Origin of the sequence: Amycolatopsis melonis (assembly GCF_040064235.1) — a bacterium.
GTDB classification, from domain to species: domain Bacteria; phylum Actinomycetota; class Actinomycetes; order Mycobacteriales; family Pseudonocardiaceae; genus Amycolatopsis; species Amycolatopsis melonis.
Genome location: NZ_JBDZYD010000001.1, coordinates 360,963 through 473,857 on the forward strand (window position 1 = coordinate 360,963; position 112,895 = coordinate 473,857).

The 112,895-nt window shown below is 71.5% G+C and carries 106 protein-coding genes and 1 tRNA gene (2 of these 107 cut by a window edge); 63 read left to right on the plus strand and 44 right to left on the minus strand.

Annotated elements, in window-relative coordinates; translation table 11 throughout:
- Both ABJI51_RS01685 and ABJI51_RS01690 read right to left on the minus strand, forming a co-directional pair.
- A protein-coding gene (locus tag ABJI51_RS01685; protein WP_348947068.1) for a PQQ-dependent sugar dehydrogenase crosses the window boundary here: on the minus strand, positions 1-822 show its 5' portion. Its footprint begins 1,725 nt before the window's first position; only the first 822 of its 2,547 coding nucleotides appear in the window; its start codon is at positions 820-822; the stop codon falls past the left edge of the window.
- A 219-nt stretch (positions 823-1,041) separates the two neighbouring features.
- Entirely contained in the window at positions 1,042-1,479 is a 438-nt protein-coding gene (locus ABJI51_RS01690) for a PPOX class F420-dependent oxidoreductase (protein WP_348947069.1), read from the minus strand.
- Between the two features lie 118 nt (positions 1,480-1,597).
- On the opposite strand from ABJI51_RS01690, the gene ABJI51_RS01695 reads away from it, so the two are divergent.
- From ABJI51_RS01695 to ABJI51_RS01710, 4 genes are read left to right on the plus strand one after another with little or no spacing between them, the layout of a single operon-like run.
- Positions 1,598-3,073, plus strand: coding sequence for a hypothetical protein (locus ABJI51_RS01695; RefSeq protein WP_348947070.1), 1,476 nt, complete (start codon positions 1,598-1,600; stop codon positions 3,071-3,073).
- Positions 3,073-3,873, plus strand: coding sequence for a hypothetical protein (locus ABJI51_RS01700; RefSeq protein ID WP_348947071.1), 801 nt, complete (start codon positions 3,073-3,075; stop codon positions 3,871-3,873). Before ABJI51_RS01695 ends, ABJI51_RS01700 begins: the two co-directional genes overlap by 1 nt.
- Before the next feature lie 11 nt (positions 3,874-3,884).
- Positions 3,885-8,336 carry a coiled-coil domain-containing protein gene (locus tag ABJI51_RS01705; protein ID WP_348947072.1) on the plus strand — a complete coding sequence of 1,484 codons (4,452 nt, stop codon included), beginning with the start codon at positions 3,885-3,887 and terminating at the stop codon, positions 8,334-8,336.
- 38 nt (positions 8,337-8,374) lie between these two features.
- Positions 8,375-9,175 (plus strand): TIGR03620 family F420-dependent LLM class oxidoreductase, encoded by an 801-nt coding sequence (locus ABJI51_RS01710; RefSeq protein WP_348947073.1) that lies wholly within the window; start codon positions 8,375-8,377, stop codon positions 9,173-9,175.
- On the opposite strand, the gene ABJI51_RS01715 is transcribed toward ABJI51_RS01710, so the two are convergent.
- Complete coding sequence (locus ABJI51_RS01715) at positions 9,172-9,654, minus strand: YybH family protein (protein WP_348947074.1); 483 nt, start codon at positions 9,652-9,654, stop codon at positions 9,172-9,174. The genes ABJI51_RS01710 and ABJI51_RS01715 overlap by 4 nt on opposite strands.
- A gap of 37 nt (positions 9,655-9,691) precedes the next feature.
- On the opposite strand from ABJI51_RS01715, the gene ABJI51_RS01720 reads away from it, so the two are divergent.
- Positions 9,692-10,036: an ArsR/SmtB family transcription factor gene (locus ABJI51_RS01720; RefSeq protein WP_348947075.1), complete on the plus strand. Its 345-nt coding sequence runs from the start codon at positions 9,692-9,694 to the stop codon at positions 10,034-10,036.
- Here the strand turns inward: ABJI51_RS01720 and ABJI51_RS01725 are convergent.
- Positions 10,017-10,661 carry a LysE family translocator gene (locus ABJI51_RS01725; RefSeq protein WP_348947076.1) on the minus strand — a complete coding sequence of 215 codons (645 nt, stop codon included), beginning with the start codon at positions 10,659-10,661 and terminating at the stop codon, positions 10,017-10,019. The genes ABJI51_RS01720 and ABJI51_RS01725 overlap by 20 nt on opposite strands.
- 72 nt (positions 10,662-10,733) lie before the next feature.
- Between ABJI51_RS01725 and ABJI51_RS01730 the strand changes: the two genes are divergently transcribed.
- From ABJI51_RS01730 to ABJI51_RS01755, 6 genes are all read left to right on the plus strand, one after another.
- Positions 10,734-11,915, plus strand: a complete 1,182-nt coding sequence (locus ABJI51_RS01730) for a winged helix DNA-binding domain-containing protein (protein WP_348947077.1) — start codon at positions 10,734-10,736, stop codon at positions 11,913-11,915.
- A gap of 723 nt (positions 11,916-12,638) precedes the next feature.
- Entirely contained in the window at positions 12,639-13,643 is a 1,005-nt protein-coding gene (gap, locus tag ABJI51_RS01735) for a type I glyceraldehyde-3-phosphate dehydrogenase (protein ID WP_348947078.1), read from the plus strand.
- Positions 13,644-13,648: 5 nt separating this feature from the next.
- On the plus strand, positions 13,649-14,863 hold the full coding sequence (locus ABJI51_RS01740) for a phosphoglycerate kinase (RefSeq protein WP_348947079.1): 1,215 nt from the start codon (positions 13,649-13,651) through the stop codon (positions 14,861-14,863).
- Complete coding sequence (tpiA, locus tag ABJI51_RS01745; RefSeq protein ID WP_348947080.1) at positions 14,863-15,648, plus strand: triose-phosphate isomerase; 786 nt, start codon at positions 14,863-14,865, stop codon at positions 15,646-15,648. The genes ABJI51_RS01740 and tpiA overlap by 1 nt, the downstream gene beginning before the upstream one ends.
- 127 nt (positions 15,649-15,775) lie before the next feature.
- The gene (gene secG, locus ABJI51_RS01750; RefSeq protein WP_003071471.1) at positions 15,776-16,006 is read left to right on the plus strand and encodes a preprotein translocase subunit SecG; all 231 of its coding nucleotides are present in this window, start codon (positions 15,776-15,778) and stop codon (positions 16,004-16,006) included.
- 105 nt (positions 16,007-16,111) lie between these two features.
- Complete coding sequence (locus ABJI51_RS01755; protein ID WP_043788280.1) at positions 16,112-16,456, plus strand: RNA polymerase-binding protein RbpA; 345 nt, start codon at positions 16,112-16,114, stop codon at positions 16,454-16,456.
- Positions 16,457-16,719: 263 nt separating this feature from the next.
- On the opposite strand, the gene ABJI51_RS01760 is transcribed toward ABJI51_RS01755, so the two are convergent.
- Together ABJI51_RS01760 and ABJI51_RS01765 are read right to left on the minus strand one after the other, a co-directional pair.
- Positions 16,720-17,919, minus strand: coding sequence for a sensor histidine kinase (locus ABJI51_RS01760; protein WP_348947081.1), 1,200 nt, complete (start codon positions 17,917-17,919; stop codon positions 16,720-16,722).
- Positions 17,920-18,195: 276 nt separating this feature from the next.
- Complete coding sequence (locus ABJI51_RS01765) at positions 18,196-19,266, minus strand: FAD-dependent oxidoreductase (protein WP_348947082.1); 1,071 nt, start codon at positions 19,264-19,266, stop codon at positions 18,196-18,198.
- 69 nt (positions 19,267-19,335) lie between these two features.
- Between ABJI51_RS01765 and ABJI51_RS01770 the strand changes: the two genes are divergently transcribed.
- A complete protein-coding gene (locus ABJI51_RS01770) occupies positions 19,336-19,896 on the plus strand; it encodes a TetR/AcrR family transcriptional regulator (protein ID WP_348947083.1) in 561 nt (186 codons plus the stop codon).
- Between the two features lie 293 nt (positions 19,897-20,189).
- On the opposite strand, the gene ABJI51_RS01775 is transcribed toward ABJI51_RS01770, so the two are convergent.
- The 7 genes from ABJI51_RS01775 to tkt form a co-directional block, all read right to left on the minus strand.
- Positions 20,190-21,695, minus strand: a complete 1,506-nt coding sequence (locus ABJI51_RS01775) for a hypothetical protein (RefSeq protein WP_348947085.1) — start codon at positions 21,693-21,695, stop codon at positions 20,190-20,192.
- Between the two features lie 117 nt (positions 21,696-21,812).
- Positions 21,813-22,592 carry a 6-phosphogluconolactonase gene (gene pgl / locus ABJI51_RS01780; protein ID WP_348947087.1) on the minus strand — a complete coding sequence of 260 codons (780 nt, stop codon included), beginning with the start codon at positions 22,590-22,592 and terminating at the stop codon, positions 21,813-21,815.
- Positions 22,589-23,647, minus strand: a complete 1,059-nt coding sequence (gene opcA, locus ABJI51_RS01785) for a glucose-6-phosphate dehydrogenase assembly protein OpcA (protein WP_348947089.1) — start codon at positions 23,645-23,647, stop codon at positions 22,589-22,591. Before opcA ends, pgl begins: the two co-directional genes overlap by 4 nt.
- On the minus strand, positions 23,644-25,170 hold the full coding sequence (gene zwf, locus ABJI51_RS01790) for a glucose-6-phosphate dehydrogenase (RefSeq protein WP_348947090.1): 1,527 nt from the start codon (positions 25,168-25,170) through the stop codon (positions 23,644-23,646). The genes opcA and zwf overlap by 4 nt, the downstream gene beginning before the upstream one ends.
- Positions 25,167-26,789: a glucose-6-phosphate isomerase gene (locus ABJI51_RS01795; RefSeq protein WP_348947091.1), complete on the minus strand. Its 1,623-nt coding sequence runs from the start codon at positions 26,787-26,789 to the stop codon at positions 25,167-25,169. Before ABJI51_RS01795 ends, zwf begins: the two co-directional genes overlap by 4 nt.
- A gap of 8 nt (positions 26,790-26,797) precedes the next feature.
- A complete protein-coding gene (tal, locus tag ABJI51_RS01800; RefSeq protein ID WP_348947093.1) occupies positions 26,798-27,910 on the minus strand; it encodes a transaldolase in 1,113 nt (370 codons plus the stop codon).
- Positions 27,911-27,926: 16 nt separating this feature from the next.
- On the minus strand, positions 27,927-30,032 hold the full coding sequence (gene tkt, locus ABJI51_RS01805; protein WP_348947094.1) for a transketolase: 2,106 nt from the start codon (positions 30,030-30,032) through the stop codon (positions 27,927-27,929).
- 282 nt (positions 30,033-30,314) lie between these two features.
- Here tkt and ABJI51_RS01810 point away from each other — a divergent pair, with 282 nt between their 5' ends.
- The 4 genes from ABJI51_RS01810 (at position 30,315) to ABJI51_RS01825 (ending at position 34,699) form a co-directional block, all read left to right on the plus strand.
- On the plus strand, positions 30,315-31,295 hold the full coding sequence (locus tag ABJI51_RS01810; protein WP_348947095.1) for a heme o synthase: 981 nt from the start codon (positions 30,315-30,317) through the stop codon (positions 31,293-31,295).
- 8 nt (positions 31,296-31,303) lie between these two features.
- On the plus strand, positions 31,304-31,888 hold the full coding sequence (locus ABJI51_RS01815; RefSeq protein ID WP_348947097.1) for a hypothetical protein: 585 nt from the start codon (positions 31,304-31,306) through the stop codon (positions 31,886-31,888).
- Between the two features lie 62 nt (positions 31,889-31,950).
- Positions 31,951-34,188, plus strand: a complete 2,238-nt coding sequence (locus tag ABJI51_RS01820; protein ID WP_348947098.1) for a HelD family protein — start codon at positions 31,951-31,953, stop codon at positions 34,186-34,188.
- Between the two features lie 10 nt (positions 34,189-34,198).
- Positions 34,199-34,699, plus strand: a complete 501-nt coding sequence (locus tag ABJI51_RS01825) for an FKBP-type peptidyl-prolyl cis-trans isomerase (RefSeq protein WP_348947099.1) — start codon at positions 34,199-34,201, stop codon at positions 34,697-34,699.
- Positions 34,700-34,753: 54 nt separating this feature from the next.
- On the opposite strand, the gene ABJI51_RS01830 is transcribed toward ABJI51_RS01825, so the two are convergent.
- A complete protein-coding gene (locus tag ABJI51_RS01830; RefSeq protein ID WP_348947660.1) occupies positions 34,754-35,662 on the minus strand; it encodes a quinone oxidoreductase family protein in 909 nt (302 codons plus the stop codon).
- Here ABJI51_RS01830 and ABJI51_RS01835 point away from each other — a divergent pair.
- The 3 genes from ABJI51_RS01835 (at position 35,615) to ABJI51_RS01845 (ending at position 36,975) form a co-directional block, all read left to right on the plus strand.
- Positions 35,615-35,703 (plus strand) — tRNA-Arg (locus tag ABJI51_RS01835). The two genes, ABJI51_RS01830 and ABJI51_RS01835, sit on opposite strands and share 48 nt — an antisense overlap.
- 112 nt (positions 35,704-35,815) lie before the next feature.
- Complete coding sequence (locus tag ABJI51_RS01840) at positions 35,816-36,118, plus strand: hypothetical protein (protein WP_348947101.1); 303 nt, start codon at positions 35,816-35,818, stop codon at positions 36,116-36,118.
- Positions 36,115-36,975, plus strand: a complete 861-nt coding sequence (locus tag ABJI51_RS01845; protein WP_348947103.1) for an ATP-grasp domain-containing protein — start codon at positions 36,115-36,117, stop codon at positions 36,973-36,975. Before ABJI51_RS01840 ends, ABJI51_RS01845 begins: the two co-directional genes overlap by 4 nt.
- On the opposite strand, the gene ABJI51_RS01850 is transcribed toward ABJI51_RS01845, so the two are convergent.
- Positions 36,976-37,098, minus strand: coding sequence for a hypothetical protein (locus tag ABJI51_RS01850; RefSeq protein ID WP_348947105.1), 123 nt, complete (start codon positions 37,096-37,098; stop codon positions 36,976-36,978).
- A gap of 439 nt (positions 37,099-37,537) precedes the next feature.
- On the opposite strand from ABJI51_RS01850, the gene ABJI51_RS01855 reads away from it, so the two are divergent.
- The gene (locus ABJI51_RS01855; protein ID WP_348947106.1) at positions 37,538-38,020 is read left to right on the plus strand and encodes a hypothetical protein; all 483 of its coding nucleotides are present in this window, start codon (positions 37,538-37,540) and stop codon (positions 38,018-38,020) included.
- A 202-nt stretch (positions 38,021-38,222) separates the two neighbouring features.
- Here ABJI51_RS01855 and ABJI51_RS01860 read toward each other — a convergent pair whose 3' ends face one another.
- The 6 genes from ABJI51_RS01860 to mptB all read right to left on the minus strand — a co-directional run bounded on the left by ABJI51_RS01860 (position 38,223) and on the right by mptB (position 43,868).
- On the minus strand, positions 38,223-39,140 hold the full coding sequence (locus ABJI51_RS01860) for an acyl-CoA desaturase (RefSeq protein ID WP_348947107.1): 918 nt from the start codon (positions 39,138-39,140) through the stop codon (positions 38,223-38,225).
- Between the two features lie 63 nt (positions 39,141-39,203).
- Positions 39,204-40,169, minus strand: a complete 966-nt coding sequence (locus ABJI51_RS01865; protein ID WP_348947108.1) for a COX15/CtaA family protein — start codon at positions 40,167-40,169, stop codon at positions 39,204-39,206.
- An 84-nt stretch (positions 40,170-40,253) separates the two neighbouring features.
- Entirely contained in the window at positions 40,254-40,448 is a 195-nt protein-coding gene (locus ABJI51_RS01870) for a hypothetical protein (protein WP_348947110.1), read from the minus strand.
- Positions 40,449-40,533: 85 nt separating this feature from the next.
- On the minus strand, positions 40,534-41,319 hold the full coding sequence (locus ABJI51_RS01875; RefSeq protein WP_348947112.1) for an ABC transporter permease: 786 nt from the start codon (positions 41,317-41,319) through the stop codon (positions 40,534-40,536).
- Entirely contained in the window at positions 41,316-42,242 is a 927-nt protein-coding gene (locus ABJI51_RS01880) for an ABC transporter ATP-binding protein (RefSeq protein WP_348947114.1), read from the minus strand. The genes ABJI51_RS01875 and ABJI51_RS01880 overlap by 4 nt, the downstream gene beginning before the upstream one ends.
- Positions 42,243-42,248: 6 nt before the next feature.
- Positions 42,249-43,868: a polyprenol phosphomannose-dependent alpha 1,6 mannosyltransferase MptB gene (gene mptB, locus ABJI51_RS01885; protein ID WP_431605567.1), complete on the minus strand. Its 1,620-nt coding sequence runs from the start codon at positions 43,866-43,868 to the stop codon at positions 42,249-42,251.
- 153 nt (positions 43,869-44,021) lie between these two features.
- Here mptB and ABJI51_RS01890 point away from each other — a divergent pair, with 153 nt between their 5' ends.
- The 7 genes from ABJI51_RS01890 to ABJI51_RS01920 are packed head-to-tail and all read left to right on the plus strand — an operon-like array spanning position 44,022 to position 50,447.
- A complete protein-coding gene (locus ABJI51_RS01890) occupies positions 44,022-44,855 on the plus strand; it encodes a helix-turn-helix transcriptional regulator (RefSeq protein WP_431605552.1) in 834 nt (277 codons plus the stop codon).
- The gene (gene sufB, locus ABJI51_RS01895) at positions 44,852-46,300 is read left to right on the plus strand and encodes a Fe-S cluster assembly protein SufB (RefSeq protein ID WP_348947116.1); all 1,449 of its coding nucleotides are present in this window, start codon (positions 44,852-44,854) and stop codon (positions 46,298-46,300) included. The genes ABJI51_RS01890 and sufB overlap by 4 nt, the downstream gene beginning before the upstream one ends.
- 2 nt (positions 46,301-46,302) lie before the next feature.
- Positions 46,303-47,475 carry a Fe-S cluster assembly protein SufD gene (sufD, locus tag ABJI51_RS01900; RefSeq protein ID WP_348947118.1) on the plus strand — a complete coding sequence of 391 codons (1,173 nt, stop codon included), beginning with the start codon at positions 46,303-46,305 and terminating at the stop codon, positions 47,473-47,475.
- Between the two features lie 30 nt (positions 47,476-47,505).
- Positions 47,506-48,276 (plus strand): Fe-S cluster assembly ATPase SufC, encoded by a 771-nt coding sequence (sufC, locus tag ABJI51_RS01905; RefSeq protein WP_348947119.1) that lies wholly within the window; start codon positions 47,506-47,508, stop codon positions 48,274-48,276.
- Positions 48,277-48,313: 37 nt separating this feature from the next.
- Positions 48,314-49,603 (plus strand): cysteine desulfurase, encoded by a 1,290-nt coding sequence (locus ABJI51_RS01910; protein WP_348947120.1) that lies wholly within the window; start codon positions 48,314-48,316, stop codon positions 49,601-49,603.
- Positions 49,600-50,049, plus strand: coding sequence for a Fe-S cluster assembly sulfur transfer protein SufU (gene sufU, locus ABJI51_RS01915; RefSeq protein WP_348947121.1), 450 nt, complete (start codon positions 49,600-49,602; stop codon positions 50,047-50,049). Before ABJI51_RS01910 ends, sufU begins: the two co-directional genes overlap by 4 nt.
- On the plus strand, positions 50,046-50,447 hold the full coding sequence (locus ABJI51_RS01920; RefSeq protein ID WP_348947123.1) for a metal-sulfur cluster assembly factor: 402 nt from the start codon (positions 50,046-50,048) through the stop codon (positions 50,445-50,447). Before sufU ends, ABJI51_RS01920 begins: the two co-directional genes overlap by 4 nt.
- Here ABJI51_RS01920 and ABJI51_RS01925 read toward each other — a convergent pair.
- Complete coding sequence (locus tag ABJI51_RS01925) at positions 50,437-51,228, minus strand: DUF4184 family protein (protein WP_348947124.1); 792 nt, start codon at positions 51,226-51,228, stop codon at positions 50,437-50,439. The two genes, ABJI51_RS01920 and ABJI51_RS01925, sit on opposite strands and share 11 nt — an antisense overlap.
- A gap of 18 nt (positions 51,229-51,246) precedes the next feature.
- On the opposite strand from ABJI51_RS01925, the gene ABJI51_RS01930 reads away from it, so the two are divergent.
- Positions 51,247-51,579 carry a YnfA family protein gene (locus tag ABJI51_RS01930; protein ID WP_348947125.1) on the plus strand — a complete coding sequence of 111 codons (333 nt, stop codon included), beginning with the start codon at positions 51,247-51,249 and terminating at the stop codon, positions 51,577-51,579.
- 29 nt (positions 51,580-51,608) lie between these two features.
- Entirely contained in the window at positions 51,609-52,388 is a 780-nt protein-coding gene (gene lepB, locus ABJI51_RS01935) for a signal peptidase I (RefSeq protein ID WP_348947127.1), read from the plus strand.
- Here lepB and ABJI51_RS01940 read toward each other — a convergent pair.
- Positions 52,312-54,240, minus strand: a complete 1,929-nt coding sequence (locus ABJI51_RS01940; protein WP_348947128.1) for an ABC1 kinase family protein — start codon at positions 54,238-54,240, stop codon at positions 52,312-52,314. The two genes, lepB and ABJI51_RS01940, sit on opposite strands and share 77 nt — an antisense overlap.
- Positions 54,241-54,409: 169 nt before the next feature.
- Here ABJI51_RS01940 and ABJI51_RS01945 point away from each other — a divergent pair, with 169 nt between their 5' ends.
- The 3 genes from ABJI51_RS01945 to ABJI51_RS01955 all read left to right on the plus strand — a co-directional run bounded on the left by ABJI51_RS01945 (position 54,410) and on the right by ABJI51_RS01955 (position 56,889).
- Entirely contained in the window at positions 54,410-54,946 is a 537-nt protein-coding gene (locus tag ABJI51_RS01945) for a snapalysin family zinc-dependent metalloprotease (RefSeq protein WP_348947130.1), read from the plus strand.
- Positions 54,947-55,012: 66 nt separating this feature from the next.
- Positions 55,013-56,239: a sensor histidine kinase gene (locus ABJI51_RS01950; protein ID WP_348947131.1), complete on the plus strand. Its 1,227-nt coding sequence runs from the start codon at positions 55,013-55,015 to the stop codon at positions 56,237-56,239.
- Positions 56,236-56,889: a response regulator gene (locus ABJI51_RS01955; protein ID WP_348947133.1), complete on the plus strand. Its 654-nt coding sequence runs from the start codon at positions 56,236-56,238 to the stop codon at positions 56,887-56,889. Before ABJI51_RS01950 ends, ABJI51_RS01955 begins: the two co-directional genes overlap by 4 nt.
- Positions 56,890-56,896: 7 nt before the next feature.
- Here the strand turns inward: ABJI51_RS01955 and ABJI51_RS01960 are convergent, their stop codons facing one another.
- The gene (locus tag ABJI51_RS01960; RefSeq protein ID WP_348947134.1) at positions 56,897-58,057 is read right to left on the minus strand and encodes a trypsin-like serine peptidase; all 1,161 of its coding nucleotides are present in this window, start codon (positions 58,055-58,057) and stop codon (positions 56,897-56,899) included.
- Between the two features lie 29 nt (positions 58,058-58,086).
- On the opposite strand from ABJI51_RS01960, the gene ABJI51_RS01965 reads away from it, so the two are divergent.
- On the plus strand, positions 58,087-58,470 hold the full coding sequence (locus tag ABJI51_RS01965) for a hypothetical protein (RefSeq protein ID WP_348947136.1): 384 nt from the start codon (positions 58,087-58,089) through the stop codon (positions 58,468-58,470).
- Between the two features lie 217 nt (positions 58,471-58,687).
- Here ABJI51_RS01965 and ABJI51_RS01970 read toward each other — a convergent pair whose 3' ends face one another.
- From ABJI51_RS01970 to cysD, 3 genes are read right to left on the minus strand one after another with little or no spacing between them, the layout of a single operon-like run.
- Complete coding sequence (locus ABJI51_RS01970) at positions 58,688-59,938, minus strand: HNH endonuclease signature motif containing protein (RefSeq protein WP_348947137.1); 1,251 nt, start codon at positions 59,936-59,938, stop codon at positions 58,688-58,690.
- Positions 59,939-59,977: 39 nt separating this feature from the next.
- Positions 59,978-61,786, minus strand: a complete 1,809-nt coding sequence (gene cysC, locus ABJI51_RS01975; protein ID WP_348947139.1) for an adenylyl-sulfate kinase — start codon at positions 61,784-61,786, stop codon at positions 59,978-59,980.
- A complete protein-coding gene (gene cysD / locus ABJI51_RS01980) occupies positions 61,786-62,715 on the minus strand; it encodes a sulfate adenylyltransferase subunit CysD (protein WP_348947663.1) in 930 nt (309 codons plus the stop codon). Before cysD ends, cysC begins: the two co-directional genes overlap by 1 nt.
- Positions 62,716-62,754: 39 nt before the next feature.
- Between cysD and ABJI51_RS01985 the strand changes: the two genes are divergently transcribed.
- From ABJI51_RS01985 to ABJI51_RS02000, 4 genes are read left to right on the plus strand one after another with little or no spacing between them, the layout of a single operon-like run.
- Entirely contained in the window at positions 62,755-63,234 is a 480-nt protein-coding gene (locus ABJI51_RS01985; protein ID WP_348947141.1) for a nuclear transport factor 2 family protein, read from the plus strand.
- Entirely contained in the window at positions 63,231-64,421 is a 1,191-nt protein-coding gene (locus ABJI51_RS01990) for a hypothetical protein (protein ID WP_348947143.1), read from the plus strand. Before ABJI51_RS01985 ends, ABJI51_RS01990 begins: the two co-directional genes overlap by 4 nt.
- A gap of 2 nt (positions 64,422-64,423) precedes the next feature.
- Entirely contained in the window at positions 64,424-65,206 is a 783-nt protein-coding gene (locus tag ABJI51_RS01995) for an SDR family oxidoreductase (protein WP_348947145.1), read from the plus strand.
- A 9-nt stretch (positions 65,207-65,215) separates the two neighbouring features.
- Positions 65,216-66,364, plus strand: coding sequence for a sulfotransferase family protein (locus ABJI51_RS02000; protein WP_348947147.1), 1,149 nt, complete (start codon positions 65,216-65,218; stop codon positions 66,362-66,364).
- A gap of 43 nt (positions 66,365-66,407) precedes the next feature.
- Here the strand turns inward: ABJI51_RS02000 and ABJI51_RS02005 are convergent, their stop codons facing one another.
- Together ABJI51_RS02005 and ABJI51_RS02010 are read right to left on the minus strand one after the other, a co-directional pair.
- A complete protein-coding gene (locus tag ABJI51_RS02005) occupies positions 66,408-67,067 on the minus strand; it encodes a MerR family transcriptional regulator (RefSeq protein ID WP_348947149.1) in 660 nt (219 codons plus the stop codon).
- A 278-nt stretch (positions 67,068-67,345) separates the two neighbouring features.
- A complete protein-coding gene (locus ABJI51_RS02010) occupies positions 67,346-68,560 on the minus strand; it encodes a sensor histidine kinase (RefSeq protein WP_348947151.1) in 1,215 nt (404 codons plus the stop codon).
- A 114-nt stretch (positions 68,561-68,674) separates the two neighbouring features.
- On the opposite strand from ABJI51_RS02010, the gene ABJI51_RS02015 reads away from it, so the two are divergent.
- From ABJI51_RS02015 to ABJI51_RS02030, 4 genes are read left to right on the plus strand one after another with little or no spacing between them, the layout of a single operon-like run.
- The gene (locus ABJI51_RS02015) at positions 68,675-69,238 is read left to right on the plus strand and encodes a hypothetical protein (RefSeq protein ID WP_348947153.1); all 564 of its coding nucleotides are present in this window, start codon (positions 68,675-68,677) and stop codon (positions 69,236-69,238) included.
- Entirely contained in the window at positions 69,235-70,308 is a 1,074-nt protein-coding gene (locus ABJI51_RS02020) for an efflux RND transporter periplasmic adaptor subunit (protein ID WP_348947155.1), read from the plus strand. Before ABJI51_RS02015 ends, ABJI51_RS02020 begins: the two co-directional genes overlap by 4 nt.
- A complete protein-coding gene (locus ABJI51_RS02025) occupies positions 70,305-70,988 on the plus strand; it encodes an ABC transporter ATP-binding protein (protein ID WP_348947157.1) in 684 nt (227 codons plus the stop codon). The genes ABJI51_RS02020 and ABJI51_RS02025 overlap by 4 nt, the downstream gene beginning before the upstream one ends.
- On the plus strand, positions 70,981-72,174 hold the full coding sequence (locus ABJI51_RS02030; RefSeq protein ID WP_348947159.1) for an ABC transporter permease: 1,194 nt from the start codon (positions 70,981-70,983) through the stop codon (positions 72,172-72,174). The genes ABJI51_RS02025 and ABJI51_RS02030 overlap by 8 nt, the downstream gene beginning before the upstream one ends.
- A gap of 55 nt (positions 72,175-72,229) precedes the next feature.
- On the opposite strand, the gene ABJI51_RS02035 is transcribed toward ABJI51_RS02030, so the two are convergent.
- Positions 72,230-72,577 carry a hypothetical protein gene (locus ABJI51_RS02035; RefSeq protein WP_348947161.1) on the minus strand — a complete coding sequence of 116 codons (348 nt, stop codon included), beginning with the start codon at positions 72,575-72,577 and terminating at the stop codon, positions 72,230-72,232.
- Between the two features lie 198 nt (positions 72,578-72,775).
- On the opposite strand from ABJI51_RS02035, the gene ABJI51_RS02040 reads away from it, so the two are divergent.
- Entirely contained in the window at positions 72,776-73,432 is a 657-nt protein-coding gene (locus ABJI51_RS02040) for a response regulator transcription factor (protein WP_348947163.1), read from the plus strand.
- Positions 73,433-73,535: 103 nt separating this feature from the next.
- On the opposite strand, the gene ABJI51_RS02045 is transcribed toward ABJI51_RS02040, so the two are convergent.
- Complete coding sequence (locus ABJI51_RS02045) at positions 73,536-74,114, minus strand: dihydrofolate reductase family protein (RefSeq protein ID WP_348947165.1); 579 nt, start codon at positions 74,112-74,114, stop codon at positions 73,536-73,538.
- An 89-nt stretch (positions 74,115-74,203) separates the two neighbouring features.
- On the opposite strand from ABJI51_RS02045, the gene ABJI51_RS02050 reads away from it, so the two are divergent.
- Positions 74,204-74,809, plus strand: a complete 606-nt coding sequence (locus ABJI51_RS02050) for a TetR/AcrR family transcriptional regulator (RefSeq protein ID WP_348947167.1) — start codon at positions 74,204-74,206, stop codon at positions 74,807-74,809.
- Here ABJI51_RS02050 and ABJI51_RS02055 read toward each other — a convergent pair.
- The gene (locus ABJI51_RS02055; RefSeq protein ID WP_348947169.1) at positions 74,742-76,001 is read right to left on the minus strand and encodes a glycosyltransferase; all 1,260 of its coding nucleotides are present in this window, start codon (positions 75,999-76,001) and stop codon (positions 74,742-74,744) included. The two genes, ABJI51_RS02050 and ABJI51_RS02055, sit on opposite strands and share 68 nt — an antisense overlap.
- A gap of 39 nt (positions 76,002-76,040) precedes the next feature.
- Between ABJI51_RS02055 and ABJI51_RS02060 the strand changes: the two genes are divergently transcribed.
- On the plus strand, positions 76,041-76,658 hold the full coding sequence (locus ABJI51_RS02060; RefSeq protein WP_348947171.1) for a TetR/AcrR family transcriptional regulator: 618 nt from the start codon (positions 76,041-76,043) through the stop codon (positions 76,656-76,658).
- 36 nt (positions 76,659-76,694) lie between these two features.
- Here ABJI51_RS02060 and ABJI51_RS02065 read toward each other — a convergent pair whose 3' ends face one another.
- A complete protein-coding gene (locus ABJI51_RS02065; RefSeq protein WP_348947172.1) occupies positions 76,695-78,365 on the minus strand; it encodes a GGDEF domain-containing protein in 1,671 nt (556 codons plus the stop codon).
- 127 nt (positions 78,366-78,492) lie between these two features.
- On the opposite strand from ABJI51_RS02065, the gene ABJI51_RS02070 reads away from it, so the two are divergent.
- From ABJI51_RS02070 to ABJI51_RS02100, 7 genes are all read left to right on the plus strand, one after another.
- Positions 78,493-78,840, plus strand: coding sequence for an ArsR/SmtB family transcription factor (locus tag ABJI51_RS02070; protein WP_348947173.1), 348 nt, complete (start codon positions 78,493-78,495; stop codon positions 78,838-78,840).
- Positions 78,837-79,475: an SRPBCC family protein gene (locus ABJI51_RS02075; RefSeq protein ID WP_348947174.1), complete on the plus strand. Its 639-nt coding sequence runs from the start codon at positions 78,837-78,839 to the stop codon at positions 79,473-79,475. Before ABJI51_RS02070 ends, ABJI51_RS02075 begins: the two co-directional genes overlap by 4 nt.
- Before the next feature lie 221 nt (positions 79,476-79,696).
- A complete protein-coding gene (locus tag ABJI51_RS02080; protein WP_348947175.1) occupies positions 79,697-81,259 on the plus strand; it encodes a deoxyguanosinetriphosphate triphosphohydrolase family protein in 1,563 nt (520 codons plus the stop codon).
- Between the two features lie 230 nt (positions 81,260-81,489).
- The gene (locus ABJI51_RS02085) at positions 81,490-84,363 is read left to right on the plus strand and encodes a S8 family serine peptidase (RefSeq protein WP_348947176.1); all 2,874 of its coding nucleotides are present in this window, start codon (positions 81,490-81,492) and stop codon (positions 84,361-84,363) included.
- 239 nt (positions 84,364-84,602) lie between these two features.
- Positions 84,603-85,253, plus strand: coding sequence for an acVLRF1 family peptidyl-tRNA hydrolase (locus ABJI51_RS02090; protein WP_348947177.1), 651 nt, complete (start codon positions 84,603-84,605; stop codon positions 85,251-85,253).
- Positions 85,254-85,389: 136 nt separating this feature from the next.
- Positions 85,390-87,018 (plus strand): ABC-F family ATP-binding cassette domain-containing protein, encoded by a 1,629-nt coding sequence (locus tag ABJI51_RS02095; RefSeq protein ID WP_348947178.1) that lies wholly within the window; start codon positions 85,390-85,392, stop codon positions 87,016-87,018.
- Between the two features lie 178 nt (positions 87,019-87,196).
- Complete coding sequence (locus ABJI51_RS02100) at positions 87,197-87,406, plus strand: helix-turn-helix domain-containing protein (RefSeq protein ID WP_003071237.1); 210 nt, start codon at positions 87,197-87,199, stop codon at positions 87,404-87,406.
- On the opposite strand, the gene ABJI51_RS02105 is transcribed toward ABJI51_RS02100, so the two are convergent.
- Positions 87,393-88,745: a glycosyltransferase 87 family protein gene (locus ABJI51_RS02105; protein WP_348947179.1), complete on the minus strand. Its 1,353-nt coding sequence runs from the start codon at positions 88,743-88,745 to the stop codon at positions 87,393-87,395. The genes ABJI51_RS02100 and ABJI51_RS02105 overlap by 14 nt on opposite strands.
- Positions 88,746-88,778: 33 nt before the next feature.
- Positions 88,779-89,630 (minus strand): LLM class flavin-dependent oxidoreductase, encoded by an 852-nt coding sequence (locus tag ABJI51_RS02110; protein WP_348947180.1) that lies wholly within the window; start codon positions 89,628-89,630, stop codon positions 88,779-88,781.
- Positions 89,631-89,702: 72 nt separating this feature from the next.
- On the opposite strand from ABJI51_RS02110, the gene ABJI51_RS02115 reads away from it, so the two are divergent.
- Together ABJI51_RS02115 and ABJI51_RS02120 are read left to right on the plus strand one after the other, a co-directional pair.
- Positions 89,703-90,134 (plus strand): MarR family winged helix-turn-helix transcriptional regulator, encoded by a 432-nt coding sequence (locus ABJI51_RS02115; RefSeq protein ID WP_348947181.1) that lies wholly within the window; start codon positions 89,703-89,705, stop codon positions 90,132-90,134.
- 100 nt (positions 90,135-90,234) lie between these two features.
- Entirely contained in the window at positions 90,235-92,103 is a 1,869-nt protein-coding gene (locus ABJI51_RS02120) for an ABC transporter ATP-binding protein (RefSeq protein WP_348947182.1), read from the plus strand.
- Positions 92,104-92,246: 143 nt separating this feature from the next.
- Here the strand turns inward: ABJI51_RS02120 and ABJI51_RS02125 are convergent, their stop codons facing one another.
- The gene (locus tag ABJI51_RS02125) at positions 92,247-92,975 is read right to left on the minus strand and encodes an SIS domain-containing protein (protein WP_348947183.1); all 729 of its coding nucleotides are present in this window, start codon (positions 92,973-92,975) and stop codon (positions 92,247-92,249) included.
- 114 nt (positions 92,976-93,089) lie between these two features.
- On the opposite strand from ABJI51_RS02125, the gene ABJI51_RS02130 reads away from it, so the two are divergent.
- The 4 genes from ABJI51_RS02130 (at position 93,090) to ABJI51_RS02145 (ending at position 97,012) form a co-directional block, all read left to right on the plus strand.
- Positions 93,090-93,776, plus strand: a complete 687-nt coding sequence (locus ABJI51_RS02130; RefSeq protein ID WP_348947184.1) for an alpha/beta hydrolase — start codon at positions 93,090-93,092, stop codon at positions 93,774-93,776.
- Positions 93,777-93,870: 94 nt separating this feature from the next.
- Complete coding sequence (locus ABJI51_RS02135; RefSeq protein WP_348947185.1) at positions 93,871-95,124, plus strand: class I SAM-dependent methyltransferase; 1,254 nt, start codon at positions 93,871-93,873, stop codon at positions 95,122-95,124.
- 89 nt (positions 95,125-95,213) lie between these two features.
- Complete coding sequence (locus ABJI51_RS02140; protein WP_348947186.1) at positions 95,214-96,425, plus strand: LCP family protein; 1,212 nt, start codon at positions 95,214-95,216, stop codon at positions 96,423-96,425.
- 41 nt (positions 96,426-96,466) lie between these two features.
- Positions 96,467-97,012, plus strand: a complete 546-nt coding sequence (locus ABJI51_RS02145) for a GNAT family N-acetyltransferase (RefSeq protein WP_348947187.1) — start codon at positions 96,467-96,469, stop codon at positions 97,010-97,012.
- Here the strand turns inward: ABJI51_RS02145 and ABJI51_RS02150 are convergent.
- The 4 genes from ABJI51_RS02150 to ABJI51_RS02165 all read right to left on the minus strand — a co-directional run bounded on the left by ABJI51_RS02150 (position 96,984) and on the right by ABJI51_RS02165 (position 102,126).
- The gene (locus ABJI51_RS02150; protein ID WP_348947188.1) at positions 96,984-97,439 is read right to left on the minus strand and encodes a peroxiredoxin; all 456 of its coding nucleotides are present in this window, start codon (positions 97,437-97,439) and stop codon (positions 96,984-96,986) included. The genes ABJI51_RS02145 and ABJI51_RS02150 overlap by 29 nt on opposite strands.
- Before the next feature lie 123 nt (positions 97,440-97,562).
- Positions 97,563-99,380, minus strand: coding sequence for a putative bifunctional diguanylate cyclase/phosphodiesterase (locus ABJI51_RS02155; protein WP_348947664.1), 1,818 nt, complete (start codon positions 99,378-99,380; stop codon positions 97,563-97,565).
- 236 nt (positions 99,381-99,616) lie between these two features.
- Positions 99,617-101,074, minus strand: a complete 1,458-nt coding sequence (locus ABJI51_RS02160; RefSeq protein WP_348947189.1) for a cytochrome P450 — start codon at positions 101,072-101,074, stop codon at positions 99,617-99,619.
- A gap of 17 nt (positions 101,075-101,091) precedes the next feature.
- Positions 101,092-102,126, minus strand: coding sequence for an AraC family transcriptional regulator (locus ABJI51_RS02165; protein WP_348947190.1), 1,035 nt, complete (start codon positions 102,124-102,126; stop codon positions 101,092-101,094).
- A gap of 82 nt (positions 102,127-102,208) precedes the next feature.
- On the opposite strand from ABJI51_RS02165, the gene ABJI51_RS02170 reads away from it, so the two are divergent.
- Entirely contained in the window at positions 102,209-102,613 is a 405-nt protein-coding gene (locus ABJI51_RS02170) for a pyridoxamine 5'-phosphate oxidase family protein (protein WP_348947191.1), read from the plus strand.
- A 27-nt stretch (positions 102,614-102,640) separates the two neighbouring features.
- Entirely contained in the window at positions 102,641-103,102 is a 462-nt protein-coding gene (locus tag ABJI51_RS02175; RefSeq protein WP_348947192.1) for an NUDIX hydrolase, read from the plus strand.
- 47 nt (positions 103,103-103,149) lie between these two features.
- Here ABJI51_RS02175 and ABJI51_RS02180 read toward each other — a convergent pair whose 3' ends face one another.
- The 4 genes from ABJI51_RS02180 to ABJI51_RS02195 form a co-directional block, all read right to left on the minus strand.
- Positions 103,150-104,223, minus strand: a complete 1,074-nt coding sequence (locus tag ABJI51_RS02180; RefSeq protein ID WP_348947193.1) for a ribonucleotide-diphosphate reductase subunit beta — start codon at positions 104,221-104,223, stop codon at positions 103,150-103,152.
- Between the two features lie 16 nt (positions 104,224-104,239).
- A complete protein-coding gene (locus ABJI51_RS02185) occupies positions 104,240-107,149 on the minus strand; it encodes a ribonucleoside-diphosphate reductase subunit alpha (protein ID WP_348947194.1) in 2,910 nt (969 codons plus the stop codon).
- 307 nt (positions 107,150-107,456) lie between these two features.
- A complete protein-coding gene (locus ABJI51_RS02190) occupies positions 107,457-108,041 on the minus strand; it encodes an acetoacetate decarboxylase family protein (RefSeq protein ID WP_348947195.1) in 585 nt (194 codons plus the stop codon).
- Complete coding sequence (locus tag ABJI51_RS02195) at positions 108,038-108,877, minus strand: enoyl-CoA hydratase-related protein (RefSeq protein ID WP_348947196.1); 840 nt, start codon at positions 108,875-108,877, stop codon at positions 108,038-108,040. Before ABJI51_RS02195 ends, ABJI51_RS02190 begins: the two co-directional genes overlap by 4 nt.
- Before the next feature lie 139 nt (positions 108,878-109,016).
- On the opposite strand from ABJI51_RS02195, the gene ABJI51_RS02200 reads away from it, so the two are divergent.
- The 4 genes in view from ABJI51_RS02200 to ABJI51_RS02215 are tightly spaced (each overlapping or abutting the next) and all read left to right on the plus strand, a layout consistent with a single transcriptional unit that may run on beyond the window.
- Positions 109,017-109,808, plus strand: a complete 792-nt coding sequence (locus tag ABJI51_RS02200; protein ID WP_348947197.1) for a TIGR03084 family metal-binding protein — start codon at positions 109,017-109,019, stop codon at positions 109,806-109,808.
- Complete coding sequence (locus ABJI51_RS02205; RefSeq protein ID WP_348947198.1) at positions 109,805-111,493, plus strand: acyclic terpene utilization AtuA family protein; 1,689 nt, start codon at positions 109,805-109,807, stop codon at positions 111,491-111,493. The genes ABJI51_RS02200 and ABJI51_RS02205 overlap by 4 nt, the downstream gene beginning before the upstream one ends.
- The gene (locus ABJI51_RS02210; RefSeq protein WP_348947199.1) at positions 111,490-112,638 is read left to right on the plus strand and encodes an acyl-CoA dehydrogenase family protein; all 1,149 of its coding nucleotides are present in this window, start codon (positions 111,490-111,492) and stop codon (positions 112,636-112,638) included. Before ABJI51_RS02205 ends, ABJI51_RS02210 begins: the two co-directional genes overlap by 4 nt.
- Positions 112,635-112,895, plus strand: the beginning of a protein-coding gene (locus ABJI51_RS02215) for an acyl-CoA carboxylase subunit beta (protein ID WP_348947200.1). The gene runs 1,338 nt beyond the window's last position; the window shows 261 of its 1,599 coding nt (coding positions 1-261); it begins with the start codon at positions 112,635-112,637; its stop codon lies off the right edge, out of view. The genes ABJI51_RS02210 and ABJI51_RS02215 overlap by 4 nt, the downstream gene beginning before the upstream one ends.

The window sequence follows — 112,895 nt, forward strand, 5'->3', positions numbered from 1 at the left end:
GGTGACGCCGGTGGTGCGCAGGTTGCCCGGCACGGTGGGCGGACTGGTGTCGTTGCTCGGCGGGGTGGTGAAGGTGACCACGTTGCTCTGCTGCGACGGGTTGCCCGCGGCGTCGAACGCGCCGACCGAGATGTCGTAGGCGGTGTTGGGGGTCAGGTTGTCGACGGTCGCGGTGGTGGTGTTCCCGTCGACGGTCTTGAGGACGTTGCCGCCGCGGTTGATCTCGTAGCGCACGACGCCGACGTTGTCCGTGGCGGCGGTCCAGGTGAAGGTGGCCGCGGTCGGGAGGATGTTGCTCGCCTTGAGGTTCGACGGCGGCGTCGGCGGTTCGCTGTCGACCGGCGCGGTGAAGGTGTCGGTGAGCTTGTCGGCATTCGGGCCGCCGTTGGCCGTGGTCGCCGTGGTGCGGACCTTGTTGACCCCGGCGGTCAGCTGGACGGTGGTGGTGACGGTCTTCCAGGTGGTCCAGGCGCCGGTGCCGGGGAAGTCGAGGGTGCCCTTGTCCCCGCCGTCGACGGTGAGCTTCACCGGGCGGTTGGCGGTGGTTCCGTTGGCGTAGCGGAAGGTCAGGGTGTGCGTGCCGGCCTGGGCGGCGTTGACGGAGTATTCGACGTAGCTGCCGGCGACGTTGTCGAAGTTGACGAACCCGGTGCCGCTGTAGCCGGCGTGGTTCGACTCGACGGCGCCTTCGAAGATGGTGGCGTTCTCGGCTTCGTAGGTGGTGTCCGCGGCGAAAGCGCTTACCGGGCTGAGCGCGGTGAGGCCGAGCGCCGCGACGGCGGTACCGGCCAGTACCGCGCGCCACGGGGGACGGGGTGCCACTGGGAGCCTCCTGCGTGGGTGGGGGACAGGGGGTGACCGGGGCGGAAGGGGCTTCGGCGGACCACCGGCGGCGATAGTTAGGAAAGTTTCCTATCTATGGGACAGATCACACACCTTCCGGGTGGGCCGTGTCAATACGGATCACCCGCCGTGCCAAGGGTTTCCCGCTCACCGGGGCGCCGGACACCCGGACGGCGTGCGCGGACCGGGGCGGGACAGTCAGCCCGCGATGTCGGCCCGCGCGATGACCTTCGTGATCTTCGCCCGGACGAGTGACTCCTCCGGGACCGCGTTGCGCTTCCCGTACTCCTCGGCGCGCTCGGCACCCATGTACCGCGCGCCCAGCCGGGTGGCCCACGTCAGCATCTCGGCCAGGTCGTGGGTGAGCCGGGCCTCGGCCGTGAACTGGACGTAGGAGTACGGCGGCCGCTGGTCGTCGACGGCAAGGGAGATCCGGCCGTCGCGGGCGATGGCCTTGCCCTTGAGCGTGTCCGTGCCCGTCGTGAAGACCAGCTCGTCGCCGTCCGGGCCCTCGTCCAGCAGGAACCACACCGGCGTCACGATCGGGGCGCCGTTGGCCCTGACCAGGCCCAGCATGCCCGTCCGGGTGCCCGCGGAGGCGAACTCCCACCACTCGTCACGGCTCATCTCACGCATGTGAGCGACGTTAATGCAAACACTGCGGCGCGTCAGCGCCACCTTTGAGGGTGGTGGTGGGGGCATGGATGGAGTCACCCGCGCGTGCGCAGAGGGTGGCCGACTAGCCTGGCCTGCTGTGCGAGACGACGAGACCGGGACACCGGGCCTGGCCGACGAGGGGCTGACGCGCCGCCTCAAGGCGCTGGCCTGCACCGCGCCGCTGCACGACCTGGACGCGCGCAAAGCGAAGCTCGACTGGGCCGACTGTACGGTCTACCAGATGGCCGAGATCGCGCTGCACACGATCGACCAGGTCACCATCGCCATGGACTTCGACACCGGCGCCGGCCACGACGAGGTCATCGACCGGCTGCTGCCGTTCATCGCGCAGCAGGCGCCGTCGCGGATGCCCGAGGAGCACGTCCGCGTCGCCAAGTGGGTGCTGGACAACCTCATCAACGTCGGCACCACCGACCGCGGCTTCCGGCGCGTCTACGGCTCGATCGGGCCGGGTGGCTACCAGCGCCGTCAGTTCGACTTCAAGCTGCTCGTCGAGCTGGCCGCCCCGGACGGCGAGGTCTACCTGCGCGCCACCGACGAGGCCATCAACGTCCTGGTCGGCGCGCTCGACACCGACGTCGAGTCGGCTCAGATCGCCGCCGAGGTCAAGCTGGAGAACCTCATCAACCGCGGTCGTCTGGCCGACGCCAAGCTGGCCGCCGAGCAGGCGCGCTACCGGACCGTCCAGTACGGCGAAACGCTGCGGGCGAAGCTCGACGCGACCCGCCGGGACGTCCGCTCGGTCGACTGGGAACGCGAAGTCCCGGAACTGCTCGACAGCGCGCTCAGCCACATCGAGACCCGCTTCCGCGCCGAGAACGCCATCCTCAAGAACATCACCACCGCCCGCGACGAGACCGAGGACCTCGACCGCAAGCGCCGCGCCGCCGAGCTGGTCGACATCGTCGGCGACTGCATCCGCCGCCACACGCGCCTGCAGTCCCGGCTGGCCGACGCGGGCGCGGTCTTCCGCGCCGAGCAGGACCGCCAGCAGTTCTCGGGCCCGCCGCAGCGTGCCACGCTCGACCTGTTCGGCCAGCTCCTGGTGCCGACCCTGGGCCTGCCGCTGGCCGACGCCGTCGCCCCGGTCGAGCACTTCTTCCACGCCGCCGCCGGGATCACCGCGCCGGTCGTCCCGTCGCTGTCGAGCCTGGTCTCGCTGCTGCTGCGGCCCGCGCCCGAGCGCGACCAGCTGGTCGGCGAGATCCCCGAGCCGGAACTCATGCCCGCCGAGGTCACCGACAAGTTCGGCGACGACGTCTGGCGCGCCGCCGACGAGCTGCTCGACCTGCCGGAGGTGCCGCGGCGGCTGTCCGGCCTGCTCGAAGAGGCCCGCCGCAGCCGTCAGCCCGGGCTCGCCGCCCTGGTCGCGCTGCGCGCCGTCCACGCCTACAGTCCCGGGATCGGCGCCGCCCGGCGCCAGGGGGACCGGCAGGTACTGCTCGCCGTCGACGACGGCACGCTCCTGGACGACCCGGAGTTCGGCGGCGCCGACCTGCTCCTGTCCACCGCCGCCGTAGAGCGGGCCGACGAAGAAGAGGAAGTCGCGTAATGGCGCTGTCCCACAGCAGCGTGGACGCCGAGGCCGCGGCCCGGCTGGTCGCCTTCGGCATGCGGCCGAAGCAGCTTCCGGCCCGCGACGTCGTCTACGGCGACCTCGTGCGCCGCTACGGCGAGGACAACGCGTTCAAGGCACTCACCCACGCCGTCGCCGCCGGGCTGGGGCTCATGGTCCTGGAGGTCAACCAGCAGGCAGGCGCGGTGCTGGCGGCCACCGACGAGTCCGTCTTCGAGATCAAGATGGACTCCTACGCCCGCCAGGCCAAGATCCGCGAGCGCCGCGAGACCGAGAAGGTCCTGCACGGCCTCATCCACCTCGCCACCGCGGCGCTGGGCTACCCGCGCCCGGACGACCTCGCCAACGACACCTACATCGGCCGCGTCAGCGTCGAGCAGGTCGACGCGATGGTCCGCGAAGCCGCCCGGATGCTCGACGAACGCGCCGCGGCGGCCGAGGCCAACAACGACCCGCTGGCCGACGCCCCCGAGCTGGAACAGGCCTGGCGTGCCTACGCCCGCCGTCCCGCCGCCGCGGCGACCAAGGACGGCAGGCTGGCCGCCGACACCACCCGCGGCATGGTCAGCCGCGCCCTGCGCTTCCTCGCCGACCAGGGCTTCCTGGTCCCGGTCAGCGACGAGCAGGGCGGCACCTACCGGACCACGCCGCGCTACCAGATCCAGGTCCGCGAACTCGCCGCCGACGCGGCCTTCGACGACCTGCTCGCGCTCGACGTCGTGGCCGTCGCGAACGACGGCGGCACGCTGCGCGCGGCGGCGTCCGACACGCTCTAAGAGGGGAATCGATGTACGAGCTTTCGCGGGTCCGCCTGCATTCGGTGGGCCCGGCGGGTGCCCGCTACCAGGACGTCGTGCTGGACTTCAGCGGCGTCGGCGCCCGGATCACCGCGCCGAAGCAGGACGCCCTGTTCAGCGCGGGCATCCACGCGACCGGCCCGGCCGAGCTGCGCCGCCCGTCGCCGGCCAGCGTGCTGTTCCTCGAAAACGGCGGCGGCAAGTCGGTGCTCATCAAGCTGATCTTCTCGGTGATGCTGCCCGGCCGCCGCCAGGTCGTCGGCACCACCAGCACGAAGGTGCTCGAGAAGTTCGTCGCCGCCAAGGACGTCTCGCACGTCGTGCTGGAGTGGCTGCACGTCGAGAGCGGCCACCGGATCATCACCGGCAAGGTCTCCGAATGGCGCGGGCACGTCGTGTCCGCCGACTCGGAGAACCTCGTCGACTCCTGGTACTGCTTCCGGCCGACCTCGGCGCTGGGCCTGGACTCGCTGCCGATGACCCAGGACGGCCGGCTGCTCACCATGTCCGGCTTCCACGACAAGCTGACCGCCGCCCAGCTGGCCGAGCCGGAGCTGGAACTGTTCTGGACCCGCCGTCACCACGAGTGGACCGGCCGCCTCGACGGCCTCGGCCTCGACACCGAGCTGTTCCGCTACCAGCGCGCGATGAACGCCGGCGAAGGCGAGGCGGCGGACGCGTTCGCCTTCGGCACCGACGACGCGTTCGTCGAGTTCCTGCTGCGCGCGGTGATCTCCGAAGAGGAACCGAAGGACCTCGCCGAGGTCGTCGCGACCTACGCGCACAACCTCGCCCAGCGCGGGGACCTGCTGGCCGAACGCGACTTCGTGGCGGGCGCGCTGGACCTGCTGGGCCCGCTCGCCGCCGAAGAGGGCGTTGCCGCCGAGTCGCGGAAGATCGCCGAAGCGGCCAAGGCCGACATGGCCGAGCTGGCCGGGCGCGTCGTCGCGCGCAACGAGCTGGAGAACGCGCGGCTGTCGGGGCTCGAAGAGCACGTCGCCGAGGTCAAGACCGCGGAGAAGCTCGCCGAGGGCGACCACCGGCGGCTCGCCACGGCCGTCACGGAACTGCGCCGCCTGGTCGCGGTGCTGCGCCTGGACGAAGCGCAGGAGGTCCGCAAGCGCGTCGACGCCGAGCTGGCCGAGGCGAAGACCGAGGCCGAAGCCTGGCGTGAGACCGCGACCGTGCTCAACTCCTTGAACGCGGCGCGCAAGGCGAAGGACCTGCGCGAACTCGTCGGCAGCCGCGAAGAGAAGGCACGCCCGGCCTTGAAAGCGCGCAACGACGCGGCGGCTGCGCTGGCTCGCGGATTGCACGCGCTGGCGCAGGACGCCCAGCGTCAGGCCGACAAGGCCGAAGCGCACGCGGGCGCGTTGCGGGCCGAAGCCGAGAAGGCGCAGACCGAACGCGACGAGGCCGCGAACCTCGCGGCCGCCCGGCGCGCCGAGGCACGCGGCCTGAGCACGCGGATCACCGAGCTGCGCGAGGAGATCCAGGCCGCGGTCCGCGCGGGGCTGCTGCCTTCGGGCACCGACGTCGCCGAGGCGTCGCGAGCGGCGCGGGCCGCGGCCGAGCAGGCGACCGCCGAGCTGACCCGGCGCGAGCAGGAACTCGACCGCGTCGCCGCGGACCTCCAGGCGGCGCAACGGGCCGTGAACGAGGCTCACCAGCTCGCGGGCACCACCCAGGACCGCTTCGAGCGCGCCACCGAGGACCTCGACCGGGCCCACCGCCGCACCGACGCCCTCGCCGCGGAAAGCCGCCTGGTCGAGCTGCTCGGCGCGGACGACGTCCATCTCGAAAGCGACCTTCCGGTGCTGCTGGAACGGCTGCGCGAGGCGAGCGCGGCCGTGGAGAAGGAGCAGACCGCGCTGCGGATGGAGGAGTCCGCCGACGAGCGGGCACTGGCCGCGCTGGGGTCCGGCGGGCTGCTGCCGCCGCCCGAGGACGTCCAGGCCGCGCTCGACGCACTGGAGGAAGCCGGGATCACCGCGTGGTCGGGCTGGCGTTATCTGTCCAAACTGGACGCTTCACGCCGCGCCGAAGTGCTGGAAAGCCTGCCGCAGCTGGTTTCCGGCGTCCTGCTCAACGACGCCGCGCACGCCGACCGCGCCCGCGAGGTCCTGACGAAGCGGCGGCTGCTGCCGAGCGCGATCATCGCCGTCGGCACCACCGAAGCGCTGCAGGCCGACGTGCCCGCCGCGCCCGGGGTCGAGTTCCTCGTGCCGCCGAACCCCGCGATGTACGACGAAGAAGCCGCCGACGCCGAGCGGGAAGCCGTGGCGCGACGGCACACCGAGCGGCAGCGGCGGCTGGAGGCGCTGGCCGCCAAGCTGTCCGCCGACGGCGCGCTGACGTGGAAGCTCACCACCTGGCGCGAGGACTACCCGCCCGGCGCCATCGCGACGCTGGCCGAACAGGCCCAGGCGGCCCGGACCGCGCGGGAGACCGCCCGCACCGCGCTGGAGCAGGCGGAGGCGGAATTCGCCCGGTTGAGCGAAAAAGCGGCGTCGCTGCGCGAGCGCGTCCCCGAACTGCGCGCGGCCGCGGCCGAAGCCGAGGAGAAGGCGCGGCGGCTCGGCGAGCTGGGTGCCCGCAGCGCCCGGATCGCCGAGTGGACTGAAGAAGCCGAGCGGGCCAACGAGATCGCCGAGCGCGCGGACCTGCAGGCCGCCGACGCCGCGGGCAAGGCCGCGCGGCTGCGCGAGCAGGCGGGGGAGGAGCAGCGCACCGCCGACGGCCACCGCCGGACGGCGACCACCGCGCGGGCCGAGCTGGCCGAGGTGCCCGGCGCGGCCGACGCGGCCGAGGGACCCGCGCCCGGCGAACCCGTCGACGCACTGCGCCGGACGTACGCGTCGGCGTCCGAGGCCTACGCGAAGGTCGAGGTCGGCAGCGACCTGCGCAGCGAGCTGGAACAGGCCGAAGCGGCCGAAGCCGCGGCGGGCTCGGCGCTGGAGGCACTCGACGAAGCCGTCCGGGCGCGGGCGGCGGAACTGCTGGAGACGCCCGACGGCTCCGACGCCTCCGCCCGCGCGGCGGCGCTGGCGCGGGCCCGCCGTGTCGTCGACGGCCTGGAGGACGAGCGCACCGAGGCGATCGGGCTCGTCTCGACGCGGCGCGCCGAGCTGGACGCGCTGCCGATGCAGTCCGGGGCCGCCACGGAGAAGCCGCGCGACATCGAGCACGGCCTGGAACTGATCGACGCGGCCGGGCTGGAGGCGTCGGCGGCGGCGCGGAAGTGGGAAGAGCTGCAGGAACGCCGGGCCGCGGCGGAAGCGACGCTGGAGTCGGCGAAGAACTCCGCGTCCGGGTTCGCGCTGCTGGCCGAGTCGATGGCGCACCTGGTGACCGGCACCGACGCGGTGGCCTACGACGGCGACGTCGAGACCGCCCGCGCCCAGCACGCGCGGCTGAACGCCACGCTGAGCCAGGCCCAGGAAGCCGCCGACGCGGGCGACCGGCGGGTGCGCGCGGCCGCCGACCAGCTCGCCCAGTACGCGACGGAGAAGCGGTTCGAGAAGCTGAGCACGCCGGTGCGCCAGCAGGTCATCTCGGTCAAGCGCGACCAGCTGCCCGCGCACGCGGCCGAGTGGGCCGAGGCACTGCGGCCGCGGCTGCGCTCGCTGACCGACGACCTGGCCCAGATCGACCGGCACCGCGGCGGCATCATCACCCGCCTGCAGGGCATGGTCGACGGCGCGCTGCGGACGTTGCGCTCGGCGCAGCGCGTGTCCCGGCTGCCGGACGGCCTCGGCGACTGGTCCGGGCAGGAGTTCCTCCGCATCCGCTTCACCGAGCTGGAGGACAACGCGCTGGCGGAGAAGCTCGGCGAGGTCGTCGACGAAGCGGCGGCGGGCAAGACCGCGGACGGCCGCGACGTCAAGCGCGACGGGCTTTCCCTGGTGCTGCGCGGAGTCCGGGCCGCGGCGCCGAAGGGGTTCCGCGTCGACATGCTCAAGCCGGACTCGGTGCTGCGGACCGAACGCCAGCGCGTCTCGGAGATTCGCGACGTGTTCTCCGGCGGCCAGCAGCTGACGGCGGCGATCATCCTGTACTGCACGCTGGCGGCGCTGCGGGCCAACAACCGCGGCAAGGTCCGCAGCCGCCACTCGGGCGTGCTGTTCCTGGACAACCCGATCGGCCGCGCGTCGGCGGGCTACCTGCTGGAACTGCAGCGGGCGGTGGCCGAGGCACTGGGCGTGCAGCTGATCTACACGACGGGCCTGTTCGACGCGGGCGCGCTGTCGGAGTTCCCGCTGATCGTGCGGCTGCGCAACGACGCGGACCTGCGGGCGGGCCGGAAGTACCTGTCGGTGGACGCGACGATCCGCAACTCGCTGGAGGACCTTGGCGAACCCGACGGCGTCGCGCGGCTGTCGGCGACGCGGATGTTCACCCGGCCCGCCGAAGATTCCGCTCAGGACGAACAAACCGCCTGAACCGGAACAACTCCGGCCCGGCCGGGGTTCTCCGGCGCATGACGAAACTGGGGCCGCTGGGGGCCGGCCACACCGCACTGGAGACCGCCGAGCCGCCGTCCGCGGTGGCGACCGCGGCCGAACTCGAGGAACTGGGCTACGCCACGCTCTGGATCGCCGGCGGGCAGGGCAACACCCTGCCGCGGATCACCGAGCTGCTGCACGGCACGAACCGGATCCAGGTGGCGAGCGGGATCCTCTCGGTCGACCGGGTGCCCTCGGCCGAGGTGGCCGCGGCCTACGCGGACCTGCCCGCCGGGCGGTTCGTCGTCGGCCTCGGCGGGGCGCACGGCCCGCGGCCGCTGGCCACGCTCAACGCCTACCTCGACGAGATCGACCCGACCGTGCCCGCGCCGTCGCGGATCCTGTCGGCGCTGGGCCCGAAAATGCTGGAACTGGCCAGGGACCGGGCGTCCGGCGCGTACCCGTACCTGGTGACGACCGACTACGTCGCGTCGGCGCGGGAACTCCTCGGCCCCGGCCCGCAGCTGGTGGTGGCGCTGAACGTCGTCGCGGAGACCGGCGCCGCCGCGATGCGGGAGGTCGTGCGCGGCGGCTCGCTGAAGTTCCTCGCCGGAGTTCCGGGTTACGTGGCCAACTTCCGCCGCATGGGCTTCACCGACACGGACATCGCCGACTTGTCGGACCGGCTGGTCGACGGCCTGACGGTGTGGGGTGACTTCGACACCGTGGTGACGCGGCTGCGCGAGTTCCGGGCCGCGGGCGCCGACCAGGTCGTCGTCCCGCTGGAAGACCTGCCGCGCGAGTGGTGGCCGGAGCTGGTGAAGGCGCTGGGCTAGCCGCGGATCGCGGCCTGGTAGGCGGCGAGCGCGTCGGCGTCGTCGATGCTGCCGTGGTGGTGGACCTGGAGCCAGCGGCCGTCTTCGTAGGCGAAGAAGCGCGTCGTGCGGATGCTCAGCGGAACGGTCTCGGTCACGCGGTACTCGCCGGTCTCGCGGCCGGCGAAGACCGCGTGGCCGTCACCGGAGTACTCGACGATGTCGCCGAAGGTGACCGTGACGCGGGCCGGGCCGTGGAAGACGCGGTCGTACAGCTCGGTGATCGCTTCGCCGCCGCGCAGGATCCCGCCGAGCGGGTTGTTCAGCTGGGCCAGGGGATCGGTCGTCCAGACCCGGCGGAACACGTCGAGGTCGCGCTGGTTGAAGGCATAGTAGAAGGATTCGAGGGCGGCCAGTGCGCCGTCGCGGCCGGGTTTCGCGGCTTCGTCGAGCCGGTTGCGGGCGTCGGGGCCGAACGAGACGTCGAGGTGCCGGGGCATGGCGCTCCTTCTAGAGTGTTCGATGGAGGTCGACCAGATGAGTGTACGACAATCATCGAACAGTGCACGAGCCCGCGGGCTGACGCACGTGAACCCGGCCGAGGTCAGCCTGCAGGACGCGCTCGCGGCGGTCGCCGATCCGGTGCGCCGCGAGATCCTGCGCGAGCTGGCCGCGGTGCCGGAGTGGACGAAGGCGTGCGGCACGTTCGACCTGCCGGTGGCCAAGGCGACCCGCAGTCACCACTTCGCGGTCCTGCGCGCGGCGGGACTGATCGAGCAGCGCGACGAAGGCCCGCGGCGGCTGAACCGCCTGCGCCGCCCGGAGTTCGACGAGGCCTTCCCGGGACTGCTGGACCTGGTGTTCAGTCGCTCCGACCCGTGAACGCCAGTGAGGTGCCGAGGCCGATCATCACCAGGCCGCCGGAGCCGCCGAGCAGTTCCAGGCGCTTCGGGGAGCGGGCGAACCAGGCCCGTGCGGTGCCGGCGACGAGCGCCCACGCGCTGTCGGTGGCCAGCGCGATGACCGGCAGGCACAGCCCGAGCAGCAGCATCTGGGCGGGCACCGGCCCGGCCGCCGGATCGACGAACTGGGGCAGCAGCGCCGCCAGGAACACGATCGACTTCGGGTTCGCGAAGCCGACGACGAACCCGACCCGCAGCACGGAAAGCACACGGCCCGGCGTCGCACGCACCTGCGTGGCCATCGCGTCGCGCAGCCGCCGTCGGTGCCGCACGGCCTGGATCCCCAGGTACACCAGGTAGAGCGCGCCGGCGATCTTGATCGCGGTGAACACCGCCGCCGACGTCGTCACCAGTGCGCCGAGCCCGAACGCGACCGCGACGACCTGCGTGTACACGCCCATGGCGTTGCCGGCGACGGTGAGCAGGGCGTCCCGCCGTCCGACGGTGAGCGCGCGGCTGATGGTGAACAGCACGCTCGGCCCGGGGACCACGATCATGAGGAACGTCAGCGCGGCGAAGGCCGCCAAGTGCGTGCCGGAGACCATTTCCCGAGGCTAGCCCCGCCCGCCGCCGGGCGGCCAGCCGTTTTTGTCGGTGCCGGGTGGTAGGAACAGCGGGTGCCTCCGAAGATCAGCACCGACCAGCGCCGGGCCCGGCTCGCGGCGCGTCATCACCTGGCCGCGCCCGCGGCCACAGTGACCGACGCCGTCGCCGGGGTCGTCGCGCTGCACGCCACCGACCCGGCGACCGTCCACCTCTCGGCGTGCGCCCGCCTCGCCGCCCCGGCCGTGCCTGCGGTCGAGCGGGCGCTCTACGAAGAGCGCACGCTGCTGCGGCTGCTCGGCATGCGCCGCACGGTGTTCGTGACGGACGTGGAGACGGCGGCGCTGGTCCAGGCGGGCTGCTCGGCGGACATCGAGGTCAAGCAGCGGAAACTGCTGGAGCAGCACCTCGGGCAGCAGGGGTACCCGGAGAACGTGCCGGAGCCGTCGGCATGGCTGAAGGAGGTCGAGGCGTCGGCCGAGGCGGCACTGCGGGCCCGCGGTTCGGCGACGGCACAGCAGCTGAGCGAGGACGAGCCCCGGTTGCGCCAGCAGCTGCTGATGGCGACAGGCAAGCCGTACGAAGCGATCGGCAACGTGACGAGCCGGGTGCTGTTCCTGTTGGCGGCGAGCGGCCGGATAGCGCGCGGGCGGCCGCGGGGAAGCTGGCTGAGCAGCCAGTACGTCTGGCATCCGCTGGACGAGTGGATCCCGGGCGGCCTGCGGGCCTGGGACGCCGACGAGGCCAGGGCAGAGCTGGCCCGGCGATGGCTGCGCGCGTACGGCCCGGCCCCGGTGTCGGATCTGAGGTGGTGGACGGGCTGGACGGCAGGCCAGACGAAGAAGGCACTGGCGGCCGTGTCTCCCGTGGAGGTCGACCTCGACGGGATGCCGGGCGTGGCACTGGCGGACGACCTCGAGCCGGTACCGGAGGCAGCGCCGTGGGTGGCGTTCCTCCCGGCCTTGGACCCGACCCCGATGGGCTGGCAGGACCGCGACTGGTTCCTGGGCCCCCACCGGGAGGCGTTGTTCGACCGCAGCGGCAACATCGGCCCGACGATCTGGGCCTCGGGCCGCATAGTGGGCGGCTGGGCCCAGCGCGGCTCGGGCGAGATCGCCTACCGCCTGCTGGAGGACGTGGGCGCGGAGACTCGTGCCCTGGTGGAGGCGGAGGCGGAGAGGTGCGCGGAGTGGTTCGGGGAGGTGAGGGTGACGCCCCGGTTCCGGACCCCGCTGGAGCGCGAGCTGGCCCGCTGACTGGCGGCTCGTTCCGGGCTCCGGTGTCTTGAATGACTCATTCAGGACCTCCGAAGACCTGAATGAGTCATTCAAGACACCGTTCGCTCCGGTGCGTTGGATGCACCGAAGGCCGCCTTGGGTGCGCTGGACGCACCGAAGGCCACATTGGGTGCATTGCCGCGCCCGGAACCTCCGGCCTGGCGGCCGGACAGGCGATCAAGGACATCGCCGGGGCCGCCTCGGCGGCGCATCGGGGCCCGGAATCGCGGCCTGGATCGGTCGGGCCACCGCCGTCACACCAACGGTTCCGACCCCACCCACTCTTCCGGGTCGCCCACCCCACCCGGGCGGGCGCACCCTGCCCTGGATCGGTCGAGTCACCGACCTCACGCCCGCCGTCCCGAGCCCGCCGCCGCACCGCCGGAAGCCCGCCACACCCTGAATCGGTCAAGCCCGGATTCCCAGCCCACCACAAGCCCTCACCGGAGCCCCGTCGCACCCCGCACTCCCAGCCGGAACCGGTCCCGGCGCCCCTTCCTCCCCACTCCGCCCCGCGGCCGTGGTCCACCCGCAGGACACCCCCGGTAGCAGCCCCGCTTCTTAATCGATTCTTGACCCGTTCGCCAAGTGGTGGAAGTCTCGTCAGGGCAGTCAGGGTCGCGCATGCCCGCACGCTAGGGTGGCCGCGAGCCCGCAAGTCACGGCCGGGAGTGCCGGCCGACCCTCAAAGGAGTGGCAGCAGTGACCGTTCGCGTAGGTGTCAACGGCTTCGGCCGCATCGGCCGCAACTTCTTCCGCGCCGTGCAGGCCAGCGGCCACGACATCGAGGTCGTCGCGTTCAACGACCTCGGCGACGTCGCCACGATGGCCCACCTGCTGAAGTACGACTCCATCCTGGGCCGGTTCCCGGGTGAGGTCAGCGTCAGCGACGAGGGCATCGTCGTCGACGGCAAGACCATCAAGGCCCTCGCCGAGCGCGACCCGGCCAACCTGCCCTGGGGCGACCTGGGTGTCGACGTCGTCCTCGAGTCGACCGGCTTCTTCACCAACGCCGACGCCGCCAAGGCGCACATCGCCGGTGGGGCCAAGAAGGTCATCATCTCCGCGCCCGCCAAGGGCGAGGACCTGACCGTCGTCCTCGGCGTCAACGACGACAAGTACGACGGCTCGCAGGTCATCATCTCGAACGCCTCCTGCACCACCAACTGCCTCGGCCCGCTGGCCAAGGTCCTCAACGACGCCTTCGGCATCGAGCAGGGCCTGATGACCACGGTCCACGCCTACACGCAGGACCAGAACCTGCAGGACGCGCCGCACAAGGACCTGCGCCGCGCCCGCGCCGCCGCGCTGAGCGTCGTGCCGACTTCGACCGGTGCCGCGAAGGCCATCGGCCTGGTGCTGCCGGAGCTGCAGGGCAAGCTGGACGGCTACGCGCTGCGCGTGCCGGTCCCGACCGGCTCGGCCACCGACCTCACCGTGACGCTGTCCAAGACCGCCACCGTCGAGGAGATCAACGCCGCCTACAAGGCCGCCGCCGAGGGCCCGCTGGCCGGCATCCTGCGCTACTCGGACGACCCGATCGTCTCGGCCGACATCGTCACCGACCCGGCGTCCTGCATCTACGACGCGCCGCTGACCAAGGTCATCGGCAACCAGGTCAAGGTCGTCGGCTGGTACGACAACGAGTGGGGCTACTCCAACCGCCTCGCCGACCTGGTCAAGCTCGTCGGTTCGAAGCTCGCCTGAGCCCGATGAGCGTCAAGAACCTCGACGACCTGCTGGGCGAGGGCGTTCAGGGCCGGTACGTACTCGTGCGTTCCGACCTGAACGTCCCGCTCGACGGGGACCGCATCACCGACGACGGCCGGGTCCGCGCCGCGCTGCCGACGATCAAGAAGCTCGCCGACGCGGGCGCCAAGGTCGTCGTCACCGCGCACCTCGGCCGCCCGAAGGGCGAGCCGGACCCGAAGTACACGCTCGCGCCGGTCGCCAAGCGGCTTTCGGAGCTGCTCGGCGCCGAGGTCGCGCTGGCCGGTGACCTGGTCGGCGAGTCCGCCAAGGCGCTGACGTCCGGCCTGGACGGCGGCAGCGTGGTCCTGCTGGAGAACGTGCGCTTCGACGCGCGCGAGACCAGCAAGGACGCCGCGGACCGTGCCGAGCTGGCCGCCGAGCTGGGCGCGCTCGTCCCGGGCGGCGCGTTCGTCTCCGACGGCTTCGGCGTCGTGCACCGCAAGCAGGCCTCGGTCTACGAGGTCGCCTCGGTGCTCCCGGCGTACGCGGGCGGCCTGGTGCTGGCCGAGCTGGACGTGCTGAAGAAGCTGACCGACGACGTCAAGCGGCCCTACGTGGTCGTGCTCGGCGGCGCGAAGGTGTCCGACAAGCTCGGCGTCATCGCGAACCTGCTGACCAAGGTCGACCGGCTGATCGTCGGCGGCGGCATGGCATACACGTTCCTCAAGGCCCAGGGGCACGAGGTCGGCCAGTCGCTGCTGCAGGAGGACCAGCTCGACCAGGTCAAGGGCTTCCTCGCCGAGGCCGAGAAGCGCGGCGTCGAACTGGTCCTGCCGGTCGACGTGCTGGCCGCGACCGGGTTCTCGGCCGACGCCGAGCACGAAGCCGTCGACGCCACCGCGATCCCGGCCGACCGCCAGGGTCTCGACATCGGCCCGCGCAGCCGCGAGCTGTTCGCGGGCAAGCTGGCCGACGCGGCGACGGTGTTCTGGAACGGCCCGATGGGCGTGTTCGAGTTCGAGGCGTTCTCCGGCGGCACCCGCGCGGTGGCCGAGGCGCTCGTCAAGAGCGACGCGTTCACCGTGGTCGGCGGCGGCGACTCGGCGGCCGCGGTGCGGCAGCTGGGCCTGCCCGAGGACGGCTTCTCGCACATCTCCACCGGCGGCGGTGCCTCGCTCGAGTACCTCGAAGGCAAGGAACTGCCGGGCGTGACCGCCCTGGAGGGACAGAACTAGTGGCACGCAAGCCGTTCATCGCCGGCAACTGGAAGATGAACCAGAACCACCTCGAGGCGATCGCGCTGGTGCAGAAGATCGCCTTCGCGCTGCCGGAGAAGTACTACGCGAAGGTCGACGTGGCGGTGCTGCCGCCGTTCACCGACATCCGCAGCGTGCAGACCCTGGTCGACGGCGACAAGCTGTCGCTCACCTACGGCGCGCAGGACCTCTCGCCGCACGACTCCGGTGCCTACACCGGGGACGTGTCGGGTCCGATGCTGGCCAAGCTGGGCTGCAGCTTCGTCACCGTCGGGCACTCGGAGCGCCGCGAGTACCACGGCGAGACCGACGAGCTGGTCAACAAGAAGGTCAAGGCCGCGCTCAAGCACGGCATCACGCCGATCCTCTGCATCGGGGAGAAGCTCGAGGTCCGCGAGGCCGGCGAGCACATCCACCACACCACGACGCAGCTGATCGAGGGCCTGAAGGGCCTCAAGGCCGAGCAGGTCAAGGACGTGGTGGTCGCGTACGAGCCGGTCTGGGCGATCGGCACGGGCAAGGTCGCGTCCTCCTCGGACGCCGAAGAGGTCTGCAAGGCCATCCGCGCCACCCTCCAGGAGAAGTACGGCGACGAGGTCGCTTCGTCCGTCCGGGTGCTCTATGGGGGATCGGTGAAGTCGGGCAACATCGGCGAGCTGGTGGCCTGCGACAACATCGACGGTGCCCTGGTCGGCGGAGCGAGCCTCGACGGCGAGGAGTTCACGAAACTCTGTGCGCTCGCCGCGGGCGGGCCGCTGCCCTGATCGAGGCCACGACCGGGTAACCTGTGTATCCGGTCCGTCACACAGCAGTGGACGAGTCCAGGGGTACGGTGGAGGTCGGAAACGACCATGCCGTACCCCTGCATTCTCCTAGAGCCCAGAGGATGACATGAAGCTGTTCCTGCAAATCCTGTTGATCGTCTCCAGCGTCCTGCTGGTCGTCGCCGTGCTGCTGCACCGCGGTCGCGGCGGTGGCCTTTCGTCGCTGTTCGGCGGCGGGATGCAGTCGAGCCTGGCCGGGTCGAGCGTGGCCGAGAAGAACCTCGACCGGATCACCCTCCTGCTGGGCGCGGTCTGGCTGATCAGCATCGTGGGCCTGGGTCTGCTGCTCAAGGTGTGACGCGTCCGGCGTCCCGCCGCGACCGCGACCGGGTCGGCCGGTGGGGCGCAGCGATTCGGCGTGCCTATTGGGGGGCGCGCCGCCGATTCCTAGGTGTGAGGATTCATGGTTGGCGGTAACGCGATTCGGGGCACCCGGGTGGGTGCCGGTCCTACGGGCGAATCGGAACGGGGGGAGTCGGCGCCGCGGCGCCGGATCTCCTACTGGTGTGCCAACGGGCACGAGGCCCGGCCGTCCTTCGCGCTCGACGCGGAAATTCCCGACGAGTGGGACTGCCCCCGCTGCGGGCTCCCGGGTGGGCAGGACGAGAAGAACCCGCCGGCCGCGCCGCGGACCGAGCCGTACAAGACGCACCTGGCCTACGTGAAGGAGCGGCGCAGCGACGCCGACGGCGAGGCCATCCTGGCGGAGGCGCTCGACCGCCTGCGCAAGCGCCGGGAAATCCTCTAGACGGATCCACCGAAAGCCACCCCGAGGGAAGCGGACTCCCTCAGGGTGGCTTTCGCGCGCGCTCGAACCGCCCCCACGCGTGACGGAACGGACGACACGCGTGATCAGACGGACGACACGCGTGATGGAAGGGACGACACGGCGCCAGAGGTCGTGTCGACCCTCTGATCACGCGTGTCGACCCTTGCGCACGGCACGAGCGGGCCCGGCCGGAACTGTCGGTCCCCGCCGGTAGGCTGGAAATCGGGGCTGCTCAGGCAGGGTCAGCGGTCCAGGGGGTAGCGGGCCCGGACGCGGAAGCCGCCGTCCTCGGTGTCCGACGTCTCGAAGCTGCCGCCGAGCAGGCGGGCTCGCTCGGCGAGGCCGGTCAGACCGTGGCCGCCCGACGGGAGGCCTTCGGCCGGGCGGCGGGCCCGCTCGTTGCGGACCTCGATCTTGAGCGCCCCGTGCTCACCCTGGATACGGATGGTCGCCGTCGCGCCAGGGGCGTGCTTGTGGACGTTCGTCAGGCACTCCTGGACCGTGCGGTACGCCGCCGCCGACACCTGGTTCGGCAGGGCCTCCGGCAGGTGCTCCACCGACAGGTGGACCGGGACCTCCGACGTCCGGATCAGCCGGTCGAGGTCGTTGATGCCGGGGCGCGGGCCGTCGTCGTCCGGGCCCGCGCGCAGCACGCTCAGCAGCGACCGCAGCTCCTCCAGCGTCCGCTTCGACAGCGTGCGGATGACCTGCGCCGTCTCTTGGGCGCGGTCGTCGGTCGTCTGGGCCTGCAGCGCGCCGGCCTGCATCGCGATCAGCGTGATCTGGTGGGACACGACGTCGTGCATCTCGCGGGCCAGCCGGGCACGTTCCTCGGCGCGGACGGCGTCGGCGTGGAAGCGGCGCTCGCGGTCGCGGCTGGTGGCCAGCTCGGCGAGCTTGTTCGCCAGTTCGGTCCGGGCGCCGATGAGCAGCCCGATCGCGATCGGCATGCCGGCGACGAGGACGCCGTAGATGCCGTCGAGGATGTGCTCGCGCCAGCTCAGCTCGGCGAAGTCCTCCAGTGGCCACTGCACGAACCGGCACGTCCACACGAGCGCGGCGCCGACCCACGTCTGCCAGTGCAGCTGACGGCGGGTGGCGAGCATGCCGAGGGTGATCATCGACGCGAGCTGCGCCCAGCCGGCCAGGAAGCCGGGGACCGCGACGAGCACGGCGAGGAACGGGAACTTCCGGCGGAAGACCACGGCGAGGCAGGCGGCGCCGGACAGGTAGATCGAGTACGGCTGGGCCTTCTCGGGGATGACCAGCCAGACGTCGAGCACGGCCAGGATGACCGCGGCCGCCTCGATGGCGAACGCGACCACAGCGGGGCGCGGCACGGAGCCGAACAGGCTCAGGCTGCGTTTCCGGACCCGCTCGGCGGCCGACGGCCCCGAGCCGGTGATCGAGATGCCGGGAATCGAGAGTCCCTCTGTACTCATCGCTGGCGACCCCATTCGTCTTGTGGACTTGTTGGTGAGAGGTGCTCAGGGCCCGATCGGGACGCGCAGCAGCGCACAAATGTGCGGATGCTAACGAGGTCGGGTGGGGCGACGGTTAGTTTCCCGCGTTTCCGGAGTACCGGCGTCCGGATTCCGCAGGAAGTTGCTCCGTTCGGGGGTGGGGAACGGGCAGAGTGCTACCGAGGCGACGGGTGCTGATCGCACCGGCTCATCGTGCCCCATCCCGGCCTGTCGCGGGAAGAACGGCCGCGGCTCCTACGCCGCGGCGTCGCGGCCTGCCGGGTGGTCGTCGCTCAGCAGGTGGTGCAGACCTTCGGCGCACCCTTTCGCCGTCTCGATCGACCGCGGGAGCATCCCGGCTTCGTACGCGAGGACGCCGTCGTCGAGTGCCGGGGCGGTGGCGATCGCGGTGGCCAGCTCGGTGCCGTCGAGCAGGGCGAGGTTCGCGCCGACGCCGAGCGGCGGCATCAGGTGCGCGGCGTCGCCGAGCAGGGTCAGGCCGGGCGTGTGCGTCCAGGCGTGCGGGACGGGCAGGACGAACAACGGCCGGTGCGTGATCTCGCCGTCGTGCTCGTGCAGGAACGCCAGCAGGTCCGGGTGCCAGCCGGCGTAGCGCTCGAGCAGGCCGGGGCGCTCGTCCTCGGCGGCGTAGTAGATGGCGTAGCAGCGGATGTGGCCGTTGCTGTTGCGCTGCGCGCAGAGTGCCCGGCGGCCCCTCTTCGCCATCATCGTGCCCTGGCCGGTGAGCGCGGCCAGCGCCGGGTGGCGGCGGTCGGCGTCGTCGAGGCCGAACTCGGCGAACGTGACCCCGCTGTAGCCGGGCCGGACGCCGGTGAGCGCGCGGCGGACGCGCGACCACGCGCCGTCGGCGCCGACGACCAGGTCGAACTCCTCGGTCGTGCCGTCGCCGAAGATGATCCGCGGGCCCTCGGTGACGTCCGCGACCGACCGTCCCCAGTGGACGGTCCCGGGAGTGAGCGAGCCGAGCAGGAGACCGCGCAGGTCGCCGCGGTCGATCTCGGGCCGGAACTCGGCGCCGTCCTCGGGGATCTCGTCGAGGATCACTTCGCAGGTGAGGGGATCGACGGCCCGCATCTGCTGGCCCTCGGGCCGGGCGAGGGCGCGGAACTCGTCGTGGAGACCGGCGGTGCGCAGGGCGGCCTGGCCGGTGTCGGCGTGCATGTCGAGGCTGCCGCCCTGGGGACGGGCGCCGGCGGCGGGTTCCTGTTCGAAGACGGTGACGTCGACGCCGTGGAGCTGGAGGACGCGGGCGCAGGCCAGGCCGCCGAGACCGGCGCCGGCGATGGCGATACGGGGTGAGGTCATGTCCTCAGAAAAGCACAGTGACTACGAGTGTGCAATGACTACACTTTTGGAGTGGGTTAAGCTTGCGGCATGACGGAAGTGACCGGACGCCGCGAGCGCAAGAAGGCGCAGACACGCAAGGCCCTCGCCGACGCGGCCCTCGAGCTGTTCCTCGAACGCGGCTACGACCAGGTCGGGGTGAAGGAGATCGCGGACGCGGCGGACGTCTCGGTGACGACGTTGTTCAAGCACTTCCCCAGCAAGGAAGCCCTGGTGTTCGACCAGGAGCCCGACATCGAGGCGGCACTGGTGGCGGCGGTCCGCGACCGGCCACCGGGCCGGACGATCGTGGCGGCGCTGCGCGAGCACATCCTGCTGGACGTGGCGGAAGTGCCGGACGAGGAGTTCCTCCGGCTGACCGAAAGCACCCCGGCCCTCCGCGAGTACGCGGGCCGGATGTGGATGCGCCACGAGACGGCGCTGGCCCGGGCGATCGCCGAGGAGACCGGCGCCCCGCAGGACGACGTGGCCTGCGCGGCACTGGCCCGGTTCGCACTGGCATCCCGTGAGCTGATCGCGGCCGCGGACGATCCCCGGCGGGCGGCGGAGGAGATCTTCGAACGCCTGGAGCGGGGCTGGTCGCCTGACTGAGCAGCCCCCGTTTTCCACGCTACCGGGGAGGGGCGACAGTTTTCGGAGCTGCCGGAGCTGCCGGAGCGGACCGCCGACCGGGAGCTGCCGGGAGGCGGCGGGCGCGGTCGGGGCCGCCGAGCACCGCGCCGGAAGCCGACTGCTGCCGGGAGCGCGGCCGCCCGCTCCGGGCGTCAGCCGGAACAGCTTGCCGGGCCCAACGGGGTCGCTGGGAGCTGCCGGGAGCCGGCCGCCGCGCCGGAGCCGCTTGCAGTGCGGGAGCCGGTCGCGGTCGGGGTTGCCCGCTCCGGGAGTCAGAACAGCTTGCCGAGTACCTCGTGGCAGGTGTTCACGGTCTGGGCGAGCTGCGCCGCGCCCTTGGCTGCCTCGACGACCGCCGCCCAGCCTGCCTTTGCCCGGCTGCGGTTGCGCTCGTTGGCCGGGTCGGCCGCCGCCTCCGCCAGGTCCTCCACGTGGTGCAGGACCTCCTGGCGCCGGCTGTCGGTCAGGTCCGGGTCGCGGCGGACCGCCTCGCCGAGTGCGCGGATCGCGTCCGCCAGGTCCGTGTCGCCGCGCTCGGTGACCGGGGCCAGGGTGGTCGTGATGCTGCCGATCGAGCTCTTGATGTTCACGTTGCCGTCGTTGCGGCCGACGACCACGGTGATCCGGTCGCCCGGCTGCCTGCCGGAATCCTGGGCGTACTTGTCCATCGCTGCGCGTACCTCCGTCAGATAACCGAGTGCTATGTCCACATAGGACAGGTAGATCCGGGCGTGCGCGGCCGGGGCGAGGTCGCTCGCGCTCCACCGGGCCACGGCTTCGAAGCCCGGGGTCGCCTTCGCGAGCCGGTCGCGGATCTCGCGCGTGACGAACCCGTCGAGGACGCCGCCGTCGAGCCGCCAGTCATGGCCGAACGGGCCCGGCCACTCGCCCGCCAGTGCCGCGTCGCGCTGGGCCGTGGCCCGGGCCAGGAACGCGTCGAGGTGGGCGGTCATCGCCTCGGCCGAGACGTCCTCGCGGAGCCTGGCCTCGCCGGGGCGGTGCACGGGTGGCGGCTCCGGCGGCGCGAGCGCCGGGAGACCGGCAGCGAGCGAGGTCAGCGCCGCGTGCAGGTCGGCGACGAAGGCCGGCCAGCGGTCCTTCGGGAGCACCGGGACCTCCAGCCCGTCACCGACCCACCGGTGGGTGCTGCGGAACTCGCCGAGCGTGTCCCGGAGCGGGCCGATCGTGTCGGTGAGCAGCCGCGCCGCGTCGTCGTGGACGCCCGACAGCAGTCTTTGGCGGGCCTCCGCCCAGGCCAGGATGCCGAGGACCCGGCCGAACGCGCCGCGGGTCAGCCGGGTGCCGTCCCGGACCGGGCCCCACTCGTGGCTGCCCCGTTCCCGGAACCGGCCCGGACGGCACCACCGGGCGGGATCGGAGCCCAGTGCGTCGGCGTGCGCGCGGGCTTCGGCCGCGACGCTCGCCGCGAGCCCGGCCACGGCCTCCCGGAGCCGCCGCCGGGCCCGCTCGGCTGTCCGCGGCCCGCGGCCGGCCGCGACCGGCGGGTCCAGCGGCTCCGGACGGCCGGGTTGCTTCTCCCGCTCGGCCTGTTCGGTCGCCCGGCGCCAGTCCGCGACCTCGGCGTGGACCGCGTCGCGGGCCTTCGCCTCGGTGATCCGCTTCTGCTCGGTACTTTTCGCCTCGTACTTCGACCACAGCCAGAAGCCGCCGGCGATCAGCGCAACCCAGACGCCGACGTTGAACACGCCGGTTGCCGCGTTGTCGACGTCGGAGTCCGCCGCCGCGGCGAGCAGCACGACGACCACGACGAGCGCCACCACACACCCCACGGGCACCCCCCTCCGTCCCGCCATGATGGCATCACCGGGCCGGTCCGGGCACGCAACGGCGAAGGCCCCCTCGGCACGAACCGAGGGGGCCTTCACCGACAGCACTCACGCCGTGGGCGGCTGGTACACCTTCGTCAGCTTGCCCGCCGCGGCGCGGTCGAGGAGCCACAGCGTCCGGCGGTGTCCGCGGGCTCCGGCCACCGGGAGCTGGACTTCGCCCGCGCCCGACAGGGCCAGCGCCACCGCGTCGGCCTTGGCTTCGCCCGCCGTCATCAGCCAGACGTCCCGGGCGCGCCGGATGGCCGGGAGGGTCAGGGAAATCCGCGTCGGCGGGGGCTTGGGGCAGTTGCGCACCGCCACCACCGACCGCTCCGTCTCGTAGACCGCGGGCGACTCCGGGAACACCGACGCGGTGTGCCCCTCGCCGCCGAGGCCCAGCAGCATGATGTCGAACGACGGCACGTCGCCGTGGTCCTCCGGGCCCGCGTTGGACGCCAGCACCTCGGCATACGCCGCGGCCGCCGCGTCCGGGTCGTCGCCGAACTCGCCGTCCGACGGCGCCATCACGTGTACGCGCTTCGGGTCCAGCGGGACGTGGTCCAGCAGCGCTTCGCGGGCCTGCTTCTCGTTCCGGTCGTCGGAATCCGCCGGCACGAACCGCTCGTCGCCCCAGTAGATGTCCAGCCGCGACCAGTCGATCGCGTCGCGGGCCGTCGACGCACGCAGCTCCGACAGCACCGCGATGCCCGTCCCGCCGCCGGTGAGCACCAGCGACGCCGAACCCTTGGCCGCCTGGACGTCCACCAGCCGCGTGACCAGCCGCGCGGCCGCCGCGGCCGCCAGCAGGTCCTGGTTCGCGTAGACGACCACCTCGGTCTTGCTCATGATTCGCTCTTCTTGCTGGTAGCGGCCTTCGCCTTCTTCGCAGCAGAAGCCGGAGCCGCAGCGGGTTCCGTGGCGGCGGCCGCGGCGGCAGGCGAGGTGACGTCGGCCTTCGGCGGCGCCGCCGGCTTGCCGTTCGTGCCGGAGGTGATCTTGCCCAGCCCGCGCAGGGCCGCTTCGTAGACCTCGTCCGGGTCGAGCCGGCGCAGCTCCTCGATCAGGCAGTCCTGGTTGTCCCGCCGCTGCAGGGCGATCCGCCGGGTCGGCTGGCCCGGCTGGGTCAGCGTGCCGACGCGCCCGTCCGGGCGGTGCAGCTCGACCGGGCCCGACCGGCGGTTCAGGGTCACCGAGATGATCCCGGCCGCGCCGGTGCTCTTGACCCGCTTCACCGGCACCTTGAGGTACTCGGCCAGCCAGGCGGCGAGCAGCTCGGTGGACGGCGAGTCCGCCTCGCCGGTCACGGTCGCGCCGGTGACCTTCTCGAACGGCGGCAGGTCCAGCGCCGACACCAGCTGCGCCCGCCAGCGGGTCAGCCGGGTCCACGCCAGGTCGGTGTCGCCCGCGGTGTAGGCCTTCGCACGCGTGGCCAGTGCCCGGACCGGGCTCTTCTCCGCGGCGGAGTCGGTGATCCGGCGCTGCGCCAGCTGGCCCAGCGGGTCCTGTGCCGGGTCCTTCGGGCCGGCACCGGGCCACCAGGTGACGATCGGCGCGTCCGGCAGCAGCAGCGGCACCACCGCGCTCTGGCCCTGCGAGGCCAGCGGGCCGTAGAGCCGCAGCACGATGACCTCGCTCGCGCCGGCGTCGCCGCCGACCCGGATCTGGCCGTCTATGCGCGGCGCCGCGGTGCGCGCGCCCTTGGCGACCACGATCACCCGCGACGGGTGCTCACGGCTCGCGCCGTTGGCCGCTTCGATGGCGTCTTCGAGGTTGGCGTCGTCGTCGGCCACGATCACCAGCGTCAGCACCCGCCCGAGCGCGACTTGCCCGCCCTGTTCGCGGATCTCCACCAGCTTCTTGTTCAGCGCCGAAGTCGTGGTGGACGGCAGGTCGATGATCACGGGCGCCTCCATTTCCGGCCGGTGCGCTCCAGCATTTCGTCGGCGGACGGCGGACCCCAGGTGCCCGGCGGGTACTGCTCGGGCGCGGTGCCCTGCTTGGCCCAGTGCTCGAGGATCGGGTCGAGGATCTTCCAGGACAGCTCGACCTCTTCGTTCACCGGGAACAGCGACGGCTCGCCGAGCAGGACGTCGAGGATCAGGCGTTCGTAGGCCTCGGGGGAGGACTCGGTGAACGCGTGCCCGTACCCGAAGTCCATCGTGACGTCGCGGACCTCCATCGTGGTCCCCGGCACCTTCGAGCCGAACCGCAGCGTGATGCCCTCGTCCGGCTGGACCCGGATGACCAGGGCGTTCTGCCCCAGCTCCTCGGTCGAGGTCGAGTCGAACGGCAGGTGCGGCGCCCGCTTGAACACCACGGCGATCTCGGTGACGCGGCGGCCGAGCCGCTTGCCGGTGCGCAGGTAGAACGGCACCCCGGCCCAGCGGCGGTTCTGCACCTCCAGGGTCACCGCGGCGTAGGTTTCGGTCTTGGAGTCCTTCGCGAAACCCTCTTCCTGGAGCAGGCCCGGCACCTTCGTGCCGCCCTGCCAGCCACCCGCGTACTGGCCGCGGGCGGTGGTCTCGCTCAGCGGCTCGACCGGCTTGACACCCGAGAGCACCTTGATCTTCTCCGCGCGCAGTGCCCGCGGCTCGAACGACAGCGGCTCCTCCATCGCGGTGAAGGCCAGCAGCTGCAGCAGGTGGTTCTGGATGACGTCGCGCGCGGCGCCGATGCCGTCGTAGTACCCCGCGCGGCCGCCGAGGCCGATGTCCTCGGCCATGGTGATCTGCACGTGGTCGACGAAGTTGGCGTTCCAGATCGGCTCGAACAGCTGGTTGGCGAAGCGCAGCGCCAGGATGTTCTGCACCGTCTCCTTGCCGAGGTAGTGGTCGATGCGGAACACCGACTCCTCGGGGAAGACGTCGTTGACGATCGCGTTCAGCTCTTCGGCGCTCTTCAGGTCGTGCCCGAACGGCTTCTCGATGACCACGCGCCGCCACGTCTTGTCGTCGGCGTTCGCCAGCCCGGACCGGGCCAGCTGCTTGGTCACCACCGGGAACGCGCTCGGCGGGATCGACAGGTAGAACGCGGTGTTGCCGCCGGTGCCGCGCTCCTCGTCGAGCTCCTTGACCGTCTGGGCGAGCCGGTCGAAGGCGTCGTCGTCGTCGAAGGTGCCCTGCACGAACCGGATGCCTTCGGCGAGCCGGTTCCACACCGACTCCTTGAACGGCGTCCGCGCGTGCTCCTTGACCGAGTCGTGCACGAGCTCGCCGAAGTCCTGGTGCTCCCAGTCGCGGCGGGCGAAGCCGACGAGCGAGAAGCCCGCGGGCAGCAGCCCGCGGTTGGCCAGGTCGTAGATGGCGGGCATCAGCTTCTTGCGGGCCAGGTCGCCGGTGACGCCGAAGATCACCAGGCTGGACGGCCCGGCGATCCGCGGGAGCCGCTTGTCCCGCGGATCGCGCAGCGGGTTCTTCCACGTCATGCGCCGGCCTCCTGTACCGCGCGGACGACGGCCGCGAGGCCCGCGGCCCGGTCGGTCAGGTGCAGGCGCAGCACCGGGCGGCCGTGCTCGGCGAGCACCTGCCCGTCGCCGAGGGCCTGCGCGTGCTGCAGCTGTCCCAGCGTGTACGGCCGGTCCGGCACGTCGAGGTCGTTCTCGACGGCCCCGGTCAGCTGCAGGAAGACGCCGTTCTGGTGGCCGCCCTTGTGGTACTGGCCGGTGGAGTGCAGGAACCGCGGGCCCCAGCCGAACGTCGTCTGCTTCCCGGTGCGCTTGGCGATCTCGCCGCGCAGCACCGCGGTCGACGCGTCGTCGAGGCGGTCGAGGTAGGCCTGCACGGCGATGTAGCCCGCGTCCGGCGCCGAAGCGAAGAACGCGCGCAGCACGTCGGTCAGGCTGCCGTCCGTCGAAACCCCGTCGCTGCCGAAGATCTCGACCGCGCCGTCCACATTGGACGCCGACTCGCCGCCCTTGAGCTTCTCCGGGTCGTCCAGCAGCGCGCGCGCCGCCTTCTTCGCCGCCTCGACGTCGGGCTGGTCGAACGGGTTGATCCCGATCAGCCGCCCGGCCAGTGCCGTGGCGAACTCCCAGAGCAGGAACTGCGCGCCGAGCGAGCCGGTGACGGCGATCTTCGCCGCCCCCTGCGCGCTGCCGACCGCGGTCGGCGTGGCGTCGTCCTTCGCGTCGGCGAACCCGGGTGCCTCCGGGCCCTCGACCGCGACCGGCAGCAGGCCGGTGCCCAGCTTGCCGGTGGACTCGGCGATCAGCTGCTCGGCCCAGTCCGGGAAGCCCTTGATGCCCGAGCCGGTGTCGGCCAGGACGACCTTCTCCGCGCCCGCCTCGTGCGCGGCGGCCCACGCGGCGGCCAGCTTGACCGCCGGGTTGGCCGCGTCGTCCGCGGCGAGGTCCTCGGCCACCGAGGCGGCCTGGTCCAGCAGCCGGGCGACGTCCGCGCCCGCCAGGCCCGCCGGGACCAGCCCGAACGCGGTCAGCGCCGAGTAGCGGCCGCCGACGTGCGGGTCGGCGAGGAAGACCTTGCGGTATCCCTCCTTTTCGGACAGTTCCTGCAGCGGCGAGCCGGGGTCGGTGACGACCACGATCCGCCGGGCCGCGTCGATCCCCGCGTCGGCGAACGCCTTGGCGAAGATCCGCCGGTGGCTGTCGGTCTCGACGGTGCCGCCGGACTTCGACGACACCACGATGACCGTGCGCTCCAGGTCGCCGGCGAGCGCGTCGGCGACCTGGCCGGGGTCGGTGGTGTCGAGCACGGTCAGCGCGACGCCCTCGGTCCCGGTGATCACCTCCGGCGCCAGCGACGAGCCACCCATGCCGGCCAGCACGACCCGGTCGACGCCCTCGGAGCGCAGCTCGGTCCGCAGGGCCTCGATCTCGCCGATCAGCGGCCGCGACGACTTGTGCAGCGTCGTCCACGACAGCCGGATCGACGCCTCGGGCTCGGCGTCCGGCCCCCAGAGCGTCGCGTCCTGCGCGGCCAGCTTCGAGGCGGCCTGGTCGGCGACCAGCCGGTCGACGAGGGGCGCAGCACGCTCCGCCAGTTCGGCGTCCACGATCTCGACGCCGGTCTTTTCCCCTGTCGTCATGTCGTGCTTCAGCCCTTCGCGTTCTCGAGCTGGCCCTTGACGGTTTCGAGCAGTTCGGTCCACGACTTCTCGAACTTCTCGACGCCTTCGTTCTCCAGCGTCAGGAAGACGTCGCGGATGTCGATGCCGACGGCTTCGAGCTTGTCGAAGACCTCCTGCGCCTCGGCGCCACGGCCGGTGACCTGGTCACCGGTGATCTCGGCGTGCTCGGCGACCGCGTCGAGGGTCTTCTCCGGCATGGTGTTGACGGTGTCGGCCACGACGAGCTGGTCGACGTAGAGCGTCGGGGAGTAGTCCGGGTTCTTCACGCCGGTCGACGCCCACAGCGGGCGCTGCGCGTTGGCGCCCTGCTCGGCGAGCTTCTTCCAGCGGTCGGAGGCGAACAGCTCCTCGTACGCCGCGTAGGCGAGCCGGGCGTTGGCGACGGCGGCCTTGCCGCGCAGGGCCTTGGCCTCGTCGGTGCCGATCGCCTCCAGGCGCTTGTCGATCTCGGTGTCCACCCGGGACACGAAGAACGACGCGACCGAGTGGATGCCCTTGAGGTCGTGGCCGTTGGCCTTCGCCTGCTCCAGGCCGGCGAAGAAGGCCTCGATGACCTTCTTGTACCGCTCGACGGAGAAGATCAGCGTGACGTTGACGCTGATGCCCTCGGCCAGGGTCCTGGTGATGGCGGGCAGGCCCTCTTCGGTGGCCGGGATCTTGATCAGCACGTTCGGCCGGTCCACGGTCTTCCACAGGTCCTGCGCCTCGGCCACCGTCTTCTCGGAGTCCTTGGCCAGCCGCGGGTCGACCTCGATGGAGACGCGGCCGTCGACGCCGTTGGTGGCGGTGTAGACGTCGCGGAACAGGTCGGCGGCGTTGCGGACGTCGGTGGTGGTCAGCTCCCGGATGGTCGCCTCGACGTCGGCGCCGCGGGCGGCCAGTTCCTTCGTCTGCTCGTCGTAGGCCTCGCCCTTCGACATCGCGTTGGCGAAGATCGTCGGGTTGGTCGTCACGCCCACGACGTGCTTGTCGCGGACCAGGCCGGCGAGGTTGCCGGTGTTCAGGCGTTCCCGCGAAAGGTCGTCCAGCCAGATGGAGACTCCGGCCTCGGACAGCTGCGCGAGCTTGTCGTTGCTCATTGCTGCGTCATCCCCTTCAGGAATTCTTGGTGTTGGCGATCGAGCGACGGGCGGCCTCGACGACGGCTTCCGCGGTGAACCCGAACTCACGGAACAGTGTGGCCGCGTCGGCCGACGCACCGAAGTGCTCGATCGAAACGTTCACCCCGGCGTCACCGGTGAAGCGGTGCCACGACTGGGCGACGCCCGCCTCGACGGACACGCGCGCCTTCACCGTCGGCGGGATGACCGCGTCCTTGTAGGACTGCTCCTGCGCGTCGAACCACTCGACGCACGGCATCGACACGACGCTCGTGGGCACGCCGTCGGCCTCCAGGGTCTTGCGGGCCTCGACGGCCAGCTGCACCTCGGACCCGGTGGCGATCAGCACCACCTCGGGCGCGCCGTTCGACGCCTCGGCGAGCACGTACCCGCCCTTCTTGACGCCTTCGGCGTTCGTGCCTTCGAGCACCGGCACGTTCTGGCGGGTCAGCGCCAGGCCGGACGGGTGCTCGGTGTCCTCCAGGATCGCCTTCCACGCGTAGGCGGTCTCGTTGGCGTCCGCCGGGCGGACGACGTTGAGGCCCGGGATCGCGCGGAGCGAGGAGAGCTGCTCGATCGGCTGGTGCGTCGGCCCGTCCTCGCCGAGGCCGATCGAGTCGTGCGTCCACACGTAGATGACCGGCGCCTTCATCAGCGCGGCCAGCCGGACCGGCGGGCGCATGTAGTCGGAGAAGATGAGGAACGTCGCGCCGTACGGGCGGGTGCCGCCGTGCAGCGCGATCCCGTTGAGGATCGAGCCCATGGCGTGCTCGCGGACGCCGAAGTGCAGCGTCCGGCCGTACGGGTTGGCCTGCCACATGTCGGTGGCGGCCTTCTCGGGACCGAACGAGTCGGCGCCCTTCATCGTCGTGTTGTTGCTCTCGGCCAGGTCGGCCGAGCCGCCCCACAGCTCCGGCAGCGGGTCGGCCAGCGCGCTCAGCACCTCACCGGAGGCCTTGCGGGTCGCGATGCCCTTGGCGTCCGGCTCCCACGTCGGCAGGTTGTCGGCGAAGCCCTCGGGCAGCGTGCGCGTGGCCAGCCGGTCCGCGAGCTTCTTGCGCTCCGGGTTGGCCGCGGCCCACGCGTCGTACTTCTCCTGCCACTCGGCGTGCGCGGCCTTGCCGCGGTCGAGCGCCTGGCGGGTGTGCTTGAGCACGTCGTCCTCGACCTGGAACGACTGCTCCGGGTCGAAGCCGAGGATCTCCTTGACCGCGGCGACCTCTTCGGCGCCCAGCGCGGCGCCGTGCGCCTTGCCGGTGCCCATCTTCTTCGGCGCCGGGTAGCCGATCACGGTCCGCAGCGCGATGAACGACGGGCGCTGCGTCTCGGCCTTGGCGGCCTTGATGGCCTCCTCGATCGCGACGACGTCCTCGCCGCCCTCGACGACCTGGGTGTGCCACCCGTAGGCCTCGTAGCGCGCGACGGTGTCCTCGGACAGCGCGATGTTGGTGTCGTCCTCGATCGAGATCTTGTTGTCGTCGTAGAAGACGATCAGGTTCCCCAGCTCCTGGCGGCCCGCGATGGACGAGGCCTCGGAGGTGACGCCCTCTTCGATGTCGCCGTCGGAGGCGATCACGTAGATGTAGTGGTCGAAGATGCTCTCGCCGGGCGCGGCGTCCGGGTCGAGCAGGCCGCGCTCGCGGCGGGCGGCCATCGCCATGCCCACGGCGTTGGCCAGGCCCTGGCCCAGCGGGCCGGTGGTGGTCTCGACGCCGTCGGTGTGCCGGTACTCCGGGTGACCGGGGGTCTTGGAGCCCCACTTGCGCAGCTGCTTGAGGTCCTCCAGCTCGAGGCCGTAGCCGGCGAGGAACAGCTGGATGTAGAGGGTCAGGCTGGAGTGCCCGGCCGACAGCACGAAGCGGTCGCGGCCCGCCCAGTGCTGGTCACTCGGGTCGTGGCGCATGGCGCGCTGGAACAGCGTGTAGGCCAGCGGCGCCAGGCTCATCGCGGTGCCGGGGTGGCCGCTGCCACAGTTCTCGACCGCGTCGGCCGCGAGCACCCGGACGGTGTCCACGGCGCGGGTGTCGGTGTCGGTCCAGTCGGCGGGCGTGTTGCGCCGGAGGAGTGGGTTGTTCTCGCTGGTAGGGGCGGTTTCGGACACTGAACTCCAACTCCCGGTCATGATGGTTGCGGCTGGTCTTCCTCGTTCCGGTTACCCGTGCGCGCGGCTACTTATCTCAATCGATCCCGAAGGGACGATATTCCTGCTCGCGGCCATGCGCAGGGGCAAACGCGGCCCGTCGCGGCCAGCCTAGTGCTTCGGCCGGTCGAGGACCCGCGATCACCCACGGGATTCACCACGTCTAACATCGGTTCAGGGTTCAGTAGGGCTGGTTCTTCGGCTACCCGGACTGTCCCGCCCGAACCTGACGCAGGGAGTGAAATGTCGTTGGTGAACGCTGCGCACGGACGCAGTGAAGACACCAGCGCCGTGCACCCGACCGGTGAACGACCGCACGGTGAGCGGCGAAGCCTCCGCAGGGTCGTCGGCGCCTACGCCGCGCTGGCGAAGCCGCGGGTCATCGAGCTGCTCCTGGTGACCACCATCCCGGCGATGTTCCTCGCCGGCCGTCAGATCCCCTCGCCGTGGCTGGTACTGGCCACGCTGGTCGGCGGGACGATGGCCGCGGGCAGCGCGAACGCGCTCAACTGCGTGATCGACGCGGACATCGACAAGGTGATGAACCGCACGAAGCGCCGCCCGCTGGTGAAGGACTCGGTGCCCCGCCGCGGCGCGCTGATCTTCGGCCTGGTGCTGGGTGTCGCCTCGTTCGCCGTGCTGTATTTCACGGTGAACCTGCTCTCGGCCGTGCTGGCCGTGGCGACGATCCTCTTCTACATCTTCGTCTACACGCTCGGCCTGAAGCGGCGCACGTCACAGAACGTGGTCTGGGGCGGCGCGGCGGGCTGCATGCCGGTCGTGATCGGCTGGGCCGCGGTCACCGGCACGGTGCAGTGGCCGGCGTTCGTGATGTTCGGCGTCATCTTCTTCTGGACGCCGCCGCACACGTGGGCGCTCGGCATGAAGTACCGCGACGACTACGAGCGCGCCGGCGTCCCGATGCTGCCGGTGGTCGCCACCGCCCAGCACGTCGCCCGCCAGATCGTCATCTACTCGTGGGTGATGGTGGCGTGGACGCTGCTGCTGCTCCCGGTGACGTCCTGGCTGTACGGCACGTTCGCCATCCTGGCAGGCGGCTGGTTCCTGTTCTACGCGCACAGCCTCCAGGCGGCGGTGCGGCGGGGCGAGGAGACCAAGCCGATGGCGCTGTTCCACCGCTCGAACACGTACCTGATGATCGTGTTCGTCGCCCTGGCCGTCGACTCGGCGATCGGGCTGCCGACCCTCGGCCTGCCGTTCTGAGACGGATCGTGACCGCGGCGGCCGCGGTCGTCGTCTTGGGCCTGCTGGTCCTCCTCGGCCGCGGCAAGCTCCCGCCCCTGGACGAGCGCCTGCTGACCGGCGGCTGCACCATCCCGTCCCGCATCACGGCCCTGCCCGGCCCGGCCCCCGACGGCGGCAGCGTGCGCATCGCCGAAGAGGGCCCCGGCGCGGCGGTGCTGGACAACACCAGCACCCTGGCCGCCTACCGGATCGTCGTGACGTCCGGCACCCGGACGGCCGAGGTGCCGGTGCTCACCCCGGGAGCGCGCATCGGCGTCGCCCTCGACCACCCGTCGGTCGGCCCGGTGATCTGGCTCCCTGCCGAGTCCCTCGGCGGCTACACACCGGTGACCGCGACCGTCGTCCCGGGCGGAGTCCGGTACCGGTCCTCGAACTGCCGCGCACTGACGAGCCGGGGTGCGGCGGTGGTGTTCCGCGACGCGGCCGGGCGGCTGGCCGGAGGTGAGGAGCTGCCACCGGCGAGTGTGTCGTGCGCGGTGGGGGAGCGGGTGGTGCCCGCCGCCGTCCGCGCCGGTGAGGTCTACCCGTACTGCGGCCTCGGGCCGGAATGATCGCGGGGCCGGGGTCGTTAGACTTGTCCGGCCCTTTTTTCCTTGAGGCGAAAGCAGGATCCTTGTCTTCGGACGACTTTTCCGCCGAGCTCGCCCGCGAGCAGGCGTACGTCACCACCCTCTACGCGAAGCTCGACGCCGAGCGCGCCGACGCCCAGCGCCGCCTCGACGAGACCTTGCAGCAGACCGGGGGCACCCCGCAGGCGCGCACCGAACGCGACGTCGCCACCACCCTCTACACCGACCGGCTCGCCCAGCTCGGCTCCGTCGAGCAGGGCCTGGCCTTCGGGCGGCTGGACTTCGTCCCCGAAAGCGCCGAAGAGACCACCTACATCGGGCGGCTCGGGCTGTTCGACGAAGACGACGACTACAAGCCGCTGCTGGTCGACTGGCGGGCGCCGGTCGCGCGGCCGTTCTACCTCGCCACCGCGGCGTCGCCCGAAGGGGTGCGGCGACGGCGGCACCTGCGGTCGCTGAGCCGCAAGGTCACCGGGTTCGACGACGAGATCCTCGACCTCACCGCCGCCGACCAGGGCCAGGACCTCGGGCTGGCGGGCGAGGCCGCACTGCTGGCCGCACTGGAGAAGCGGCGCACCGGCGAGATGAGCGACATCGTCGCGACCATCCAGGCCGAGCAGGACCGGATCATCCGCGCCCCGCTCGGCGGCGTCATGGTCGTGCAGGGCGGGCCGGGCACCGGGAAGACCGCCGTCGCGCTGCACCGCGCGGCCTACCTGCTCTACACGCACCGCCAGCAGCTCACCACGCGCGGCGTGCTCGTCGTCGGCCCGAACAGCACGTTCCTGCGCTACATCGGCCAGGTGCTGCCGTCACTGGGCGAGACCGGTGTGCTGCTGGCCACCATCGGGCAGCTCTACCCGGGCCTGGACGCCGACGGCGTCGAATCCCGCGAAGCCACGGAGGTCAAGGGCAGGCTGGTGATGGCCGAGGTGCTCGCCAACGCCGTCCGCGACCGCCAGCGCGTGCCCGAGCCGGTCCTGGAGATCGAGTACGAGCACGACGTCCTGCGGCTCGACCGCAAGACGTGCACCGACGCCCGCACGCGTGCCCGCCGGTCGCGGCGCCCGCACAACCCGGCGCGGCGGCTGTTCGTCTCCGACGTCCTCGACGCGCTGACCCGCCAGGCCGCCCGGAAACTGGGCGACGACCTGCTCGACGGGCAGGACTTCGCCGACATCCGCGCCGAGCTGGCCGCGGACGAGAACGTCGCGGCGGCGCTGGACGAGCTGTGGCCGGTGCTCACCCCGGAAGGCGTCCTCGACGACCTGTTCGCCGACCGCGAACGGCTCGACAGCGCGGCGGGCAAGCTGCTGTCCCCGGCCGACCGCGACCTGCTGGAAAGCGGCCGCGATGCGCGCTGGACCCCGGCGGACGTGCCGCTGCTCGACGAGCTGGCCGAGCTGATCGGCGTCGACGACACCGAAGCCCGCATCGAGCGCAAGCGCCGTGAACGCGAGGAACGCGCGTACGCCGAGGGCGTGCTCGACATCCTCGAACAGGACGAGGAGATCATCGACGAGGAGCTGCTGCGCGTCTCCGACGTCCTCGACGCCGAGCTGTTCGCCGAGCGCCAGCAGGCCCGCAGCGAGCTGACCGCCGCCCAGCGGGCCGCGCAGGACCGGACGTGGACGTTCGGGCACGTGATCGTCGACGAGGCACAGGAACTGTCGGCGATGGACTGGCGGCTGCTCATGCGGCGCTCGCCGAACCGCTCGATGACGCTGGTCGGCGACGTCGCCCAGACCGGCGCGGCGGGCGGGGCGCGGTCGTGGGGCGAGGTGCTCTCGCCGTACGTCGAGGACCGGTGGCGCCTGGAGGAGCTGACGGTGAACTACCGCACGCCTGCCGAGATCATGGCGGTCGCGGCGCGGGTGCTCGCCGAGGTGTCGCCGTCGCTTTCGGCGCCGGCGTCGGTGCGGGAGACCGGGGTGCCGCCGTGGTCGGTCCGCCCGGCTTCGCTGTCCGCGGAACTGCCCGGCCTGGTGGACGCCGAACTGTCCGCTGTGGACGGTGGCACCGTGGCGGTGCTGGTGCCCGCCGGGCGGCTGGACGCGGTTTCGGCGCTGCTGCCCGGGCGCGGCGAACGGCTGAGCGTGCTGACCGTCGAGCGCGCGAAGGGCCTGGAGTTCGACTCGGTGGTGCTGGTGGCGCCGGACGAGGTCGTCGCGGGCTCGCCGCGCGGGCTCAACGACCTGTACGTGGCACTGACCAGGGCGACCCGGCGGCTCGGCGTGGTCGTCACCGGCGAGGAGGTGCCGGCACTCTCCGTGCTTGGCTAGGGTGCCCGGCATGCAGAAAATCGGGAAGATCGTGGTCGTCGCCGCGGCGGCGCTGTCGCTGGCCGCGTGCGGCCAGGACGATCCGGTGCGGCGACCGTGCACCGCGGACGACATCAAGACGACGGGGAAGTTCGGCGAGGTGCCGACGATCACCATTCCCGACTCGTGCGACCCGCCGAAGCAGCTGATCACGAAGGACCTGTCCGAAGGCACGGGCGAGGGCGCGAAGGCCGGTCAGCAGCTGAAGATGAACTACCTGCTGGTGACCTGGTCGGACAAGAAGAAGCTGGACAGCTCCTTCGACCGCGGCGAGACGTTCGACCTCGACCTCGGCGCGGGCCAGGTCATCCCGGGCTGGGACCAGGGCCTGGCGGGCATCAAGCAGGGCGCCCGCCGCCTGCTGATCATCCCCCCGGACCTCGCCTACGGCGACGGCGGCGGCCGCATGAAGCCCAACGAGACCCTGGTCTTCGTCACCGACGCCGTCTCGGTCTCTCCCGCCAAGGGCTGAGCTGCTCCGTGAATGGCCCATTGCCGATGTCCGGCAACGGGCCATTCACGGCTTTCACGGGATGAGCAGCAGCTTGCCGGTGGTGCGGCGGCCCTGCAGGTCCTCGTGGGCCTGGCGGGCGTCGGCGAGGGCGTACTTGCCGCCGACGCGGATGGTCAGCGTGCCCGCCTGGACGGCGTCGAACAGCTCCTTGGACCGCCAGTCGATCTCCTCGCGCGTGCGCGTGTAGTGCACCGACGTCGGGCGGGTCAGGTAGAGCGAGCCGCCCGCGTTGAGGCGCTGCGGGTCCAGGGGCGGGACCGGGCCGCTGGCCGCGCCGAACAGCGCGAGCAGGCCGCGGATCTTCAGGCTGGCCAGGCTGCCGTCGACGGTGTCCTTGCCGACGCCGTCGTAGACGACGTCCACCCCTTCGCCGTTCGTCAGCTCGCGGGTGATCTTCGCGAAGTCCTCGCGGTCGTAGCGGATGACCTCGTCGGCGCCGGCTTCGCGGGCCAGCTTCTCCTTCTCCTCGGTCGACACCGTGCCGATGACCCGGGCGCCGCGGGCCTTGGCCAGCTGCACCAGCAGCAGGCCGACGCCGCCCGCGGCCGCGTGCACCAGCACGTCGTGGCCCGGCTTGACCTCGAACGTGGAGGCGACCAGGTAGTGCGCGGTGATGCCCTGCAGCATCGTCGCGGCGGCGGTCTCCAGGGAGACGCCATCGGGGACCCGCACCGCCACCGACGCGGGCACGATCTTGCGCGCGGCGTAGCTGCCGATCGACCCCTGCCAGGCGACGCGGTCACCAGGCGCGAAACCCGAGCCCTCGCCCGCCTCGACGACCGTGCCTGCCCCTTCGAGGCCGGGCACGAACGGCAGCTCCACCGGGTAGATGCCCTGCCGCTGGTAGGTGTCGATGTAGTTGACCCCGGCCGCGGCGACGTCGACCAGCAGCTCGCCGGCCTGCGGCGCCGGGACGTCCACTTCGGCCGGTTCGAGCACTTCCGGGCCGCCGGTCTTCGTCACCTGCACTGCGGTGGGCATGGGTTCCTCCTCGGGTCGGGTTCTCCCGGGTGCAACTATGGCCGACGCCACGCTGTTCCGCGTTCCGGCGGGTTGTTGGTTATCGTGCTGTCCGTGTCCGAATCATCTGAGACTGTCGTTGCCCCGACCGGCGCCCAGCTGGCCGCGGCCCGCAAGTTCGTGAAGGCGCACGGCAAGCCGTCCCGCGCGGTGGTGGAGAACATCGGCCGGGCGGGTGCCCGCGTGGTCCTGGTCGGCGCCGACGGCGCGCTCGGCGACGTCGTGGTGCCGTCGGTGGCGACGGGCGAGGCGCTGGTCGAGGCGGTCGAGGACCTCGACCCGGCGACGTGGGACGCGGAGACGGTCAACCAGGCGAAGATCGGCCCGGAGCACCGCCGCAAGATGGCGGGCAAGTGACCCGCACGGCGGTCCTGGTCGGCTGCGCGGAGCTCCCGAAAGGCGACGGCGACGAAGCGGCGGTGATCCCCGCCCTGGAGTCCCTCGGGTTCTCGGTGTCGTGGGCACCGTGGGACGCGCAGTTCGACTTCGCGGCGGCCGACGCGGTCATCCTGCGCGCGACCTGGGACTACCCGTCCCGGCGCGCGGAGTTCCTGGACTGGTGCGAGTCGGTCCCGGCGCTGGTCAACTCCGCGGACGTGGTCCGCTGGAACACGGACAAGGCGTACCTGGTGGAGCTGCTCGACGCGGGTCTCCCGGTGGTCCCGACCACGGTGGTGCCGCCGGGGTCGGCGGCACGCTTCCCATCGACGGAGTTCGTGGTGAAGCCCTCGGTGGGCGCGGGCTCCCGCGGAGCGGCCCGCTTCGCGGCGGGTGCGGACGCTGCCGCGCACGTGGCCGCGCTGCACGCCGAAGGTCACCCGGCGCTGATCCAGCCGTACCAGTCCAGTGTGGACACCGACGGCGAGCTGGCACTGGTGTACTTCGGCGGAATCTATTCCCACGCCTTCGCCAAGGGCGCGATGCTCCGCTCCACAATGGACGGATCGGGGCTGTACCTGGCGGAGCAGCTGGCCAAGGCGGAGCCACCGGCCGACACGATGGCCCTGGCCGAGGACGTCCTCGACGCAGCGTCGGCGCTGCTGGGCATCCTGCGCGCCGAGCTGCTGTACGCAAGGGTCGACGTGGTCCGCGGCGCCGACGGGCGGCCGCTGCCGCTGGAACTGGAGCTGACGGAGCCGTCCCTGGGCTTCCGCCAGGCGGACCCGAGCGCGGCGATGCGTTTCGCATCGGCGGTACGGCAGCAGCTGGCGTAGTCACCGCACGACCCGCATGGCGGCGAGGGCGAGGACGGCTCCGATGGCGGTGACGGCCACGGAGCCGGTCACCAGATAAAGCGCGCCGATTCCGGCCAGGCCGGCTTTGATCGTTTTCCGCACCGTACTACCTCTCTTCGTGGTGTACCGGCACGTCGAGTTCAGGGTGACTCGCGAAGTCCCGGACCGGGAATGATCTTTGGTGCTGCGGGAGATGTTGCTTGTCCGACTTTCTCGCGGATTATCAAGAGAACGGGAACTCGTCCGGTGGCGCGGAAACCGGGCTCGGTTGTCTCGTCGATCCGACCGCATCGCTGCCGTCGGCCACCCGGAACTGCGTGCGTAGGCCATCTGGGGATTGATCGTCGACGGAACCGGCCGCATTCTGCCTGCCGCCGGTTCCGGACGGCAGTACCGCATGGGCGCCGAACCTCGGTGATCGATTCCGGCAGCGGCCAGGCTCGAGCACCTGGACGGCGAAGACTGGCTGCCGTACGTGGACATCGGGCGCGCGGCCACGGCCGGAACACAGCCCGACGAAGGAAGCCCGGATGGGTGCCGCATGCCCTCCGAAGGTGCGCAGCCGGTGTTCGTGGAACGGATGCTCGTGACCGTCGTCATGCACCGGCGGATGGCGCTGCGCCGCATCACCGAGCGGGACATCGTCGCCCGCAGGGACGGCGTCGACGGCTACGACGTCCAAGCGTTGACAGGCTGGGCGGGCAATGGCGCCGACATCCCGGTGAAAGCGATCTGGAACTGCCGTCTCAGTGCGTCCTCCGTGCCGGTCAGGCTGCGGTTCCGGCGGAAGCTGAAGCTCGATGAGCCCTACCACTTCGTCTCCGAGGCGATCGACGGGCAGCTCGGCGAAGAGCGGAAGTGGATCAGCGTCACGGTCGACCACCACGGGGTGGCGCAGGGCGGGCCGCCGGCAGGGAGTCCGCGCCTGCTCGACGTCGGGGACGGGTTCGTGCAGCACACCTTCGCGGGGTACTGCCACCCGCGGGAGGAGTACGGGATCGCGTTCTGCTGGCCGCGGAGGTGATCGGAAGGAAGCCGCACTGCGCCAATGCGGCTTCGCTTTCGACCGAAATGCTCTCCGGGGTCCCTGGAGAGATCAGTTACCGGTGTTGCCGCCGCCTTCGCCGCCGCCACCGCCGCCGTGGTGCTCCACGCGATCTCTCCCTCTGTGTAGTTGTCGTACTGAGCAGATCACTTTCTGCGAGAACAGGTTACCGTGGGTGAGTTCAGGCTCGTTTGGCGGCCAGCCTTTCCGCCCGCGGCCACCGCACCTCCGTCGCCCAGCCCAGCCGCTCGAACAACCAGACCACCCGAGCCGAGACATCCACCTGTCCCCGCAGCACCCCATGCCGCGCACACGTCGGATCCGCGTGGTGGGAGTTGTGCCACGACTCGCCCATCGAGAGCAGGGCCAGCGGCCAGAAGTTCGCTGCCCGGTCGCGGCTGGTGAAGGGGCGGGCTCCGATCAGGTGGCACACCGAATTCACCGACCACGTCACGTGGTGCAGGAACGCGATGCGCACCAGGCCGGCCCAGAAGAACGCCGTCACCACGCCCCACCATGACCACGACAGCAAGCCGCCCAGAACGGCCGGGAGGGTCAGGCTGGCCGTGATCCACAGCCAGAAATAGCGGTTCACCCAGCGGATGTCCGGGTCTGCCAGCAGGTCCGGGGCGAAACGGTCCGCGTTCGTCACCTCGCGGCCGAACATCCAGCCCATGTGGGCGTGCCAGAAACCGCGTAGCAACGCTGCCGGTGACGTGCCGAACAGCCAGGGGGAGTGCGGGTCGCCGTCGCGGTCGGCGAAGGCGTGGTGCCTGCGGTGGCTGGCCACCCAGAAGATCACCGAGCCCTGGACCGCCATGCTGCCCGCGATCGCCAGCGCCACTCGCAGCGGGCGGGATGCCTTGAACGCGCCGTGCGTGAAGTAGCGGTGGTAGCCCACCGTCACCCCCAGCGTCGCGAACACGTAGAACGCCGCCGCGAGTGCCAGGTCGAGCCATGTCATACCCCAGCCCCACGCCAGCGGGACCGCCGCCAGGAGCGCCGCGAACGGCACCAGCAGGAACGTCTTGAGCACGATCATCTCGCCCGGGCCGCGGCGGTGGGAGATCAGCGGCTTGGGGACGGCGCGCGAGGTCATGGCCCGGACCGTAGCCGCCGGTCGCGACGGGGATCCCGCCGTGGAGTTACGCGGGCATGGCCGTCAGGCGGCGGCGAGTTCCTTCGGGGCCGGGGTCAGCGACGTCACCGGGCCGCGGTCGCGGCTGCCGGTCCACAGGGACGCCGTCGCGATGATCACCGCCATCGCGCCGAGGACGTGGAACGACACCATCGCCTCGGGCACGCCCAGCGCGTACTGCAGCGAACCGAGGCCACCCTGGGCCAGCGCGACCACCCACACCGCCGTGTAGCGCTGCCACAGGCTCTTCGGCGCGCCGACGCGCAGGAGCTGGAGGCCGAACACCGCGAGCAGGAGCAGATAGAGCACCAGGAGCCCGCCGTGGACCTGGGCGAGCGTCTCGACCGGGGCGTCGAGGCGGTGGGTGTTGATGTCGCCGCTGTGCGGGCCGGCGCCGGTCACCGTCGTGCCCGCGGCCAGCACGAGCCACATCACCGCCGCGAGCGCGACCAGGATCGTGCGGCCGGCGGCCGGAACCAGCAGGCGCGCGGGCTCGTCGCCTTCGCGGAACGCACGCAGCAGCAGGACGGCCAGCCAGACCAGCGGGGTCGTCGCGAGGAAGTGGATCGCGACCGTCCACCACTCCAGCTTGGCCAGCACCGTCAGGCCGCCGATGACGGCCTGCAGCACGACACCGCCCGGCATCGTCCAGGCCAGCTTGACCAGGCGCCTGCGGCCGGGGTGGTCGATCTGCACGCGCCACGCCGTGACGACGGCGATGGCCGCGACGACGATGACGACGCCGGTGAGCATCCGGTTGCCGAACTCGATCCACTGGTTGAGCGCGTGGATGCCCGGGTGGTCGACGGGCACCAGGCTGCCTGCCACGCACTGCGGCCAGGTCGGGCAGCCCAGCCCGGACCCGGTGACGCGCACGATGGACCCGGTGACGCCGATCAGCGCCTGCGCGAGGACGGCGGCGATCCCGACGGCCCGCTGCACGGCGGCGGAGGGATACGGCAGGCGGGCGACGAGGCTGGTGAACGGCACGCATCCGATGGTAGAGCGCGCGGAACGCGGGCTTTCGGCAGGTCCCGGCGCCCAGAACCGCGGCGCGGGCGCAAGGGACCTAGGTCACTCGGTTTTCTTTTCCTTCTTCTGGAACAGGCCGAGCGACTGCGCGGCGAGGCCGCCGATCAGCAGGACCGCGATCGGCGCGGTCCGGATCCAGAAGGCACCCGCGCCCGCCGACACCAGCAGCACGATCAGCCCGATCGCCACGAGGAGCAGGAGCAGCATGATCAGGACGACGCGGGCTTTCGACACCATGTGACCACCCCTCGGGTTCGGCTCCGGACCGGGGGACTTTCGCAGGAGCGGCCGGTGTCCCGTGAGGTCAGTTTTGCCCTGGACCTCAGGTGAGCTTCGTCGTCCGCGAAGCCACGGCGCCCGCGAGCACCGCCCAGACCGCGAGCACCGCGAGCGGCCCGGGAGCGAAGGAACCGTCCACCAGCGCCGTCCGCATGCCCTCCGCCAGCGCGCCCGACGGCAGCAGTTCCACGACGTGGGCCACCCCCGAGGGCAGCGAGGAAGGCGCCAGCAGGATGCCGCCCGCCAGCAGCAGCACGAACCACACGATGTTCGCCAGCGCCAGCACCGCCTCGGCCCGCAGCGCGCCGCCGAGGAGGACGCCCAGCGCGCCGAACGCCAGCGTCCCCAGCACCAGCAGCAGGATCGCCGACAGAAGCCCGGACAACGACGGGGACCAGCCGAGGAACGCCGCCACCACGCCGAGGATCACCGACTGGAGCGCCACCACCAGCAATGCGGCCGCGAGGCGGCCCGCCACCAGCAGCCACCGCGGCAGCGCCGTCGCCGAGAGGCGCTTCAAAACGCCGTACCGGCGGTCGAAGCCCAGCGCGATCGCCTGCCCGGTGAACGCCGACGACATCACCGCCAGCGCCAGGATGCGGGGCGTGATCGCGTCCACTTTGGACGCCGAGCCGAGCGACGACGCCGGGAGGATGTCCAAAAGCGACAGCCCGATCAGCAGGGCCAGGGGAATGAGCAGCGTCAGCAGGATCTGCTCGCCGTGGCGCAACGTCAGGCTCGCCTCGACACGCGCGTGTGTGCGCAGCATCCGGCCCAGCGAACCGCGGCCCGGCGCCGGGGTGAACGTCCCGGCGGGAAACGAAATCATGCCCGCAGCTCCCGTCCGGTCAGCTCCAGGAAGACCTCTTCCAGGGTCCGCTTGCCGACCTGCAGTTCCTCCGGCAGCACACCCTGCTGCGCACACCACGCCGTGACCGTCGACACCACCTGCGGGTCGACCGCGCCCGCCACCACGTACGTCCCCGGCGCCGACTCGCGGACCGCGTAGCCCTCCGGCAGGGCCGCGGTCAGCAGCCCGGTGTCCAGCCGCGTCCGTGCCTTGAACCGCAGGCCCGTCGCGCCCGTTTCGTCCATCGTCAGCGACTGCGGCGCGCCCGAGACGACCACCTTGCCGTGGTCGACGATCACCACCGTGTCGGCCAGCGCCTCGGCCTCCTCCATCAGGTGCGTGGTCAGCAGCACCGAGACGCCGTCGCGGCGCAACGCCGCCAGCAGGTCCCACACCAGGCGCCGGGCCTGCGGGTCCATGCCCGCCGTCGGCTCGTCGAGGAAGACCAGCTCCGGACGGCCGACCAGGGCGCACGCCAGCGAAAGCCGCTGCTGCTGCCCGCCGGAGAGGCGCTTGAACGGCGTCCGGCGCACCGAAGCCAGCCCGAGTACCTCCAGCAGCCAGTCCGGGTCCAGCGGGTTCGCCGCGCACGAGGCCACCAGCCGGAGCATCTCGTCGGCCCGCACGCCCGGGTACGCGCCGCCGCCCTGGGGCATGATCCCGACGCGGGGACGCAGCTCGGCCGACTCGCGCACCGGGTCGAGGCCGAGCACGCGCACCGTGCCCGAATCAGGACGCAGGAAGCCTTCGCACAGCTCGACGGTGGTGGTCTTGCCGGCCCCGTTCGGGCCGAGCAGGGCGAGCAGGGTGCCGCGCTCCATCCGCAGGTCGAGACCGTCGACCGCGCGGGTGGAACCGTAGCTTTTCACCAGCCCGGTGATCTCGACGGCAGGGACACTCACATCGGGTCACGATACGGCGTCGGCGTGCGCGCGTACCCGCGGGGACGGCCTCGACAGCAACACCGGCGCCAGCCGCCGCACGACCAGCATGCCCGTGCCGCAGACGACGATCGCCGCGACGTAGGCGAACGGCAGCACGTACGGGCGGCCGTCGAAGGTGCTGCCGGTGGGCGGCAACAGGAACGGCAGGGCCGCGCTGATCACCGTCGCGGCGACGCGGAAGCGGGACGTCCCGGCCGCCGCGGCCAGCGGGATGACCGCCCACAGCAGGTACCACGGCTGCAGGTTGATCTGCAGGATCATCGCCGCGCCCAGCGCGACGCCGAGCCCGATGATCGGCCGGTAGCGCCACTTGAAGCTGTCCCAGAGGAACTTGAACGTGATCGCGACGGCGACGAGGTAGCCGAGCGCACCGAGGATCGGCACCAGCGCGTTCGTGTGGTTGCCCAGGCCGAGCGCGATGCCGAGGACGCCGGAGAGGTTGGCCAGCTCGGCGGTGGGGGAGATCCAGGAGCGGACCAGGCCGGGGGTGTTGAACGTCGCCCCGACCCAGCCGAAGCCCAGTCCGGTGCCGAAGCACACGGCGACCAGGACCACGCCGAACCACAGCGCCATCGGCGCGCCCGCCAGGAACAGGTCCTTGAGCCTGCCGTGCCAGCGCCGGGCCACCATCACCGCGAAGAACGGCAGCGCGAACACCGCGGGCAGCTTCACCGCGACGCCGAGGGTGATGATCGCGACGCCGAGCCCGATGTAGAGCAGCTCGCCGCGGGCCAGCGGCGGCGGGGTGTCGCCCTTGACCCGGATCGGCAGCCGCCGGATGCCGACCTCCAGTCCGGCGAGCATGAGGCCGATGCCCAGCGCGTCGTTGTGGGCGCCGGCGACGAAGTGGAAGATCAGCAGCGGGTTGGCCGCGCCGAGCCACAGCGCCGTCGCGGGCTGGACGCCGAAGCGGCGGGCCAGCCGGGGCAGCGCCCAGACGATGAGGATGACGCCCGCCAGCGCGATCGCCCGCTGCAGGAGCACGCCCACGGCGATGCTGTTGCCCGAGATCGGTGCCAGCCAGCCGCCGAGGCGCAGCACCACCGGCCCGTACGGCGCCGGCGTCTCGCGCCACATGTTGGACACGCCCGAGGTGAACGGGTCGGCGACGCCGAGTGCCTGCGCCGGGCCCAGCACGTAGGGGTCCATCCCGCGGTGCACGATCTCGCTCTGGGCGAGGTAGCTGTAGACGTCGCGGGAGAACAGCGGCGGGATGACCAGCAGCGGCAGCACCCACAGCGCGATGGTGCGCGCGAGCTGGCCCTGCGATGCCAGGCGGGCGCGGTCGGGCAGGGCGAACTTGCCGAGCATCAGCCAGCTCAGCACCAGGATGCCCATGCCGGAGATGGCGATGGCCAGCGACACGGTGGGGATCCGGGTGAACAGCCGCAGCACCGGGATCTCCTGCACCGGGTTGATCACCGGGGCGGCGCCCGCGCCGAGGGAGCCGAGCGCGAGGAACAGCGACCCGACGGTGCCGAACCGCCGCACGACGTGCAGGCCGCGCCGTTCGTCCGGTTCCAGCGGGAGCGGTTCGAGGGGGCGGACGGGCGAGAGCGTCACCGGGTGGGCACTCTCGCTCACGAGCTGTGCCGCCGGTCGCTCCTGCTGCTCGGACTGCCCGCCGAGTTCGCCCACTGCCACGCGTGCAGGGTATCGGTCCGGCCCGGAGTGAGTCGGGTCACTGCCGGACACCCCGCCTTTGCCGCCCGCGGGGAAATAAGACACACTTGTGTTGTGAAAAAGACGGAGGCGGGTGACCAGGCGGGCGGCGACATGCCCCGCGCCGCGCATCCGCCTGTCCCGTCGCAGGTCAGCGCCGAGGGCAAGACCCGGCACGAGGTCGCCCGGCTGCTGCTGGAACAGGGTCCCATGACCGCCGTCGTGGTCGCCGAGCAGCTCGGCATCAGCCCGACCGCCGTCCGCCGTCACCTCGACGCGCTGCTCGCCGACGGCGAGGCCGAGACCCGGGACGCCTCCCGCCGCGGACCCCGCGGCCGCGGGCGCCCGGCCAAGCTGTTCCTGCTCACCGAGGCAGGCCGCGCCCGCTTCGGGCACGCCTACGACGACCTGGCCGTCTCCGCCATCCGCTTCCTCGCCGAGCACGCCGGGGAGGACGCCGTGCGCGCCTTCGCCGAGCACCGGATCGAGAAGCTGGTCGGCCCGCACCGCTCGGCGATCACCGGTCCGGGTGATCCCGCGGCGCGGGCGGAGGCCCTCGCGGCCGCCCTGACCAGGGAAGGCTACGCTGCGTCGACCCGCCAGGTCGGTGCTGGTGCCCTCGAAAAGCAGGCACCCGGCCAGAACGTGGGCGCGCAGCTCTGCCAGCACCACTGTCCGGTCGCCCACGTCGCCGCGGAGTTCCCGCAGCTGTGCGAGGCCGAGACGGAGGCGTTCGCGCGGCTGCTGGGCACCCACGTCCAGCGGCTGGCGACCATCGCACGCGGGGACTCCGCGTGCACCACCCACGTACCCGTCACGGCGGGTCAGCCGGCCCATCCCGAGCCGGTGAGAACGGTGTCCCCCGAGGGACACACAGCACGGATCCCGAATGGAGGGAAACCCGCATGACTGCCGCTGCCGAGCAGCGCACTCCCACCACCGCGCCACTGAGCCAGGAAGAGACCATCGAGTCCCTTGGCAAGTACGCGTTCGGCTGGGCGGACTCCGACGAGGCGGGCGCCAGCGCCCGTCGCGGGCTGAACGAGGACGTCGTCACCGACATCTCCGCGAAGAAGTCCGAGCCGGAGTGGATGCGCGAAGCGCGACTGAAGGCGCTCAAGCTCTTCGAGAAGAAGCCCATGCCCAACTGGGGTGCGGACCTCTCCGGGATCGACTTCGACAACATCAAGTACTTCGTGCGGTCCACGGAGAAGCAGGCCACCTCCTGGGAGGAACTGCCCGAGGACATCAAGAACACCTACGACAAGCTGGGCATCCCCGAGGCGGAGAAGCAGCGCCTCGTGGCCGGTGTCGCCGCGCAGTACGAGTCCGAGGTCGTCTACCACCAGATCCGCGAGGACCTGGAGGAGCAGGGCGTGATCTTCCTCGACACCGACTCGGGCCTGCGCGAGCACCCGGAGCTGTTCCAGGAGTACTTCGGCTCGGTCATCCCGGCCGGGGACAACAAGTTCTCCGCGCTGAACACGGCGGTGTGGTCCGGCGGCTCGTTCATCTACGTGCCGAAGGGCGTGCACGTCGAGATCCCGCTGCAGGCCTACTTCCGGATCAACACCGAGAACATGGGCCAGTTCGAGCGCACCCTGATCATCGTCGACGAAGGTGCGTACGTGCACTACGTCGAGGGTTGCACGGCGCCGATCTACCAGTCCGACTCGCTGCACTCGGCGGTCGTGGAGATCATCGTCAAGAAGGGCGCCCGCTGCCGCTACACGACCATCCAGAACTGGTCGAACAACGTCTACAACCTGGTCACCAAGCGCGCCAAGTGCGAAGAGGGCGCGACCATGGAATGGATCGACGGCAACATCGGTTCCAAGGTGACGATGAAGTACCCGTCGGTGTTCCTCATGGGCGAGCACGCCAAGGGCGAGGTCCTGTCGGTCGCGTTCGCGGGCGAGGGCCAGCACCAGGACGCGGGCGCCAAGATGGAGCACCTCGCGCCGTACACGTCCTCGACCATCGTGTCGAAGTCGGTGGCGCGCGGCGGCGGCCGGACGTCCTACCGCGGCCTGGTCAAGGTCGCCAAGCGGGCGCACCACTCGCGCTCCAGCGTGGTCTGCGACGCGCTGCTGGTGGACACGATCTCGCGCTCGGACACGTACCCGTACGTGGACATCCGCAACGACGAGGTGTCCATGGGCCACGAGGCCACGGTGTCCAAGGTCAGCGAGGACCAGCTGTTCTACCTGATGTCGCGCGGCCTCGACGAGGCCGAGGCGATGGCGATGATCGTGCGCGGCTTCGTCGAGCCGATCGCCCGTGAGCTGCCGATGGAGTACGCGCTCGAGCTGAACCGCCTGATCGAGCTCCAGATGGAAGGGTCCGTCGGCTAGTCATGTCGGTAACCGAGAACAACGTTTCCGAAGCCCTTCGCGAGGGGGCCGTCATCCCGGCGGCCTCCCGCGCGGAGCGGTTCACTTCTTACGACGTCGAGGCCTTCGAGGTCCCGGGCGGCCGTGAGGAGAACTGGCGCTTCACGCCGATGAAGCGCCTCCGCGGCCTGCACGACGGCAGCGCGACCGCCACCGGCGAGATCACCCTCGAGACCGAGGCGGCGGACGAGCTGAAGATCGAGACCGTCGGCCGGGACGACGAGCGGCTGGGTGCCGCCGGTGTCCCGAGCGACCGGATCGCCGCGCAGGCGTACTCCTCCTTCAAGCAGGCCACCGTCGTGACGGTGCCGAAGGAGACGAAGGCGTCGAAGCCGTCCGTGCTGCGGATCCACGGCCCGGGCGAGGGCCAGGTCGCCTACGGGCACCTGCAGGTCCGCGCCGAGGCGTTCGCCGAGGCCGTGATCGTGCTCGACCACGTCGGCTCCGGCACCTACGCCGACAACGTCGAGTTCGTCATCGGCGACTCGGCGAAGGTCACCGTGGTCAGCGTCCAGGACTGGGCCGACGACGCGGTGCACGTCTCCGAGCAGCACCTCAAGCTCGGCCGCGACGCCACGCTCAAGCACATCGTCATCACCCTGGGCGGTGACCTGGTCCGCGTCTCGCCGACGGCGACGTTCGCGGACAAGGGCGGCGACGTCGAGATGCTCGGCCTGTACTTCGCCGACGCCGGCCAGCACCAGGAGCACCGCCTCTTCGTCGACCACGCGGTCCCCAACTGCAAGTCGAACGTGATGTACAAGGGCGCGCTGCAGGGCGACGAGGCGCACACCGTGTGGATCGGCGACGTCCTGATCCGCGCCGCCGCCGAGGGCACCGACACCTACGAGCTCAACCGCAACCTGGTGCTCACGCCCGGGGCGCGCGCGGACTCGGTGCCGAACCTCGAGATCGAGACCGGCGAGATCGAAGGCGCCGGCCACGCGAGCGCGACGGGAAGGTTCGACGACGAGCAGTTGTTCTACCTGCAGTCGCGCGGGATCGCCGAAGAAGCCGCGCGGCGCCTGGTCGTGCGCGGGTTCTTCCACGAGATCCTCGTCAAGATCGACGTCCCCGAGGTGCGCGAGCGCCTCGAAGCGGCGATCGAAGCCGAACTCGAAGCCGTCGGTGCCTGACCGCCCTCTCTGACTTAGGAAAACGAAGAAATGGCAACCCTGGAAATCAAGGACCTGCACGCCTCGGTGACCACCGAGGAAGGCGCCAAGGAGATCCTCAAGGGCGTCAACCTGACCATCAAGTCGGGCGAGACGCACGCGATCATGGGCCCCAACGGCTCCGGCAAGTCCACCCTGTCCTACGCCATCGCCGGCCACCCCAAGTACGAGGTGACCTCCGGCGAGGTGCTGCTCGACGGCGAGAACGTCCTCGAGATGAGCGTCGACGAGCGCGCCCGCGCGGGCCTGTTCCTCGCGATGCAGTACCCGGTCGAGGTGCCGGGCGTGTCGATGTCCAACTTCCTCCGCACCGCGGCCACCGCGGTCCGTGGCGAGGCTCCCAAGCTGCGCCACTGGGTCAAGGAGGTCAAGGAGGAGATGGGCAAGCTCGAGATCTCGCAGGAGTTCGCCGAGCGCTCGGTCAACGAGGGCTTCTCCGGCGGTGAGAAGAAGCGCCACGAGATCCTGCAGCTGGCGCTGCTCAAGCCGAAGTTCGCCATCCTCGACGAGACCGACTCGGGCCTCGACGTCGACGCGCTGCGGATCGTGTCGCAGGGCGTCAACGACTACAAGGCCAACAGCGAGGTCGGCGTCATGCTGATCACGCACTACACGCGGATCCTGCGGCACATCACGCCGGACTTCGTGCACGTCTTCGCCGGCGGCAGGATCGTCGAGTCGGGCGGCAAGGAACTGGCGGACGAGCTGGAAGAGAACGGGTACGTCAAGTACACCGGCAAGACCGAGCCCGCCGCGGTCTGATCCGTCTTACTACACCGAGAAGAGAGGAGTCGGCCCGATGACCACCACCTCGGCCGGTTCTGTGCCACTCGACGTGGCGGCCCTGCGGGCCGACTTCCCCATCCTGTCGCGCACGGTCCGCGACGGGAAACCCTTGGTGTACCTGGATTCCGGCGCGACGTCGCAACGCCCGACCGCGGTGCTCGACGCCGAGCGGCACTACGTCGAGACGTCGAACGCGGCCGTGCACCGCGGCGCGCACCAGCTGTCCGAAGAGGCGACCGACGCCTACGAGTCCGCGCGGGCGAAGATCGCCGAGTTCACCGGCGCCGACCCCGAGGAGCTGGTGTTCACCAAGAACGCCACCGAGGGCATCAACCTGGTCGCGTACTCGTTCGGCAACGCCGCCACGGCCGGTCCCGAGGCCGCGCGGTTCGTCGTCGGGCCGGGTGACGAGATCGTCGTCACCGAGATGGAGCACCACGCGAACCTCGTGCCGTGGCAGCAGCTGTGCCAGCGCACCGGGGCGACGCTGAAGTGGTTCAAGGTGACGCCGGACGGCCGCCTCGATCTGTCCGATGTGGACGAGCTGATCACCCCGCGCACCAAGGTGGTCGCCTTCGCGCACCAGTCCAACGTGCTCGGCACGGTCAACCCGGTTTCCGTGCTGGTCGAGAAGGCTCGCGCGGCAGGCGCGTTCACCGTGCTCGACGCGTGCCAGTCGGTGCCCCACTTCGCCGTGGACTTCCACGCCCTCGGCGTCGACTTCGCGGTGTTCTCGGGGCACAAGATGCTCGGCCCGTCCGGCATCGGTGTCCTGTATGGACGGACCGAGCTGCTGTCGGCCATGCCGCCGTTCCTCACCGGCGGGTCGATGATCGAGATGGTGAAGATGGAGGGCTCGACCTTCGCGCCGCCGCCGCAGCGGTTCGAGGCGGGCGTCCCGATGACGTCGCAGGCCATCGGCCTCGGCGCGGCCGTCGACTACCTTTCGGCCATCGGCATGGACCGCGTCGCGGCGCACGAGCACCAGCTCGCCGCGGCCGCCATCGAGGGCATCGGCGCCATTCCCGGCGTCCGGATCATCGGCCCGACGGACCTGAAGGACCGCGGCGCGACGGTGTCGTTCGTGATCGACGGCGTGCACCCGCACGACGCCGGCCAGGTGCTCGACAGCCTCGGCATCGCCGTCCGCGTCGGCCACCACTGCGCGTGGCCGCTGCACCGGGCCTGCAACGCGCAGGCGACCGTGCGCGCGTCGTTCTACCTCTACAACGATCTGTCCGAAGTGGACGCGCTCGTCGCGGGCATCCGCGAGGCGCAGAAGTTCTTCGGGGTGGCGCAGTGAACTTGGAAAGCATGTACCAGGAGATCATCCTGGACCACTACAAGAACCCGCACGGGCGCGGCCTGCGCGACCCGTACGACGCCGAGTCGTTCCAGGTCAACCCGACCTGCGGCGACGAGGTGACGCTGCGGGTCAAGCTCGACGACGGGAAGGTCGCCGACGTCTCCTACGAGGGCCAGGGCTGCTCGATCAGCCAGGCCTCGACGTCGGTCCTGACCGATCTCGTCGTCGGCCACACGCTGGAGGAGGCGTTCACCACCATGGACGCCTTCGTGGAACTGATGCAGGGCAAGGGAAAGATCGAGCCGGACGAGGACGTGCTGGAGGACGGGGTCGCCTTCGCGGGCGTCGCGAAGTACCCGGCCCGCGTCAAGTGCGCCCTCCTCGGCTGGATGGCTTTCAAGGACGCCGTCGCCCGGACGACCAGTGGAGCTGAGAAGGCATGACCGAAGAAACCGCCACTGCCGCTCGTGAAGGTCGGACCGCCGCCGACCTCGACGCGGAGACCACCGCCAAGCAGGACCTCGACCTCGCCAAGATCGAAGACGTCGAGGAGGCCATGCGCGACGTCGTCGACCCGGAGCTCGGCATCAACGTGGTCGACCTCGGCCTGGTCTACGACATCCGCGTCGAGCCGGACAACACGGCTACCCTCGACATGACGCTGACGTCCGCGGCCTGCCCGCTGACCGACGTGATCGAGGACCAGACGGCGGCGGCACTGACCTCCGGCGGCCTGGTCAAGGACTTCCGGATCAACTGGGTCTGGATGCCGCCGTGGGGCCCGGAGAAGATCACCGACGACGGCCGCGAGCAGCTGCGCGCCCTCGGCTTCACCGTCTGATTCCGCCCGCAGGAAGGCCGCTCCCCGGAGCGGCCTTCTTTGCGTATAACGCCCTATACCGCACGTGCCAGGCCAGCGCGTAGAAACCGAGGGCGGCGGCAAACCCGCTGCAGGCGCCGGTGGCCAGCAGGTAGGTCGCGTTGCCGAAGACGCCCGCGCGGGTCATCGGGTCATGGTGGGCCAGGAAGGGCAGCACCTGCGTCAGCACACCGGTCAGCGCCCCGGCCGCCAGGAAGCCGAAGACCGGCTTCCGGAACCGCGTCGGCGGCGGAGCCGGTGCGGACGGCGTGGTGCGGTACCAGTTCCGCAGCCACCACGCGAGAACCACGGCGCCGGCGATCGTGCTGAGAAGCTGGATCAGCCGCCCGACATCGACCCCGGTGACGAGCGGAGTCCGCAGGAACGGCAGCCCGTCGTGCTCATGGGTGAAGGCATCCCACCCGACGTGCGTGGCGGCGCCGAGCACCAGCGAAAGCGCAATCCAGCCCGGACGTTTCCAGCTGAAGTGCCGAGGCAGCCGTCCGGCGAGCGATTCCGGCGCCAGCGCCAGCAGCGGCCGTTTCAGCAGCAGATGAAAGACGGCGAGCAGCACCAGGGCGAGCAGCGGATCGAGCCAGAGGACCGACGTGAATTCATGGGTCCTGGTGAGGCCCACCCCGGGAAGCCGCGGCACGAACCAGAAGAGATCGGGCGCCACGGAACCGGCAACGAGCGCGGAGGCCACGAGCGGCCGTCTCGCCAGCGGCAGCACGGCGGCGGGATGACTCAACGTGAACGGCACAGGGGCTAGTATCCCGGAGTGGTCCTGCGCTCGATTCTCCTGTTCCTGGCCGCGGCAGCCTGCGAAATCGGCGGCGCCTGGCTGGTCTGGCAGGGAATCCGCGAAAACCGCGGCTGGCTCTGGATCGGCGGCGGAGTCCTCGCACTGGGCGTGTACGGCTTCGTGGCAACGCTCCAGCCGGACGCCCACTTCGGCCGCATCCTCGCGGCATACGGCGGAGTGTTCGTAGCGGGCTCACTGGCCTGGGGAATGATCGCGGACGGCTACCGCCCGGACCGCTACGACGTCCTCGGCGCCCTGCTCTGCCTGGCCGGAGTCGCGGTGATCATGTACGCGCCCCGAACGGAGTAACGGTGGAGGCCGGGGCGCGATAGATCATCGTGACCGAACTGTCCTTCCCGCCCGCGCCGTCCGAAACGTCGACGCCGCGTCGTGTTGTTCCGATGGTGCTGGTGATGGTGATCCTCATGGTGCTCGGCGTCGGGGCCGGGGCCTACGGGCTGTTCACCTTGATGACCGGCTACCGGGCCTACGTCACCCCCGGCGGGGCGATGAGTCCCACGCTGCCCGAGGGTGGCCGCGTCGTGGTCCGTGAGCGGGACGGCGATGACGTCCGCCGTGGGGACGTGATCCTCTTCGACGCGCTGGCCTTCGCGAGCAAGGACGAGCCGGGCACCAGCGTCTACCGGGTTGTCGGGGTTGCCGGGGACACCGTTGCCTGCTGCACCGACGGCAAGCTGACCGTCGACGGCAAGCCGGTCACCGAGCCCTACCTCAGCACCGGGGAGTTCGCGCAGGACCCTGTCGCCACCAAGACGTTCTCCGTCAAGGTTCCGGAGGGCACCGTCTTCGTCGCCGGGGACAACCGCGGCAACGCCTACGACTCGCGGTTCCGGGGCGTCGTGCAGCTGAGTGGCGTCCGCGGCTTCGTGGTCGCCACCGGCACCGTCGTCACCCCGGCCGCGCTGCCGGAGGTCACCTCGTTCACCGACGCGGGCCTGCCCGGCGCGCCGTCGGGGGACTCGACCCTGCCGCTGCTGCGGTGGTGGGTCCTCGGCGGGTTCGTGCTCTTCGTCGCCGGCTTCATCGGGCTGATCGTGACGCTCGTCCGGAACGCCGGAAGACGACGAAAAGCAGCCGCAGCCCCACCAGCGCACTGATCACCAGCAGGTTGTAGCCGAACACCTGGTGCAGCGTCAGCTCCGGCAGGATCCGGGGCCCGCCCGCGCCGGTCAGCAGGAGCACCGCCATCAGCCCGGTGGCCGCGCCGGTGAAGGCCAGCAGGACCTCGTGGACCAGGCCGGTGACGACGTCGCGGTCGCGCTCGTCGGAGAACAGCCGCACGTTGACCGACAGCCTGCCCTCCTCCAGCGCCGCGCCGATCCGGTCCATGCGGCGGGGGAGGCGGCGCAGCACCGGCAGCAGTGCCGTCAGCTCGGTGACCGCGGTGCGGCGCATGGAATCCGGCCGCAGGCTCGCGCCGACCTGCTCGACGGCGAACGCGCGGGACTCGGCGACGATGTCGAAACCCGGGTCGAGCGCGGCGAGCGTGCCCTCCACCGTGGCCAGCGCGCGGAACACCGCCGCGACCGGCGGCGGCACGCTCAGCCGGAAGTCCGCGACCACCCGGAACAGGCCGGTGAACAGGTCGAGGTCCGGCGTGCGGCCGGGGCCGAAGTGCCGCGCGACCAGGGCGCCGAGCGCGCGTTCGAGGCGCTGCTCGTCGATGTCGTCCGTGCGGTCGACGATCTCCAGCAGCCCGTCACGCAGGGCAGGCGGGTCGCCGCGGTCCAGGGCCAGCAGGAGGTTCTGCAGGCCGCCGCGCAGCCCGGCGTCGAGGCGGCCGACCGAGCCGAAGTCGAGCAGGCCGAGCCTGCCGTCGGCCAGCAGCAGGAGGTTGCCCGGGTGCGGGTCGGCGTGGAAGACGCCGCCGATCATCACCTGGTGGAGCAGGCTGCGCAGCAGCGACCGGGCGAGCCGCGCCCGCTCGGACGGCGGCGCCGTCGTCAGCGGCTTGCCGTCCAAATAGGACATGACGAGCACGCGGTCGGTGGACAGTCCCTTGTGGACTTTCGGCAGTGCGACGTCCGGGGTGCCTGCGATCGCGGTGATGTTGCGGGCCTCGATGGTGAAGTCGAGTTCCTCGGCCAGGGCGGCGGCGAAGCCCTCGGCCAGCTCGGCCACGCCGAGCGAGCGGGCCCAGTCCGCGCGTTCCTCCAGCGCCACGGCGACGCGCCGGACGATGTCGATGTCCCGCTCGGCCTGCTCGCGCACGCCCGGGCGCTGCACCTTGACCACGACGTCCTCCCCGCTGTGCAGCCGGGCCCGGTAGACCTGGGCGATCGAGGCGGCGGCCAGCGGTTCGGGGTCGAACTCGGCGAAGACGTCGTCGGGCGAGCCGCCGAGTTCCGCGGCCAGCAGGGCCCACACGGCGTCGGCGCGAGCGGGCGCGACCTGGTCCTGCAGTTTCGCCAGCTCCTCGACGAACACCGCGGGCAGCAGATCCGCGCGCGTGGACAGCAGCTGGCCGAGCTTCACGAACGTCACGCCGCCCTCTTCCAGCGCCCGGCGCAGCGACCGCGCGAGCTTGGCGTGGCGCCCCGGCGGCAGCCCGGGTTCGCGGCGGCCGGCCAGGTAGCGGCCGAGGCCGTGCTTGAGCGCGATCCGGCTGATCTGCGAGTACCGCCGGGTGCGCGAGAGCCGCGACCGCAGCCGGCCGAGCCCGACGCCGTGGGGCAGCGCCATTTCGGCGACGAGAAGGAAGATCAGCGTCGCGAGGAAAGCGCTGCCCGCCAACGGGATCAGCAGGCCGAGCGCCGCGCCGCCGTTGTGCAGCAGGGAAACCGGAAACGCCTGCCCGATGCCGCCCGCGACGAGCCAGCCGAACGCAGCGGCGCACAACGCGCGCACGGCGCCGATCCGGACGCCGAGCACCCGCCGGGACGCCACCACGAGCGGCCACAACGTCAGCACGTACAGGGGGAGGGTCAGCAAGCCCAGCAGGATGTCCACGCCACGGAGCAGACCACGGCGGCCGGGCCGGGCGGCTCACGCATCGGCGGGAACGGCCTCCCTCCCGGGAGGGAACGACTTTCGGCCGTGGCTCCCGGTGCACGTGGGCTTCTAACCTGATCGCGCGAACCACGGTGAAGTGTTCTCTAACCGGACAAAAGGAGACACGATGAACGGACGCGTGCTCGGCCGGGTCGTGGCACTGGCGACGGCCGTCGCGGCCCCGCTCGGCCTGGGCCTGGCGGCGGGCCCCGAGGCCTCGGCGGCCGCCGTCACGACGCTGTACTACAGCTCATCCGGCGCACCGGACTACCTCGCCCAGATCGACCAGGGCGCGGCCAACTGGAACGCCGCGGTCACCGACGTGAAGCTGGTCAAGCGCGCCACGGGCGCCACGATCGTGTTCCACGAGGTGCACAGCGGCGGCTCGTACACGAACACGAACGGCCACGGCCGCGGCCAGATCTACCTGGACACGAGCCAGGTGGCGGAGGGCTACGACCCGACCCGCATCGCCGCGCACGAGCTGGGGCACAACCTCGGCCTGCCGGACCACTACAGCGGCCCGTGCACGGAGCTGATGTCCGGCCACGGCCCGGGAACGGCCTGCAAGAACGCGAAGCCGTCGGCGGCCGAGGCGGCGAAGGTGCAGTCGTTGTGGGTGAACGGCTTCGCGGCGACGGAGAGCCGCACGGTCGCGTTCTGACCGGTCCGGGGCGCTTCCATCGCAAGAGGGAGGCGCCCGCCGCGGGCCGGCTGCGAAGATCGGCGCGTGCGTGTGTTCCGGCCACTGGCGAGCAAGGCGACCTACCGGCGGTGGGTCTACCTCGTGCTGGGCGGCGCCATCAGCGTCCCCTACCTGCTCTTCTCGGCGGTTGCCGTGCCGTCGGTGCTGCCGTTCGTCACCACGCTGGAGCAGGCCGGCCTGATCGGCGGCCTGCTCACGCTGGCCGTGCTGGTCGCGACCGCCTTCCTGCCCGCGGTGCACGTGCTGGAGTCCGCCGCGGTCCGGGAACTGCTCGACGACCCGGTGCCCGGCGCGCCGTCGAGGCCGTCGACCCGCCAGGGGCGGCTGCGGGCCGCGGCGATGTTCGTGCTGCACGTGGCCACCGGATTCGTGGTGAGCTTCTTCAGCCTGCTCGCGCCCGTCGCGGTCGGGCTGTCGGTCGGCGCCGTGTTCACCGGGCGGCTCTTCGAGTTCGGCGACGGCGAGACGGTCACCGTGCCGGCCGGGTGGGCGTCGGTGTGGCTGCCGGTGGTGTTCGGGACCGGGGTGGTGCTACTGATCTACGCGGTCGGGATGACCGGCGGGCTGCTGCGCCGGGCCGCCGTCCGGCTGCTGGGGATGAGCGCCGCGGACCGGATCGCCCGGCTCGAACGCCGCACCGAGCAGCTCGCCGAACGCAACCGGCTGGCCAGGGAACTGCACGACTCGGTGGGTCACGCACTGAGCGTCGTCACGGTCCAGGCCGGAGCCGCGCGGCGGACGTTGCGCACGGACCCGGAGTTCACCGAGCGCGCGCTGAGCGCGATCGAGGAGTCGGCGCGAACGGCGCTCGACGACCTCGACCACGTGCTCGGGCTGCTGCGCGAGGAGCCGGCGGGCCGGGCGCCGCAGCCGCTGCTCACCGAGCTGCCGACGGTGCTGGAGACAACCCGCTCGGCGGGCACGGAGGTGACGGCCGACATCACCGGCGACCTGGCCGCCGTCCCGCCGGTGGTGTCCCGCGAGGTGTACCGCATCCTGCAGGAATGCCTGACGAACGCGGTGCGGCACGCCGGTAGGGTCCCGGTGACGATGACGGTGGACATCGCGGCCGACGGACTGGTGGCCAGGGTGTCGAACCCGCTGGGGCGAGGCCCGGGCGGCCCCGGAGGCGGCCGCGGCGTGCGCGGCATGACCGAGCGGGCAGCGGTCCTCGGCGGCACGCTGTCGGCGGGCCGGGTGGGCGAGCGCTGGGATGTGGCGGTGCGGGTGCCGTGGGGGAGCGGGCGATGAGTGTCAGGGTGCTGCTGGTCGACGACGAGCCGCTGATCCGGGCAGGCCTGCGCGCGATCATCGACAGCGAGGACGGCCTGTCGGTGGCGGGCGAGGCAGCCGACGGAGCGGAGGTACCGGGCCTGGTGGCCCGCCTGCGCCCCGACGTCGTGCTGATGGACGTCCGGATGCCGGCGGTGGACGGGATCCGGGCCACCACGCACCTGATGTCCACTGTGGAGTCGCCGCCGAAGGTGATCGTGGTGACGACGTTCGAGAACGACGACTACGTGTACGACGCGTTGCGCGCCGGGGCGAGCGGATTCCTGCTCAAGAGGGCCCGCCCGGAGGAGATCGTGGCGGCGATCCGAACGGTGCTGGCGGGCGAGTCCCTGCTGTTCCCGGCGGCAATCCGCCGGTTGGCCGCCCACCAAACGCCATCGCCGCGCGGAGACGGGCTGGCGGGCGCGGGCCTGACCGAGCGAGAGCGCGAGGTCCTGCGGCTGATGGCGGGCGGTTTGTCCAATGTGGAGATTGCCGGGGAGTTGTATCTGGGCGTTCAGACGGTGAAGACCCATGTCGGGAACGTGCTGGCCAAGCTGGGGGCCCGCGACCGCACGCAGGCCGTGATCCGGGCCTACGACTCGGGGTTCGTCACGCCCGCGGGCTGACCGTCGCTCAGCCCCAGGAACTGCGGCCCCAGGCGGCGGCCTGGGTGAAGCCGGCGCCGCCGGAAGCACACGACAGCGTCTCGGTGCCGAAGATCGTCCCGTCGTGCTCGACACCGTGGTGGACGCCGATCGCGTACGGGCCGTCGTCCCACCAGCCCCACAGGGGTGCGCCGGACACCCCGGAGGCCTCGTCGGCGTCGCTTTCGACCTGGGTCGTGTCGTAGGTCGTGCCGTTGACGTTGATGTCGTCACCATCGTCGTCGTCGCGCACGGCGATCGCGGACTCGTACGACATCGACGTCAGGCTGATGTCGTAGGGGAAGCCCGCCATGGTCCAGTAGTCGCCGTCCTCCCAGGCGCTGTTGTAGCCGCGGTACCCGAACCAGCCGACGCGGTCGCCGAGCGGGTCCCACAGCCGGCAGATCTTGATGTCGCTGCCCGCGTCGGAGTTCCACGAGTGGTAGGACCGGACGTAGCTGACGACGCCGGCCCCGAACACCGACTGGCCGTTCCAGCAGGCCGGAATGACCTTGATCTGCCACGCCGCCCCGTTGGTCGGCGGCCCGACGTGGCCGCTGGTCATCATCGTGCTCCGGCCGATCAGGTACCCGGTCGCCTCGCCGGTGGTGACCCAGCCGGCGCCCGCGCTGGGCTGCCAGCTGCTGTAGAGCTTGCAGACGGCGGTGTAGGGATAGGACGACGGGTACACCAGCGCCCGCGATTCGCCGTCGATGATCGTGCTGTGGTTCTCCGACAACAGGGTCCGCCCGCCCCGCGAGGTGATGCCCCGCGGAGTCGGACCGAGCGACCTGGTGGTTTTCGGGTTGACGCCCAGAGGAACGCCCTTCGGCCGGTAGGGCGCACCGGCGGGGGCGACGCTCGGGGTCCGGCGTCCGGTGCGGTCGGTGCGTTGTTCGAGGGTACGGGTGTGGACGGTCTCCTCGTGCGCTTCGAGCCCGGGCAGGCCGGGCAGCAGCGGGCCGTCGGTGCGGAGCGTGAAGGCGCCCCGGTGGACGGTGCTGCGGTCGAGTTCGATGCCGTGCTCGCCGGCGGACCACCAGGTGGCGGCCGAATCGGTGACCCAGCCCCATGGCCGGGTGTCTTCGCCTTCGTCTTCGGGCTCGAATTCGAGCTGTCGCGTCCGGCTCCACGGTGCGTCGTCGGTCATGGTCGCTCCTCGCAGGTTCTCACCGCCCGGTGCGGTTCGACTCGGAAGAGCACGGAATCCGCAGTGTGGATACGCGGTGGCTGCGTATCTGCCCGTTCGGGCAGGCCGGGGTTACGCGAGAGATCTTCGCGGAGCTCGCTGAGCGCTACCTGGAGGAAGACGACGTACCGGCGACTCCGAAGATCGCCCGCTTCGTCGAGGCTCTCGTACAGCGCTGGGGTGACCTCGAAGACGCCGAAGACGCTCCGTGGGCCACTGGCAGGACCGGAGACGCGAGCGGCCCGATGCTTCAGATCAACATCAGGGACGACGAGGATAGGGTGGGGAAAGTGTCTGCCCACGTCGCCGAGTTGGCACAGGAGCACGGTCTGGTGTGTTACGACTTCCAGGAAGACCGCGTCCGCCCTTGGTGAGTTTGCAATGTCCGGTTGTGCGGATGCCGGCTGACATCGACCCGGCGCAGGGCATGGGTGAGGGTGCGGGCGGCGTCTTGTGGCGGGCTGGTCGAACACTTCTTGCAGTCTGGGCTCGCTTTGCTGCCTCCAGCGGTGCGGACCCTCGATGTTGAGCGCGACTGACTCGCGCGCATGGGTGTAGGCCCGTAGCCGTGTGGCTGCGGGCCTGTCCCCGTCATGCTGCGAAGGGCAGTGGTTCGTGGAGGTTGTTGCGTCGGGGTTTTCGGCGCCGATCCAGCCAGGTTGGTGGCAGGAATTCCGGTAACCCGTCGGCCGCGATCCGTACTTCCCACCCGGAGCGGTGCAGCAGCCGGTGGTGGTGGGCGCACATCAGGACCAGGTTGCCCAGTTCGGTGGGTCCGCCTTCGGACCAGTGGCGGATGTGGTGGCCTTGGCAGTGTCGGGGTGGTCGGTGGCAGCCGGGGAAGGCGCAGCCGCGGTCGCGCAGGTACAGGGCGCGGCGGATGCCGGGTGGGACCAGGCGTCGGAGGCGGCCGACGTCGAGGGGTTCGCTGTGGCTGCCCAGGACCGCGGGGATGATCATGCAGTCGCAGGCGTGCAGCCGCGCTTCGGCGGCGGAGATCGTGCCGGTGTCGCCGAGGAGGGCTTTGCCGATGCCGGTTTTGAGGTCGTCGAGGGAGATGGCGACCATGACGTGGGTGCGTTCCCCGGCCTGCATGGGGAGTTCGGGGGAGTTGGCGGCGAGGTCGATGGCGTCGGAGAAGGCGTCGCCGTAGCGTTCCAGCGGGGAGCGGAGGTCGGGCCCTTCGTCGGTGGAGCGCCGCTGGGCGAGGGCGTCGAGGACCGCGCTTGCCCGGGTGCCGGTCTCGTCATCGAACCGGCCGTGCAGCTCCCACACCCCGGATCTCTTGCGTCGCAAGGACAGTTCGCGGTCCGGGCGGGCGGGTTCGGCGTCCTGAGGAGGCTGGCCGTCGGGATGGAGATGGGCCAGGATCCGCGCACCGAGTACAGCGACCTGCTTGTGCCCGGCATCGGCAGCAAACCCCAGCAGATCCTGCTCGACCCGTTCCCGGTGCTCGAGAGGAGTATCCCGCAGCACACCGACGATGGTGTCGATCATCGGGTTGCTCAACCGCCCCGCCCGCGCCACCACGGCAACCTCGGGAGCCAAAGCGGGAATCGACGTGCCATCAAGGGCAAGCCCCGGCTGGAGCTGCCGAGCCCGCTTGACCAAGACCTCGGCGGCCTGCCGAGGCAGGTCAACAAGGTGTTCGAGAAACCGGGACACGGAACGGTACCCGAACAGCTCCATCACCCCACGCTGCTCGACCCCCACGAGCATGGCACCGATCGCAGCCTCACACGATCGCATGAGGGCGAACAGCTCACCGAGACAGTCGGCGATGGCGACCGGGTCGGCGTGCAGGGCGAAGGTTCTGTCCACGACGTCCACGTTACCGGCCATCGAACAGAAGTTCGACTACACGATCGAGTGCACCCGAGGTCAGACAAGCCCGTCGAGAACAGCCTGGATCGACGCCGCCATCGCCGCCGGGTCGCCGTCGGCTGGGCGGAGCACCAGATCCGGCGATGACGGCCGCTCGTACGGCGCGTCGATACCGGTGAAGCCCGAGATCTCCCCGGCGCGGGCCTTCGCGTACATTCCCTTCGGGTCGCGGGCCTCGCACACCTCCAGGGGCGTGTCCACGAAGACCTCCACGAACGGCAGCCCGTCGTGGATGGCCCTGGCGGAAGCTCGGTCCGCCTCGTACGGGCTGATCAGGGACGCGATCGCCACCACTCCCGCGTCCGCGAACAGGCGGGCCACCTCGGCCACCCGGCGGACGTTCTCCGCCCGGTCCTCGGGGCTGAAGCCGAGACCCTTGTTGAGCCCGTGACGCAGGTTGTCGCCGTCCAGCAGGTACGCCGGGCGGCCCGCCGCGACCAGGCGGCGTTCCAGCTCCACCGCCACCGATGACTTGCCCGAGGCAGACAGGCCCGTCAGCCACACCGTTGCGCCGCGGGTCGGGCGGTCCTCTCTGCGGACCGCCGCCGTGTGCCAGACGATCGGGGAGGCCGGGGCTCCGGTGATCATGCCCGCCGCCACCGTGTCGCCCGTGTGCTCGTCGACCAGGAGGAAGCCGCCCGTTGCGCGGTTGCGGCGGTACGGGTCGAACAGCAGCGGTGACCGGGTTCGCAGGCGGATGCGGCCGATGTCGTTCAGGGCAAGGGTATCCGCCGGGGAACGGTGCAGCGTCGTCACGTCCAGGCGGTACTCCAGCCGCTCCACCGTTCCCCGTGCCTCGGTGGTCGTGTGCCGGACGGCGTAGGAAGCACCCGGCGTCAAGGACGACCGTGCGGAGAACCAGCACACCAGGGCGTCGACCTCGCGGGCCGACTCCGCGCGGTTGCCGGGGCGGCACAGCATCGCGCCGCGGCCGAGGTCCAGTTCGTCCGTCAGCTCGACCGTCACCGCCTGCCCGGTGAAGGCTTCCGGCAGCGGGGTGCCGCCCGGGCCCCACACCGCGCGGACCGTGGACGTGAAGCCCGACGGCAGCGCCACGACTTCGTCGCCCGGCTTGAACACCCCGCCGGCGATCGTGCCCGCGTAGCCGCGGAAGTCCGCGCGCCGGATCACGTACTGCACCGGGAAGCGGGCGTCGATCAGGTTGCGGTCGGAGGCGACGTGCACCTCCTCCAGCTGGTGCAGCAGCGAAGTCCCTTCGTGCCACGGCATGCTCGTGCTGCGGTGCACAACGTTGTCGCCGTGCAGTGCGGATACCGGGACGAACGTCAGGTCGGCGACGTCGAGCTTCATCGCGAACCGGCGGAACTCTTCGCGGATCTCGGCGAACCGCTCCTGCGACCAGCCGACCAGGTCCATTTTGTTCACACACACCACGAGGTGCCCGATGCCCAGCAGTGACGCGAGGAACGCGTGCCGCCGGGACTGCTCCAGCACGCCCTTGCGCGCGTCGACCAGGATCAGCGCCAGGTCGGCCGTCGACGCGCCGGTCACCATGTTGCGCGTGTACTGCAGGTGCCCCGGCGTGTCCGCGATGATGAACTTCCGCTTGGGCGTGGCGAAGTAGCGGTGCGCGACGTCGATCGTGATGCCCTGCTCGCGCTCGGCGCGCAGGCCGTCGGTCAGCAGCGCGAGGTCGGGGTAGTCCTCGCCGCGGTCGCGGCTGGCGCGCTCCACCGCGGCGAGCTGGTCGGTGAAGATCGCCTTCGAGTCGTACAGCAGCCGTCCGATCAAAGTGGACTTACCGTCGTCCACGCTGCCCGCGGTGGCGATCCTCAGCAGCTGCATCAGAAGTAGCCCTCCCGCTTGCGATCTTCCATGCCCGCCTCGGAAATCCGGTCGTCGGCGCGCGTGGCGCCGCGCTCGGTGACGCGGGTGGCGGCCACCTCGGCGACCACTTCGGACGGTGTCGTGGCCGACGACTCGACGCAGCCGGTGCACGTGGCGTCGCCGACGGTCCGGAAGCGCACGGTCGCCTCGTACGGCGTCTCGCCGTCCACAAGGGACAAGTGCCGCGTGACCGCCAGCAGCATCCCGTCGCGCTGGACCACCGGGCGCCGGTGGGCGTAGTACAACGGCGGCAGCGCGATCCGCTCGTCGCGGATGTACTGCCAGATGTCCAGCTCGGTCCAGTTCGACAGCGGGAAGACGCGGATGTGCTCGCCGCGCCGGTGCCGCCCGTTGTAGAGGTTCCACAGCTCCGGCCGCTGCGCCCGCGGGTCCCACTGGCCGTGCTCGTCGCGGAAGCTGAACACGCGCTCCTTGGCCCGTGCCTTCTCCTCGTCACGCCGCGCGCCGCCGAACACGGCGTCGAAGCCGCCTTCACGGATCGCCCGCAGCAGCGTCACCGTCTGCAGCCGGTTGCGGCTGGCCCGCGGCCCGGTCTCCTCGACGACGCGGCCGGCGTCGATGTCGTCCTGGACGCTCGCCACGACCAGCCGCAGCTTCGCCGCGGCGACGGTCTCGTCGCGGAACCGCAGCACTTCGTCGAAGTTGTGCCCGGTGTCGACGTGCAGCACCGGGAACGGCAGCGGCGCCGGCCAGAACGCCTTGGCCGCCACGTGCAGCATCACCACCGAGTCCTTGCCGCCGGAGAAGAGCAGCGCCGGGCGCTCGAACGTCGCCGCGACCTCGCGGAAGACGTGCACGGACTCCGCTTCGAGCGCGGCGAGGTGCGACAGCTCATAAGCCACGGACACCCGAAAAAAGTAGAACATGTTCTTGTCATCGGTCAAGCGGTGCGGGACCCTGTGACCATGGACCTGGTCGTACTCGAAGAGATCCGCCGGCTGAAGTACCGCTACCTGCGCGGGGTGGACCTGAAACTGTGGGACGAGGTGGCCGACACCTTCACCGTCGACGCCACGGCCGACTACGGGACGCACGCCGTGGGTGGCGAGGGGAAGAAGTTCGAAGGCCGCGACGCCATCCTGGAATTCCTCACCCAGAGCCTCGGCAACGGCATCATCACCGTGCATCACGCGGCTCAGCCCGAGATCGACGTCGACGGCGACACGGCGACCGGGCGGTGGTCGTTCACCGACAAGGTCATCGTGCCCGAGCACAAGGTGATCATCGAGGGCGCCGCGTTCTACGAGGACGCCTACCGCCGCGAGGCCGACGGTGCCTGGCGGATGTCGCACATCGGGTACGTCCGGACCTACGAGTCGCTGCAGTCCTGGGAGGGCAACCCGGGCTTCCGGCTGCTCGCGAACCGCTGGGCCGTGCCGGCATGATCGAGAACGAGTTCTCGTTGACCCGGGGGTTCGCCGACGCCATCGTCGAGGCCGAGAAGCTGATCGCGGAAGCCCCGCACGTGAAGACCGAGCAGGACCTGCTCGAAGGCTACGACTACCTCGCCGGCAGCATCCGCGCGTCGCTGCAGATGGCCTGGGCCTACCAGCGTGACTTCCCGTACTTCACCGCGTCCACCGGGCCCTACACGAAGATGGGCCTGGACAACCCGGACACGCTGTACTTCAACGCGAACATCCGCGCCGACCGCGAATACGTCGTCACCGGCGTCCGCGGCACCACCGCCGACCTCAGCTTCCAGATCCTCAACGGCGACTACTCGCCGGTCGTGGTGCCCGACAGCCTCGCCGCGTTCGACGACCGGGAGATCGAGATCGGCGAGGACGGCCGGTTCGAGCTGCGCTTCGGCCCGGCTCGTGAGAACCCGGGGCCGAACTACTTCGTCCTCGGCGAAGGCTCGTCGATGCTCGTGGTCCGCGAGGTCTACAGCGACTGGGCCACCGAACGCCGCGGCGAGATCCGCATCCGGTGCGCCGGCACCGCCGGGCAGGCGCCGCCGGTGCCGGACCGCTCCGCGCTGGCCAAGCGCTACGGCGTCACCGGCAAGATCCTGCTGAGCAGGCTCAAGACGTTCCTCGCCTTCCCGAAGTGGTTCTACTACGACCTGCCGGTGAACACGCTGACCGAGCCGCGGTCGACGCCCGGCGGCCTGACCACGCAGTTCTCCTCGGCCGGGCACTACGAGCTGGCCGGGGAAGAGGCGATGATCATCACGGTGCCGCGGTGCGCGGACGCGCCGTACCAGGGCATCCAGCTCGGCAGCCTCTGGTACGTCTCGCTCGACTACATCAACCACCAGACCAGCCTCACCGCCGACCAGGCCCGCGTCGACCCGGACGGCAAGCTCCGCTTCGTCGTCACCGAACGTGACCCGGGGCTGGCGAACTGGCTCGAACTCACCGGCCACGACCGCGGGTACGTGCAGATCCGCTGGCAGCGCCTCGCGCGCGACCTCGGCCCGGAGGACGGCCCGGTCGTCGAGGTCGTCAAGGCGGACGAACTGCCCGACCGGCTGCCGTACTACGACGAAGCACGCGTGACGCCGGAGGAGTGGACGGCCAGGATCGCGGCCCGGCAGGACGCCGTCGCCGCCCGGATGCTGGGGTGAGCATGGAGAACCTGTTGCGGGACAAGGTGGTCGTCGTCTCGGGCATCGGCCCCGGGCTCGGCCGCTCGATCGCCGTGCGCAGCGCGCAGGCCGGCGCGGACGTCGTGCTCGCCGCACGCACCGAGTCGCGGCTCACCGAGGTTGCCAAGGAGGTCACCGACCTCGGGCGGCGTGCCGTCGCGGTCCGCACCGACATCGACGACGCGGAGTCGGCCGAACACCTCGTCACGGCGGCGCTCGAAGCCTTCGGACGCGTCGACACTGTGGTGCACAACGCCTTCGCCGTCCCGCCGCTGACCGATCTGGCCACTGTGGACCTCGACGCCGTCCGCCGCGGCTTCGAGACCGCGGCGATCTCCGTGCTGCGGCTGACCCGGCTGTTCCTGCCCGCGCTCAAGGAGAGCAAGGGTTCCCTGGTGATGATCAACTCCGCGGTGCTGCGGCACTCGCGGCGCACGTTCGGCGCGTACAAGATGGCGAAGTCGGCGCTGCTGTCGCTGGCGCAGAGCCTGGCCAGCGAGCTGGGCCCGGACGGCGTGCGCGTCAACACCGTCGCGCCGGGTTACATCTGGGCCCCGAACCTCAAGTGGTACTTCGCCTACCTGGCCAAGGAACGCGGCATCACGCCGGAAGAGGTCTATGCCGAAACTGCGTCCACAATAGATCTTCGCAAGCTTCCCGAGCCGGACGAGATCGCCGACGCCGTGGTGTTCCTCGCCTCGCCGATGGCGCGCGCGATCACCGGGCAGTGCCTCGACGTCAACGGCGGCGAATACCACCACTAGGAGGACGAGATGCTCCCCGGCCGCGAAGACGTCGGCACCGTCGAGGACCTGCACGCTTCGGCGACGAAGCTGACCGGGCTCGACGACTTCGGCGACGACGAGTACGTCGAGGGCCTGCGCGTGCTGCTGGAATCCTACGAGGCGGACGCGGAGCTGACGCCGTTCGGCAACAAGGTGCACCGGGCGTTCCTGCGTGGCGCGCTGGTGGCCCGGCTGCTCAGCGAAGCGGGCTGGAAGCAGCACCCGGAGTCGGCGGACGTGCGCATCGAGCGGCCGATCTTCGTCACCGGCCTGCCCCGCACCGGCACCACCGCGCTGCACCGGCTGCTCGCCGAGGACCCCGCTCACCAGGGGCTGGAGGTGTGGCTCGCCGAGGTCCCGCAGCCGCGGCCGCCGCGTTCGTCGTGGCCGGAGAACCCGGTGTTCCAGCGGATCCAGGCCGGGTACGAGCGCCACCACGTCGAGCACCCGGAGTTCATGGGCGTCCACCACATGTCCGCCGACCAGGTGGAGGAGTGCTGGCAGCTGCTGCGGCAGTCGATGCGGTCGGTGTCGTTCGAGTGCCTGGCGCACGTGCCGCGGTACTCGCGCTGGCTGGCGAAGCAGGACTGGACGGACGCCTACGCCCGGCACCGGCGGAACCTGCAGCTGATCGGGCTGCCGGACGCGGGCAGGCGGTGGGTGCTCAAGAACCCCAGCCACCTGTTCGCCCTCGACGCGCTGATGGCGAACTACCCGGACGCGCTGGTGATCCAGACCCACCGCGCGCCGCGGACGATCATGGCCTCGATGTGCAGCCTCGCGGAGAAGGCCGCGGACGGCTGGTCGGCGAAGTTCCGCGGCGAGGTGATCGGCCGCGGCCAGCTCGAACTCTGGAGCCGCGGCGCCGAGGAGTTCCGCGCGGCCCGCACGAAGTACGACCCGGCGCAGTTCTGCGACGTGGCCTACGAGGACTTCGTCGCCGACCCGCTCGGCACGGTGTCCACTGTGTACGACCACTTCGGACTGACGCTCACCCCGGAGGCCCGTGACGCCATGACGGCGTTGCACGAGGCGAGCCGGACGGGGGAGCGCAAGCCGGTGCACCGGTACCGCCTGGAGGACTTCGGCCTGAGCCCGGAGGAGGTCGACGAGCGTTTCGGCGCAGGGTCGTCGTGAGTGAGAAACAGCGTTAGAACACTGTTTCCCACTCACGACGGCGTCAGCCGATCGGCTGGGCGTGAGCCGCCCGGAGGATGCATGTGCGGATCACCTCCGCGGCCAGCTCGGCGACCGAGCTGCGGGCCGGGGCGGTCCGCGGGAGCCAGTCCTCGGCGGCGTCGAGCACCTTGGCGAGCACGTCCTCGGCCAGCGGCATGACCTCCTGGGCCGCGGTGGCCAGGAAGACCAGCGCCTGGTCGATCGACGCGCCCTGCCCGGACAGCGCCCGGGCGGCCAGCACCGCCCGGACGCCGTTGAGCCCGATGCCGCCGTCGGCGTGGCGGACCAGCACCCCGCTGTCGGTCAGCGCGGCCAGAAGGCCCGGCTGGCGGCGGACCGCGTTGCCGACCGCCGGGCCGAGGCCGGCGATCTCGCCGAGGACCAGGTCCGGTTCCAGCAGGGCCCGGACGGCCTCCAGCGGCAGTCCCCGGCTCTGGAAGTCGATGACCTGCCGCATCCTCGCCAGGTGCCGGTCGGTGTAGCAGGGGGTGCGGCCGATCCGGCTCGGTGGCGGGAGCAGGCCACGCGCGTGGTAGGACCGGACGGTGCGCGAGGACAACCCGATCGTTGCGGCGAACCGGTCGGCCGTCATCAGCGAGCCGGTGTGGCGGGCGTCTGTGCGGGGCGGGAGGCTTCTCGGCCCGGCGTCGTCAGCACGCATGACACCCGCTGACCGTCCGGCGCGGCCCGGAAACGAAAGAAGATGACGGGAAATCGAGATACAAGGTTCCCCCTCGTGCCTGCGATGATCCACAGTCGAATGGATTGCACCGCAATTCTGCCAGTGCAAACATAAGCTGGACATAAGTCGGCTGGTCCGCCCAGTGTCCGTGCAGCGAAAGGGCGACTCCCGGCTCGCGAACGGAGCAGTGAACCACCCGTTCGCGACAGCCGGAAGCAATTGCTTCCAGTTCTTCGTTAATTCGCGGGTTGCTGCTGTCAGGCGTTTTCGGAGTCGGCGGCGGCGCTATTCCGCGCCGATTCGCCGTCCGGCACACGCGCCCCGGCGAAGTCGATCACCACGACCAGGCCGCCGCCGGCGCGGGGCACCGCCTCGATCGTGCCGTCGTGGGCGCGCACGACCGACGCCACGATCGACAGGCCCAGCCCGACCCCGCGCTGCGGGCCCGCGCGGTCGCCGGCGAGCTGGCGGAACGGCTCGAACAGGCCCGGCACGGCGTCCGCCGGGACGTCCGGCCCGGTGTTGGCCACCGACAGCGAAGGCCGCTCGCCGACGCCGATCCAGACCGATCCGGGCTCGGTGTTGTACTTCAGCGCGTTGTCGATCAGGTTGCCCACGAGCCGTTCGAGCAGCAGCCGGTCGCCGCGGACCACGCACGGCTTCAGCTCGACGTGCAGCGTGCACCCCCGCTGCGCCGCCGAGGCCCGGTGCACCGCGACGGCCTGCCGGGCGACCTCGTCCAGCCGCACGTCGGTGCGGGCCCGCAGGCCGCGGTCGCTGCTCGCGAGCACCAGCAGCCCGTCGATGAGCTGTTCGTTGCGGGCGTTGACCGTCAGCAGCCGTTCGCACAGCCGCCGCGCCGGGCTGCCCGGCGGGATCTTCGCCATCGCGACCTCGATCATGGTCCGCTGGGTCGCCAGCGGCGTGCGCAGCTCGTGTGACGCGTTCGCGACGAACCGCCGCTGGCTGTCGAACGACTCGGCCAGCCGGTCGAGCATCCCGTCGAAGGTGTCGGCGAGCTCGGTCAGCTCGTCGCGCGGACCGGGCATCCGGATCCGCTCCCGGAGGTTGTCCGCGCCGAGGCGCCGCGCGGTCGCCGTCACCTGCTGGACGGGCCGCAGCATCCGGTGCGCGGCCACCCAGCCCAGCCCGAGCGCGAGCACCACGCTCGCGGCCAGCGCGATCCCGGACTGCGCCGCCAGGGTGTTCAGCACGTCCGCCCGGTATTCGGCGATGTTGTGCTGGACGACCTGGGCGGCGGCGCGGCCCTGGTCCGGCCCGCCGAGGACGACGCTGCTCGTCGGCGGCGACGACGACGTGGCCGGGACGCCCGGCTCGTCCGGCTCGGTCTGCGTGGGCAGGGCGGCGCGCACCAGCAGGAACTCGAGCACCAGCATGAGCGCGCCGATCGCCAGCAGCAGGCCGGCGAAAACCAGCGCGAACCGGGCCTTCACGGAGAATCTACGGACCATCCCGCCATCCTGCCGAAATTCGCCGTAAGCCGGGCATAAGCATTCACGCTTACGGCCGTAAGAGCACCCGGGCGGTACACCTTTCCCGACGCCGGAATTCACGGAGGTAGGACCATGAGGGTATTCGTGCGGGTGATCCTCGCGGGCAGCCTGGTGCTGGGCATGACGTCGTGCGGTGCACCCGATCCGGCCAGGGACGTGGCTTCCGTGCCCACCACGGGAACCTCGGCGGCCACGAACGGGCAGCCCGGTGACGGCGGCGGCGCGGATCCGTTCGGCCGGTGCATGCGGGAAAACGGTGCCGACGGGGGAACGTCGCTCGACGGGAACGGCAGCAACGGCACGGTTTCCCCGGGCACCCGTTCTCCGGACGAGCAGCGCCGCCAGGCCGAAGCGCTGGAAAAGTGCGGCAAGTACCTGCCCGACGGCGGGAAACCGAAACCGCTGACCCCGGAGGCACTCGAACAGGGCCGCAAATTCGCCAAGTGCATGCGCGAGCAGGGCATCGCCTTCCCCGACCCCGATCCGAACACCGGCGGCTACCAGGCCCAGCCCGGCGCGGTGGTGGAGCCGGTGCCGCCCGGCGTGGACGTCAACGACCCCGCCGTGCGGGCCAAGTACGACAAGTGCAGCCAGGCGGCCGGGGGCGCGGCGGCGACCGTCGTGCCGACGCGATGAGTCCCGGACCCGGGGTGGCCCGCCGCCGTCGGCGCCGCCGGGCCTGGCTCACCGTGACCGTGCTCGCCGTGCTGGCCACGGCGGGCGCGGTCGGCTTCACCCGGTGGTCGACGAAAGGACACGCGGACGTGCCGAAGACAGCCGACAGCCCGGCCACCGCCGAGGTGGTCAGGACCGACCTGGTGGACCGCATCGAAGTGACCGGCCAGGTCGGCCACGGCCCCCAGCGCCCGATCACCGCGGCCAGGGCGGGCACCCTGACCTGGGTGGCCGACCCCGGCTCGGTGATCGACCGTGGCCGTCCCCTCTACGCCGTCGACGCACGGCCGGTGATCGTCCTCTTCGGACGGACGCCGGCCTACCGCGAGCTGGCGGAGGGGGTCACCGGCCCGGACGTGAAGATCCTGCAGGAGAACCTGGCCGCACTCGGGTACCGCCCGGCCGACCCGGCCGGGTCCTTCAAGGCCGCGACGACCGCGGCGGTCAAGCGCTGGCAGAAGGCGCTGCGGGTGGAGCAGACCGGCCGGATCGCGCTCGGCGACGTCGTGGTGCTGCCCGGTGCGGTGCGCGTCGGCACGGTGTCCGGCCAGCTCGGCGCCCCGGCCACCGGCGAGCTGCTGACCGTCTCCGGGACCGAGCGGCTCGTCACCGCCGAGCTCGAACAGGCCCAGCGCGGGCACGCGGCCGACGGGGCGAAGGTCCGGCTCGGGCTGCCCGACGGGCGCAGCGCCACCGGGACCGTCCGGGCCGTCGCGGCCAAGAGCGCCGACGACAAGTCCGGGGGCAAGACCACCAAGTACGACGTCACGATCGCGATCGACGACCCCGCCCTCGATCTCGCCGAGGGCAGCCTCGTCGACGTCGGGTTCGACGGCGAGAAGCACGCCGGCGTCCTGGTGGTCCCGGTGGAGGCGCTGCTGGCGCCGAAGGAAGGCGGCTACGCGCTCGAAGTGCTCGACGGGACCGGCCGCCGTCTCGTGCCCGTCAAGCTCGGCCTGTTCGCCGACGGCAAGGTCGAGGTCTCCGGCGCCGGGCTGGCCGCGGGCATGCGGGTGGTGACGGCCGCATGACCGCCGTGCTGGAACTGCGGGACGTCACCAAGCACCACGCGGGCGGGGTGGCCGCGGTGCGCGGCGTCTCGGTCACGGTCGAGGCGGGCGAACTGACCGCGGTGGTCGGCCCGTCCGGCTCCGGGAAGTCGACGATGCTGAACCTGATGGGCACGCTCGACCGGCCGAGCACCGGGCAGGTGCTGGTCAACGGGCACGACACGGGACGGCTGCGCGACCGGGCGCTCTCGGCGCTACGGGCAGGCTGGATCGGCTTCGTCTTCCAGCAGTTCCACCTCAACCCCGGGATGACCGCGCGGGAGAACGTCGTCGCGGCGCAGATCTACCGCGGGATCCCGCCGCGGCACCGCCGCGCGGCCGCCGAGCGCGCGCTGGCCGACGTCGGCCTCGCCCGGCGGACCGACCACCTGCCGACCGAGCTGTCCGGCGGGGAGCAGCAGCGCGTCGCGATCGCGCGGGCCATGGTCAACCGGCCGTCGCTGCTGCTGGCCGACGAGCCGACCGGAAACCTCGACTCGGCTTCGGGCGCGGAAATCCTCGGGCTGCTGCGCGAGCTGAACGCCGACGGCACGACGATCGTCCTGGTCACCCACGACCTCACGATCGCCGCCGCGCTGCCCCGGCGGATCGAGATGCTCGACGGGCGCGTCCGCCACGACACCGGAGGCTGCCGTGGTTGAGCTGCCGAAGCCGGTCCGCCTCGGCCCGCGTGAGCTGCTCGGCCTCGGCACGGTCGGCCTGCGGACACGGCCGGTGCGCACGATGCTCGCCGCCGTGGGGATCGCGATCGGGATCGCCGCGCTGGTGGCCGTCGTCGGCGTCCCGGCGTCGAACCAGGCGGCCCTGCGGGCCGAGCTGGACGCGCTCGGGCCCAACCTGCTGACCGTGGCGGCCGGGCGGGACATGGTCAGCCAGCGCGACGCCGTGCTGCCCGCCACGGCGCCGTCGATGATCCGGCGCATCCCGCCGGTGCGGACGCTGGCCACCACCGGCACGACGTCGGCCACGGTCCGGCGGACCGACCGGATCCCCGCCCAGCAGACCGGCGGGATCAAGGTCAGCGCCGTGACCCTCGACCTGCTGGACGTGCTGCAGGGCAGCGTGCGGGCCGGGCGGTTCCTCGACCCGGTCACCGCCGGGCTGCCGGTGACCGTGCTCGGCGCCCGGTCCGCGCAGCTGCTCGGTGCCGGCCCGGGGCAGCTGGTCTGGGTCAAGGACCGCTGGTTCGCCGTCGCCGGTGTGCTGGACGCGCTGCCGCTCGCCCCCGAGATCGACAACTCGGTGCTGGTCGGCTGGCCCGCCGCGCAGCGGCTGCTCGGCTTCGCCGGCCACCCCGGGACGATCTACCTGCGCACCGACCCCGCCGCGGTGGACGCGGTCAAGTCCGTGCTCGGCCGGACGGTCGACCCGGCCCACCCGCAGCAGGTGCTGGTGAGCAAGCCGTCGGACGTGCTGGTGGCGCAACGGTTCGTGGAGCGGGCGTACTCGGCGCTGTTCCTCGGCCTCGGCGCGGTCGCCCTGCTGGTCGGCGGCATCGGCGTGGCCAACACGATGGTGATCTCGGTGCTGGAACGGCGGCGCGAGATCGGCGTCCGGCGCGCGCTCGGCGCCACCCGCGGGCACATCGCCGGACAGTTCCTCGCCGAATCCGTGCTGCTGGCCGGGCTCGGTGGCGCGCTGGGCATCCTGCTCGGGGTGGCGGTGGTGGCGGGCTACGCCGCGACCCAGGGGTGGCCCGCGGTGCTGCCGCTCGCCGCACTCGGCGGCGGTGCCGGGGCGGCGGTCGTGGTCGGGGTGCTGGCCGGGGTCTATCCGGCGCTGCGGGCGACCCGCCTGACCCCGACCGAGGCGCTGGCGTCTTCCTGAACGCGGGCCGGCCCGCGGCCGAGGGGCGGTCGCGGGCCGGCAGACGGGGACGGGCTCAGCCGGTGTAGTCGATCCAGGAACCGGTGCGCTGGTAGGAGCCGCAGTCGGTCCACAGGTGCCAGCTGCCCGGGCCGACCCACGGGCTGGCGATGTAGCCGTAGCCGGAACAGTAGGAGCGCAGCCGGATGGAGCCGGAGTACACGGTGCAGTAGGCGTCCGCCCGGTAGTAGGTCAGCGAGTAACTGCAGTTGAACGACGCCTGCACGCTGTCCGACGATTCCGTTTTCGTGGTCGTCGCGGATGCCGCCGCCGGTGCCGCGGCGATCCCGCCGACCAGTGCCGAGGCCACGATCGCGAGCCGCGCGGCCTTGCCTGCCGCGGAAATTTTCTTTGCCCAAGCCATCTTTCGTCCTCCAGTGTCAGATTGGCCGAACGTTTGAAGGATCTCCGAGAAAGCAGTTGCCGCTAAGCAATGGAAGGGACAACTTCCAGCACGGAAATGCCGTTAACACGACCTCGTCCGATTTCGGAAGAAATGGAAGGCAACGCTTCCGCCGAATCGCTTACGGCGAACTTATGGCCGGTCTGGCAGGCTGGGCCGGTGCGTGTCCTGGTGGTGGAAGACGAGGTGATGCTGGCCGAGGCGATCGCCGACGGCCTGCGCGAGGCGTCGATGGCGGTCGACCTGTGCTTCGACGGCGAGGACGCCCAGGACCACCTGGCGGTGAACCGCTACGACGTCGTCGTCCTGGACCGCGACCTGCCCCGCGTGCACGGCGACGACGTGTGCCGCGGAATCGTCGCGGCGGGCGGCGAAACCCGGGTGATCATGCTGACCGCCGCCCGCGAAATACCCGATCGGGTGCACGGGCTCGGCCTCGGCGCGGACGATTACCTGACGAAACCGTTCGCGTGGGCCGAACTCCTGGCACGCGTCCAGGCACTGGGCCGCCGCGCGCGGGCCCCGGTGCCGCCGGTGATGCGGATGGCGGGCATCGAGCTGAACCGCCCGCTGCACCAGGTGACCCGCGGCGACCGGCACATCGCGTTGTCCCGCAAGGAGTTCGCGGTCCTGGAGGTCCTGATGCGCGCGGAGGGCGCGCTGGTGAGCGCGGAGGAGCTGCTGGAGCAGGCCTGGGACGAGAACATCGACCCGTTCACCAACGCGGTCCGGGTCACGATCATGACCCTGCGCCGCAAGCTGGGTGACCCGCCTGCGGTCCTCACCGTGCCCGGCATCGGGTACCGCCTCGCCTGAGGCCGGGAGCCGGAGGGGTGCTTCCGGCCCGCGGGGTGCCGGTGCCGTCGCCGGTACGACGTGAATGACTCGTTCATGTCGTCCGGCGACAGGAATGAGTCATTCACTGCACCGGGCGGTAGGTGGTGATCGTCCCGCCGTGGCCGAACGGCAGGACCTCCACGGGGGTGAACGCGCGGGGCGAGAACCCGCCGTCGAACATCGGCCTGCCGCCGCCCGCGACCACCGGGTAGGACTTGACCACCAGCTCGTCGATCTCCGGCAGCAGCTGCCCCGCCAGGGTGCCGCCACCGCAGAGCCAGATGTCCAGGCCGCCCTCCTCCGCCTTGAGCCGCCGCGCCAGCGCGAGCGGGTCGCCCGGCACCACCGTGACCGCCGGGCCGGCGCCGGTCAGCGACCGTGAGACGACGTACTGGCGCAGGTGCGCGAAGGGGTTCGGGTTGCCCTCGTCCAGCGGGACCTGGTACGTGCCGCGGCCCATGATCACCGTGTCGTAGCGCTTGTTCGGCGTGCTGGCGGCGATCCCGATGTGGGGCCGGATGTGCGTGGGCATGGTTTCCGGGAACTCCGCCCGCACGTGGGCGACCATCTCAGGGTTCAGTGGATAGAACTCGGCCTCGCCGGCCGGGCCCGCGATCACGCCGTCGATGCTGACGCCGATGAAATACACGAGCTTGCGCATGGGGACCCCCTACCAGATCTACTCTGGTTGTAGTACTTTGCATGAAGTGGTTCGAACCGTAGTACTACGTCTGGAGTGGTGTCAACGCCATGGTGCGACGCAACCCCGAGCGGCGGGCGGCCCTGCTCGACGCCGCCATCGAAGTCCTGGCGCGCGAAGGCGCGCGCGGGCTCACCTTCCGTGCCGTCGACCAGCAGGCGGGCGTGCCTGCCGGGACCGCGTCCAACTACTTCGCCAGCCGCGGTGACCTGCTCAAGCAGGCCGGTGAGCGGGTCTACGAACGGCTGGTCGACGAGGACGTCATCGCCGGTGGCCTGGAGGGGCCGCGCGACCGGGCCCGCGTCACCGAGCTGATGCACGCCCTCGTCGACCGCGTGGCCGCGTTCCCCACCGGGTTCCTCGCCCTCCTGGAACTGCGGCTGGAGGCCACCCGCCGTCCGGAGCTGCGGGACGTGCTGACCGCGCGGATCCGCACCGACGTCGAGTTCAACGTGGCCTACCACGAAAAATCCGGCCTGCCCGGCGACGGCACCATGGTCGTCCTGCTGTGGCTGGCGCTGAACTGGCTGATCATGGAACGCCTGACCCTGCCCGGCCTGTTCACCGACGAGCAGCGCCGCGACCTCGTCACGGCCTTGGTCGACCGCCTTCTGGCGGGACAGCCGGCCGAGCCGGCGTCGCCGTTCCGGTCGTGATCAGCTCGACGACCTCGGCCATCGACGGCCCGGCGGCCATCTCGGCGGCCAGTTCCCGCGCCCGCTCGCGGTAACGCGGCTCGGCCAGCACCGCGAGGACGTCCCGGCGCAGCTGCCGCGGCGAGGCCGACGCGCGGGTGCGGCCGATGCCCGCCCCGGACCAGGTGACCCGCGTGGCCACTTCGCGCTTGTCCTCGCTGGCGCCCACCACGACCAGCGGCACGCCGTAGCGCAGCGCGTGGTTGACCCCGCCGTACCCGCCGTTGCTGATCATCGCCGCGCACCGGGGGAGAAGTTCGTCGTAGGGCAGGAAATCGGCCACCCGCACGTTGTCCGGCAGGGCGCCGGGCCGCAGCCTGCCGCCGCACGTCGTCGCGACGACCAGCACGTCCTCCCCGGCCAGTGCCTCGATCGCGGGCTCGACGAGCCTGCCGAGGTCGTCGTTGGCCACGGTTCCCTGTGTCACGTGCACCACCGGCCGGGAGCCGTCCAGCTCGTCCCACCACGGCGGCAGCGGGTGCTCGCCGGTGCCGCTGACCGTCGTCGGCCCGATGAAGTGCAGCGGCGCCCCGGCACGCGGGAATTCGAAGCCGGGGCAGGTCATCTGCAGGACGCCGTCGCTGTGCAGTGTCCAGTCCGCGAACAGCATGCCGGGGTCGGTCCCCAGCAGCTCGCGGGCCAGCCGCTGGGCCGGCCCGAGCAGCCACGGCGCGAGTGTTCCGACCAGCGCGCCGCGCAGGCGTTCGGCCGGGGTTTCCGGGGGCGGGCCGCTCGGCACGGGCGGCATGAACGGCAGGAAACCCAGTGCCAGCAGGCGCGGCCGCTGCTTCCGGACGGCCAGTGCCAGCCCGGCCATGAACAGCGGGTCGCAGAGGACGACGTCGACGTCGAGGTCCATGACGCTCAGCTGGGCGGGCATCGCGCGCACGAAGTTGGCCAGCTCGAACCGCGCGAGCTTCAGCCCGCGCTTGCCCGCGCGGCCGGGGATCGAGCCGTCCAGGTCGGTCTCGTCGAAGTCGGCCTCCGGCGGCAGCACGTTCACCCGGGCGCCCAGCTCGGCGAAGGCCTGCCGGTAGCGCGCCCCGGTGACCACGGTGACCTCGTGGCCGTCGGCGAGCAGCGCCGCGACGATCGGCTTGGTCGGCCCGACGTGACCGCGTGCCGGCAGCACGCACACGAGTACCGCGGACATGAGTTCTCCTAATTGGCCGATACGGTGTACTGTTCAATTGTGACGATACCCGAACGCCGCCGGTATGAGTCGCCCGTCCGGGAAGCCCGCGCCCGGCGCACCCGGCGGCACGTGATCGCGACCGCGGGCCGCCTGTTCGCCGAACGCGGCTACGCGGGCACGAGCATGCGGCAGATCGCCGCCGCGGCCGGGGTGAGCCTGGAGACGGTGACGCAGGCCGGGCGCAAGGCGGAGCTGCTGCTCGCCGCGTTCCGGGACGGCTTCGCGGGCGACCCGGACGCGGTGAACCTGGACGCACTGGTGGGCGCGGCGGGCCCGGCGGACCTGGCGGCGGTGGCCGCCCGCGTCGCCGAGGGAGTGCGCCGGTCGTTGCCGATCTGGCGCGCGTTCACGACGGCGGCGGCGGCCGACCCGGCGGTGGCGGCGGTGCGGGCGGACCTGGCGGCGGCCCGCCGCACCGAGATCGTGGCCCGCCTCGAAGCCGCCGGACTGGCCCCGGGCGGCGAGGCATCGGGACGCCTGGCCGACGCGATCGGCCTGCTCACCTCGCACGAGGTGTACGACCACCTGACCGGGGTATGCGGCTGGGCGCACGAGGAGTACGTGGCGTGGGCCGCGGCGGCGATCGAGGCGCAGTTGAGCCTCGGCTGGGCCTAGACTGCGGCGGCGATCCAGGCCCAGCTCGGCCTCGAATCAGCCTGCCGCCGCGTGTAAGCCGCGGGTTCCGATGCCGCGCAGGACTTCCACGCGGTCCGAGCCCGGGCGGCCGAGCACCCAGCTCGACCCGGGTACCTCCTTCGCGCGCTTCTTCAGCGGCGCCAGCAGCCGGGACACCTCCTGGTACGACCCGATGGCGCCGCTCGCGCAGACCAGCGTCGCCAGGGAAACCGTCACCGGGAGGCCGTCGGCCGACCAGCGGCGATCGAGCAGCGCGCCCGCCACCGTGGCGATCTCGTCGACGTCGCAGACCACCAGGAAGTCGTCGCCGCCGACGTGGCTGACCCGCATCCGGCGCAGCCGTCCCGCCAGCTCGGTCAGTGCCGCGCCCAGCGCTCGGATCAGGTCGTCGCCCGCGGCGAACCCGGCGGTGTCGTTGACCGCCTTGAACGCGTCGATGTCCAGCCATGCCGCGACGAACGGCTCGCCGATGGTGATCCGGCGGGCCACGTCGCGCGCGACCGTGTCGCTGCCCGGCAGCCGGGTGAGCGGGTTGAGCGCCGCCGCCGCTTCGACCTTCGCCTCGGCCACGCCGCGCACCACCTCGGTCACCAGTACCACGCCGAGGCAGCGGCCGACCTCGTCGACCACGACGACGTCGTCGCCGGTGCGGCTCCAGTCCGCGTCGGTGACCAGCTCCAGGAACTCCATCGCGCCGGCGCGGGCCTCGATCGTGTGCGGGGTGTCGGCCAGCCGCGCGGCCGGGCGCTTCGCGTGCAGCGCGTGCCCGTACGGGCCGGTGACCGCGACCAGGAACCGCGTCCGGTCGATCGACCAGCGCGGCCGGTTCAGCTCGTCCACCCCGACCACCCCCGACGGCGCGTCGGCCGCCGCGAGCACCGCGCGGACGTCGTCGCACGTCGCGTTCTCCGGCAGGGTCGTCGCCGGGCGGAGGAAGTCGCCGACGCACTTCGCCGGGCCCGGCGCGACGGCGGCGCGCGGCCGGGCGAGCAGCGCCGGGGCGGGACCGGCGGCGGTGGGTGCTTCCAGCAGGGGGCCCTGGGCGATCCGGACGCCGAGGCCGTGGACGGCGCCGAGCTGGGCGTCGGTCTCCACGCCGGTCGCGACCAGCCGCGTGCCGGTGCGGTTGGTGTAGTGCAGCAGCGCTTCGACGACGGCGGCCGCGGCCGGATCGTCCGGCAGCGCGCGCAGCACGGTCCGGTCGAGCTTGACGACGTCGACCGGGGCCTCGGCGAGCAGGCTCAGCGGGAGGTCGCCGCGGCCGAGACCGTCGAACGCGAGCCGGAAGCCCAGTTCGGTGAGCGCCCGCATCCCGGCCAGCACGCGGCCGGACGGCAGCGCGGCGAACGGCGGGCCGATCTCCAGGACGACGTCGCGGGTGCGGCGGCCGGCGTCGCCGAGTTCGGCCAGGAGGTCGTCGAACATCGCCACCGGTGCCGCGAGGGTGCGCGCGGAGAGGTTGAGGTGCAGGGGAAGGGCGGCCGGATCGGCCGCGTCCTGCCGGACGGCGGCGACGGCCAGCCCGAGATCGGCCTGGGCGAACCGCCCGTCGCGGCGCGCCTGCGCGAGCAGCTGCGGGATCGTGCCCTGCTCGGGCCTGGCCAGCGCTTCGTGCGCGACGACGCCTCCGGTGTGGAGGCTGTACAGCGGCTGGAAGGCGAAGCGGACCGCGCGTGGCGACTTCACGCGCCCGATCGTCGCGGGTCCGGTTCATGATCGGAACCGATGTCGACTGATGTTCACCAGGGCTTACTCACATCGGGCGAATGTTTCAGCCTTGACTTATATAAGCGACGGCTTGTAGCTTGGCGGCGTGCACGCGTTCGACGTCCTCGGCGACCCGGTCCGCCGCCGGATCCTCGAGCTGCTGGCCGACGGCGAACGGGCCGCCGGCGCGGTGACCGAGGTGATCCGTGCCGAGTTCGGCATCTCGCAGCCCGCGGTGTCCCAGCACCTGAAGGTGTTGCGCGACAACGGGTTCGCCGTCGTCCGCCAGGACGGGGCCCGGCGGCTGTACGCGGTCGGGCACGCGCCGCTGCGGGACGTCGACGGCTGGCTCGACCGGTTCCGCCGCCACTGGACCCCGCCGCTGGACGCACTGGCCACCGAAATCGCCCGCGGCAAGCGCGAGCGCCGCCTCAGTCAAGGAGAAAACCCGTGATCGACGTCCGTCACCAGATCAGCGCCGTCCGCCGGACGGTCGGCAAACGCGTGCTCGAAGCGGGTGAGGCCCGCGTGATGACCATCAGCCAGGTCTACGACACCGACGTCGACGACATGTGGGACGCGGTCACGAACCCCGAGCGCATCCCGCGCTGGTTCCTGCCGGTGACCGGCGAGCTGCGGGCCGGCGGGAAGTACCAGCTGGAGGGCAACGCGGGCGGCACGGTCGAGCGCTGCGACCCGCCGAAGAGCTTCGCCGCGACGTGGGAGATGCACGGCGGCGTCAGCTGGATCGAGGTCCGCCTGACGCCCGAGGACGGCGGCACGCGGTTCGAGCTGGAGCACGTCGCGCACGTCGACGACCACTGGGACCAGTTCGGCCCCGGCGCGGTCGGCATCGGCTGGGACATGGCGCTGACGGCACTGGTCCGGCACCTGGCGGCGGACCCGTCGTACGTCGTCGACCCGGCCGAGGCCATGGCCTGGATGACATCTCCGGAGGGAGTCGAGTTCGTGACGGCGGCGGGCGAGGCCTGGTACGAAGCGCACGTCGCGGGCGGCGAGGACCCGGCGGTCGCCCGCGCCCAGGCGGACCGCTGCCTGGCGGCCTACACGGCCCAGCCGGAGTCCTGAACTCGCCCTGATCACGAGTGATGCCCCCGCAATCACGCGAGATGCCTCCCGCATCACGGGTGTGACCCCTCGCCGCACGAGGTCTCCCGGTGCGCGGCGGGGCATCACGTGTGACTGGGCGGGCATCACGTGTGATTGGAGGGGCATCACGCGTGACTGGAGGGTCGACACAGCTCAGTGCCGACCGCCGTTCGGGGGAACCGGCGGATAAGGTCGGGCGCATGGATCAGGACAGCGACCCGCGGGCCGCCCGGCGCGATCCCGTCGCGAACGCCGGCGGGTTCACCGACCTGGCGACCAGCCCGTTCCGGATCGACCGCGACCGGATTGCCGCGTCGCCGTTCTTCGCGCGGCTCGGCGGGGTCACGCAGGTGGTCAGCGCCGGCGGGGCCGGGCTGCTGCACAACCGGCTCACCCACAGCCTCAAGGTCGCGCAGGTCGCGCGGGCCGTCGCCGAACGCATCGCCGCCGGGCCGGACGCCGCGCTCGCCGACAAGCTCGGCGGCTGCGATCCCGACGTCGCCGAGGCCGCCGCGCTCGCGCACGATCTCGGGCACCCGCCGTTCGGGCACCTCGGGGAGCAGACGCTCGACCGCATCGCCCGGCACCGCTTCGGCCTCGCCGACGGCTTCGAGGGCAACGCGCAGACCTTCCGGATCATCACCACGACCGACGTCCGCGGCCCGGCCGCGATCGGGCTCGACCTCACCGCCGCCGTGCGCGCCGCCGTCCTGAAGTACCCGTGGCTGCGGCTGCACCATCCCGCGCCGCACCCGTCGGCGATGGCCGTGCCGCCGCGTGGGGCCGCGGAGCCGGGGGAGGCGCCCGGCACCGGCGCGGCCAAGTTCTCCGCCTACGCCACCGAACTCGACGACTTCGAGCAGGCCCGCGCGGCGTTCGCGGGCCGCGTCGAAGGCTGGCAGCAGACCGTCGAAGCGTCCGTGATGGACACCGCCGACGACATCGCCTACGCCATCCACGACCTGCAGGACTTCCACCGCATCGGCGTGCTGCAGCACGCTCCGGTCGCCGCCGAGCTGACCCAGTGGCTCGACCACGCCGGCGAGCTGGCCGCGCTGGACGACGCGACGCTGCACGCGGAACTGCGCCGCCCGGGCCGGTCGCTGGAACGCCTCCGCCGCCGCATGCACGCCAAGGACGCCTGGATCGTCGACGACGACGCGTTCGCCGCCGCCGTCGCGCGGGTGCGCGCCGAGCTGGCCGACGGCCTGCTGGCCGGGGAGTTCGACGGCTCGATCGAGGCCGAGCAGGCGACCGCGGCGTTTTCCGCGAACTGGACCGCGCGGCTGGTCGACGGCGTGTTCGTGCTGCCGTCACCGTCCACCCGCACCGGTCACGTGTCGCTGCGGCCCGCGCAGTGGCACGAGGTGCAGGTGCTCAAGTTCGTGCACCGCCGGTTCGTGCTGCTGCGCCCCGATCTCGCGCTGCACCAGCGTGGCCAGGCCGGGGTGGTGACGAGCCTGGTCGACGCGCTCGACGCGTGGCTGCTCGACCGCGACGAGCTGTCCCGCCTGCCGCGGCGGCTGCACGACCTCGTCGAGCTGGCCCGCGCCGAGTACACCGAGCTGGCGCGGTCGGCGCCGGAGCTGCTCGTCGGCGCGACCGGGGAGCCGGTGACCGGCGCGGACGCCGTCCGCGGTCTCGCCCGCGGCCGCGCGGTGGTCGACTTCGTGGCTTCGCTGACCGACAAGCAGGCCGTGACGCTCCTGGATGCCTTGTCCGGACGCGCTTCGCAGCCGTGGTCGGACTCGTTTGTCCTGTGAGTGTCCGATGATCGGCACGCGGCTGCGCTGAACGGCCTACAACCTCTGGACTGGTCCGGAAAATATCTGTCCTTTGTCACTCGATTGGCTGATGTTTACCGGGAACACCCGGTACTTAGCTGGATCCAGCCGGTGATCACCGGCTGTCGGTCAGCGTGAGTCGGGGCACGCGCCTGGAGATTCGGAGGGCGCTCGTGCGTCAAACCCGTTCCACGAGATCGAGATCCACCGTGCTCACCGCCGGGGCCGCGGCACTGCTCGCCGCACTCGGCCTGGTGTCCCCGCCCGCCGCGGGGGCCGCCACCGCGTCCACGCCGGACGCCTTCACCGCCACCGCGCAACAGCAGATCGCCGCCCTGCAGGCGATCAAGGCGGGCCGTACCGCCGCCGAGTCCAAACTGGACAGCCAGCTGCTCGTCGCGGGCAAGGCCGCCGCGAAGCAGCTGACCGCACTGCAGTCTGGGGCCACCGTTTCCCCGGCCGGGACCGTCCTGGTCGACATCCGCGCGAGCAAGGTCTCGCCGGACCTCCTCGCCGGGCTCACCAAGGCCGGGGCGGGCATCCGCGCGGTGTCCGACCGCTACGGCAGCGTCCGCGCCGAAGTGCCGCTGGACAAGCTCGGCGAGATCGCCGCGCGCGGCGACGTCAAGCGTGTCGAACAGGCCGACCAGGCGATGACCGCCCGCGAGCTGGCCACCCCGGCAGGCGACCGCGAGACCGGCGTGCCTGCGGAAACCAAGCAGCAGAAGGCCGATCGCCTCGCCGGCGAGCTGCGGCAGGCACTGGACGCCAAGGCGCAGCGCAGCGCCGTCGCGGCGACCGTGACCAGCGAAGGCGACCGCGCCCACAACGCCGACCTCGCGCGCCAGCAGTTCGGCGTCACCGGCGTCGGCGTCAAGGCGTGCGCGCTTTCCGACGGCGTGGACTCGCTGGCCGCTTCGCAGGCCAAGGGCGAGCTGCCGCCGAACGTCGACGTCATCCCCGGCCAGGAGGGCGACGGCAACGAGGGCACCGCGATGCTGGAGATCATCCACGACCTCGCGCCCAACGCCGCCCTCGGCTTCGCGACGGCGTTCAACTCCGACGCGAGCTTCGCCGACAACATCCGCAAGCTGCGGTTCGAGTCGCACTGCGACGTCATCGTCGACGACGTCCTGTACTTCAAGGAATCGCCGTTCCAGGACTGGATCATCGCCCAGGCCGTGAACGACGTGACCGCCGACGGCGCGCTGTACTTCTCCTCGGCGGGCAACGAGGGCAACGTCGCCGACGGCACTTCCGGGCACTGGGAAGGCGATTTCGCCGACTCGGGCAAGCCGATCGGGAAGTTCGCGGGCACCGCGCACAACTTCGCCGGCGCGGCGGGCACCCAGATCTTCGAGCCGCTCTCGGCCGCGTCCGGCTCCGGCGTCCCGGTGACGCTGCACTGGTCGGACCCGCTCGGCGCGTCGTCGAACGACTACGACCTCTACCTGCTCAACTCCGCGGGCGCGGTGGTCAGCTTCAGCCAGAACGTCCAGGACGGCACGCAGGACCCGTACGAGCGGATCACCACGCAGGGCGGTGCCGGGCTGCGCCTGGCCATCGTGAAGTTCTCCGGCCAGTCCCGCTACCTGTCGCTGTCCGCGCTGCGCGGCCGGTTCACCGACTCCGCCGACGGGCTCAAGGCCTACACGACGCCGGGGGTGACGCTCGGGCACTCGGCCGCGCGTGCCGCCTTCAGCGTCGCGGCGGCGCCGGCGGCCAAGGCGTTCGGCAGGCCGCTGGAACAGGGTGACCCGGCCAACCCGGCGGGCCCGTACCCCGGCTCGTTCAGCGGTGCCACCAAGGCCGAGCGGTTCAGCTCCGACGGCCCGCGCCGCGTGTTCTACGAAGCCGACGGACGGCCGATCACCCCGGGCAACGTGTCCTCGACCGGCGGCGAGGTCCGGCAGAAGCCGGAGATCACCGCGGCCGACGGCGTCACCACCAGCGTGTCCGGCTTCAACCCGTTCTTCGGCACCTCGGCCGCCGCCCCGCACGCGGCCGCCATCGCCGCGCTCGTGCTGTCCGGCAACCCCGGCCTGCCGCCCGCGGAGGTGCGTGAGGCGCTGATCAACACCGCGGTCGACATCGAGGCCGCGGGCCGCGACAACCTCACCGGCGCCGGCGTCATCCTCGCGGACAAGGTGCTGGCCTACACCGGCGCCAGCCCGCAGCCGCTCGCGGTGGCCAAGCAGCCGACGGTCACCCCGGCCGACGGCGGCACCGCGATCGACCCCGGCGACACCGCCAAGGTGACGCTGCCGGTGACCAACGAGGGCGACGGCACCGCCGTGTCCACCAGCGTCGTGCTCACCAGCCCGACCCCGGGGGTCACCGTGGCACCGCGCTCGAAGTCCTACGGCACGATCAGCCCGGGACAGACCGGCGTCAACGACTTCACCATCACCGTCCCGGCGAGCCAGCAGCTCGGCGTGCCGGTGGTGCTGAACGCCCGCGTCTCCTTCGCCGGCGCGCACTCGCCGACGACCGCGACGTTCTCGCTGCCGGTCGGCACCCCGTCGCCGGTGACGCAGGACTTCGCCTATGCCGGCGCGCCGGTGGCGATCCCGGACAACAGCCCGGTCGGGGCGTCGGTGACCATCCCGGTCACCGGGGTCGGCCGCGCGTCCAGGGTGACGTTCTCCGTGGACGGCACGACCTGCAGTGCCGAGCCGAACGCGACGACGGTGGGCCTGAACCACACCTACGTCGGTGACCTGGTCGGCACGCTGACCGCGCCGTCCGGGGCGAAGGCGACGGTGTTCCAGCGCAACGGCGGTTCGGGCAAGAACCTGTGCAAGGTCGTCTTCGCCGACAACGCGGCGGCGGCGTTCAGCTCGGTGACGTCGGCCAACGCGCCGTTCACCGGCAGCTGGCGGCCGGCGAGCCCGCTGGGCGGCCTGACCGGCGTGGTCGCCGACGGCACGTGGACGTTCTCGGTGGTCGACGCGGCAGGCGGCGACACGGGCTCGATCCGCGCGGTGGCGTTGCACGTCAACGGGTACGTCCAGCAGCCGGCGGCCGACCGGCCGTCGAACGTCCGGGGCGCGACGAACAACGGCCCGGTGCACCCGCTGTAATCCCGCTGTAGGTCCCAAACGCCCCAAGGTGGCCTTCGGTGCGTTCAACGCAACCAAGGCCACCTTGGGTGCGTTCAATGCAACCAAGGCCACCTTGGGTGCGTCGCGGTTCCCACCGCACCGAAGGGCACTTTCCGTGCATGTGACGCAAGGAAAGTGCCCTTCGCTGCGCCAGACGTAAGCAAGGTGCCCTTCAGCGCACGCCCACCCAAGCCCGCTCCACCCCGTACCGTGGGCGCATGGCGAAGGGACGGCAGGTCGCGGGCGGCGGGCACGCCGTGGAGGTGCCGCCCGAGCGGCTGGCGGGCTGGTTCGGCCGGTTCGCCGAACGGCACGGCGGGATCGGCACGGTCTCCGGAACGCCGGACGAGGTCCGCGTGACCGCGGCCGACGGCACGACGGCGATCGCGACCGTCCCTTTCGGACGTCTCGACGACCCGTCCGTCGAGACCCTGGTCGCCCACGCGCTGGCGCCGCGGACGCTCGCGCTGCTGCTGGTGCGGCTCGGCGGGCACAGTGCCGGCATCGCCCGTGACGGCCGGATCGTCGTCTCGCGTACCGACCGGCGGCTCGTGCAGGGCCGGTCGGCGGCGGGTGGGTGGTCGCAGCAGCGCTTCGCCCGGCGGCGCGCGGGGCAGGCCCGGCAGTCGCTGCAGGCGGCCGCGCGGGACGCCGCCGAGGTGCTCCTCCCTCGTCTGTCCGAAGTGGACGCCGTGGTGCTCGGCGGCGACCGGCGGGCCCTGGACGAGCTGCGGGCGGACCGGCGGCTGACCCCGCTGTTCGCCCGTGCCGAACCGCGCGTGCTGGACGTCGGCGAGCCGAGCCGGGCCGTGCTCGAGGAGGCGGCCGGGCGGGCGCGCTCGGTGGAGATCGTCCTGCGCGCGGGGTGAGACCGCACACGTCCGGAAAAACCGCTCGACGGCGGCCCGTACACTGGGTTCCGTGGATATCCAGCTGGAGTGACGCCGCGGCCGACCGGCCGCCTGCTGCTGTCCTCCGTTCACCCCCTGTCCACGGGAGTTTCCCTTGATCACGGCCACCGGCCTTGAGCTGCGTGCGGGTTCGCGCATCCTGCTCAACGGCGCCACCCTCCGCATCCAGCCCGGCGACCGCATCGGTCTCGTCGGCCGCAACGGCGCGGGCAAGACCACCTCGCTGAAGGTCCTCGCCGGCGAGGGCGAGCCGCACGCGGGCGAGGTCCGCCGCAGCGGCGAACTCGGCTACCTGCCGCAGGACCCGCGCGAAGGTGATCTTTCGGTCACGGCGAAGGACCGGGTGCTGTCCGCGCGTGGTCTCGACAAGCTGATGCGCGACATGGAGAAGGCGCAGGCCTCGATGGCCGAGCTGGTCGACGACGCCGCGCGCGACAAGGCCATCAACCGCTACGCCCGGCTCGAAGAGCGCTTCGCCTCGCTCGGCGGGTACGCCGCGGAAAGCGAAGCCGCGCGGATCTGCTCCAACCTGGGGCTGGCCGACCGGATCCTCGCCCAGACGCTGCAGACGCTCTCCGGTGGCCAGCGCCGCCGCGTCGAGCTGGCGCGGATCCTGTTCGCCGCGGCCGAGGCGGGGGCCGGCGGCAAGTCCGAGACGATCCTGCTGCTCGACGAGCCGACCAACCACCTCGACGCCGACTCGATCACCTGGCTGCGCAGCTTCCTCAAGCAGCACGACGGCGGCCTGGTCGTGATCAGCCACGACGTCGAGCTGCTCGCCGACGTCGTCAACAAGGTCTGGTTCCTCGACGCCACCCGCGCCGAGCTGGACATCTACAACATGGGCTGGCAGCGCTACCTCGACGCACGTGCCACCGACGAGAAGCGCCGCCGCCGCGAGCGGGCCAACGCCGAGAAGAAGGCGTCGGCCCTGCAGGCGCAGGCCGCGAAGCTCGGGGCGAAGGCCACGAAGGCCGTGGCGGCCAAGAACATGGCGCGCCGCGCCGAGCAGATGCTCAGCTCGCTGGAGGAGACCCGGCAGGCCGACAAGGTCGCCCGGATCAAGTTCCCCGAGCCCGCACCCTGCGGCCGGACCCCGCTCACCGCCGAGAACCTCTCGAAGTCGTACGGCTCACTGGAAATCTTCACCGGCGTCGATCTCGCGGTCGACCGCGGCTCGAAGGTCGTCGTGCTCGGCCTGAACGGCGCTGGAAAGACGACATTGCTGCGGCTGCTCGGCGGAATGGAAACGCCGGACACCGGATCGGTCGTTCCGGGTCACGGATTGCGTTTGGGCTATTACGCTCAGGAACACGAAACTCTTGATCATGATGCGTCGGTGTGGGAAAACATCCGACATCTCGCTCCGGACACCGGCGCGCAGGAGTTGCGGAACCTGCTCGGCTCGTTCCTCTTCACCGGCGAACAACTCGACCAGCCGGCGGGCACGCTTTCCGGTGGCGAGAAGACCCGGCTCGCGCTGGCGGGCCTGGTCTCCAGCGCTGCCAACGTGTTGCTGCTGGACGAGCCCACCAACAACCTCGACCCGGCCAGCCGGGCGCAGGTGCTGGACGCTTTGCGTAGTTTCGCCGGCGCCGTCGTCCTGGTGACGCACGACCCCGGCGCGGTCGAGGCGCTGGAGCCCGAGCGGGTCATCCTGCTGCCCGACGGGACCGAGGATCATTGGTCGGCGGACTACCTGGAACTTGTCCAGCTTGCGTGACGGGTGCGTCCATTCGGGTGCAAGATCACTCGCCGCAAGGCACTGGAATGGCCCAATGTGATCGCAATTTCGGTCGTTTTGCGGCTGTCGTCTGGCATTCCGGCGCTCAGTGTTCGATCATTGCCCCGGCAGGGGCCGATATGTGGCCCAGAACACTCTCGGCGGGAAGGCGATCGACGTGGCTGATCTCAAGAAAGGCGCGCGGATCACCGGCAACACGCGCGACAAGCTGGCCGCTGACCTGAAGAAGAAATACGAGAAGGGCTCGAGCATCCGGGCGCTCGCGGAGTCGACGGGGCGCTCCTACGGGTTCGTCCACCGGGTGCTGTCGGAGTCCGGGGTCCAGCTGCGGGGGCGCGGCGGGGCCACCAGGGTCAAGAAGAAGTAGCGGCGGACTGCTGCGCGGGGGGCGCAGCGGGATCTTCGGCCGCCCGGAAGGCCAGGGACGCCCCGAGCAGGACCAGCGGGTAGACCAGGTAGCCGTAGCGGGTGGCCGGGGTGAGCAGGATCAAGGCGCCGAGTCCGACGGCGATGCGCAGGAGTGTGCCGGAGCCGTTCGCGGGGGGCCGGCGCACCAGCCACACCAGCATGGCCACGGCCGCGGCGCCGACCAGCACGAACGACGCCACCCGGCCGGCAGCGCCGGTCTCGGCGATGAGGTGACCCGGCAGCGGGCTCGCCGCGGGCGACTGCACGGCGCCCATCCCGAGGGGGAACCGGAAGACGTGCTCGACGAACGCCGCCGGATCCACCAGGTACACCGGCAGGTGCAGGGCGGCCGTCGTCGCCACCAGCGCCGCGGCGAACCGGGTCAGCGCGGTCCAGTCCACTGGCTTTCCCCGCCGGGCCAGCACGAACACGGCCAGCACGGCGGCCGCGGGCGCGACGATGAGCTTCGCGCTGATCACCAGCGCGAGCACCAGGCCCGACCAGGCGGCCCGCCCGGTGGCCGCGAGCGCGCAGCTGAGCACCAGCAGGCCGACGATCGCCAGGTCCGGCCCCGCGACGGCCCAGGTGAGCGCGGTGAGCGGGCAGGCCAGCGCGAGCTGCGCGGCACCGACCGGCACCTTCGGCCACTTCAGCAGCTTGAGCGTGCCGAGCACGCACGCGCAGGCGGCCAGCGCGAACATCCAGCGGGCGTCGGTGAGCGCGTCGGCCGAGGGCGTGCCGCCGAACAGCGCGCGCGGCAGCCCGAAGACGCTCATGACCGGGCCGTAGGGGGTGTAATCGTTTACCTCGGGGGGCCGGTTGAGCGCGTAGACGTCGACGTACGGAGTTCCGTGGTGCAGCAGCAGATCCGCGGACCGCTCGATCACCCACACCTCGGGCTGCGCGGCCCACGAGAACGGCGTGATCAGCCAGTCCACTCCGGTCAGTCGGCGAATCACCAGCAACGCCAAGGGGAAGATCATCGCCAACAGCAGGACCGCGGCGATCCCGCACCACCGTGAGCCGAGGACACCGCGGGGCTGCTGTCCCCGGCGCGCCGACAGCAGCAGGTAGCCGCTGTGTGCGGCGCCGAAGCCGTAGGCCACGGTCGCGAAGTTGCCCCAGACGCGGTAGCCGTAGAACTCCGAGACGAGCGCGGTCGGCAGCGCGAAAGCCAGGCAGGCCAGGTAGAACCCCAGGTCCCAGCGCAGCGGGGCGGCCTCCTCGGTGCGGGCCGGTGCGGTGAAGAGCCGGGCCGCGCGCCGCCATGCGGGCGCCTGGCCCACCTCCGTTCCCATGCGGCCAGGCTATCGAGCGGCCCGCCGCCCGGTTCAGCCGACGTCTCGCAGGCGGGGAAGCAGCTTGGCCGCGGCCTCGACGGCTTCGACCACGTCCGGCCCGGCGGGCATCAGGACCAGCTCGGTGAACCCGGCCTCGACGTAGCTTCGCGCCAGCCGCAGTGCACTGTCCGGTTCGGACGGCAGGCGGAACTGCACGGCGCGGCGGAGTGTGGCCGGATCGCGGCCCACGGCCGCGCAGTGGGTGTCGAGGACGCGCGAAAGCCGTTGCAGCTCGGCGATTTCCGTTCCCGGCAGGGCCGCGTTGAGCCAGACGTCGGCGTGCTCGGCGACCACCCGCAGGCCGCGCTTTTCGCCGCTGCTGCCCAGCCACAACGGCGGTTTCGGCTGCTGCACCGGCTTCGGATCACTGATTGCGCCGCTCAGGGTGTAGTGCCGGCCGCGGTGCTCGGTGACCGGCCGGGTCCACAGCAGACCGAGGATCTCGCAGGCTTCGGCCAGCCGTTCCACGCGTTCGCGGGCCGGCGGGGCAGGCGTGCCCATCATCGCGTCCGTCAGCGGATCGCCGCCCGCGCCGAGGCCGACGTCGAGCCTGCCGCCGGAGAGGTGGTCGACCGTGGCGGCGATCTTGGCCAGCGTGCCGGGGTGGCGGTTGGTGTTGCCCGAGACCAGGCAGCCGATCCGCACGCGCTGAGTCGCCTCGGCCATTGCGGCCAGCAGGCTCCAGCCGTCGAAGACGTCGCCGGTGCGGTCGCGGCCCATCGGGGCGAGGTGGTCGAACACCCAGCAGCCGTCGAACCCGGCGTCGTCGGCGATCGCCCAGGTCCTGCGGAGTGCGGTGATGCCGAGGTGCTGCTGCGGGGGTTTCAGGCCAATCGTGGTCACGGGAACTCCTGATTATCAGTTTGAGAAATCATCAGTATTACTGACGATCAGCGTAAAGGGTAGAGTTCTCGCATGTCCAGTGCGCCTCCCGCCGTCACCCGACGGCTCGGCTACCTGCTCAAGCACGCCCAGCTGCGGCTCGCCGAGCTGGCCGAGCCGCTGTACGCGCCGCTCGGCGTCACCGGGCGGCAGCTCGCGCTGCTCGCGCTCTTCGGCGACGGGCCCGCGCAGTCGCAGCAGGACGGCGCGGCGCGGCTGGGCATCGACCGGACGACGATGGTCGCCCTCGTGGACGAACTGGAGGCCAAGGGCCTGGTGCGCCGCGAGGTCGCGCCGGGTGACCGCCGCAAGCGCCTGGTCACCCTGACGGCCGATGGGCAGCGGGTCCGGGAGGCGGGCGAGGAGGTCACGCGCAAGGCCGAGGCGCTGCTGCTGGAGCCGCTCTCGGCCGAGGACGCCGAACGGCTGCGCGCGGCGCTGCACCGGGTTGTTCGCGTGGAGTGAACGGCACCGGGAAGGAAACGGGCAACGGGGGCGTTGTCCAGGTCATATCCGCCGAAAACCTCAGCCAATCTAGAGGTTTCTGAGAGACTGGGGGATTCCCATGGACAACATGTGGGGGCTGTGGAGTTCGGCGATGCGCGCCAACGACGCCCCGAAGGCGCTCAGCCGCGGCACGCTGAAACGCGTCGCGCGGTTCGCGCGGCCGCACTGGCGAAGGCTGCTGGCGTTCCTCGTCCTGACCGTCGTTTCCGCCGTGCTCGCCGTGACGACGCCGGTGCTGGCGGGCAAGGTGGTCGACGCGATCGTCGGCGGCCACGACGTCACGCTCGTCGTCTGGCTCGCCGTCGTGATCGCCGTGCTGGCGGTCGCCGACGCCGGGTTCGGCCTGGTCGAGCGGTGGCAGTCCGCGCGCATCGGCGAAGGCATCATCTTCGACCTGCGCCGCGCGGTGTTCGAACACGTGCAGCGGATGCCGATCGCGTTCTTCACGCGCACCCGCACGGGCGCGCTGGTCTCGCGGCTGAACAACGACGTCATCGGCGCGCAGCGGACGTTCACCGCGACGCTGTCCGGCCTGGTCACCAACGTCATCCAGCTGGCGCTGTCGCTGGCCGTCATGCTCACGCTGTCCTGGCAGGTGACGCTGCTCGCGCTGGTGCTGCTGCCGATCTTCGTGATCCCCGCGCGCCGGCTCGGCCGCCGGATGGCCGGGCTGCAGCGCGAAGCCGCGAACCTCAACGCCGGGATGACCACGCAGATGACCGAGCGGTTCTCCGCGCCGGGCGCGACGCTGGTCAAGCTGTTCGGGCGGCCGGTGCAGGAGGCGGCGGACTTCGCCGAGCGCGCCGGGCGGGTGCGTGACATCGGCGTCCGGACCGCGATGCTGACGCGCTGGTTCATGACCAGCCTGACCCTGGTTTCCGCGCTGGCGCAGGCACTCGTCTACGGCCTCGGCGGGTACCTCGCGCTGACCGGCGTGCTCGCGCCGGGCACCGTCGTCGCGCTCGCGCTGCTGCTGACCCGGCTGTACGCGCCGCTGACCGCGCTGGCCAATGTCCGCGTCGACGTCATGACGGCGCTGGTGTCCTTCGAGCGGGTCTTCGAGGTCCTCGACCTCAAGCCGATGATCGAGGAGAAGCCGTCCGCGCGGACGGTGCCCGCCGGTGGCGTTTCGGTCGAGTTCTCCGACGTCCGCTTCGGCTACCCGGCGGCCGACCGGTACTCGCTGGCGTCGCTGGAAGACGTCGCGACGCTCGACCACCGCGGCGGGGAAGAGGTGCTGCACGGGATCTCGTTCCGCGCCGAGCCGGGGCAGATGGTCGCGCTGGTCGGGTCGTCGGGCGCGGGGAAGTCGACGATCGCGTCCCTGCTGCCGCGACTCTACGACGTCGACTCGGGGTCGGTCCGGCTGTCCGATGTGGACGTCCGGGACCTGACTTTCGCTTCGCTGCGGGAAACCGTCGGCGTCGTGACCCAGGACGGGCACCTGTTCCACGACACGATCCGCGCGAACCTCGCCTACGCGCGTCCCGGCGTCACCGACGAGGAGATCTGGGAGGCACTGGAGCGGGCGCGGCTGGGCGAGCTGGTCCGGTCGCTGCCCGACGGCCTCGACACGACGGTCGGGGAGCGCGGCTACCGCCTGTCCGGCGGCGAGCGCCAGCGGCTGACGATCGCGCGGCTCCTGCTGGCCCAGCCGAAGGTCGTGATCCTCGACGAGGCGACCGCGCACCTGGACTCGGAGTCCGAGGCGGCGGTCGGCGAGGCACTGACGCACGCGCTGTCCGGCCGCACGGCCCTGGTGATCGCCCACCGCCTCTCGACGGTCCGCGCGGCCGACCAGATCCTGGTCCTGGAGCACGGCGAGATCGTCGAGCGCGGAACCCACGACGAACTCCTCGCCGCGGGCGGCCGCTACGCGACCCTCCACGCCACCCAGTTCGCCGAGGAAGAACCCGCCGTGGCGTGATCAGCCGGGCATCACTCGTGATTGAGCGGGCATCACGTGTGATCAGAGGGGAATCACTCGTGATTGGAGGGGCATCACCGCGATGCCTCTCCAATCACGCGTGATGCCCGCCCGGTCACGCGTGATGCCCCTCCGCGCGTGGGTCAGCGGAGCTGGGGGACGATGGGGGTGTACTTGGCCAGGAGGGAGGCGTTGGCCTCGTCGCCGCCCGGGATGTTGGAACTGCGCCAGAGCGGGAGGTCCAGGCCTTCCTTGGTGCCGCGGTCGTGGACCTCGGCCAGTACCAGGTTCCACAGGAACGCGTTGACCACAGTGGACAGCGGGGCGGTGCGCGGGGCGTCCGGCGGGTAACTCGCGTCGCCGGGGACGACCAGGGAGTCCAGGACCACCGTGGCCTCCTCGGCCACCGTGCTCGACGAGCGACGCGGTGCCGCCGCCACCGAGGCCCGGGACGTCACCGCGATCACCGCCGCCCCGCGCTTGCGGGCCTCCAGGCACAGCTCGACCGGGTACGGGTTGACCCCGGACGTCGAGAACACCACCAGGACGTCGTCGGGGCCAGGCGCGCGCTCGGCCAGCACTTCCGCCGCGAGCCCGGGGCGCCGCTCGGTCTGCGTGCTGTGCACCGCGCCGTGCAGCGGCAGCAGTTCCGGGTGGTAGAGCGGGTAGACACAGGCCAGGCCGCCCGCGCGGTAGAACGTCTCGGCGACCGCCGCGAGCGAGTGCCCGGCCCCGGCGGTATAGACCAATGCGTCCGCCCGGATCACCCCCAGGACGAGCTCCGCCGCTTCGCGCACTGCCTCGGCGTTGGCCTGCTCGACGTCCGCCAGCTGCTTGGCGACGCTGCCCGCGATGTCCGTGGCGTTCACCACACCCACCCTTCCGTCGGGGATCGGGCGCCGAATCTACCGCGAACGGGGTGGCCCGCGGTGGAATAGCCGGGTGGGCGGGCGAAGTTGATCCGGATGCAGGCGAGGAGGACTCGGGTGGGCGAGGTGGAACCGGCGGTGTCGGTGTGGCCGGCACGCGGGCGGACCGAAGCGGTCGTGCTCGTGCTGCACGGCGGCGCGGAGCACGGCACCGGCAGGGTGGCGCCCTGGAAGCTCGCCTTCCTCCGGATGGTGCCGATCGCGCGTGCCCTGCACCGGGCCGGGCGCGCGCACGGCATCGAGGTGCGGCTGCTGCGCAACCGCCGCTACGGCTGGAACGCGCCCGCCGAGGACCCCGTCGCCGACGCCCGCTGGGCGCTGGACCGCCTCCGCGCCGACCACCCCGGCCTGCCGGTGGTGCTCGTCGGCCACTCCATGGGCGCCCGGGTCGCGTTGCGCGTGGCCGACGACCCGGCCGTGCGCGGGGTCTGCGCGCTCGCGCCGTGGACACCGCGGGGCGAGCCGGTCGCGGCCGTCGCCGGGCGGTCGGTGCTCATCGTGCACGGCACCCGCGACCGGATGACCAGCCCGGCGGAGTCGCACGCCTACGCCGAACGCGCGCAAGACGTCGCCGCCCGCGTCGCGCGGTTCGAAATCGGCGGTGAAGGACACGCGATGCTACGCCGGGCAGGCGTGTGGACCCGGCTCACGATCGCTTTCACGCTGGAACAGCTCGCCGGGGACGACGGCGACGCGCTCCGCGGCGCGTGGACCGCGCCCGGGCGCCTGCGAATACCCGTGTGAAAACGCCCCGAACAGGGCATTCGGCGAAGCGCGCCGCGGGGGTGCGGCGACTAGGATCGATCACCGGCGTACCTGGCCGGCCGGAGGGAGAACCGTGACCACTTCGAGCGTTGACCGGGCGTCGGTGCAGGACGTCCCGGACGAGTCCCGCTGGCCGGGCCTGGCCACCCCGCCGCACTCCGCGCTGCGCGCGCGGATCGCCGCGGCACTGTTCCGCCGCGCGGTCCGCCCGCTGGACCTGCGGGTGACGTTCCCGGACGGCACCGTCCTCGGGGCCGGTGGCCCGGAATCGCCCGAAATGCGGATTCTGCGGCCCAGCGCGTTCTTCCACCGCCTCGGCGTCGACGCGAAGATCGGGTTCGGCGAGTCCTACATGGCCGGTGACTGGACCGCCTCCGACCTGGCCGAGGTGCTCACGCCGTTCGCCGAGCGGATGGCCACGCTCGTGCCGCCGGTGCTGCAGAAGTTCCGGCGGATCGCCGAGCGCACGCAGCCGCCGTCCGAAGAGAACACCCTCGAAGGCGCGCGCGCCAACATCCACCGGCACTACGACCTGTCCAACGACCTCTTCGGCGCCTTCCTCGACCCGTCGATGACGTACTCCTCGGCGCTGTTCGGCCCCGGCGACGACCTCACCGCCGCCCAGCACCGCAAGATCGACAGCGTGCTCGACTACGCCGGCGTCCGCGAAGGCAGCGAAGTCCTCGAAATCGGTACCGGATGGGGTGAACTCGCCATCCGCGCGGCGGCCCGCGGCGCACGCGTGACGTCACTGACCATTTCGGAGGAACAGCGGGCGCTGGCCACCGAACGCATCGCCGCGGCCGGGTTCTCCGACCGCGTCGAGGTGAAGCTGTGCGACTACCGCGAGTCGAGCGGCCAGTACGACGCCGTGGTCAGCGTCGAGATGATCGAGGCCGTCGGCGCGTCCTACTGGCCGGCGTTCTACGAGACGATCGGCGCGCGCCTGCGCCCCGGCGGGCGGTTCGGCCTGCAGGCCATCACCATGGACCACGACCGGATGCTGGCCGCCTCGCGGGCCTACACCTGGATCCACAAGTACATCTTCCCCGGCGGCATCATCCCGTCGGTGCGCTCGATCGAGGAGGGCGTCAAGGCGAACACCCGGCTCAGGCTGGCCGGGATGCGCGAGTTCGGCCAGGACTACGCGCGCACGCTACGGTTGTGGCGCGAGCGGTTCCTGCAGCGCTGGGCCGACATCGCGGGGTTCGGGTTCGACGACGTCTTCCGCCGGATGTGGGAGTTCTACCTGGCCTATTCCGAGGCCGGGTTCCGGTCCGGGTACCTCAAGGTCCACCAGTTCGGCTACGAGGCCACCGGGCGGTGACCGCAACCCGACCCCGGTGCCGGGCGTCCCTCTTCCGAGGACGTGCGGTGTACTGACGGCGACACTTTTGTCCGGATCGGGATTGGGTGATGGTGATGACGTACCGTGGCGACGACGGCGGGCGCCGGATGCCGCCGCCCCGGCCGGCCGCCGGGCGCCCCCGGGAGCACCAGCGCGCGCAGATGATGCCGCTGCCCGGGCGTGGCCGCAGCCCGTACGACGAGCGCACCCGCCCGATGGGCACCCGCGAGCCGGAGTACGCGCCGCCCCCGCCGCCCCGCCAGGACCCGCCGCGGCGTCCCGTGCAGGACGACTACCCGCCGTCCCGGCCGCCGCGCCGCCGTCGCTGGAGCATCGGCAAGGTCCTCGGCGCGCTGGTGCTGGTGTTCGTCGTGTTCCTGGCCGGGATCTGGGTCTACCTGGAGTTCTCCATCAAGCGTGTCGACGCGCTCGCCGACTACTCCGGGCGCCCGGTCGCCGCGTCCGGCACCAACTGGCTGATCGTCGGCTCGGACAGCCGCGAGGGCCTCACGGCCGAGGACGAGGAGCGGCTCGCCACCGGCGACGTCGCCGCGGCGGGCGGCGGGCAGCGCACCGACACGATCATGATCGCGCACATCCCGGACAACGACACCAAGCCGACGCTGCTGTCGCTCCCGCGCGACTCGCAGGTCGCGATTCCCGGCCACGGCAAGAACAAGATCAACGCGGCGTTCTCGCTGGGCGGGCCGAAGCTGCTCGCGCAGACCGTCGAAGGCGCGACCGGGCTGCACATCGACCACTACGCGGAGATCGGCTTCGGCGGGTTCGCCAAGATCGTCGACGCGATCGGCGGCGTGGAGATGTGCATCGACAAGGACATGGATGACACCATGACCGGGATCAGTATCAAGGCGGGCTGCCCGCAGCAGCTGGACGGCCGCGAGGCACTGGGCTTCGTCCGGATGCGCCACAGCGCGGCGACGCCGCGCTCGGACCTCGACCGCGTCGCCAACCAGCGCAAGTTCATCGGCGCGCTGGTCAGCCAGATCGCCAGCCCCGGCACGCTGCTCAACCCGTTCGACTTCTTCCCGCTGCTGTCGGCGGCGCCGGACGCGCTGACCATGGATTCGGGCGACCACGTGCACAACCTGGCCGGCCTGGCGATCGCGATGCGCGGGATCTCCTCCGGCGGTGTGGTGACGACGACGGTGCCGGTGACCAACGGGTCGGCGGAGAACTGGGACAAGAACAAGTCGAAGCAGCTGTTCGACGCGCTGAAGAACGACACAGCGGTGCCGGACAACGTCATCGTGAACTAATTCGGCAGCGCGCGAGGCCCCGGCCGGGGCACCATGAAGGCATGGAGACCCCGGCCGAGACGTATCGCGAAGCGGGCTTCACCCTGTCCCGCTGGCAGTTCGCCGACGGGCCGGAGCTGCACGCGACGGTCAACGGGTCCCTCGAGCACCTCGGGGCGTGGCTGATCTGGGCGACCGGCGGCTACACGACCGAGGACTGTGCGGAGTTCCTGCGGACCACCCGGAAGAACTGGGAGACCGGGGAAACGCACGACTTCGCCCTGCGCGCGGGCGGTTCGCTCGCGGGCGGCATCGGGTTGATGACGCGCGAGGGCGGCGTCGAGATCGGCTACTGGCTCGCGACCGGCTTCGCCGGCCGCGGCCTGATGACCCGCGCCGTCCGGTTGCTGACGGCGGAGGCGTTCCGCCTCGGCGCCGGCTACGCCGAGATCCAGCACGACGAGCGGAACGTCCGAAGTGGAGCGATCCCGGCGCGCCTCGGGTTCACGAAGGTGGGGGAGCGGACGGCGGCGAAACCGCTGGCACCGTCGTGCGGCGGCACCAACCACGTGTGGCGGCTCAGGAAACCTTGTCCCGCAGCACCTTGAGCGCCTGGTCGGCGTGGACGGTGAAGTTCAGCTCGCTCTTGATCTTCTCGAGGACGCGCCGGTCCTGCCCGATCACGAAGGTGACCCGCTTGGCGTGCAGCGGCAGGAGCTTGCGCCAGACGCCGAACTGCTTGGCGACTATACCGTCCACATCGGACAGGAGCGGGTAGTCGAAGCCGTGGGCTTCGGAGAACTGCCGCTGCTTGGCGACGTCGTCCGGGCTGATCCCGACCCGGTGCGCGCCGACCTCGGCGAACTCCGCGGCGAGGTCCCGGAAGTGGCAGCTTTCGGCGGTGCACCCGGTGGTCATGGCGGCGGGGTAGAAGAAGAGCACGACCGGACCGGTGGCGAGGAAGTCCGAGAGGCGGCGGTCGGTGCCCGTCTCGTCGGGCAGGGTGAAGTCGGGGGCGAGGTCTCCGGCGTCCATGACGTCCCTTCTCGTCGGCGGCAGGCCTCATCCTGCCCGGTGCCCGGAGCGGGGAGGTCACCGGCTCGGTCTGCCACGACCGCGGACCGGCGCCGGGCATCGCCACCTCGGGGCGTCCGGGGCTCAGGAACCCGGGTGGCGGGCGATCAGCTCGTCGACCTCGTCGCCGGTGGCCGAGTCGCTCACGAACGGGCCTCGGGCCGCCACCACGCCCAGCTGGCGCAGCCGGGCCGCCTGCTCGTGGGTGCGGACGCCCTCCGCGCCGATCCGCAGGTTCAGCTCGCGGGCGCGGGTGATCAGCTGGGTCAGGTGGCGGATCGCCGCCTCCGTCGGTTCCGGGGTGTCGAGTGCGTCGACCACCGGGCCCGACAGGATCACGTGGCGGACCGGGAGACGGTGCTGGGGGATCAGCTCCAGGTCCGCCGAGCCCGAGATCGTCAGCACCAGCTGCGCGCCGAGGTCGGCCAGGACCGCGAACGAGTCCAGGACCTCGCCGCGCGGGTCCAGTACCGAATCGCGGTCCGTGCACAGCCGCAGGGCCTGGGCGGGCAGCTGGTGCTTGTCCAGCTGTTCCTTCACCAGCAGCACCAGATCCGGGTCGATCGCCAGGCGGGTCGGGAGGCGGACGCACACGTCCGGGGCCGCCTCGCCGAAGCGGGTGCGCCAGCGGGCCGTCGCCGCGAGGGACTCCGCCAGGAGCCAGCGGCCGAGCGGGACCGTCATGCCCGTCGTCTGGGCCAGCGGGTAGAACTCGTCGGAGTCCAGCTCGCCCTTCTCCGGGTGGTTCCAGCGCAGCCCCGCGTTGACCGCGGCCAGCTCGTCCGGGCGGGCGAGCTTGACCGTCGGCTGGTAGACCAGGGAGAACTCGCCGTTCTCCAGTGCTCCGGCGATCACCGCGCCCAGCTGGTAACGCCCGCGGTCACGCGCGTCCAGCTCCGGGTCGAACAGCATCCACTGCGCCTTGCCCGCCTCCTTGGCCCGGTGCAGCGCGATCTCCGCCGCCCGCAGCAGTTCCGCCGCGCCGCCCTCGACGGCCGCGCGCACCACGATGCCCGCGCTCGCGCTGACGCCGATGCCGTGCCCGCCAAGGTAGATCGGCTCGTTGAGGTCCTCCAGCGCCCGTTCGACCAGCTCGACGACCTCGGTCGCGGCCAGCTCGCCGCGCAGCAGCACCGCGAAGCCGTCGCCGGACAGCCGCGCGACGAACCCGTCGTGGTGCCCGGTGAACACCGCCGACAGCTTGTTCGCGACCCCGCGCAGCACCTGGTCGCCGACGCCGGCGCCGAGGCCGTCGTTGATCACCTTGAAGCCGTCGACGTCGAGGTAGATCAGCGCGATGTCGTCGCGCGCGCCCGCCCCGAGCGCGGCTTCGAGCTTGGTGGTGAACGACGACGCGTTGGGCAGCCCGGTCAGCGGGTCGTGCACGTTCTGGTGCAGCAGCCGTTCCTGCAGCAGGTGCAGCTCGTTCGCGTCGGACACCATCAGCACGGGATAGACCGAGCCCGGCCGGTCGCCGGGCAGGCGGGCCAGCGTGACGTCGGCCCAGAGCTGCCCGTCCTCGGCGTGGTCGAGCAGCATCCGCTCCTGGTAGCGCTCCCGGCCGGCACGCACCTTCTCCAGGCCCGCTTCGAGCCGCGAGACGTCGTGGTCGGTCGAGCCGAGGTCGGTGATGTGCCGTCCGCGCAACCGTTCCGGCGAGCAGCCGAGCAGCTGGCCGAGTGCGAGGTTCGCCTCGACGATGTCGCCGTCCGGGTCGGCCAGCGCGATGCCCATCGGCGACGCCGCATAGAGCGCGGTGAACCGCAGCAGCGCGCCGTCGTGCTTCGAGCCGGCCTGGTCGACCGCGTCGTGCGCGACCTCCAGCAGGAGCGGTTCGAGCTCCTCCGGAGGAAGCGTTACTCCTTTGGTGTCGGCCAACGTCGCCGCCCACCGGCGGGCCACCTCCAGCAGTCCTGGCGCGGCGCCGGGCTCAGGCACACTCCACCTCTTCACGTGCACGTCAGGCCAGTTCAGACATGGTGTCGGGGATCATGAGGCCACACTAGGTATCCCTCGCCCGAGACCGATGCCACGCCATCATGCGCGTCACGGGGTGTCTACCGGCTGAACGAGTGAACACCCGTCCAGGTCCGGTGACACTTTGTCACCGTGTGTATGCAGCGGTGGACAGTGCCGGGTCAGCGCGGGGTCAGCCGCACCGGAAGACCGTCCGCCGGCACCGGCAGCGAGACGTAGTCCCATCGCGCGGTGTAACTCTCCGGAACCGACCAGCGGTACGCGCGCAGCAGTTCGTGCATCAGCAACTTCACTTCGAGACTGCCGAAGTGGAGCCCGATGCACTTGTGCGCGCCGCCGCCGAAGGGCATCCAGGCCATCCGGTGCGCCTTGTCCTCGCGGCGCGGTTCGGCGAACCGTTCCGGGTCGAAGGCGAACGGGTCGGTCCAGCACTCGGGCGCGAAGTGGTTCACCGTCGGCGAGACGCCGACGAGGGTGCCCGCGGGGATGTAGTGCCCGAGAACCTCGGTGTCCTTGACGGTCTTGCGCGCCAGCGACGGCACGGGCGCCACCAGCCGCAGCGCCTCCTTCATGACCAGGTCGAGCGTTTCGAGCTTCTCGACCGCGGCGATGTCGAGGACGTCGTCGCCGAGGGCCAGCGACTCTTCGCGGGCGCGCTCCTGCCACTGCGGGTACTTGGCGAGGTAGTACGCCATCGCGGCGGCGGTGATGGTCGTCGTGTCGTGCGCGGCCATCATCAGGAAGATCATGTGGTTGACGATGTCGGTGTCGGAGAACCGGTCGCCGTCCTCGGTGGTGGCGTGGCAGAGCGCGGAGAACAGGTCGTCGCCGTCGGAATTCCGTTTGGCGGGCAGGGTTTCGGCGAAGTAGCGCTCGAGGACCTTCCGCCCGTGCAGCCCGGCCGACCACCGGCCGCCCGGCACCGGGACGCGCACGAGCGCGGTGCCTGCCCGCACGGAACTGACGAAGGCGCGGTTGATCCGGGCCGCGTCGGCACCGCTGGGCATGCCCATGAACACGCGCGTCGCGACGTCGAGCGTCAGCTGCTTGAGCGCCCAGTACAGCCGCGGCCGCCCGCCACCCCACACGGCGACGCCGTCACGCAGCGCCGGCCCCATTTCGCCGACGTAGCCGGCCAGACGGGGGCGGGTGAAAGCCTCCTGCATGATGCGGCGGTGCAGGTGGTGCTCGCCGAAGTCCAGCAGCATCAGGCCGCGCTCGAAGAACTTCTCGATGAAGAACTTCCAGCCCTCCTGGGAGAAGGCCTTGTCCTTGTTGACGAGCGCGATCTGCGTCGCCTCGGGACCGGAGAGGGCGACGATCCGCCGTCCGAAGCCGCCGGTCCAGCTGACCGGCCCGTAGAGTTCGTAGCGGCGCAGCGCGAAGGAGATGCCGAAGCGCATCATCTCCGGCATGTGGCCGACGAGCGGCGGTCCCGCATCGCCGAGCACGGGCTTGAGGCCGCTGCCGGCGGGCGGGGTGGCGAGTTCCCGGACGGGCCAGCGCGAGTGCAGCCAGCGTTCGTCGACGCCCCGCGGCAGGGGCAGGGCGGTCAGCGGCGGCACGCGTTCGCGCAGCGCTCCGGCGGCTCGGCTCACGGTGCCCGGCAAGGTGACCATCTCCCCGCTGAGATCGGCTACGCCTCCACGATGCACCCTTGTTGACGCTCTGACAACACCTCGGCGGCCGTCTTTTCGGGTGATCCGGACCGGTCTCCGGAAGCTTGGCCGGGGTGTGCCGGGGTGTTCGTCTTGGCCATCGAGCGCCGGTACTCGCTCGGCGTGACGCCCCGGACCCGCTTGAACGCCGCGCTGAAGCCGAACGGGTCGGCATACCCGACGGCGCGGGCGACCTCGGCGACGGTGGCGGTTTCCCGCTCCGCGAGCAGCTCCGCCGCGAGCGCCATGCGGCGGCCGGTGAGGTAGGTCAGCGGGGGTTCGCCGACCAGCTCGGTGAACCGCTTGGCCAGCGTCGACCGCGACACGCCGGTACGTGCCGCCAGCGTGGCGACCGTCCACGGTGCCGCCGGTTCGGTGTGCAGCAGGCGCAGTGCCCGGCCGGCCACCGGATCGCGCTGCGCGGTCCACCAGGCCGGTGGCTCGCCGCCGGGGCGGTCGAACCACGTGCGCAGGGTGCAGACCAGGAGCCAGTCCAGCAGCCGGTCGAGGACGACCTGCTGGCCGGGCGCGTCCACGGCGGCTTCGGCGGCGAGGTGGTCGAGCACCGGGTCGCCCGTGCCGTCGCTCTCGATCCTGAGTACCGCGGGCAGGGCGTCCAGGAGCGGGCGGCTCAGCTCGCCGTGGACGGGGTAGGCCGCGACGATCAGCGTCGTCGCGCCGCCGTTGTCGTCGTGCCAGCCCCGCCGGTGCCGGGTCCCGCCCTGCTCGGGCGCGGTGCAGTACTCGCCGCAGGCGACCGGCTCGGCCGGGGTGCCGAGTGCGTCGACGAAGGTGAACGTCTCCGGGCCGCGCACGATGACGGTCTCGTAGGCCCGCAGCGGCTCGGGCGGGCCGTGCTCGGGGACGATCCAGCCCCCGCCGCCGACGACGGTGCACAGGGTCAGCGGCGCACCGTCCACGAAGTGCAGGGCCCACGGCGGGGTGAGGGCCGAGCGGCCGAACAGCGAGCCGTGGGCCCGGATGCCGCGGAAGAGGTCGTCGAGCACGTCCACCTCGCCGAGATTAGACGAATGGACAGGGATTCCGGCTTCCTGCCCATGGGATCGTCCGCGAGGTGCCGGTTGGATCGGGGACATGAACGCACTGACTCCCGACGATCTCGAGTTGCTCCGCCGTCCGCTGCTCGGCTTCCTGACCGTGTCCACCGGCGAACCCCGCCCGGTCTGGTACGAGGCGGCCGACGACGGCACGATCCAGCTGTTCACCGAACCGGATTCGCTCAAGGTGCGCCGCGCCCGCCGTGACCCGCGGGCCTCGCTCGTGGTGGCGGCGCCGGTGGGGGAGCCCGAGCGGTGGGTGTCGGTGGCGGGCCCGGTTTCGCTGGAAACCGAGGGCGCCCACGAGCTGGCCGCCCGCCTGGCGGCGCGGTACTGGGACCTCGGCGACCCGCGCCACGCGGCCGCGGCGGAGGCGATCCGGAACACCGACCAGATCCGGCTGGTGATCCGGCCGGAAACCGTGCGCCGCTACGTGTACTGACGCATTCGGTGGCGGGAAGATGGGGCCATGGCCCGGCTTCCGCTTCGTGACCGCACCGGCAACCTCCTCGTGGCCGTGCGCCGCGTCGCGGAAAGCGAGCTGCCGCGGCTGGTTCCGCTGCCCGCCGCCCTGGTCGTGGCCGTGCACGCCGGTGCCGTCCTGATGCTGTTCGACCGGCGGCGACGGCAGTGGGAACTGCCCGGCGGCATGCGGGAACCCGGCGAAAGGTGTCGCGAAGCCGCCGCCCGCGAGCTGGGCGAGGAGACCGGCATCCACGGCGTGCCGCTGACGTTCGCCGCGGTGGCCGAGTTCGATCTGGTGGCTCCCGCGCGCCGGGAGTTCCTCGCCGTCTACCGGACGGAGCTGGTCACCGCGCCGCGGCTCGTCCCCAGCGAGGAAGGGCTCGGCTTCCGGTGGTGGCCGCCCCGGGAGCCCGTCGAGGCGGACATGAGCCCGCTGGACGCGGAGCTGGCCGCGCGCGTCACGTGAAAAGCCCCGCCCTGGGGATCCCAGGGCGGGGCTTGGTCACCGGAACGTCAGTCCCAGTCGAGGGCGCCGCCCGACTGGTACTCGATCACGCGGGTCTCGAAGAAGTTCTTCTCCTTCTTCAGGTCCATCGCCTCGGACATCCACGGGAACGGGTTCTCCGTCTCGCCGAAGATCGGGGCGAGCCCGATCTGCTGCGCGCGCCGGTCGGTGATGAAGTGCATGTACTGCTCGCACAGCTGCGCCGACAGGCCGAGCATGCCGCGCGGCATCGTGTCGCGGGCGTACGCGACCTCCAGCTCGCACGCCTCGGTCAGCATCCCGCGGACCTCCTCCTGGAACTCCGGGGTCCACAGGTGGGGGTTCTCGATCTTGATCTGGTTGATGCAGTCGATGCCGAAGTTCAGGTGGATCGACTCGTCGCGCAGGATGTACTGGTACTGCTCGGCGATGCCGACCATCTTGTTCCGGCGGCCCAGCGACAGGATCTGCGCGAACCCGGTGTAGAACCACATGCCCTCGAAGATGACGTAGAACGCCACCAGGTCACGCAGGAACGCCTGGTCGGCCTCCGGCGTGCCGGTCTCGAAGTCCGGGTTCTCCAGGTTCTGCGTGTACTTCAGCGCCCACGCGTCCTTGTCCGAAATGGACGGAACCTCGCGGTACATGTTGAACAGCTCGCCCTCGACCAGGCCGAGGCTTTCGCAGATGTACTGGAAGGTGTGCGTGTGCACGGCCTCCTCGAACGCCTGGCGCAGCAGGTACTGGCGGCACTCGGGGTTGGTGATCTGCCGGTACACCGCGAGCACGATGTTGTTGGCCACCAGGGACTCCGCGGTCGCGAAGAAGCCGAGGTTGCGCTTGAGCATCGTCCGCTCGTCCTCGGTGAGGCCGTCCGGCGACTTCCACAGCGCGATGTCGGCCTGCATGGCGACCTCGGTCGGCATCCAGTGGTTGTTGCAGCCGGCCAGGTACTTCTCCCAGGCCCACTTGTACTTCATCGGCAGCAGCTGGTTGACGTCGGCGCGCGCGTTGATCATGCGCTTGTCGTCGACGTTGATCCGGGCCGCGCCGACCTCGATCTCGCCGAGGCCGGTGCCGTCCGTCGTTTCCACGTTGGTCATCGGTGCAGGGATTCCTTTACTGGCAGGCTTCGCAGTCGGGGTCGTCGATGCGGCAGGCGGCGCCTTCGGTGGCCACGAAGTCCACATCGGGCTCGGGCGAAGGCGAAGGCGACGGCGCGGGAGCAGGCGCAGGCGTCGGACCGGGCGCCGGGGCCGGAGCCGCCGCGGCCGGAGCCGGGGTGGCCGAGACGGCGTTGAGCTTGCCGTCGGTGCCGCGCAGGGTGCTCTTCTCCACGTGCGTCGCGGACTGCGCCCGCAGGTAGTACGTGGTCTTGAGGCCCTTGTGCCACGCGTAGCGGTACAGCTGGTCCAGCTTGCGGCCGCTCGGCGCCGCGATGTACAGGTTCAGCGACTGCGCCTGGTCGATCCACTTCTGGCGCCGCGAACCCGCGTCCACCAGCCACTTCGACTCGATCTCGAACGCCGTCGCGTACAGCGCCTTCAGGTCGTCCGGGACGCGGTCGATCTGGCCGAGGCTGCCGTCGAAGTACTTCAGGTCGCTGACCATGACCTCGTCCCACAGCCCGCGCTCCTTGAGCGAGCGGACCAGGTGCGGGTTCACCACGGTGAAGTCGCCGGACATGTTCGACTTGACGTACAGGTTCTGGAACAGCGGCTCGATCGACTGGCCGACGCCGCAGATGTTGGAGATCGTCGCGGTCGGCGCGATCGCCATCACGTTGGAGTTGCGCATGCCGACGGTCTTGACCCGCTCGCGCAGCGGCGCCCAGTCCAAAGTGGCCGAGGTGTCGACGTCGAGGTTGTCACCCTGGCGCGCGTCGATGAGCAGCTGCATCGAGTCGATCGGCAGGATGCCCTTGCTCCACAGCGATCCCTCGAACGACTGGTACTGGCCGCGCTCCTCGGCGAGGTCGGTCGACGCCGAGATCGCGTAGTAGGAGATGTGCTCCATGCTCTCGTCGGCGAACTGCACCGCGGCCTCCGACGACAGCGGCAGGCCCAGCTCGAACAGCGCGTCCTGGAAGCCCATCAGCCCCAGCCCGATCGGCCGGTGGCGCAGGTTGGAGCGGCGCGCCTCCGGGATCGTGTAGAAGTTGATGTCGATCACGTTGTCCAGCATGCGGACGGCGGTGCGCACGGTCTTCTCGAGCCGCTCGGTGTCCAAACCGGACGGAGTGACGTGCTTGAGCAGGTTGACCGAACCGAGGTTGCAGACCGCGACCTCTTCGGAGTTGGTGTTCAGCGTGATCTCGGTGCACAGGTTGGACGAGTGCACGACGCCGACGTGCTGCTGCGGCGAGCGCAGGTTGCACGGGTCCTTGAACGTGATCCACGGGTGACCGGTCTCGAACAGCATGGTCAGCATGCGGCGCCACAGGTCGACCGCGCGGACCCGGCGGAACACCTTGATCTCGCCGCGGTCGGCGGCGGCCTCGTACTCGCGGTAGCGCTGCGCGAACTCGTTGCCGTACAGGTCGTGCAGGTCCGGGGTCTCGTTCGGCGAGAACAGCGTCCACTGCGCGTCGGCCTCGACGCGGCGGAGGAACTCGTCCGGCACCCAGTTCGCGGTGTTCATGTCGTGGGTGCGGCGGCGGTCGTCACCGGTGTTCTTGCGCAGGTCGAGGAACTCCTCGATGTCCACGTGCCACGTCTCGAGGTACGCGCACGCCGCGCCCTTGCGCTTGCCGCCCTGGTTGACCGCGACGGCGGTGTCGTTGGCGATCTTGAGGAACGGCACGACACCCTGCGACTGGCCGTTGGTGCCCTTGATGTGGGCGCCGAGGCCGCGGACCGGGGTCCAGTCGTTGCCGAGGCCGCCGGAGTACTTCGCCAGCAGCGCGTTGTTCTTGTAGGCCTGGAAGATCGAGTCCAGGTCGTCGTCCACCGTGGTCAGGAAGCAGGACGACAGCTGCGGGCGCGTGGTGCCCGAGTTGAACAGCGTCGGCGTGGACGCCATGAAGTGGAAGCTCGACAGCAGCTCGTAGAACTCGATGGCGCGGGCTTCGCGGTCCTTCTCGCGGATGGCCAGGCCCATGGCCACGCGCATGAAGAACGCCTGCGGCAGCTCGAACCGGGTGCCGTCGTGGTGCTGGAAGTACCGGTCGTACAGCGTCTGCAGGCCGAGGAAGCCGAAGTCGAGGTCGCGCTCGGGGCAGATCGCGGCGGTGATCCGGTCGAGGTCGAACCGCTGCAGCTCGGGGTCGACCAGCTCCAGCTCGATCGCGCGGCGCAGGTAGGCGCGGAAGTACGCGGGGTACTCGGCCGCCATCTCGTCCTGGCTGGCCTGGCGCGGCTTCTTCGCGAGGTAGCTCAGCGCCTCGCCGCGCAGCTTGTCCAGCAGCAGGCGGGCGGAGACGTAGGAGTAGTTCGGTTCCTGCTCGACGAGCACGCGGGCGGCCATGATCTGGGCCAGTGCCAGCTCGTCGGCGCTGATGCCGTCGTAGAGGTTGCGCTTGGTCTCGGCCAGCACCGGCTCGGCGGAGACGTCGTCGAGCCCGGCCACGGCCTCGCCCACGACGTGGGACACGCGGGCCCAGTCGAGCGGACGCAGGACGCCGTCGGTGCCCTTGACGTTGACCGCGGCCTCGGCCGGGACGGGCGCGGTGGCCTTGCGGGCCTTGGCGCGCTCCTCGCGGTAGAGAACGTAGGCGCGGGCGACCTTGTGGTGCTCGCCGCGCATCAGCGCGAGCTCGACCATGTCCTGGATCTGCTCGATGTGCAGGGCGGCCTCGGGGCCGGCGTGGCGCAGCAGGGACGCCTCGACCTGCGTGGTCAGCTCGGCGACGACGTGGTGCACGCGGGAGGACGCGGCGGCGTCGCCGCCCTCGACCGCGAGGAACGCCTTCGTCAGCGCGACCGAGATCTTGCCGGCGTCGAACGGCGACACGCTGCCGTCCCGCCGGATGACCCGGATCGCGGTGGGTGAGGCGGTCGCGGGCGGCCGCTGACCGGTTTCGACTGACATGCGTGTCTCCAAAGTTTCGGGCGCGTTCGATCGCCACACGACCTGGTGAGGCCGTGCGCTGCGGTTTCTCCAAAGCTGCCCGGCGACCCTCCGCAGCGGTCTCCCCGTCGCTGGGGGCTGCCGGTGGTGAGAGACTACATGTAGGGGTCCAGGTGCGCGCGGGACCCCAGATGGCGTGTCGAGGAGTTCACCCTGACGGGATTGCGTGATCACCCAGAGATGCAGTTCACCGCGCGGGCGCGGGGTCCGGCAGGTAGGTTGCGCGGCCCGGTGGGCTGGGAGTGGCTGCCGCCCACCCGGGACCCGCTCAGGCGCCGAAGCGCAGCTGCGCGCCCGGCAGGGCGAGGCTCAGGAACGGGCGGCGGCCGGCCAGGTAGCCGAGCGGGCCGCGGGCGTTGACCGACCAGTCGGCCGCCGCGAGCCGGGGCCGGATCTTCGCCGCGACCGGCGTGCGCACCGGAGTGCCGTCGTGGTCCTGGAGGACGTCGAACCGGGTGGGGAGGGCCAGCGGCGAACCCGGCCTCGGCGTGAAGGCCGCGGTGGCGATCCAGTCGTCGCCGGTGGCCGCGGTGTACGTGCGGTCGGTGAACTGCAGGGCCGCGAGGTCCTTCGGGATGGCCCACAGCTCGCGGCCGCCGTCGCGGGAGACGACCGAGTCCACCCAGATCTGCGTGATCGTGCACGTGGTCCGCCTGCCACGGACCGGGACGGCCGCCAGCAGCTCGTGGTAGCTGAGCTGCCCGGGTTCGCGGTAGGCGATCCAGGCGGTGAACACGCAGGTGTACCCGGCGACGGACAGCGCGCCCGGGTGCACCTCGCGCGCAGGGACGCGCCAGACCGACACGTGCGCGTCGGCGACCAGGTTCCAGGGCTGCGGCGGGTAAGCGGTCATTTCTCCAGCCAGGGCAGGTACTCGGGCAGGTCCCGGTCGACACGCATGCCGAACGCGGGCGGCCGTTTCTGCAGGAACGACAGGACGCCCTCGACGGCGTCCGGGCTGGCGCCGAGGCCGCCGATCAGCTTCGAGTCGAGTTCGTGCACCGGCAACGGCGACTCGGCGCTCGCCATCCGGTAGAGCAGCTGGCGGGTCACCGCGACCGACACCGGCGCCGTCGTCTCGACGATCTCGCGGGCCAGCGCATAGGCTTCGGCCACGACGGTCCCGGTCGGGAACACCTTGTGCACCAGGCCTTTCTCCAGTGCCTCGGCGGCAGGGAAGACGCGGCCGCTGATCATCCAGTCCAGTGCGGTGCCCATCCCGACGAGCCGGGGGAGGAACCACGCTGACGCGCCTTCGGGGTAGATGCCGCGGCGGGTGAACACGAAGCCGAAGCGGGAATCCTCCGCCGCGAGCCGGTAGTCGCACGACAGCGTGATGGTGAGGCCGCCGCCGACGGCCGCGCCGTGCAGGGCGGCGATGACCGGCTTGTGCATCGCGAAGATCCGCTTCGAGCACCGGCCGGCGGGCTCCTGCCACGCCGCGCCGGGGCCGTCCGCCGGATCGAAGTCGAAGCCGCCCTGCGAGAGGTCGGCGCCGACGCAGAAGTCCCGGCCCGCCCCGGTCAGCACGACGACGCGCACGTCCTCGTCCCGGTCGGCGCGGTCCATGGCGTCGGCGAGCTCGTCGGCCATCCGGATCGTGTAGCCGTTGCGCGCCTCCGGGCGGTTCAGCGTCACCGTGGCGATCCGCTCCGCGACGGCGTAGGTGATCTCGGCGTAGTCGGCCATGGTGGGAACGTATTGCAGCCCGGCACTACTGGCAAGATGTCAATAGTGTGTCCGCAGCGTCCGGGGCGAAACAATCAGGCGTGCTTGATTTTTCCGGACGCCGGTGCGACGCTGGCCCCAGGACGCAAGGAGGCTGGCGATGGCGGACCTCGGCGTGATCCTCGGGGATCTCGACGCGGAGACACGGACGATCGACGACGTGGTGGCGGCCCTGCCCGCGTCGGACTGGGCGCGCGCGACGCCCGCCGAGGGGTGGACCATCGCGCACCAGATCGCGCACCTGGCCTGGACCGACCGGAAGGCCCTGATCGCGGCCGCCCACCCGGAGCAGTGGCAGGCCGAGGTCGAAGAACTGCTCAAGGCCGGCGAGACCTACGTCGACGACGGGGCCGCCGCCGGTGCCCAGCGGCCGCCGCGGGAAATCCTCGAAGACTGGCGGGCGGGCCGCAGGCAGCTCGCCGAAGCCCTCGCCGCCGTGCCGGACGGGCAGAAGCTGCCCTGGTACGGCCCGCCGATGAGTGCCGCCTCGATGGCCACCGCGCGGCTGATGGAGACCTGGGCGCACGGCCAGGACGTCTTCGACGCCCTCGGCCTGACCCGCGAGCCGACCGCGCGGCTGTGGCACATCGCCCGCTTCGGCACCCGCACCCGCGACTTCGCCTACAAGGTGCACTCGCTCGCCCCGCCCGCCGGGGAGTTCCGCGTCGAACTCACCGCGCCCGACGGCTCCACCTGGGCGTTCGGCCCCGAAGACGCCGAGCAGAAGCTCACCGGCAGCGCGCTGGACTTCTGCCTGGTCGTGACGCAGCGGCGGCACCCGGCCGACACCGATCTCGTCGCCAACGGCGCCGACGTCGAGGAGTGGCTCGGCATCGCGCAGGCCTTCGCCGGGCCGCCCGGGGCCGGGCGGAAGCCGGGGCAGTTCGCATGACCTACCGCATCGGCAACGCTTCCGGCTTCTACGGCGACCGCTTTTCGGCGGTGCGGGAGATGCTCACCGGCGGCCCCCTGGACGTCCTGACCGGCGACTACCTGGCCGAGCTGACCATGCTCATCCTCGGCCGGGACCGGATGAAGGACCCGAACCGCGGCTATGCCAGGACGTTCCTGCGTCAGATGGAGGAAAACCTCGGCCTGGCACAGGAAAAAGGCGTCAAGATCGTCGCCAACGCGGGCGGGCTCAACCCCGCCGGGCTCGCCGATGCCCTGCGTGAACTCGCGGCCAAGCTCGGCCTCGACGTCAAGATCGCGCACGTCGAAGGCGACGACCTCGTACAGCGTGCCGGGGAGCTGAATCTCGGGAAACCGCTGACCGCCAACGCCTATCTCGGCGCCTGGGGCATTGCCGAGTGCCTGAACGCGGGCGCGGACGTCGTCGTCACCGGACGCGTCACCGACGCCTCGGTCGTCGTCGGCCCGGCCGCCGCGCACTACGGCTGGGCCCGCGACGACTACGACGCCCTCGCCGGCGCGGTCGCGGCCGGGCACGTCATCGAATGCGGTGCCCAGGCCACCGGCGGCAACTACGCCTTCTTCACCGAGCACGCGATCGGCGTGCCCGGCTTCCCGATCGCCGAGATCGAGGCCGACGGCTCCAGCGTCATCACCAAGCACCCGGGCACCGGCGGGGTGGTGAACGTCGGCACGGTCACCGCGCAGCTGCTGTACGAGATCACCGGCGCGCGCTACGCCGGGCCGGACGTCACCACCCGGTTCGACACCCTGTCCCTGAGCCAGGACGGACCCGACCGCGTCCGCATCTCCGGCGTCCGCGGGGAAGCGCCGCCGCCCACGCTGAAGGTCGCGCTCAACACCCTCGGCGGCTTCCGCAACGAGACGACGTTCGTCCTCACCGGACTCGACATCGAAGCGAAAGCCGCGCTGGTCAAGGAACAGCTCGAAGCGTCCTTGAAGGACCGGCCGCCCGCCGACGTCCGGTGGACCCTCGCGCGCACCGATCACCCCGATGCCGCCACTGAGCAGACCGCGAGCGCGTTGCTGCACGTCGCCGTCAAGGACACCGACCCGAAGGTGGCCGGCCGCGCGTTCACCGGCGCCGCCGTGGAACTCGCCCTGGCCAGCTACCCCGGCTTCCACGTCACCGCACCACCGTCGGACGCCTCGCCCTACGGCGTCTACACCGCGGCCTATGTGGACGCCGCCGAGGTACCGCACGTCGCCGTGCTGCCGGACGGCATGCGGGTCGACATAGCGCCCGCAGTGTCCATTCAAGAGCTGTCCGATGTGGACGAGCCCGCGCTGCCCGAGCCGCTGGACCACGGTCCGGTGCGACGGGTGCCCCTGGGCACGATCGCCGGGGCCCGCAGTGGCGACAAGGGCGGCAACGCCAACCTCGGCGTCTGGGTGCGGTCCGAGGAAGCGTGGCGGTGGCTGGTGCACCGGCTGACCGTCGCCGAGTTCAAGCTGCTGCTGCCCGAGACCGCCGAGCTGCCGGTGACGCGGTACCTGCTGCCGAACCTGCGGGCGATGAACTTCGTCGTCGAGGGCATCCTCGGCGAGGGTGTCGCGTCGCAGGCGCGGTTCGACCCGCAGGCCAAGGCCCTGGGGGAGTGGCTGCGGTCGCGGGAGATCGACGTCCCGGAGGTTCTGCTGTGACCGATCCTTTCCGGACACCCGAGCGGGCCGAGCTGCGCAAGACCGTCCGCAAGTTCGTCGAGCAGGAGGTCCTGCCGCACCTCGAAGGCTGGGAGCGCGACGGCGAACTGCCCCGCGAGCTGCACCGCAAGGCCGGGGACCTCGGGCTGCTGGGGGTCGCCTTCCCCGAGGAGGTCGGCGGCGGGGACGGCAACTACCTGGACGCACTGGTCGTCGCCGAGGAGATGCACTACGCGGGCGGGTCCGGCGGGCTGTTCGCGTCGCTGTTCACCTGCGGCATCGCCGTCCCGCACATTGCCGAAGCGGGCGATCCCGTGCAGATCGAACGCTGGGTGCGGCCGGCATTGACGGGACACAAGATCGGCTCGCTCGCCGTCACCGAACCCGATGGCGGATCGGACGTCGCGGGCATCCGCACCACCGCGGTGCGCGAGGGCGACGAATACGTCATCAACGGCGCCAAGACATTCATCACCTCCGGCTGTCGCGCCGACTTCGTGACCACAGTGGTCCGCACCGGCGGCGACGGCGCGCACGGGCTGTCGCTGATCGTCGTCGAACGCGGGACGCCGGGCTTCACGGTGAGCCGCAAGCTCGACAAGATGGGCTGGCTCTGCTCCGACACCGCCGAACTGTCCTACGTGGACGTCCGCGTGCCGGTCGAGCACCTGGTCGGCACGGAGAACAGCGGGTTCGCGCAGGTCGCCACCCAGTTCGTCACCGAACGGCTTTCGCTGGCCGTGCAGGCCTACGCGCACGCGCAGCGGGCACTGGACCTGACGCTGGACTGGTGCCGGCTGCGCGAGACGTTCGGGCGGCCGCTGATCTCGCGCCAGCTCGTGCAGCACAAGCTCACCGAAATGGCGCGCAGGATCGACGTCGCCCGCACCTACACCCGCCACGTCGCCGTCCGGCACGTCTCCGGCGAAGAGGTGATCGCCGAAGCCTGTTTCGCCAAGAACACCGCCGTCGAAGCCGCCGAATGGGTGGTCAGCGAAGCCGTCCAGCTGCATGGCGGGCTCGGCTACATGCGCGAGTCCGAAGTGGAGCGGCACTACCGCGACGTCCGGATCCTCGGCATCGGCGGCGGCACCACCGAGATCCTCACCGGCCTGGCCGCGAAGCGATTGGGATACACCTCGTGACTACCTTGAGGTCCACAGTGGACACGCGGGACGCCGGGTTCGGCGCCAACCGCGAGGCGATGCTGGAAAAGCTCGCCGAGATCGACGCCGAGCACGCCAAAGCCGTCGCGGGCGGCGGCGAGAAGTACGTCGAGCGGCACCGCAAGCGTGGCAAGCTCCTTGCGCGGGAACGGATCGAGCTGCTGCTCGACCCCGATTCGCCGTTCCTGGAGCTGTCGCCGCTGGCCGCGTGGGGCACCGACTACCGCGTCGGCGCG

Bases quoted from the DNA above. Each gene is read 5' to 3' on its own strand.
- ABJI51_RS01690 (WP_348947069.1), bottom strand. From the start codon at position 1,479: ATGCGTGAGATGAGCCGTGACGAGTGGTGGGAGTTCGCCTCCGCGGGC.
- ABJI51_RS01700 (WP_348947071.1), top strand. From the start codon at position 3,073: ATGGCGCTGTCCCACAGCAGCGTGGACGCCGAGGCCGCGGCCCGGCTG.
- ABJI51_RS01705 (WP_348947072.1), top strand. From the start codon at position 3,885: ATGTACGAGCTTTCGCGGGTCCGCCTGCATTCGGTGGGCCCGGCGGGT.
- ABJI51_RS01710 (WP_348947073.1), top strand. From the start codon at position 8,375: ATGACGAAACTGGGGCCGCTGGGGGCCGGCCACACCGCACTGGAGACC.
- ABJI51_RS01715 (WP_348947074.1), bottom strand. From the start codon at position 9,654: ATGCCCCGGCACCTCGACGTCTCGTTCGGCCCCGACGCCCGCAACCGG.
- ABJI51_RS01720 (WP_348947075.1), top strand. From the start codon at position 9,692: ATGAGTGTACGACAATCATCGAACAGTGCACGAGCCCGCGGGCTGACG.
- ABJI51_RS01725 (WP_348947076.1), bottom strand. From the start codon at position 10,661: ATGGTCTCCGGCACGCACTTGGCGGCCTTCGCCGCGCTGACGTTCCTC.
- ABJI51_RS01740 (WP_348947079.1), top strand. From the start codon at position 13,649: ATGAGCGTCAAGAACCTCGACGACCTGCTGGGCGAGGGCGTTCAGGGC.
- secG (WP_003071471.1), top strand. From the start codon at position 15,776: ATGAAGCTGTTCCTGCAAATCCTGTTGATCGTCTCCAGCGTCCTGCTG.
- ABJI51_RS01755 (WP_043788280.1), top strand. From the start codon at position 16,112: ATGGTTGGCGGTAACGCGATTCGGGGCACCCGGGTGGGTGCCGGTCCT.
- ABJI51_RS01760 (WP_348947081.1), bottom strand. From the start codon at position 17,919: ATGAGTACAGAGGGACTCTCGATTCCCGGCATCTCGATCACCGGCTCG.
- ABJI51_RS01765 (WP_348947082.1), bottom strand. From the start codon at position 19,266: ATGACCTCACCCCGTATCGCCATCGCCGGCGCCGGTCTCGGCGGCCTG.
- ABJI51_RS01770 (WP_348947083.1), top strand. From the start codon at position 19,336: ATGACGGAAGTGACCGGACGCCGCGAGCGCAAGAAGGCGCAGACACGC.
- pgl (WP_348947087.1), bottom strand. From the start codon at position 22,592: ATGAGCAAGACCGAGGTGGTCGTCTACGCGAACCAGGACCTGCTGGCG.
- zwf (WP_348947090.1), bottom strand. From the start codon at position 25,170: ATGACGTGGAAGAACCCGCTGCGCGATCCGCGGGACAAGCGGCTCCCG.
- ABJI51_RS01795 (WP_348947091.1), bottom strand. From the start codon at position 26,789: ATGACGACAGGGGAAAAGACCGGCGTCGAGATCGTGGACGCCGAACTG.
- tal (WP_348947093.1), bottom strand. From the start codon at position 27,910: ATGAGCAACGACAAGCTCGCGCAGCTGTCCGAGGCCGGAGTCTCCATC.
- ABJI51_RS01810 (WP_348947095.1), top strand. From the start codon at position 30,315: ATGTCGTTGGTGAACGCTGCGCACGGACGCAGTGAAGACACCAGCGCC.
- ABJI51_RS01825 (WP_348947099.1), top strand. From the start codon at position 34,199: ATGCAGAAAATCGGGAAGATCGTGGTCGTCGCCGCGGCGGCGCTGTCG.
- ABJI51_RS01855 (WP_348947106.1), top strand. From the start codon at position 37,538: ATGCCCTCCGAAGGTGCGCAGCCGGTGTTCGTGGAACGGATGCTCGTG.
- ABJI51_RS01860 (WP_348947107.1), bottom strand. From the start codon at position 39,140: ATGACCTCGCGCGCCGTCCCCAAGCCGCTGATCTCCCACCGCCGCGGC.
- ABJI51_RS01870 (WP_348947110.1), bottom strand. From the start codon at position 40,448: ATGGTGTCGAAAGCCCGCGTCGTCCTGATCATGCTGCTCCTGCTCCTC.
- ABJI51_RS01875 (WP_348947112.1), bottom strand. From the start codon at position 41,319: ATGATTTCGTTTCCCGCCGGGACGTTCACCCCGGCGCCGGGCCGCGGT.
- sufB (WP_348947116.1), top strand. From the start codon at position 44,852: ATGACTGCCGCTGCCGAGCAGCGCACTCCCACCACCGCGCCACTGAGC.
- sufD (WP_348947118.1), top strand. From the start codon at position 46,303: ATGTCGGTAACCGAGAACAACGTTTCCGAAGCCCTTCGCGAGGGGGCC.
- sufC (WP_348947119.1), top strand. From the start codon at position 47,506: ATGGCAACCCTGGAAATCAAGGACCTGCACGCCTCGGTGACCACCGAG.
- ABJI51_RS01910 (WP_348947120.1), top strand. From the start codon at position 48,314: ATGACCACCACCTCGGCCGGTTCTGTGCCACTCGACGTGGCGGCCCTG.
- ABJI51_RS01920 (WP_348947123.1), top strand. From the start codon at position 50,046: ATGACCGAAGAAACCGCCACTGCCGCTCGTGAAGGTCGGACCGCCGCC.
- ABJI51_RS01945 (WP_348947130.1), top strand. From the start codon at position 54,410: ATGAACGGACGCGTGCTCGGCCGGGTCGTGGCACTGGCGACGGCCGTC.
- ABJI51_RS01955 (WP_348947133.1), top strand. From the start codon at position 56,236: ATGAGTGTCAGGGTGCTGCTGGTCGACGACGAGCCGCTGATCCGGGCA.
- ABJI51_RS01960 (WP_348947134.1), bottom strand. From the start codon at position 58,057: ATGACCGACGACGCACCGTGGAGCCGGACGCGACAGCTCGAATTCGAG.
- ABJI51_RS01970 (WP_348947137.1), bottom strand. From the start codon at position 59,938: ATGGCCGGTAACGTGGACGTCGTGGACAGAACCTTCGCCCTGCACGCC.
- cysC (WP_348947139.1), bottom strand. From the start codon at position 61,786: ATGCAGCTGCTGAGGATCGCCACCGCGGGCAGCGTGGACGACGGTAAG.
- cysD (WP_348947663.1), bottom strand. From the start codon at position 62,715: ATGTTCTACTTTTTTCGGGTGTCCGTGGCTTATGAGCTGTCGCACCTC.
- ABJI51_RS01985 (WP_348947141.1), top strand. From the start codon at position 62,755: ATGGACCTGGTCGTACTCGAAGAGATCCGCCGGCTGAAGTACCGCTAC.
- ABJI51_RS01990 (WP_348947143.1), top strand. From the start codon at position 63,231: ATGATCGAGAACGAGTTCTCGTTGACCCGGGGGTTCGCCGACGCCATC.
- ABJI51_RS01995 (WP_348947145.1), top strand. From the start codon at position 64,424: ATGGAGAACCTGTTGCGGGACAAGGTGGTCGTCGTCTCGGGCATCGGC.
- ABJI51_RS02000 (WP_348947147.1), top strand. From the start codon at position 65,216: ATGCTCCCCGGCCGCGAAGACGTCGGCACCGTCGAGGACCTGCACGCT.
- ABJI51_RS02005 (WP_348947149.1), bottom strand. From the start codon at position 67,067: ATGCGTGCTGACGACGCCGGGCCGAGAAGCCTCCCGCCCCGCACAGAC.
- ABJI51_RS02010 (WP_348947151.1), bottom strand. From the start codon at position 68,560: ATGGTCCGTAGATTCTCCGTGAAGGCCCGGTTCGCGCTGGTTTTCGCC.
- ABJI51_RS02015 (WP_348947153.1), top strand. From the start codon at position 68,675: ATGAGGGTATTCGTGCGGGTGATCCTCGCGGGCAGCCTGGTGCTGGGC.
- ABJI51_RS02020 (WP_348947155.1), top strand. From the start codon at position 69,235: ATGAGTCCCGGACCCGGGGTGGCCCGCCGCCGTCGGCGCCGCCGGGCC.
- ABJI51_RS02025 (WP_348947157.1), top strand. From the start codon at position 70,305: ATGACCGCCGTGCTGGAACTGCGGGACGTCACCAAGCACCACGCGGGC.
- ABJI51_RS02035 (WP_348947161.1), bottom strand. From the start codon at position 72,577: ATGGCTTGGGCAAAGAAAATTTCCGCGGCAGGCAAGGCCGCGCGGCTC.
- ABJI51_RS02045 (WP_348947165.1), bottom strand. From the start codon at position 74,114: ATGCGCAAGCTCGTGTATTTCATCGGCGTCAGCATCGACGGCGTGATC.
- ABJI51_RS02050 (WP_348947167.1), top strand. From the start codon at position 74,204: ATGGTGCGACGCAACCCCGAGCGGCGGGCGGCCCTGCTCGACGCCGCC.
- ABJI51_RS02055 (WP_348947169.1), bottom strand. From the start codon at position 76,001: ATGTCCGCGGTACTCGTGTGCGTGCTGCCGGCACGCGGTCACGTCGGG.
- ABJI51_RS02080 (WP_348947175.1), top strand. From the start codon at position 79,697: ATGGATCAGGACAGCGACCCGCGGGCCGCCCGGCGCGATCCCGTCGCG.
- ABJI51_RS02090 (WP_348947177.1), top strand. From the start codon at position 84,603: ATGGCGAAGGGACGGCAGGTCGCGGGCGGCGGGCACGCCGTGGAGGTG.
- ABJI51_RS02105 (WP_348947179.1), bottom strand. From the start codon at position 88,745: ATGGGAACGGAGGTGGGCCAGGCGCCCGCATGGCGGCGCGCGGCCCGG.
- ABJI51_RS02115 (WP_348947181.1), top strand. From the start codon at position 89,703: ATGTCCAGTGCGCCTCCCGCCGTCACCCGACGGCTCGGCTACCTGCTC.
- ABJI51_RS02120 (WP_348947182.1), top strand. From the start codon at position 90,235: ATGGACAACATGTGGGGGCTGTGGAGTTCGGCGATGCGCGCCAACGAC.
- ABJI51_RS02140 (WP_348947186.1), top strand. From the start codon at position 95,214: ATGGTGATGACGTACCGTGGCGACGACGGCGGGCGCCGGATGCCGCCG.
- ABJI51_RS02145 (WP_348947187.1), top strand. From the start codon at position 96,467: ATGGAGACCCCGGCCGAGACGTATCGCGAAGCGGGCTTCACCCTGTCC.
- ABJI51_RS02150 (WP_348947188.1), bottom strand. From the start codon at position 97,439: ATGGACGCCGGAGACCTCGCCCCCGACTTCACCCTGCCCGACGAGACG.
- ABJI51_RS02160 (WP_348947189.1), bottom strand. From the start codon at position 101,074: ATGGTCACCTTGCCGGGCACCGTGAGCCGAGCCGCCGGAGCGCTGCGC.
- ABJI51_RS02170 (WP_348947191.1), top strand. From the start codon at position 102,209: ATGAACGCACTGACTCCCGACGATCTCGAGTTGCTCCGCCGTCCGCTG.
- ABJI51_RS02175 (WP_348947192.1), top strand. From the start codon at position 102,641: ATGGCCCGGCTTCCGCTTCGTGACCGCACCGGCAACCTCCTCGTGGCC.
- ABJI51_RS02180 (WP_348947193.1), bottom strand. From the start codon at position 104,223: ATGACCAACGTGGAAACGACGGACGGCACCGGCCTCGGCGAGATCGAG.
- ABJI51_RS02185 (WP_348947194.1), bottom strand. From the start codon at position 107,149: ATGTCAGTCGAAACCGGTCAGCGGCCGCCCGCGACCGCCTCACCCACC.
- ABJI51_RS02190 (WP_348947195.1), bottom strand. From the start codon at position 108,041: ATGACCGCTTACCCGCCGCAGCCCTGGAACCTGGTCGCCGACGCGCAC.
- ABJI51_RS02195 (WP_348947196.1), bottom strand. From the start codon at position 108,877: ATGGCCGACTACGCCGAGATCACCTACGCCGTCGCGGAGCGGATCGCC.
- ABJI51_RS02200 (WP_348947197.1), top strand. From the start codon at position 109,017: ATGGCGGACCTCGGCGTGATCCTCGGGGATCTCGACGCGGAGACACGG.
- ABJI51_RS02205 (WP_348947198.1), top strand. From the start codon at position 109,805: ATGACCTACCGCATCGGCAACGCTTCCGGCTTCTACGGCGACCGCTTT.